The sequence below is a fragment of the Blautia sp. AM42-2 genome (genome assembly GCF_003480245.1).
Classification (GTDB): Bacteria; Bacillota; Clostridia; order Lachnospirales; family Lachnospiraceae; genus Fusicatenibacter; species Fusicatenibacter saccharivorans.
Map to the genome: position 1 here is coordinate 371137 of NZ_QUIM01000002.1, position 115343 is coordinate 486479.

Here is a 115343-nt window from a genome sequence, read left to right on the forward strand (position 1 = left end):
TATCTTTCCAAAATGCAGAACGATGAAGAGCTTTCTGTAGAGAAAGCAAAAAATCCGAAAACCATCATTGTAGATTACGGCGGAGCAAACGTGGCAAAACCGCTTCACGTCGGCCATCTCCGTTCCGCGATCATCGGCGAGAGCATCAAGCGTATGGGACGCTTCATGGGCCACAACATGATCGGTGACGTTCATCTTGGAGACTGGGGTCTGCAGATGGGACTGATCATCACCGAGCTGCAGGAGCGCCATCCGGAGCTTGTTTATTTTGATGAGTCCTTTACGGGAGAGTACCCGGAGGAAGCACCGTTTACGATCAGCGAGCTCGAGGAGATTTATCCTTGCGCAAGCGGCAAATCGAAAGAGGACGAGGACTATAAGAAACGTGCACTCGAGGCAACGAGAGAGCTGCAGCAGGGCAGAAGAGGATATCGTGCGATCTGGAAACACATTATGAACGTTTCTGTTGCCGATCTGAAAAAGAACTATGGAAACCTCGACGTTCATTTCGATCTGTGGATGGGTGAGTCCGATGCACAGGAGTACATTCCGGACATGGTAGATTACCTGAAAGACAATGGTTATGCACATTATGACCAGGGCGCACTCGTTGTTGATGTCAAAGAAGAGACAGACACAAAAGAGATCCCGCCGTGCATGATCTTAAAATCCGATGGAGCAGCTCTGTATGATACGACAGACCTGGCAACCATCATCCAGCGTATGAAACTGTACAAGCCGGACGAGATCTGCTATCTGGCAGACAAACGTCAGGAGCTTCACTTCGTACAGTGTTTCCGCTGTGCAAGAAAAGCAAAACTGGTGAATGATGATACCGTTCTTTCCTTTATCGGCTTTGGTACCATGAACGGAAAAGACGGAAAACCGTTCAAGACCCGTGAGGGCGGCGTTATGCGTCTGGAGCGTCTGATCGGCGAGATCAACGATGAGATGTATCAGAAGATCGTGGAGAACCGCAGCGTAAAAGATACGGATGCAAGAGGAACGGCACAGATTGTCGGACTGTCTGCTATTAAATACGGTGACCTGTCCAACCAGGCATCGAAAGATTATGTATTCGATGTTGAGAGATTTACTTCCTTCGAGGGAAACACCGGTCCGTACATCCTGTACACGATCGTTCGTACAAAATCCATCCTCGGAAAATATAAAGAAGAGGGAAATGAACTGAAGAAAGGCGCACTTCTGGCACCGAAGAGCGACAGCGAGAAAGCTCTGATGCTTTCCGTATCCCGTTTCAACGGCGTTGTGGAGAACGCATTCGAGGAGAAAGCACCGCATAAGATCTGTGCTTATATCTACGAGCTTGCAAACGAGTTCAATCACTTCTACCACGAGACCAAGATCTTAAGTGAGCAGGATGAGGCAAGAAAAGCATCTTACCTGGCACTGCTGGATCTTGTCCGCGAGGTACTTGAGACCTGCATCGACCTGCTGGGATTCTCGGCACCGGAACGGATGTAAAACGCCAGGGGATCAAACTTAAAAGTCCGACGCAAGCTTGCTTGCAGGAGGATTTTTGAGCTTGAGACCCGAAAAAATATGAGTAAGTAGCCATTTTTCGAAGAAAAATGAGCGGATTACGAATATTTTTGAAGATTGCGGGAGCACGAAGTGCGGAGCAATCTGGCGTTGCGCGGAGTCAAGAGGGAAAAAATAGATAAAAAACAGGCGATTTTTTTGGCAGCCGTCGGCTTCTGTAGTTCTTGCGGAAACGGCGGCTGTTGTGTTATACTTACATCACGATTTTTCATCCGCTTGGACATTCGTCCTGAAAAATCGATTCTATATTACTCTATCGAAGAGCCATTCGGCTCAATTTATATCCATGTACAAAAACAGAATATCGGACTGACAAACACTTTGACGTAAAAAGAGGAGGCGGGATCATTGGAAAAGTAGAACTTCCGGGAGGGAAGTATCGCCTGCTGTCAGTGCTCGGAAGAGGGGCAACGTCTGTCGTTTATCTTGCAGAGAAAACTGGATCCGGAAAGCGGTATGCAGTCAAGGTAAGTATATGTGACAGGGAAAAACTGCGCCGGGAAGCGTTTCTTTTACAGAAGTTTTCATATCCCGGGATTCCCTGTGCGGTGGAACTTCTGGAAAGTGGGACAAAAAGCTTTCTGGTGATGGAAGCTGTAAACGGAAAATCTATCGGACAGCGTATGCGTAAGGGAGAACGGTTTTCCAGCCGGGAAATTCTGAAAACGGGAATTGCCCTGAGCGGGATTCTCTGTTATCTCCATGCACAGAACCCGCCGGTTTTCTACCGGGATCTGAAGCCGGACAACGTGATGATAACAGAGCGTGGTGAAATATACCTTGTGGATTTCGGTGCAGCCGGAACAGAAGAAACGGGTGTGGAAGTCCGTTATGGAACCCGCGGTTATGCAGCGCCGGAGCAGTATGACGGGAAGTGTGACGCCCGTTCCGATCTTTATGCACTCGGCGCACTGCTTGCGGCAATGGCGAAGCATGCGAAAAAGCGGCAGAAAAGAGGACTCTGGCGGGTGATGGAAAAATGTATGCAGAAAAAGCCGGAGGAGCGGTATGCGTCTGCCGGAGAAGTCAAAAAGGCACTGCGGCGGCTGGAAAGAAAGCAAAAAGGCAGGAAGACTCTGCGGATCTTTGCAGTTTTTGCTTTTCTGACAGGAGGAGCGGCTGCAGTTGCCAGCAGGATGCCATGGGGGCAGTTTCCGGCGGCAGACGAATGGGAGGAGCAGGGAGATCTCTGGTTCTGCGGAAATCCGGTGGAAGAAGGCAGTCTGCCGAACTACCAGAAAGCGCGGGAAGCGTTCTTAAAGGCAGACCATCTCAGTCAGGCGGGGCGTGTGGAGCAGGAACTTGTGGAATACTGTCTGGCGGATGATGCGGCAAGGGAAAAAATGCAGATGGAGCCATTGCTGGCTGAATTTTATGATGACACGCAGCAGGAGCCGGAAAAAGAAAAACGCTGCCGCAGATATCTTGCTGTTGCAGGAATGTATTTCAGTTTTTCCGAAGAACTGGCGCGTGAAAATGACACAGACGCCATGCGGAAAGGAATCGAAGTGCTGGAAAAGGCCGCAGGCGAGAATATGGAGGGGCAGTGGGAGGCGGTTATCTGGCAGAGACTGGCGGATGCGTGCTATCTTGGCGGAAAATCCGGGGATGGGGAAAGAGAACAGGACTGGTGCCAGGAGAGCTTTCTCTATTACGAACGGCTTCTGTGCAGCAGACAGGATGGAAACCGGCGGAAAAATCTGCTCAGGGCTGCAGAGCTGGCACTTCAGTTCGACATGCAGGAAAAAGCAGAACAGTACCTCAACGAGGCAGCAGAAATTCTGGGAATGGAGGAGGACATTTTTTATCAGCAGATCAGAAAAAGATGGGAGGAAGCAGGATGAGAAAAAAGACCATATGCGCAATGATGACAGGATTCCTGGCCGTCCAGGGAATCGAAGTCCACGCGGAGACACAGCAGACGACAGGCGAGGCCGCAAGTGCGGTGGAAAGCGTGGAATTAGAAGCTGAAATCATCGAGAACAGTGATGTGACAGATGCAGACGGGAAAGCCGGACCGGAGGAACTGCTGCCGGACGAAAAGTCAGAAGAAGAACCGCCTATAGAAGAGAAACCAGAGAAGGAACCAGAGCCGCCGGAAGAGAAAACAGATTCGGCAGAGACCGGAAAGAAAGAGAAAGAAGGAGAAGAAAAAATGCTTCCCCCGACGGTAATTCCGGATCCGGAGAAAGAACCAGCGGAAAGGTGGGAAGAAGAGGAGGAAGAAATTTCGGAAGATTCAGAATCGGGGAAGCCAGAAGAATTGCCGGAGGCAGGAGATATGGGTTCCGGGGAATCGGAATCAGAGGAAGGATGTGAAGAAACAGATACAAAAGAATCAGAGACAGAAGAGTCAGATTCGGAGAGAACGGATTTTGGAGAAATGGACACAGAAAAACCAGATTATGAAGATACAGGTTCAGAAAAATCCAGAACGGAAAATTTGATGCCAGAAGATCCGGAACCGGAAAAGCCTGATATGGAAGAAACGAAGCAGGAATCTCCGTCAACCGAAAAAGAGTCAGAAAATCAAACCTCGGAAACAAAAGCACCAGAAAAAGAGGAGCCTACCGTAATGCCGGATGTCGGAAAGTCAAACACAGAAAAGCAGGAACAAACGGAGCCCGGGCAATCGTCTCCGGAGAAAGAAGAACTCAAAACAGACGAACAGCTGCCCGTTGCTGCAGCCACGCCCGAGGAGGTGACCCAAGATCCAGATGATATTCCGCTACAAACAGAAGAAAGCAGTCCTCCGCCTGTCGAAACTCCATCTGAGAGTGCTGGGGAGGAGCCATCTCAAATACCGCCGCAGATCATCGCCGATTTCATATTATCACAGATAGCAGACGAAGATTTCGAAGCGCCGAACCCCCTGATTATCCGCCCGGCCGACACCAGCGTCGAAATAGATTCCGGTTATACCCCGGAAATTCTGCTCGAGGGAGCCGCCGACACGGCTGAAATTCTTTCCTGCATGGTAAATGGCTCCGAAGCCGAATATGAATGGAAAGAAAACAAAATCTGTCTGAAAGCCGAGAGTCTTTCCGAAGGCTACAACCGTATCACTGTAAAAGTGCGTGGCGCAGACGGCATTGTTCGAACCATGAAACCGTGGGAAGTCAACGTGAAACCAAAAACTTCCACACTTGTCAGCCAAAGAACCAGCCAGAAACCAAAAGGAACCCGCCTCTGGCAGTCCTTAAGGCGCCTCTGGAGCCTGATTCGTGCCATTGCCGAAATTCAGAATCAGACCACCCGCTATCTGCGTGCACTCTGCAGAAAATAGCCTGATCCGGTTTTGTTTGTATTTCTAATTTCGATATGCTAGAATAAAAGACATGTCATACGATAAAAAAAGTAAAAGAGGAAATAAGAGTATGTCAGATATGATATTATTTGATCTGGACGGAACCCTGACCGATTCCGGTCCTGGAATTACAAGATGTGTACAGTATGCGCTGGCATCCTTTGGCATCGAAGAGCCGGATCTGGAAAAACTGAACTGTTACGTGGGGCCGCCGCTTCTGGAATCTTTCATGAATTTTGCAGGCCTTGGCTGCGAAGAAGCACAGCAGGCCATCACAAAATACCGGGAGCGGTACGAGGCAGAGGGCATTTTTGAAAATGAAGTATACGAGGGAATCCCGGAGGTTCTGGCGTATCTGAAAGAGAAGGGAAAAATTCTGGCGGTAGCATCGTCCAAACCGGAAAAATACGTGGAGCAGATCCTGGAGCATTTCGAAATCAGAAAGTATTTTACCGTAGTAACCGGTTCAGAAATGAACGAAACCAGAACCGACAAAGGAGAAGTCATCGCAGAGACGCTGCGCCGACTCGGAGCAGAAGACAGCCGTTCCGACGTGGTGATGGTTGGTGACAGAAGCTATGACGTAATCGGGGCAAGAGAAAACGGACTGCTCTGTGTCGGCGTATCGTATGGGTACGGCGGAAGAGAAGAACTCGAGGCAGCAGGTGCCGCAAAGGTATGTGATACACCGGAAGAACTGAAACTGCTGGCGGAGGATCCGAAAGAAGAGAAGAAAAGACGCGACCGCATCAAAAAAATGAAGCCGGAGCGTATCCCGTGGCTGACAAGAGGAGAAAGTGGAACAGGAATCTTTGCGCCGAAAGAGAAAAAAGCAGAGAATATAAAAGAAAAAAGGACAGCGAAAACAGAGCCAAAAACGGAGGAAATCGTAATTCCTATCCAGCGGAAGCTATGGCGTCTTTTAAAACCGCTTCTGACGTACGAACTGTTTCTGATCGGAGCAACCGTACTTCTGGCGCTGATCCTGATGACGTTTACGACCGGCGGTTATCTGGAAGAGCGTATGCACGCGACATCCGTTCTTGCATCAGCAATCGGCAGTCTGGCGGCGATCCCGGTTCTCTGGAAACAGTACAAAAAAGATGAAGGCATGTTCCCGAAACCGGAAAAACGGTGGAGTGCGGCAGAGGCAGCCGCCTGTATTCTGCTGGTTATGACCTTCGGCCATCTCCTGAATACTGTCATGAACGTGACCGGCTTTACCAGAATCTTTTCCGGCTATCAGGACATGGCATCAAAGATTTATGAAGGACAGAACCCGCTGCTTCTGATCCTGTCCGTGGGTGTGCTGAGCGCGGCCGCAGAGGAAATTGTTTTCCGCGGCATGATTTACCGCAGGGCAAAAGATTTCTGGGGAACCGGCTGGGGCATCGCAGCATCATGTCTGCTGTTCGGTGCATATCACGGCAATGTGACGCAGTTTGTCTATGCAGCCGTGGTAAGTGTGCTTCTGATCCTTATTTATGAGCGGTGCGGAACACTCCTTGCCCCGGTTCTTGCGCACATGGCAGAAAATATCTGGGGACTTTACCGGAGCCAGTTCGTATCCTGGATGACCCAAAAAGCGCCGGCAGGTGCATGGATGTTCATCTTTTTGGAAGCGGTAATCTGCGCCGGAACGTTCTGGTATCTGTTTTTAAAGGATAAACAGGGAAAAACACAAAAATAACAGAAAAAAACCGCAGAATCCGCGAAAAAAATGCTTGTCATGAAAAAAACTCTGTGATACAATCTTACTGTTGCACAATAAGCACCCATGCGGTACCAAGGATGGTGCCTGTTTTTTGAAAAACAGGTTCCAAGGTGAAAAAACATGGGGAAGAATAAAACCATAAGGAGATAAAACAATGAGCGTAATTTCAATGAAACAGTTACTGGAAGCCGGTGTTCATTTCGGACATCAGACAAGAAGATGGAATCCTAAAATGGCTCCGTACATCTACACAGAGCGTAATGGTATCTACATCATCGACCTGCAGAAATCTGTAGGAATGGTAGATGACGCATACAAAGCTGTTGCAGACATCGCAGCAGACGGCGGCACAATCCTTTTCGTAGGAACCAAAAAACAGGCTCAGGACGCTATCGCTGTTGAGGCAGAGCGCTGCGGAATGTACTATGTAAACGAGAGATGGCTCGGCGGTATGCTGACCAACTTCAAAACCATCCAGAGCCGTATTGCAAGACTGAAAGCAATCGAGACCATGGAGCAGGATGGCACCTTCGAAGTTCTTCCGAAAAAAGAAGTCATTGAGTTAAAGAAAGAGCTTGCAAAACTGCAGAAAAACCTTGGCGGTATCAAAGAAATGAAGAGACTGCCGGACGCTATCTTCGTAGTAGATCCGAAAAAAGAGAGAATCTGCGTACAGGAAGCTCATACACTGGGAATTCCGCTGATCGGTATCTGCGATACCAACTGCGATCCGGAAGAGCTTGACTATGTAATTCCGGGTAATGACGACGCTATCCGTGCCGTAAAACTGATCGTTTCCAAAATGGCAGACGCAGTTATCGAGGCAAAACAGGGCGAGGCTGAGGAAGCTGCATACGAAGAAGCAGCAGAGACAGACGCTGAATAATTTACGCGAAGTAATGAACTGGGGGGAACTTGAAATTCAGGTTCCCTTCGGCGAATCTCACAATAGCAGACCGGCATGAAGATGCAGTCTGCTGAATCACGTATACGGAGGAATAAAACAATGGCTATTACAGCAGCAATGGTAAAAGAGTTAAGAGAAGTAAGCGGTGCTGGTATGATGGACTGCAAGAAAGCTCTTACAGCTACCGAAGGTGATATGGACAAAGCAATGGAGTTCCTGAGAGAAAAAGGACTTGCTACTGCTCAGAAAAAAGCTGGCAGAATCGCAGCTGAGGGTATCGTTATGCTGAACGTATCCGAGGATGGAAAGAAAGCTGTCGCTGTAGAAGTAAACGCTGAGACAGACTTCGTTGCAAAGAACGAGAAATTCCGTGGCTATGTAGCACAGGTTGCAGAGCAGGCTATGGATACAACTGCAGCAGACGTAGAAGGATTCCTGGCAGAGCCTTGGAAATTCGATACCAACGAGACCGTTGGCGAAGAGCTGGCTCATCAGATCGCTACCATCGGCGAGAACATGAACATCCGTCGTTTCCAGCAGGTAAAAGAGGAGAACGGTTTCGTTGCTTCTTATACTCATATGGGCGGTAAAATCGGTGTTCTGGTTGACGTTGAGACAGATGTTGTAAACGATGACCTCAAAGAGATGGCTAAAAACGTTGCAATGCAGATTGCAGCTCTTCGTCCGCAGTACACAAACCGCGACGAAGTAAGCGCTGATTACATCGCACATGAGAAAGAAATCCTCATGGCTCAGATTCAGAACGACCCGAAAGAGTCCCAGAAACCGGAAAAAGTTATCCAGGGAATGATCCAGGGCCGTATCAACAAAGAGCTCAAAGAGATCTGCCTGCTTGACCAGGTATACGTAAAAGCAGAAGACGGAAAACAGTCCGTAGCTCAGTACGTAGCACAGGTTGCTAAAGCAAACAACGCAACCGTAGCAGTAAAAGGCTTCGTTCGTTTCGAGACCGGTGAAGGAATCGAGAAGAAAGAAGAGAACTTTGCTGAGGAAGTTGCTAAACAGATGAACGCATAATTCAACTGTGAATTTGTAAAAATAACGCAAAAATATAAAACCCTCATAAATGTGCAGAAAATACACGATTTATGAGGGTTTTTTACTGTCACAGGCAGTATCCATCGGAAATGCAGTAAGTGCCTTGAAGGATACCGTCCCCGGAGATTTCCCGGCAATGAATCTTTCGGAGATTTGTGAATTAATCCAGGAACATAAATCGAATGGTCCGGTAATGGAGATGAAACGTTAAACATAAGAAAAGAGGAACAAATTTGAAAAAACAAGACAAAAGAAACTGGCCGAAAGCAGTGATTCAGATCCTTTCTTTCCTGCTGATTCCGGGCTTGTTTGAGGCGCAGTTTTCTGCGGTTGGGACGATTATTTCCACAGTTTATCAGGGGACGGTTTCGTGGGAACGGATCAGATATTCGGTATGGATGCTGCTGGCGACGGTTCCGGCGGTGATTATTGTGGGACGGTTTTTCTGCGGATATTTCTGCAGCTTCGGGGCTGTGCAGGATTTTCTGTGGTTTGCAGGAAATAAGCTGAAAAAGCAGTTTCGAAAAGCAGGTGCGAAAAACCTGCATTCAAATTCAAAGAAGAGTGGAAGAAATGTTCCAACAGGCTGGATCAAATATGGTGTGCTCCTGTTCTGGGCAGTCTTCGTATGGAGCGGTATGATAAAATGGAACATCGCAGGGCCGTGGCAGGTATTTGGACAGTACAGTTCCATCGGACACTGGCCGGGTGTGAAGCCGATGTTTTCGATTGGCGGTGCGCTGATTCTGGTGATTTTCGTCGGATCCATCTTAATCCAGCGCTTTTTCTGCCGGTATCTCTGTCCCATGGGAGCCATCTACAGCCTGATTTCCAGATGTACGCTGTTAAAAATTGTAAAACCGCGGAGCAAATGCGGAAGCTGCCGTCTCTGTACTGCAAAATGTACCATGGGAATTGATCTGACAGAAAAAGAGCAGACGGCAGGCGGCGAGTGTATTGGATGCGGGGTATGTATAAACGGATGTCTGAAGAACAATGCACACTGGAAGTACCGATACAGCGTGTGGATCGGTGTCGGGGTGACCTGCCTTACGATTGCAGCGTCACAGTTCCTGATCCGGAGCGAGAGCGGTTCCGTTGGTAAGACAGCAGGTGATGCGGCCATTGATACGGCAGAACAGAATCTGGACAGCAGATTCCAGGACGGCACTTATTCCGGAAGTGGAGAAGGCTACCGCGGAACCGTGACCGTTTCCGTAAAAGTGGAACAGGGAACGATAACCGGACTGACGATAGAGAACGCCGAGGATGATCAGACATATCTGGACAGAGCAAAGTCAGGAATCTTTTCGGAAATCATGAAAAAACAGAGTGCCGAGGAGATAGATACCGTTTCCGGCGCCACCTACAGCAGTAAAGGGTTGATTGAGGCCACTCAAAATGCGTTAAAAGAAGCCGCCGGAGATGAGAATACTGTACAGGAAAATACAGCATCTGAATCGACGGATACAACGGAAGAAAAACAGGCATTCCTGGACGCCGGCCGTTTCCACGACCTGAAAGACGGCATCTGCACGGGTACCGCCGATGCCTTCCGCGGGGATGTCGAAGTGCAGGTAACGGTAGAAAACCAGAAAGTGACCGACATCTCCATCCTTTCCTACTGCGACACCGAGGAATACTTTTTCCGTGCAGCGCCTTACGTGATAGGGCAGATGAAAGAAGAACAGAGCCTTAACATCGACGCCTTGAGCGGTGCCACCTACAGCAGCAACGGTATCATTCACGCCACCGCCAATGCACTCGAAATCCCGGAAGACGAATATGCACCGCGTCCTGGCCGGGATCTGGCACATAAGCAGAAAGAGCACGGTCATATTGTAAAACATACGATCGAGAGCCAGGAGCAGTATGAAGAAAAAGTAAAAGAATACGAAGACGCACAGAATTAAAAAACAAAAATAATCTCAAAATAAGCACTGTAAATACATCCATCTGTATTTGCAGTGCTTTTCTGCTGTAACAGAACCCCGCCTGACTGCATCAAAAATATAAAAAATTTAACAATCATTTGATATAGACCTTATAGGAACAGGATAGCAGTTAAAATACAAATGTGCTACGATCGTGATTGTAGTAAAAAATATTCTGAAAGAAATGGCAGGAACAGCAAAAATACAGCGGTTAGGCTGGAGTCTGGAATGGATGCAGTCAAAAGATTGCAGTCTGAAAAAGAGGAGAACGAACGATTGACATACAAGGAAATTATAAAAAACGAAGAAATTAACGCATATCTGAAAAAAGGAAACGAAAACCTGGGACAGCTGGGATATACGGATCATTCGCAGAAACACTGTATGCAGGTTGCCCATCAGGCAGAGTACGGTGCACTTCTTGCAAATGAACTTTTAAAAGAAACGGATATGACGTTGGAAGACAGAGTAACCATCGTTCCTTGGTTCTGCAGTTATTGCAGCTGTAAAACTGGCAGGCGGAACGATCAACGTGGCGGTTGCATGCCTGGCGATTTTATCTGCACTGGGATTTGTTTTCCTGAAAATTGCAGATCGGCAGCCGATGGCGGGGGAGAGATAAAACAGAACATAGCATAAAAAATCTCAAAGCAGAAGAAAAAGCCGCTTTGAGATTTTTTGCGTTTCACTCCGGGGTTCCGCAATGAGAGGTTTTGTGGTACAATAAGCAGTGAGTCGGGCCGCAGGGGATGAGGGGGCCTGAAAAATATGAATCATACAGACAGGATGAAACAAAATGGAAAAAACCAAAAAACTGGCGGTAGGCATTTTAGCGCATGTCGATGCGGGAAAGACGACGCTGGCAGAGGGAGTTTTATATAAAACAGGCCAGATCCGGAAAGCCGGAAGAGTGGATCACAAGGACGCCTTTCTGGACACGGAGGAACTGGAAAAAGCAAGGGGCATCACGATCTTTTCCAAACAGGCCGTGCTGAAGCTGAACGAGACGGAGGTCACACTCCTTGACACGCCGGGCCATGTGGATTTCTCGGCGGAGATGGAGCGCACTTTACAGGTCATGGACTATGCGGTTCTTCTGATCAGCGGTGCGGACGGCGTGCAGGGGCATGTGGAAACCCTGTGGCGGCTGCTCGCGCGGTATGAGATCCCGGTCTTTCTCTTTATCAACAAGATGGATCAGCCAGGCACGGATGCGGAAAAACTGCTGGAAGAACTGCAGAGCCGTCTCTCAGAGCACTGCCTGAATTTCTCGCAGGATCTCCAGAACGCAGAATTGCTGGAAGAACTCGCCATGTGTGATGAGGACGTGCTGGAGCAGTATCTGGAAACGGGAAGCGTGGAAGAAGACCAGATCCGCACGATGATCGCAGAGCGGAAGGTTTTTCCGTGCTGCTTTGGCTCTGCACTCAAGATGGAGGGCGTGACGGAATTTCTGAAAATTCTGGACCGGTTTACAAAAACGCCGGAGTACGGCGGGGATTTTGGCGCGCGCGTTTTTAAGATTTCAAGGGACACGGCAGGAAACCGTCTGACGCATCTGAAAATCACGGGCGGCGTGCTGAAGGTGAAGCAGATGCTCGGCGAAGAAAAGGCAGACCAGATCCGTATTTATTCCGGTGCGGGCTATACGATGGTACAGGAAGCACCGGCGGGGACGATCTGTGCCGTAACGGGACTGAACAGCACTTTCTCCGGTCAGGGCATCGGCAACGAAACCGAGGCGGAAAAACCGGTGTTGGAGCCGGTGCTGACGTACCGCATCGAGCTTCCGCCGGACTGCGATGTCCATCAGATGCTTGGAAAACTGCGCCAGTTAGAAGAAGAAATCCCGGAGCTCCACATTGTCTGGAATGAGCGCCTCGCGGAAATCCATGCGCAGGTCATGGGTGAGGTGCAGATCGAGATCTTAAAGAGTCTGATCCACGAGCGTTTCGGCGAATGGGTGGAATTCGGAGCCGGAAATATTGTATACAAAGAGACGATCCGCAGTACCGTGGAGGGTGTCGGCCATTTCGAGCCGCTGCGCCATTATGCGGAAGTTCATTTGCTGCTGGAGCCGGCAGAACCGGGCAGCGGACTGCAGATTGGAACCGTCTGCAGCGAGGACACCCTGGACCGCAACTGGCAGCGTCTGATCCTCACACATCTGCTGGAGCGGAAGCATCCCGGCGTGCTGACCGGGTCGGAGATTACCGATATGAAAATCACGCTGGTCAAGGGCCGTGCGCACATTAAGCACACCGAGGGCGGCGACTTCCGCCAGGCGACGTACCGTGCGGTGCGGCAGGGACTGAAAAAAGCAGAATCCGTTCTGCTGGAGCCGGTCTATGCGTTCCGTCTGGAAATTCCGTCGGAATCGACGGGACGGGCGCTGAACGATATCCAGCGGATGTACGGCAGCTTTGAACCGCCGGAAATGGAAGGCGATATGACAGTGATCACCGGAACCGCACCGGTTGTGACGATGCGGGATTATCAGAAAGAAGTGACTGCTTACAGCCGGGGACGCGGAAGAGTGTTCTGTACCTTAAAAGGATATGAGCCGTGTCACAACGCGGAGGAAGTGATTGCCTCCATCGGCTACGATTCCGAGGCGGATGTGGAAAATCCGACGGGTTCTGTGTTCTGTGCCCACGGGGCAGGCTTTGTCGTTCCATGGAATGAAGTGGAAGACCATATGCATCTGGAATACACGCTGGAAAATCCGGAAGAAGAAAGCGATTCAGCCGAATCTGCGGCAGACCGGAGCGGCGGAGCATCCTCTGTGCAGAAAGCAAAAAAAGCATCCGACCGCGTGCCGATGGCAGCTTCCCTGCAGGAGGCAAAGGAGCTGGAAGAAATCTTTACGAGGACATACGGCAAAGTGGAGCGGAAGCGCGCCGGTTTCGAGCGGCGGACACGTCCGGTCACCTCGTCATCCGGCATCGGGGATCCCAAATATGCAAAATCAAACCGCCCGAAGGAGCCGCAGGAGGAATATCTGCTGGTGGACGGCTATAACATTATTTTTGCATGGGATGATTTAAATGAGCTGGCGAGGTATAATATTGAGAGCGCCAGAGGAAAGCTGATGGACATCCTGTCAAATTATCAGGGATATAAAAAAATGACGCTGATTCTTGTCTTTGATGCCTACAAAGTAAAAGGCAACCAGGGTGAGGTCGGCATGTACCATAATATTCATGTCGTTTATACGAAAGAGGCGGAGACGGCTGACCAGTACATCGAGAAAACGGTTCACAGGATCGGCCACAACGGCAACGTAACGGTGGCTTCCTCGGACGGTCTCGAGCAGATCATCATTATGGGAGCGGGCGCGCATCGTCTCTCCGCACGGGATCTGCGCACCGAGATTGAACATACAAACGGCCAGATCCGGGAAAACTATCTGGAGAAAGAACAGAAAACGAAGTCGTACCTGCTGGAGAACGCCTCCGGAGAACTGGGAGACTTTTTAAAAGAGCTGGAAGAAGAGCGAAAAAAAGAGAGTAAAAAGAGCAAAGGAAAGGCTTAAGATGAATTACGCAATCATACTATCGGGGGGAATCGGAACGAGAATGCAGATGGGGAATTTTCCGAAGCAGTATTTGGAAGTGGAAAAGAAACCGATTCTGCTGTATACGCTGGAGCAGTTTCAGAAAAGCAGTGCCGTTGAGAAAATCGTCATCGTGGCGGCAGATGCCTGGAGAGAGAAGATCCGCGGATGGATGGAAGAAGACGGGATTACGAAATTTCTCGCCTTTGCGGATGCCGGGGATACGCGGCAGGAATCCATTCATAATGGCCTTACCGTCTGCGTGGAGGATTCCGTATCGGAGAACGACGGTGTGATCATCCACGACGGCGTGCGGCCTCTGGTGAGCGAACAGCTGATTGGCGACTGCCTTGCGGCGCTTGCCGATCATGAGGGCTGTATGCCGGTGCTGCCGATGAAGGACACGATCTATCAGAGCAGCGACGGAACGAAAATTGACCATCTGCTGGAGCGCAGCACGCTGTTTGCCGGTCAGGCGCCGGAAGCCTTCCGGCTGCATCCGTACGCGAAGATCAACCGGGAAGCATCGAAAGAGGAGCTGTCCCTCACAAGGGGAACGAGTGAAATTGCCTACCGCCATGGAATGGATGTGGCGATGATCCCAGGGGATGAGCGGAACTTTAAGATTACAACAAGGAGCGACCTGGAGCGTTTCTGTACGATTGTGGAAGGAGAAACGAAATGAGAGCATACGAGCTGCATGGAGTCAATGATTTAAGAAGGGAAGACATCGAAAAACCGGAAATCCCATCCGGCTGGGTTCTGGTGCAGGTAAAGGCATCAGGAATCTGCAGCTCCGATATTCCGCGGATTTTCACAAACGGAACATACCATTTTCCAACGATTCCGGGTCACGAGTTTTCAGGCGTGGTTGCCGCATACGGCGAGGGTGTGCCGGAAGAGCGAGTTGGAAAACGGGTCGGCATTTTCCCGCTGATCCCATGCCGCACCTGCCCGCAGTGCCGGCAGAAAAAATATGAGATGTGCGAACACTACGATTACCTCGGCTCGCGCCGGGACGGCGGCTTTGCGGAATACGTGGCCGTGCCGGACTGGAACCTGATGGAGCTGCCGGAAAACGTCAGCTTCCGCGAGGCAGCAATGCTGGAGCCGCTCTCTGTGGCGCTTCATGCGGTGAAACGAAGCGGTGTGAAGCCGGGCGATACCGCAGCAGTGATCGGAACGGGCATGATCGGTTTTGCAGCGGCAGCGTGGGCGAAAGCGCTCGGCGCCGAAACCGTTTTTGTGATTGGACGGGGCGAAGCAAAACGTGCGATCGCAGAACAGATCCCGGGCATCTCATATGTGACGGAAGAGGAGAGTAAAGCGATTCAGGCGGATGTTGTAGTAGAAGCGGTCGGAACGCCGCAGGCCGTTTCCAGTGCAGTTCTTCTTGCAAGACCGGGCGGAAGCATCGTGCTGATGGGAAATCCATCGGGCGATCTTGCGATGGAAAAGAACGTGTACTGGCGCATCCTGCGCAAACAGCTGAACCTGATGGGAACGTGGAATTCTTCTTATGAAAAAGATGAAGCCTGCGACTGGACGGAGGCACTCGATGCGCTTTCGAAGAAGAAAATCCCGGCACAGGCGCTGATCACGCACTGTTTCCCGTCCGAAAAGCTGATGGACGGACTGGAACTGATGAAAAATCATAAAGAGCCATACTGCAAAGTAATGGTTTCATGGGAGTAGAAAAATATGAGAAAAAGTCAGATATCGGCATCCATGATGTGCTCAAACCTTGTGGATCTGCAGGCGGCGATCGATGTATTTGAAAAAGAAAAAGTCGAATATCTCCATATCGATGTGATGGACGGCGAGTTCGTTCCGAACTTCGGCCTTGGCGTCGACTACATCCGCGGACTGCGGGAACTGACGAGTATTCCGCTCGATCTTCATCTGATGATTAAAGACCCGGAGTACAAGCTGCCGTGGATCGGCATTCACAAAGAGGACATCGTGACGATTCATTATGAGAGCACTTTCCAGGTGCAGCGCGCGCTCGATTACCTCGTGCCGTACGGCTGCAAGCGGTTCCTCGCGATCAACCCGGCGACACCGATCGGGCAGATCGAGGAAGTGCTTGATTATATCGACGGCGTCAATCTTCTGATGGTGAATCCGGGCTTTGCCGGACAGAAAATTGTGCCGAGTACGCTGCGCAAGGCGGAAAAGCTGCAGAAATTTCTGCAGGAGATGCACCGGGAGGACATCATTTTAGAAGTGGACGGAAACATTACGAAGGAGCACGGCGCGACGCTGCGTTCCTGTGGAGCCAGCATTTTTGTGGCGGGAACTTCGAGCATTTTCTGCACCGATGTATCGCACTTCGGAGAAAAAATCCGGGAATTCCGGAAAGCAGTGGAATAAGAAAAAGAACTGCCTTCCCGGGATGCACGGTTTGAAAAACAGACGAATACTGTAAAGTGAGAAATGACGGAGCGTGTCATATGGTAGAATTGCTTCTGCTTGCTGCGGCGCTCTCAGCCGATAACTTTGCAGTAAGCATCGGATATGGAAGCAGCAATACGAGAATTTCACCCGGCATGACGGCGCTGCTGAATCTGTTTTGCAGTGCTGCCCTGGTTGCTTCCGCGCAGTTTGGAAAAAGATTTCTGCAGTCCGCAGGACCGGAATGGGGAACCAGAGTGGGTGCGGGCTGCTTTTTTCTTATGGGAACGCTGAAAATTTTCGAGGAACTGAGAAAACGCAGAAGAAAAAAGCAGGGAAAACCAGAAGCAAGACTGGAACATCTAGAAAAACAGCTCCACCCACTGGAATTTGGCCTGCTGGCGGTTTCGATGTCGGTGGATGGAATTGTCTCCGGCGTCTTTGCCGCGGATCTTCCGGTGACAGGAGGAGAGATCTTTTTTGCCTCCTTCGCGGTCGGAATGGCGGCGATGTATGCCGGAACTGCCATCGGAAAAAAGACGGGGCAGAAAAACGGCGGAAACGGAGCACTGTTCGGAGGAATTCTGTTCTATTTACTGGCGTTTTTAAAGCTCACATAGAATTACATGTAAGAAAGAAAAACCAGCAGATCCCGGCGTAAAATTGACAAGCCCGTGCAGATATGCTATAAAAGTAGGAGGTTTGCTGCTGGAAAATTTAAAAAACAGATGCAGCAGACAAAGTAAGAGAGGAAAATACATGATTTCAGTAGTAATCCCTTCGTACAACGGTGCAGAAACACTGTTTCAGGCAATCGACTCAGTCCTTTGCCAGACAACAAAAACCCCGCTGGAAATCCTGGTGATCGACGACAATTCCACGGACAATACGATGGAAAAGATGGGGCGTTACGGAGAAAATGACCGGGTACGGTATATCCGGAATGAGACAAACAAAGGAGCGTCCGCATCCAGAAACCGCGGTGTACAGCTCGCAAAGGGCGATTACATTGCCTTTCTGGACGCGGATGATTACTGGGATCCCGAAAAACTGGAAAAGCAGGAAAAAGCCCTTGCAAAGACCGGTGATGTGCTCTGCTGCACGGGTCGGGAGCTGATTTACGATCAGGAACCGGAAAAGCAGAAGATCTTTTCTGTCCCGGAGCGGATCACCTACAAAATGCTTCTGCGCGGCAACGTGATCGGCTGCTCGTCGGTACTGGCCAAAAGAAGCGTTCTGCTGGAATTCCCGATGGAAAAGGACGAGTGCCACGAGGATTATCTGGACTGGCTGCGGATCCTGAAAAAATACGGGACAGCCTGCGGTGTGGATAAGCCTTTGCTGAAATACCGGCTGTCCAGCACAGGAAAATCGGGGAATAAACTGCATTCTGCAGGAATGACTTACCGTGTTTACCGCGAGCTTGGAATGGGAACGTTCCGCTCCCTGTACTGTTTTGCGTGCTATGCCGTAAACGGTGTGCGGAAGTATTACGGTAAGGGCAAAAAGAGAGGAAGAGATTGATGAACTATAAAAACAGGGAACAGTACAAACATCTGATGCGTGTCCTGGCGGTCGCGGCGATTGTGCTTCTGGAATGCGCTGTTTTTTCTGTGTTCTGGGACAGATACTATGCGAGCCACCTGTGGCTGGAGCCGTTCTGGGATAAGGGAAATCAGATTATCGTCGTGATCTACGGCATTTTTCTTCTGGTTTTCATGTACATTTACGGCGGCATGAAGATCGGCTACATGAAGGGAAGCAGCATCATCTATTCCCAGATGATGACGGCATTCTGTGCCAATGCGCTGATGTATCTGCAGATTATCCTGCTGTGGCGCCACCTGCCGTACATTCTGCCGATGGTCGGCATGACACTCGTGGACTTTGCGCTGGCAGGCATTGTATCCTGGCTTTTTGAGAAGACGTTTGCGCGTCTCTTTCCGCCAAGAGAGGTGCTTCTGATTTACGGTGAATACCCGATGGAAAGCCTGGAGCTGAAGATGAACCAGCGGCCGGACAAGTATATTGTAGCACATAAGGTGAGCGTGGAAGTGGGAGAGAAAGAGCTCTGCCGCCAGATTGACGCATACGGTCAGGAGGGCGTGATCCTGGGCGATCTTCATTCGGAGCTGCGCAACCGTCTGCTGAAATATTGCTATGCGAAAGAAATCCGTGTCTATCTGACGCCGAAGCTGTCGGATATTATGGTACGGAAAGCGGAAGCGCTCCATATTTTCGATACACCGCTTCTGCTCGCGCGAAACAGTGGTCTTTCGTTTGATCAGAGATTCTGCAAGCGCCTGCTGGATCTGCTCGTATCGACGATTCTTCTTGTGATCACGTCGCCGATTATGCTGATCGCAGCGCTCTGCATCAAGCTGTATGACCATGGCCCGGTGTTCTTTAAACAGAAACGTCTCACGATCGGCGGAAAAGAATTCTATGTCTACAAATTCCGAAGCATGATCGTGGATGCCGAAAAAGACGGCGTAGCCCGCCTGGCAACGAAGAACGACAGCCGCATTACGCCGGTCGGGAAGGTGATCCGCGCGACGAGAATTGATGAGCTGCCGCAGCTTCTGAACATTTTCAAGGGCGATATGAGCGTCGTCGGACCGCGCCCGGAGCGGCCGGAGATTGCAAAGGAATATGAGGAATCGATTCCGGAGTTTGCTTACCGTCTGAAAGTAAAGGCAGGCCTTACCGGCTACGCCCAGATTTACGGAAAGTACAACACGACCGCATACGACAAGTTGAAGCTGGATCTGATGTACATAGAGAGCTATTCGATTTTAGAGGATCTGAAGCTGATTCTTGCAACCTTTAAGATTGTCTTCACAAAGGAGAGCACAGAAGGGCTCGAGGAAGGACAGACGATCAGCCTGAACGCAAAGGAAGAGGAGAAAAAAGATGTTTAATACCGAGGACGAAATTCTGCGCCGGCTGCAGGAAAAAAATCTGGAAATGGCCGTTATGTTTTACCACTGGTGCCAGAGAAATCATCTGACCTGTTATCTCTGCGGCGGCGGCTGTATCGGTGCAATCCGCCACGGCGGCTTTATTCCGTGGGACGATGATCTCGACTTTTTCATGCCGCGGAAAGATTACGAGAAGTTCCTGAAAATCTGGGATACGCAGGAGGAGAGTAAAATCTACAAGCTCGAGTACCCGAAAGAGGGCTTTTGCAATGCGCACACGTTTGCGAACATTCGCGACAGCCGCACCACGCAGGTGAAAAAGGAGCAGGTCGATATGGATCTCTGCCACGGCGTTGCACTTGATATTCTCCCGATCGAGGGCTATGCACCGGGAAACCTTGCGCGGAAATGGCAAGTGATCGAGGGAAAGATTTTCCAGCTCTTCTGCACGCAGGTTATTCCGACCAAAGAACGCCACGGCGCGTTTATGCATTACCTGGGAACGATTCTGCTGGCGCTGGCTCCGACGCAGAAGATGCGGTACCGGATCTGGAAGCAGGCAGAGAACTATATTACAAAATTTGATATCGACAGCCCACGGGTGGACGGCATCACCGAGATGTGCGCACCGCAGGCGATTCTCCGGAAATATCCGAAAAAGATTTTTGCATCGGCGATGGAGGTTCCGTTCGAGAATGAGCGCCTGCCGATTCCGGTCGGATATGACACATATCTGCGCATGGCGTTCGGCGATTATATGAAACTGCCGCCGAAAGAACAGCAGAAAGGGCACCACGATGCGGCGTTTCTGGATCTCGATCATCCGTATGAGCAGTATAAGGGGATACACTACTGCTGTAAGAAATAAAGAAAGAGGATAAAACAATGCCGGAAATTTCAATCATTACCCCGGTGTATCAGGCAGAAAAATTTTTAAAAAAATGTGTGGATTCCATTCTCTCCCAGTCTTTTACGGACTGGGAGCTGCTTCTTGTAGATGATGGAAGCACCGACAAGAGCAGTGAAATCTGCCGGACATACGCAGAACAGGATGCGCGGATCCGTTATCACCAAAAAGAGAACGGCGGCGTCAGTTCGGCGCGGAATGCGGGCGTTGCGCTTGCAGAGGGGCGTTATATCACGTTTGTGGACAGCGACGATTTCGCAGCGGAGGATCTTCTGGAAACACTGTATCGTCTGGCGGAAAAATATGATGCCGAAATGAGTATCTGCCGCGGATACGATCTCTATGAAGGAAGGCCGGTGCCGGATCTGAAACAGGAGGGAATCGAATCTGTGACTGACAGCGAGGAGGGACTGCGCCAGGTGATGAAGGCGCGCGTGTTCGGCGTGATGCCGTGGGGCAAGCTGTATCGGAGAGAGATTTTCGAGGGCGTTGTCTATCCGGAGAAAACAATCGCCGAGGATGCATACGTCATCGTTCCGTTAATGGAGCACTGCCGGAAGGTGGCCTTTTCCACAGCACAGAAATACTATTATGTGCACCGGCGCGAAAGCCTCACGACAAGCGGTTTTCGCTGGTCAGATCTGGGTTCGGTGGAAGTATGGGACCATAATCAGAATGTCGTGGAAGAACGCCACCCGGCGCTGAAAAAAGAAGCAGGTGTGCGCTGCTGCTGGGCGCGGTTTTTCGTGCTGGACAAGCTGATGCTGTTGGAAACCATGGACGCGGAGAAAAAGGCGCTTGCGAAGAGGCTGGCAAAAGAGCTTAAAAAGCATCCGCTTCTGGTACTGGAAGGCGATCACTTCACGAATGGGCGGAAAATCGCCTATCTGACCCTGTTTCTGGGAACCGGAATTTACCGGCAGTGCGTTCGTGCACTGTTCCGGAAAAGAAATTTATAAAAAATGCGGCAGAAACGAATGAGATTTTCGTTTCTGCCGCATTTTTATATGGATTTTTCTAGCTTTCTTTTTCGGAAAGCAGAACACCGTTTTTATCAAACACATACGTTGTTCCGTCAATTTTTTTCGTCCCGGTGACGCATCCGCCCCAGCTCTGGAAATAATATGTTTTTCCGTCAATTTCTGCCCAGCCGGTCTGCATGGAAGCATCATCGTTGAAGTAATACCAGTTGTTTTTATAATAGAACCACTGCGATTTTCTCGCACCGCCCCAGCTGTAGGTAAAGTACCAGACACCTTCCCGGATCACCCATTGGTTTGCCGGCATGACGCCGTTTTCATCAACAAAATAAAGATTGTTATCATACGTAAAGGCTTCATCCGTTTTCCGTGTACAGTCCTCATTAATATAATAGTATTTATTCTGAAGCAGCAGCCAGCCTTCGTGTGCGGCACCGCCCCAGCTTCTGAGATAATAATAGTTTCCATCCCATTTCAGCCACTGGTTCTGATACATTTTTCCGCTCTTATTTACAAAGTAGAGATTGTTGTCATACAGGAAACTTTCGTTCTGCTTTAGGGAACCGTCCGCATTCATAAAATACCAGGCGCCATCGATCTGATACCAGCCATTGGTTACGCAGGAATATTTCTGTACATAATACCAGGCACCGTCATGGTACAGCCAGGTGCTGCCGGAAATACCGCCCCAGGAAAGAAATTTGACGCGGTAACCGTTTAAGGTAAGTGTCGTATTGCGTGCGGCACCTCCCCATGTGTAAAAATAGTACATCGTTTTGGTCTCTGGATCAGCGTGCCATCCGGACGAATACATAATACCGGTATCCTTGGCGAGATAGTACCAGTTGTTGCTGATAAACTGCCATCCGGTCTGCATCTCACCGCTGCCGGAAAAATAATAGTAATCTCCATCAAGCAGAAGCCAGCCTGTTGCCATAACGCCGTCCGCGCCGAGGTAATACGTTTTGTGGTCGAGGGTGAGCCAGCCGGTATACGGTGTTTCATCATCGTTGTAGTAATACCATTTTCCATCCCGTTTTACCCAGCCGATGACGTGGCGTTCGTTTGTGATCACGCCGTTTTCATCGGAGGTATATTCGATGCCCGTTTCTGTGTCGCGCCAGGAAGTGGAGCATACGAGAAGATGGCTGCTGTCTGCATAATATTTCTGTCCGCCGCGGGTGAAAAATCCGCTGTACGGGATGCCGTCATGATAAGCAACGAGCTTGGAAGAACGGCCGCGGTAAATTTCATAGGTATCATCCACGTTGGAAGTGACCGCGGAACCGGAAAAGTCAGCAATGACTGCCGGAAGATCGCCGGAATATTCTGTCGTGGAAAATACGCGCAGCCCCAGAGAGGTCAGGGTCTCGACGGTATCGTTATCCATAATACGGAAGTCACCGGTCTGGATAAAATATTCCGGGTTGACGGCAGCAAGATAGTCTGCATCGACAGCATTCGGATATCCGTGATGATTGGAAGTCATCAGATCAATGCTGTACAGCCCGTAGTTCGAAACAATCCGGCTGGCATCGCCCTCGACGTCGTCGATATCGCTCGTCAGAAAAGCGCGGTGGTCGTTTGCGGAGGCAATTACACCAAGACAGAACTGGTTGGCGTCCTCTTTTGGACTTGTGAGATAATCTTCCTCGTAGTTGACAATCTGGATCTGGAAATTTCCAAAAGCAAAATCAGGAGATCCTTCTTCTGCGGAGGCGGCACCGGGATTCAGATGCTGGATCAGGGTCACACCTTCAGTCTCTTCTACAGCAGTAAGAAGCTGGTCGTAGACATAAAGATTGTCCCAGAGACGCGCAGTATTATAGATATAACTGTCATCATACGGGAGCAGATAAACCCGGTCGGGGGAATACAGCCGCACGATGGTATCGCCGGTTCCAATATGGTCGCTGTGCGGATGTGTTGCAACATAAAACTGCAGATTATCGGAGGTGACACCGAGGGAGTCCAGGTAGGAGAGTACCTCATCGTCGTAGCCGGTCGACGTTGTGATGCCGCTGCGCAGCGGATAACGCGGATCAGATCCGTCAGGGTAATCCCAGTCCTCGCCGGAGTCTACCATGCCGAAAATTTTCTGGCCATTATCGTCTACACTTTCCAGAACGATGGCATTGGAGCCGCTGCCGAGTGTCAGAATGTGAATTTTTGCTGTAGTATCAGCCGCATGTGTGTTTTCCGGGGTGAGAAAAAGAAAAGCAGCGGCAAGGGATGCCGCGCCGATGGAAAACACGGATCTGCGGGTATGCCGGGAAAAAGGCATATCAATGGCTCCTTTCGTAACATATATCATTAAAACAAAAAGTAAAACAGCCGGGTGGAAAATAAGCGCTCAACATCACAATTATACAAAATTTCAGGGAAAAGTCAATGTTTATTAGAATTTCGATTACTTGACGCAGACAGGGCATCATGTTAGAATGAGTGGGATTGGGAATGTAAGGAAAAGAAAGGAACCAAACATGATTACCTTATTAAAAATGCCGGCACTGTTTCTGGGAATGCTCGCAGTGTTCTGCTGCCTGGGTTCTTTTTTTATCAGAGAAAACAGGTATGAGAGCGGACATCTGGGTGAAACTGTGCTGTTTGGCTTTATTGCATATTACTTCTTATTTGAACTGATTTCTGTGCCGATGATGGTGCTCGGTGCAAAGCTGCATCTGCTCGCATGGGTATGGGCTGCTGTTGTGGCTGTCCTTGTAATTGCTTCCATCTGTCTTCATCTGGGAATGTGGAGAGAGTGGGGAAAAAGAAGCGGCGGTTTCTGGAGAGGAAAGACGGCGGCTTTTTATGTGATGCTGGTGCTGATTGGAATCCAGCTGTATTTTGTTGCTGCACTGCAGGAAAACGGCAGTGCGGATGCAGCGTATTATGTGGGAAGTGTGACAACGAACCTTGCGACAGATTCCATCAGCAGCTTTGACCCATATACAGGAAAAGCACTGGATTTTTTTAACATCCGTTATGTGTTCAGCATGTATCCGGCAGCAAATGCAGTACTGTGCCGTTTAACGGGTCTTCATCCGCTCGTAGTGACGAAGGTGATTCTCTGTATGATGACGGTAGTTTTAAGTTATCTCGTCTATGCACAGATCGGAAAGGCGCTGTTAAAAGAAAAACAGATGGTATGGGTGCTCCTGTGCTTTATTAGTGTTGTGAATCTGAATTTTCATACGATCTTTTCGAATGCGTCGTTCCTGCTGACGAGGGGATACGAGGGAAAGGCCGTATTGTGCAATATCATCCTCCCGTTTCTGTTTTATCTTGGCCTGCGCATGTATCAGGAGAAAAACGGAAAGAGAGTCTGGCTGCTGTTTTTCATGACAGGCGTCGCTGCAATTGACCTTACGATGTCATCCATGATGACCGTACCGGTGGCCATGAGTGCTGTGATTCTGCCGAATCTTGTGCGGAAAAAACGCTGGGGACAGAGCGGGCTCTATCTGCTTGCTGTGCTGCCGTGTGTGCTGGTGCTTGGGGTCTATCTCCTTGGTGTGCGCGGTATCCTGCAGATTCCGGTTGTGCGGTAGAAAGGAGAAAATGTGGGCGGAATAAATCTGAATGAGAGCGGCCTCGATTTTGTGAGACAGGTCTTTGTGACGTTTGGAGGAAACACAACCGTACTGACGCTGTTTCTGCTGTCGGTGCTGTATCTCGCTTTAAAAGGAAAAAAGGAAGAGCGGTATGTGTTCGTAACAACCGCTGTTTTTCTGGCCTTTACGGTATACAATCCATTTGCGGTGAAATATATCCTGGGAAAACTTGGAATGGTCAATGTCTATTACCGGTTTTTCTGGATTCTGCCGATGGTACTGACCATCGGATATGCCTGCACGAAAGTTGTGGGCGGGCAGAAAAAAGGCTGGAGACGGTATCTGACCGCGGCTGTGCTGGCAGCGGTCATCTGTTTTGGCGGAAATTCCGTACTGGCTGGCGGACTGCCGAAGCTGCCGGATAACCAGTACAAGATGCCAGATGATCTTCTGGCTGTCTGTACGGTGCTGCACGAAGAAGCGGGAGAGGGAACCGTAAGAGTTGTCTTTGAACCGGATTTCAACCTGATCGTGCGGCAGTATGATGCTTCGTTTGAACTGGTTCTGGACCGCGATATGGTTCTGACCTATCAGGGCTCCAATACGGTATCAACTGATGCACTGACCGAGCAGGAAATTGAAGACGAAACAAAGATCCTTCAGATTATCACACAGATGGATCTGTCGCTGGATCAGAAAGAATTTTACAGAAGTCTTAGGGAAATGAATGCAGAGTATATTGTACTTTCGAGCAGTTCAGCGGCAGTATCCTATGTGGAAACAGCGGGGTGCATCCCGGTAAGAGAAGTAGAAGGGCATATCATTTTCCGCGTGGAAGAAAAGTAAAAAGGAGGACTTGTTTTTGAATAAGGCAAAAGATTATATTCAGCTGCACCTGAATATCCTGCTGTTTTCTCTGACGAGTGTGTTCTCGAAAGCAGCATCGGTTCAGCTGAACCGGGGAGGAATCAAAAATCCTCTATTATATGTATTTTTATTTCTGATGGTTGCAAACTGTGGCATTTACGCTATTGCATGGCAGAAGGTAATCAAAAAATTCTCTTTGTCAACCGCATATGCAAACCGCAGCGTCTATCTGATCTGGTCCCAGATCTGGGCCGTGATCATTTTCCATGAAAATCTGACGGTAAAAAATATCATCGGCCTTCTGATTGTGCTGGTGGGAGTTATGGTGGTGCAGCGATATGAATAAATATATGATTTTAATGCTGATCTGTACAATGTTTTCCGCAGTATCACAGATTCTGCTGAAACAGAGCGCCAACGAGGAGCATGCATCTGCACTTCGTGAGTATCTGAACTGGCGCGTGATTGTGGCGTATCTGATTTTTGGCAGTGTACTTCTTTTAAATACGTATGCCTACACACAGGTAGATTTGAAATACGGTCCGGTGTTGGATACCTTTACGTACGTCTTTGTCCTGCTGCTTTCCTTTGGCGTTTTGAAAGAAAAGGTATCAAAAGGAAAGCTGATTGGGAATCTGATTATTATCCTGGGGGTACTGGTGTATACATTGCCGTAAAACGTTCCGATGATGGAAAGAAAGCGATATCAGCTAAGCAGTCCTTGTCCTTTGAAATAGGGGGTCTGCGTACAACAAACGAACGGCTTTTGATTATGAATAAGAAAAAAATAGATTATCGTTTTAAGATATTATATGCTGTGGCGATTCTGATGGTTGTTGCGGGACATTGTGATGGTGGTGGAATTTCTTTGGACTTTGCGCAATGGTTTCCGTATGAGGGAATCCATCTGGCGCTGTTTACTTTTTGTTCAGGATATTTTTTTAAAGATGCAGCACTGAAACGACCGGGGAGATATGTCTGTAAAAAGCTTCGTACCCTGATACTTCCAATGTATGGGTATACGATTGCGTATGGGCTGCTTGTCAGGTTATTACATCGGTGGGGCTTTCAAATCAGTGGAAAATTTAATTTGCACAATATTCTGATTTCACCTTTAAACGATGGGCATCAGTTTGTCCTTAATATGGCCGGCTGGTATATTGTGCCCTTGTTTATGGTAGAAATATTAAATTGTATGATTCGGGCATTTTTTAAGCGAAAAGGATGGCAGATACCGGAATGGATATTTTTTGCAGGGGCAGTACTTATTGGAATGGGCGGCAATTTTTTGGCGATTATGGAATATCGCACCAGCTGGTGGCTGACAGTGGTCAGAATTCTGTATTTTGCTCCGTTTTATGCAATGGGTATTTTTTATAAAAAGATACTGGAGAAATATGTGGACAGGATTCCATCTGTAGTGTATTTTGCGATTGTGTTTGCTGCAAAACTTATGATTTTTCTTCATTATAAAACTAGGTTGGCTTATACGCCAGCGTGGTGCAATGACTTTAATCAAGGACCGGTCATGCCAATTATTATTGGTTTTTTGGGAATTGCACTTTGGATGCGGATTGCAACGATAATGGAACCAGTATTTGGAAGAAAAAAGTGGATTAATCTTCTTGCAGACAACACATTTTCGATTATGGAAAATCAGTTTTTGGGTTTTTTACTTGTAAAAGTTGCTTTCGGAACAATTGCGAATGGCACAAAGCTGTTTTTGAAGTTTGACTGGTCAAGATGTAAAAGTGATATTTGGTGGTATTATATGCCGAAGGACGTAGAACAGACAAAAATTCTGTATTTATTAGCAGCGATTTTTGTTGCCTTACTGATCCAGTGGATCCTTACACAGGTGAAAAAAATGGGAAAAAACATATTTTTGTACGTAAGACAATAGTTAAGCGTATACTGCTTTAAATATTTTGCAAAATAAAAATCCCGCAGAAAAAGAAATGAAAACTTTTTCTGCGGAATTTTATTTTATATTGCATAGATCTGAATCGTTATCAAATTTTTATTGATAATCGATAGGAGACAGGTTGTGAGGATCATCTTCCGCAGAAGAGCCTAGATGTCTGATGGTTTTGGAATTATCCTCATTTTCAGAGAAATCGTCCTCATCTATTCCAGAAGAAGAACTTTCGACTGTGGAATCCAAATCGTTTTCTGTAAAAGAAGAAGCGGAGGAAATGTCACTTACCGAAGTGGAGTCGGGTGTTTCCTCTTCCAATTCAGGATTTGTATCGCAAGGACCCTCGATGAGATGGTAATCCGACTCGGAAAAATGATACCATTTCCCATCCTCAAGCTTTTGCCAGCCGGAAACCGCGTGGCCGTCCTTATCAATAAAATAAGACTGCTTACCGTCAGCCCAGAGCTGATGTGGATTGTAAGTTACCCATTCGTTATTGGCAAATCGATCTTCTTCCTTAATATAAAATTTCTGATATTCGCCATCGCCGACCCAGACGGGGGTAAGATCAGCATCAAGTTCATCGAAGAATCGGGAGCCCATAGAGAGCTGGCGATTCAGTTCATCGAAGCCAAGTTCTTCGGCAAGTGTAGGCTTGTCTGAAAAAAGATTCGTACCAAGTCCAAGACGGTCACCGTCAATGACAGCTCCAAGGCTTGCGAGAGTAGTTGGGAACATATCCATCGTGGTGAAAATCCGATTTTTTTCATGAACCGGAAGAATGGGTGAATTTAAAATAGCGTTATAAGTAGAACGTTGATAATCTTCATCGATGTTTTCACAAAAATCAGAGTCCATGGTCAGATGATCACCGGAAAGAATTATAGTCGTGTTTTCATAAAAAGGCTGCTCCTTGATCCAGTCTATAAACTCACTGACACGGGAACTGGAGCAGTCAATCACCATACCGTAGTGGTCATCTCCGTACTGCTTTTCATCACACTCGTCACATTTGTAGCCGTCCTCGAAGTGGGTGGCAACAGTCAGCATACTGAAGTTGAACGGTTCGTCATTCTTGGAAATCTCCGTCAGTTTATCTTTTGCATACTCAAACAGTTTGGCATCTTCATAGCCCCACCACTGGTAGTAGCCTTCCGGGATCAGTCCCTCGCTGATCGCCCAGTAGTAATCGTCAATTTCATAATCACCGTGCGAAGTGAAGTAATTCTTCCGTCCGCCGAATGCGGCATCGGAACCCATCATAAAGTACTGTTTGTAGCCGGCTTCATTGAGAACGTCGCCAAGTGTTGAAAGCTGCGGAAAAAAGCTGTCCTGATAAGCCATCTCATTGCCTTGAATCGAAAGCTTCAGCGGAAGACCGGAAGTCTGTGCAAAGAGACCGCCCATGGTCCAGGTGGTTCCGGTTGTCGGATAAGCGCCGCCCAGCTTGTCGGAGTTGGAAAAATTGATATTGTCCAGGGCAAGATTAGTCAGGGCGGGAATAAAATTGTGGTCGTAAGCACCGCCGTCTTTTTTATCAGAATAGGTGCTTTCCATTGATTCCAGATAAATATAGATCAGATTCCGTTTCTTTTCCGGGAATGTAATCGTTGTCTGGGACGGATTGACGTAATTATCTTCGATCAAAGTGCTGTAGCTGTTCTGAATGTGCAGGTAAGTATCGATATCCAGCGTCGTCCAGACATTATAAAGAGAATAGGAAGAAAGAGCGATTCCCAGGGCAATGCAGATGCAACCGAGAATGATTTCCACTTTCTTCCGATGGCGCAGGATAATAAAAAGCGCGATCAGAATAGCAAGAACGGCAAAAGAGATCATGCCGCAGGACCAGACGTAACTCCAGAGCACATCCTTGCTGGTACCCTCAAGGGGTGCCTTTAAGTGATAAACAAGTTCTTCCATATCAAGATGCGCCCAGGTCGCGAGCATCCAGCGGGAAGACGTAAAAAGAAGGATCCCAAGGAATCCTAACAGAACGGAAAGAATGGAAAAAAGTATCTTTCCAACATGCTGTACTTTTTTGCGAGACACAGTAAATAACCTCCAGTTTTCTTTAGTGTTTTATAATAGGTAACAAACAGGTAGCGTTAGGTATAAAATATAATTGGGAACTTACAATATTATAACAGAAACTTTACGAAAAAAATAGTATTTTGTTAAAAAATACGAGTGGAAAAATGAAAATCCGGGAATTTACATAAAAAGCGGCGGGGCGGGCGTGAAAATGGGTTCTTGAGTTTCTCAGAAAAGAATGGTATAATAGCAAAGATTGTAGACACAAAAGAGGTCAAAAAAAGATCTGTTCACATTTTTGTGGAGAAGAGAAAGGAAAGAAAAATGGGAAAAATTAAAGTAGAATCTTGTGAAATTGAAGGATTAAAAGTAATTACCCCGACCGTATTCGGCGATGAGCGCGGATATTTTATGGAGACATACAATTACAATGATTTTAAAGAAGCCGGCATTGATGTCCAGTTCGTACAGGATAACCAGTCTGCATCCAAAAAAGGTGTCCTGCGCGGACTTCACTTCCAGATCAATTACCCGCAGGACAAACTGGTACGCGTGGTAAACGGAGAAGTATTCGATGTTGCGGTTGACCTTCGCGAGGGATCCAAAACCTACGGAAAATGGTTCGGCGTCCTGCTTTCCGCAGAAAATAAGAAACAGTTCTTTATTCCGAAGAACTTTGCACACGGATTTATCGTACTCTCTGATTATGCAGAGTTTGCTTATAAATGTACCGATTTCTATCATCCAAACGATGAGGGCGGTCTGTACTTTGACGATCCGGAGATCGGCGTGGAGTGGCCGATGCCGGAAGGAATGACAAAAGAAGATCTGATTATTTCGGAAAAAGATCATAAATGGGGCGGAATTAAGGATTTAAAGAAATAAGGAGTAAAAAACATTTATGAACGTATTCAAAGAACTTTATCAGAACCGGAAACTGATCTGGAAACTGTCAAAAAATGATTTCCGCAATAAATTCGCCGGAGCGTATTTTGGCATTATCTGGGCATTTATCCAGCCGATGGTGACGGTTGCTGTTTACTTTGTCGTATTCCAGCTCGGACTGCGCGTGCAGCCGGCTGCCACCGGATATCCGTATATCTGCTGGCTGGTTTCCGGTATCATTCCGTGGTTCTTCTTTTCCGATGCGCTGCCAAGTGCATCAAACTGTCTGCTGGAATACAGTTATCTGGTAAAGAAGGTTGTATTTAAAATCAGTGTACTTCCGATTGTAAAGGTGATTTCTTCCCTGTTTGTACATCTGTTCTTTATTGTGTTTGCTATTTTGATTTTTGCACTGATGGGAAAACTTCCGCCGGTTCAGATTATCCAGATCGGGTACTATACCTTTGCAGTGATCTGTCTCGTCGTTGTGCTTTCCTATCTGACCTGTTCCATCACACCGTTTTTCCGCGATTTCGGCCAGATTATCAACGTAATTCTGAATGTCGGCATGTGGGCAACCCCGATTCTGTGGGATACCACAACGATTCCGAATATTCCGAACTGGCTGAACAGCCTTCTGAAGCTGAATCCTCTGTACTATATTGTTCAGGGATATCGTGACAGCTTTATGAATGGACTCTGGTTCTTCGAGCATCCATGGCACACCCTTTATTTCTGGGCTTTTGTGCTTATGGCAGGACTGATCAGTTCCAAGGTGTTCAAGCGCCTCCGGGTTCATTTCTCAGATGTATTATAGGAGGATGGAATGAGCACAGAAAATACAGAAGCAGTAATTTCAATTAACCATGTCAGCAAGGTCTACAAGCTGTTTGAAAAGCCGATGGACCGTCTGAAAGAATCGCTTTCACTGACACATAAAAACTATCACACCGATCATTTTGCGCTGGAGGATATCTCGCTCGAGGTGCACAAAGGCGAGTGTGTCGGTATCATTGGAACGAACGGTTCCGGAAAATCCACACTGCTGAAAATCGTCACAGGTGTCTTAAACCCGACGAGCGGAAACGTGGAGTTAAAGGGAAGAGTCAGTGCCATTCTGGAACTGGGTGCAGGCTTTAACATGGAGTATACCGGTATTGAGAACATTTTCCTGAACGGAACGATGCTTGGCTATACTGAGGAGGAGATGAAGGCAAAGCTCGACGATATCATTGCGTTTGCAGAGATCGGTGACTTTATCAATCAGCCGGTTAAGACGTATTCCAGCGGTATGTTTGCCCGCCTTGCCTTCGCGGTTGCGATCAATGTGGATCCGGATATTCTGATTGTCGATGAGGCCTTAAGCGTCGGAGACATTTTCTTCCAGTCCAAGTGTTACCGGAAATTTAACGATCTGAAAGAAGCAGGAAAAACGATCCTTTTCGTTTCCCACGATATGGGCAGCGTCATCAAGTACTGTGAGAGATGTCTTCTGATTAACAAAGGAAAACAGGTGATGGTTGGAAAATCGTCGGAGGCAGTCGATGTCTACAAGAAGATTCTTGCCAACCAGTACGATGACGAGACAAAAGAAGAGGAAGAGACCGAAGAGAGTGCAGAACAGACCGAAGAGAGAACCGAAGCAGATGCATCCGGTGCCATATCGGCAGAAAAGCCGAAAAAAGGCCTCTGGAGAGAACGCCTGATTGCGAATGCGCAGCTGGTAGAGTATGGAGACAAGGCTGCGGAGATCGTGGACTTTGCGATTATCGACCACAAAGGTATGATTACATCTTCTGTGGATAAAAACCAGAGATTCCGCATCAAGATGAAAATCAAGTTCCATGAAACGATGGAGCATCCGATTTTTGCCTTTTCGATCAAAGACCGGAAGGGAACGGAGATTACCGGAACGAATACGGCGCTGGAGGATTACACAAAAGACGTGGTGGAAGCAGGAAAGACCGTCACGGTATGCTTTGACCAGATCATGCCGCTGCAGAGCGGACAGTATCTGATGTCGTTTGGATGTACCAGCTACCATCTGGAAGAGCTGGTGATCCACCACAGACTGTACGATGCTTGCTTCCTGGAAGTCTTCTCCATGAAAGACACCGTAGGATTTTTTGATATGAACTCTACCGTGACCTACGAGTAGGATGCGGAGGATAAACGACGGGGGTTATATGAAAGAAACAATAGGAAATGTTCTTTTGAACCTGGATTATTATGACGGCGAAGATGCTTACAGCGACGGCAGCATTGAGGACCGGCTGCTGGAGATCGTCAAGACGACGCCGAAAGAGGATTACCAGAAGGTAATCCTCACAGAAAAAAGCTGGCCGATTTTTTATCATCTCTCTCCGGAACGGGAAAATATTCTGGACTGGTATGAGTGGAAAGACGATGCTTCCGTATTTGAAGTCGGAGCCGGCTGCGGAGCCATTTCCGGCGTGCTCTGCAGAAATGCAAAGCGGGTAGTGGCAAACGATCTGTCGAAGCGGCGCAGTACGATCAATGCCTACAAAAATCAGGATGCGTCCAACCTGGAGATTATGGTTGGAAACTTTAATGTTGTTGCAGAAAAAATGGAAGAACGCTTCGATTACGTGACACTGATCGGTGTTCTGGAGTATGCAAAAAGCTATATTGGAAAGGATAATCCGTATCCGGAATATCTGGAAAAGATCAATCGTCTCTTAAAACCGGGCGGAAAAATCCTGATTGCGATTGAGAACCGTCTGGGACTGAAGTATTTTGCCGGCTGCAGGGAAGACCATGTGGGCCGGGAATTTGTCGGAATTGAAGGATATCCGGGGATCGATTTTGTCGAGACATTCAGCAAACCGGAGCTGGAGCAGATGCTGCAGGAAAACGGTTTTTCGAAGTTTAAGTTTTATTATCCTTATCCGGATTACAAATTTCCGGCGGTCATTTATTCGGATGAATATCTGCCGAAGCCGGGTGAATTGAGAAAAAATCAGCGGAATTTTGATGCTGACAGGATCACACTTTTTGACGAAGGCAAAGCATTTGACGGAATCCTGAAGTCCGGTCTGTTTCCGGTTTTTTCCAATTCCTTTCTGATTGAAGTGGAGAAAAAGGAGTAAACGTATGAGGAAAGTTCTGTATACGAAATTTTCGAGAGAACGTCGGAACGAATTTCAGATTATGACCCGGATTACAGAAGAGGATGGGATCCGGCGTGTGTGGAAGCTTCCGCTGCAGAAAGAGGGAGAACTCCACATCCGGCATATCTATGAAAACTATAGAAAGCTGGAGCATCTGTACGCCTATGCGGACGTACAGATCTGCCCATGCGAACTGGATGAAGAAAAATGCGCGCTTGCATTTCCTTTTGTAGAAGGGGAAAGTCTGGAAACGCGCATTTCCCGTCATGGAAAAGAAAAAGATTTTGCATCGCTGAAAAAGGATTATGAACTGCTGTATCAGATCATTGCATCGGCAAAAGGGCAGAAATCCTTTGTGGAAACCGATGCGTTCTGTGAGGTGTTCGGCCATCCGGCATTGAAAGAAGGACTTGCCGCAGCGGAGATTTCCAATATTGACATGATTCCGGGCAACCTTCTTCTGGATGGAGAAAAGGTCTGGGTGGCAGACTACGAGTGGGTATTCCCGTTTGCCGTACCGATTGCATTTATCTATGCGCGGAGCGTCTTTTTACAGGAGGCGGCGAGTGCACTGACGAAGGAAGAGCAGGAAGAACTGTACGCCATTGGCGGTATTTCCATGGAAGAGATTCCGGTATACTACCATATGGAAGAGTGCTTCCAGGAATTCGCGGCCGGAAAGGGTGAGCCAAATGCGCTCGCCACGTTCTATGGAAAACTGCACCGGCACAATTATCCGCTTTCCATCTGGGAAAAAGAAAAAATGATGTACCCGGTTGTGCTCACCGAAACAGCACCGGAGGAGAGAGAACTCTATTATGAGGACTGCTTCGGCTTGGATGAGCAGAAGGTGATGATGCTTGAAAAGGCAGACGCGGACGGAGAGCTTTCCCTTCAGCTGATGCAAGAGGGGGCTGTCATTAAAATCCGTTCTCTCGCGGGCGTATGCAGCGATGGAAAGACGGAATGTATCGCTTTTTCGCACAACGCCGAGCTTGAGATTATCGACGACTATTATTTCCTTGGAACGCCGGTTCTGAAATTCCGGAATGCCGGTTATGAACAGATCCGGATTGATTACCGGATTTACTACAAAGGCGATGGCGTTACGTCCCAGTTTATTCAATATATCCGTCAGAATAAAGATCTGAGGGATGAACTGAACGGGGAGATTTATCGGAAAGGCCAGCTGCAGGCAGAAATCGAAGCAGAAAAAGCGGCACTTGCACACAGGGAAGAAGAACTCCAGGAAACGAGAAAACAGAAGCAGTTTCTGGAGGAAGAGTTGGAGCGGATGCGCCAGCGTAAGGTTGTGCGTATGGCAGATAAAGTGCAGCATGTGATAAAAAGGAGTAAATAACTATGGATGTATCCATTGTCATTCCTACCAAAAATGGTGGGCATCTGTTTGAAAAAGTGCTGGATGCCGTTTTCAAACAGAAGACAGAGTATGAATATGAAGTAATTTGCGTGGATTCCGGGTCAAAGGACGGAACGCTCGATGTGATCCGCAAATATCCATGCCGTTTGTTTCAGATTGAGCCGTCCGAATTTGGACATGGAAAAACGAGAAACTATGGTGCTTCCAAAGGAAACGGAACGTATATCATCTTTATTACGCAGGATGCGCTTCCGGCGACCGATACCTGGCTGCAGAATTTCATTGATGCCATGAAGATGGACCCGGAAATCGTGGGAGGATTCGGGATTCATTATCCGTATCCGGACTGCAATCTGCTTGACAAGCGTGATCTGGATGGCCATTTTAAAGGATTTGGAGAAACTAATACGATTTTCCACCTTGATGATCCGGAACGCTACGAAAGAGAAGAAGGATATCGTCATTATCTGGCGTTTTTCTCCGACAATAACTCCTGTATCCGAAGAGATATTTTTGAAAAATATCCGTATGAGGATGTCAACTTTGCCGAGGATCAGATCTGGGCGAGAAAGATGATTGAACTCGGATTCAAAAAAGTATACTGCCCGTATGCGCCAGTATATCATTCCCACAATTTCAAACTCAGAACGTATTTCAAACGGTATTATGATGAGCAGAAGGGATTATATGAAGTTCATCAGTATATGATTGCACAGAAATGGACGCAGCTTCCGGGCATGCTGTACCGGCAGGTGAGAGGGGACTGTGTGTATATCCGTCAGCAGCCGCTCAGTAAAAAAGAGAAAATCCACTGGGCATTTTATTCCCTGTTTCGCAATTTTGACCGCTTTGTGGGCGGCTATCTCGGCGGAAAATACCATCTGTATTCCAAACGGAAACAACAGTTCCTGGATCGTCACATTTCGCAGCAGTACGATCAGAGACATGCATAGAAGAAAGGAAAAAGAAACGTGAAAAAACCAAATGTAGCATACCGTGCGTTACGGTATCTGAAGAATCATGGATTAAAAGAAACGATTGAGCGCGCAAAACAGGGCAATGAGCCGGCTGTACCGCCGAAGAACAACGTCATCGGATTTTACAGATTTGTCGTAGACAACGATCCGATCCCGTTCAATCAAAAAGAGTATGAGAAACATAAAAACGACAAGAAAAAGATCCTGAATTGGGTTGTACCGGAAATGGGACCTGGTTCCGGCGGTCATACCACCATTTTCCGTTTTATTTCCAACCTGGAGCGCCTCGGTTTCCACAGTAGAGTTTATCTTTACATGTCCCCGAATTTTCAGGATAATGCGTCCATCCGCAAATTCCTAAAAGAGTACTTCCCGCTTCTTGTGCCGGAAGTAGAAGTTTACTGCGATGTATCCCAGATGAAATTTGCACATGCAACCGTAGCAACCTCCTGGACCACCGCTTACTACGTAAGAAAATTCCAGAATACGATTTCGAAGTTTTACTTCGTACAGGATTTCGAGCCGCATTTCTATGCACACGGTTCCGAGTATGAATTTGCTGAGAACACCTATAAGATGGGATTCCGCGGAATCACTGCAGGTGATTGGTTAAGAGACATCATGAGAAATGAGTACGGCATGCAGGCAGACAGCTTCCATTTCTCCTACGATGACAAAGTATATCAGCCGAAAGAAAAACCGGACAACGAAAAGAGAGTCTTTTTCTATGCGCGCCCGGTTACCCCGAGACGTGATTTTGAGCTCGGTATGCTGGCACTCAATGAGCTGTGCCGCAGAATGCCAGAGATCGAGGTTGTTTTCGCGGGATGGGATGTCAGCGGCTATGAGATTCCGTTCAAACACAGAAATTTAGGTATCGTAACACCGCAGGTGCTGGCAGATTCCTATGCGATCTGTGATATGTGCCTTGTTATTTCGAATACCAACCTTTCCCTCGTACCGTTCGAGGTTATGGCCTGCAACTCGGTCGCTGTCTGCTCCAAGGGTGCAAACAGCAGCTGGATGGTAAATGAGGAAAACTCCATTCTGGTTGACTATGATCCGATCCAGATCGCAGACAGAATGGAATATTACTTCAACCACCCGGATGAGCTGGCTACAATCCGCAAAAAGGGAATGGATTTCGTAAAGGGAACCTCCTGGTACAAAGAAGCAGAAAAAGTTTATGCAAGCATGTTAAAGGGAATTGAGGAAGATGAGAAAAAACTGCAGTAAGGATGTGAGCAGAGAACACAGAATAGAAATTCTGTTTGTGTTCGGTGTATTCCTGTTTTACTTTTTATGGTCCTGTACGCAGCGATACAATTTTTCGGCGGATGAATCAATGCGCTATCAGATTGCACAGTTTATCTATGAACACGGAAGTCTTCCGCGCGGGGATGATCCGCTGATCCGGAATGAGGACTGGGGAACCTCCTATGCGTTTAATCCCATCCTTTCTTACATGGCATCAGCCGTTCTGATGAAAGGCATGAGTCTTTTTACAACGAATGAATGGATGCTGCTGCTTTCCGCCCGGTTTGTTAATGTACTGCTTGGAGCGTTGATGGCATGGGTTGTGTTGAAGGCAGCAAAATTGTTGTTTCCGAGGCGGTATGCATGGATGTTTACCGCACTGGTTGTCTTTCTGCCGGGAAATGTGATTCTGTATTCTTACGTCAACTGCGATGCGCTCGCCATGTGTTCAACGGCTATTATTTTTTATTCCTGGGTCAAGGCGTATAAGGAAGGATGGAACTGGACAACTTGTGCAGTGTCTGCCATTGGAATGGGCCTTTGTTTCCTGTCGTATTACAATGCGTATGGATTTATCCTGACGACATTTTTCTTCTTTGTGGGAACGATGCTGACCGATCAGGAAAAGGCACCAAAAGAGCGTTGGAAAGAGATGATCCAGAAAGGTCTTTTTATTCTTGTGATCGTCTGTGTCATTGCTTTGTGGTGGTTTATTCGAAATGCAATTCTCTATCACGGGGATTTTCTGGGAAGAGAGACATCGAGTGCGTGTGCGGAACTGTATGCGAGAGCTAAGTACAAGCCATCGAACAGCAAAACATTCCAGAAAAAAGGCGACTCCATGCTATGTATGATCTTCTACAGACCAGTTTATCTGGAACATGACTGGCTGGTAACAGTGCTGTACAGCTTTGTCGGCGCGTTTGGCTATAATAGGATTTATCTTTCCAAAATGATTATTGTTCCATACCTCTGCTGTCTTGGCATCGGCCTCATTCTGATGCGGAACTGTTGCCAGAGAGACTTTTTCTTCTGGAATGCCGATGGCACACAGACGGCGATTGCTGGTAAAACAAAGAGAAAATGGAGTAAAACAGGATGGTTTACCTGGGCAAATGTGTTTGCACTGCTGATTCCAAACTATCTGAATGCATATTACTCCTACAGTTCTGATTTTCAGCCGCAGGGACGATACAGCATGCCGATGCTGATTCCGCTGATGTATTTCGTGACGAAGGGTGTGCAGGCGTTCCTGAAACGGGAGAAAAAACTACAGAAGTATGAAAAATTGTTCTGTATTCTGGTCTGTGTGGCGGCAGCGGCATTAGCGGCATTCACTTGGGCGAGAATCATCTATCCGATGTACTTGCAGAACTACTACGGATTGCGGTAAGCGGAACAGAGAAAGAAAGCGGTGAAACGTTTGGAAAAAATTTCAGTGCTGACAGCAAAATTAAAAAAAGCTGTTGCAGAAGAAGGAATCGGCGGTCTGGCTGGGCGTACGAAAGGGTACCTTGCGCGGGCAAAAAAAGAAAAAGAGTTTCAGAGAGAAAAATCCCGGGTCTACCGGGATATTCTCTTTATCAGTGGCTGCAATGAACAGCTGCCGCATCCACACCGGTACCGCGTGGTGCATCAGATGGAGCAGCTGGAGGCAGGCGGATATACGTGTGATACGGTTTATTTTCAGGAGCTGAAGCCCTGGATGGTACGTTGCTACGGCGCGTTCGTGATTTTCCGCTGCCCGATGACGGACACCCTGCGGGAATTTGCCACAATGGCAAAGCAGATGAACAAGCCTCTGTGGTACGATGTGGATGATCTTGTGATCGATACGAAATACACCGATCAGATTCCGTTTCTCGACCGGATGCAGCCGGAAGAACGGCAGGCATACGATCAGAATGTCCGAAACATGGGCGAGCTGCTTTCCCTCTGTGATGCGGCGGTTACGACGACAGCGGCGCTGGCAGAAGAACTGAAGCAGTACGTACCGGAGGTGCTGATCAACCGCAACTGTGCGTCAGATGAGATGCTGCTACTGTCCGAGGCGGTGTTAAAAGAAAAACAGAAAAAGAACGAAGCAGATAGAACGGCGAAAAAAGTACGCCTTGGCTATTTCAGCGGCAGTGCGACGCATCTGGACGACATCGAGATGATCGTTCCGGTGCTGAAACAGCTGCTTGGCAAAAATCCGAACCTGGAACTCCTCATCGTGGGAATTCTGGAACTCCCGGTGGAGCTGAAACTGTTTGCTTCCCAGATCCAGATGGAGGGATTTGTTGATTACCAAAAACTGCCGGAGCGGATTGCGTCGGTGGATATCAACTTGGCTCCGCTTACCGATACAATTTTTAACCGTGCGAAATCGGAAAATAAATGGGTGGAAGCGGCTCTGGTGCAGACCGTGACAGCAGCCAGCAATCTCGGCGCTTTTGCTGAGATGGTACAGGATGGAGAAGACGGCGTACTCTGCCGAGACGAAGCGGAGTGGTTGGAAAAACTGCAGTGGCTGATCGACGACGAACCGGCACGAAAAGCCATTGCCGGACGGGCATATGGCCGGTGCAGCCGCGAGTGTGTCACAATCTTTCATGCCACCGGGATTTGCGAGTGGGTGGAGCGCCACTGGAATCTACGCTGTGCCTTTGTGCTTCCAGCGATGGAGATCAGCGGAGGCATCCGCGTTGCACTTCTTCATGCGGAAATGCTGGTAAAAGCAGGAGCGCAGGTCAGCCTCTTTACTCTGGAAGGGGAGACGGAGTGGTATCATGAGGGTGATTTCCATTTTCCGGTGCTGTCGGCTGAGCGAGAGAAACTGCAGGGAACGCTGGATCTTGCGGTAGCGACGATGTGGAATACCGCAGAGTTCGTCGAACAGTCCAGTAAGATCCGAAAGAAAAAATATCTGGTGCAGAATTTTGAAGTTGGATTTTATCCGCCGGGAAGCCCGTACCGGATCGCAGCTTCGGCGACTTACCGGATGAGGAGCCCGATGGAGTACGTAACTATTTCCAAATGGTGTCAGAACTGGCTGCGGGAGGAATACCATACCGAAGCAGTCTATCTTCCGAACGGCATCGATCCGTGCTTCTATCCGAAACGGGGGCGGGATCTGCAGGGAAAAATTCGGATTCTGATCGAGGGAGACTGCAGCGCGGAGCATAAAAACGTGGACGAGAGCTTCCGTATCGTGGAACAGCTGGATCTGGAAAAATTCGAGATCTGGTACATGTCCTACAATGGAAATCCGAAATCCTGGTACCGCGTGAACCGCTTTTTATACCGGGTTCCGTATGAAAAAACACCGGAAGTCTATGCGGCGTGTGATATCCTGCTGAAAACAAGCCTGCTGGAGAGCTTTTCCTATCCGCCGCTTGAGATGATGGCGTCCGGCGGCTACGTCGTTGCTGTGCCGAACGGTGGCAATCTGGAATACCTGAAAGATGGGGAAAACTGTATTCTCTATCCGCAGGGAAATCTCGCGGAGGCAAAAGCGGCGATTGAGCGTATTCTGACAGATGCGGAACTGAGGAAAAAACTGGATACGGGAGCAGAAGAGACGGTAAAGGAAAGAAACTGGAAAAGAATCGAACCACAGATTTTAGAACAGTATCTTGGAAAATAAATAAGCAACAAAAAGGGCTGTCGCACTAGCAAATATTTCTGGCGGTAGCTCTGCTTTATACCCAAATGGCATCGAAATCGGTTGCGTTTTCGATGCCATTCTTTACTTCTTATAGGAAAGTTCGACTTCCGTCGAACTCTTGAATCAGGATCACCCGTTGGACGGGAGGTCCTGATTGCTTATAAATTAGAAGATCAGTGCCGTTTGTTTCGGTTATTGCGGCGTCTGTTTCTGCGTTTCCGTCTCTTTCTCGCGTTGTTGATCACGACAATGATCAGAATTAGAAAAGCGACACCGTTCAGGCCAAGCAGAATATAGAGCAGTGTGGAGAGAAAAGAAATTTTCTTGGTTTCTTCCGGTGTTGGAATATCTGTGCTGTCGGTTTCTTCTGATGAATTGGAGGAAACCGAAGAACTGTCGGAAACAGTACCTGGAGCGGAAACCTCGGCTGTTCCGATGAAGTGATCATCGAAAAAATACTGGCGGGTGTACGGTTCCTCAACGGAAGCGCCGTCCGGATCGGTGTAGGTTGCAGTTTCAATTTTCGCATTCTTTGGAAGCGTTACCACACCGGAAAGACTTTCCTTTTTTGCGTTCTTCAGGGTATAATGTGTAAAATTATCATAACCGAAATCAAGTACGGTACGGGTATCGTTGATATAATCGAGGTTATCACAGGTTAAAACAACGCAGACCAGCGTCATATTGCCTCGCTTGGCAGCGGTAACGAGTGTGTTGTGTGCCTCATCGGTATAACCGGTCTTTCCGGCGAAAGCACCCTTGTATCCCCACTGACCGTCCTGGAACAGCAATGCGTGGTGGTTCTGAAGATCACGCGGTGTCGAGGTCATATTGGTCGGCTGAATTGTGTAGGTCAGATCGGACTCGATGCGGCAGAAGGTCTCGTTTTTGATGCACTCCTGCATAATGAGTGCCATATCGTGTGCACTGGTGTAGTGGTTCGGATCTGGCAGACCGTTTGCATTGACAAAATGGGTATTCGTGCAACCAAGTGCAGCGGCGCGTTCGTTCATCATGGCGGCGAAACCTTCCTCGCTTCCGGCAATGTCGATGGCAAGCTGTGTGCAGACCTCATTTGCCGAGGCAAGAAGAATCGCGTGAAGAGCATCCTCCACTGTGATCGTTTCGCCAAGCTGAACGTTGATGCGGGCATTTCCCGGAATGGATTCGCTGACAGCATGTTCGCCGAAGGTAACGGTGTCGGTCATCTGCTTGTTTTCAATGATCAGCAGAGCCGTCAGAATCTTGGTGATGCTGGCAGGATAGCGCTGCTCGTCCATGTTTTTATCGTATAAAACAGCACCAGTATCGGCATCGAGTAAACAGACAGCGCCGGAATTGTTTTCCGGTCCTTCGGGCCAGGTGGTGACTGTTTTTTTATCGGTTGTGGCAAAAATCGTCTGCGGGAGGCAGGACGCGGTAAAAACAAAAGCAAGCAACAGGCATAAAAATGTGCGGACTGCAGAATTCTTTCTAATCATAACTCACTCCTTCTGATCCAGCGGGTACAGCTGCATAAGACTGTCCGGGCAACGGATCTCTCTAAAATGTATTAGACATACTTTTATTATTATAACATAAAGCGAACAGGGAAGAAACACATAATTTCTTAATATTTTCAGTCGGGATTTGCAAAATGCAGTAAAATAGAGTATAATGCGAACGAGTTCATACGGAAAAAACAAAAAACCTGAAAAACAAAAACCCCAAGGAGTTAAAAAAAGTGTCAGATATGAAATGGCTCCGTTTTATACGGAAATTGAAACCTTACAACATACAGAAGGGACTGCGTTACCTGAAACATTATGGCCCAAAGGAATTCCTGATCCGTCTTTCGGAGCGGATGGAGCCGGAGGAGGTTCCGTACGGACCGTGGCGGGAGCAGTACTGCGCAAAAGAGGAGGACCTGGCGTGTCAGAAAAATCATAAATTTTCTTATTGTCCGAAGATCAGCGTTGTTGTTCCGGCTTACCGTACGCCGGAAATTTTTCTGCGTCAGATGATCGAATCCTTGGAAAAACAGAGTTATGAAAACTGGGAACTGGTGATCGGAAATGCCAGCCCGGAGGATGAGACGATGGCGCGCATCCTGAAAGAGTATACCGGAAAAGATCCGCGCGTAAAGAACGTTCCGATTCCGGAAAATATCGGCATTGCAGAGAATACAAATGCAGCGCTTGCCGCAGCAGCGGGAAATTTCGTCGGTTTTATGGATCACGACGACCTGCTTGCGCCGGATGCACTCTTTGAAATTGCCATCCGTCTGGAAAAAGATCCGTCCATCGATGCTTTTTATACCGATGAGGACAAGGTACGGACCGATCTGTCCGAGTATTTCCAGCCGCATTTCAAACCGGATTTCAATCTGGATCTGCTGCGGTCAAACAATTATATCTGCCATTTCTTCGTTGTACGGCGGGAGATTGCGGAGAAAACCGGCGGCCTTCGTCCGGAATACAATGGGGCGCAGGATTATGATTATATCTTCCGCTGCACGGAAATGGCGGGAAAAATTGTACACATTCCGAGAGTTTTATATCACTGGAGGGTCCACAGCGCTTCCACCGCAGACAATCCGGCAAGCAAGCTGTACGCGTATGAGGCCGGAAAAAAGGCAATTGAGGGAAACCTTGCGCGCTGCGGCGAAGAGGGAACCGTCACACTGCGTTCGGATTATGGCTTCTACGATGTAGATTATAAACTGCGGGGAACGCCTCTGGTTTCGATTCTGATCCCGAACAAGGATCAGGCCGATACGTTACGCACCTGTCTGGAATCCATTAAGAAGAAGTGCATGTATCCATCCTATGAGATTCTGATTATTGAGAACAACAGCACTGAGGAAGCAACGTTTTCCTATTACCAAGAACTCGAAGCACAGGGCATCCGTGTCCTGAAGTATCCAAAACAGGGCTTTAACTATTCTGCGATCAATAATTTCGGCGTCAAAGAGGCAAAGGGAGAGTATCTTCTGTTTCTCAATAACGATATGGAAATCATCACACCCGATTTTATGGAAAAAATGGTGTCCAATCTGCAAAGACCGCAGATCGGGGCGGTCGGCGCGAAGCTGTATTACCCGGACAACACGGTGCAGCATGCGGGTATCATCATCGGTATCGGCGGCATTGCGGGCCACGCCTTTTTAGGACTGGCGCGCGGAAGAAGCGGCTACCTGCATAAGGCATCGCTCCAGATGAATGTGAGTGCGGTGACAGCAGCGTGCATGATGATGAAAAAAGAGGTTTTTGAGGAGGTCGGCGGCTTTGAAGAAGAACTGTCCGTCGCTTTCAATGATGTTGATCTGTGCCTGCGCATTGGAAAAGCAGGTTATAAAATCGTATACAATCCGCACGTGGAGCTGTACCATTATGAATCGAAATCCAGGGGAGCAGAGGATGACGAGAAGAAGGTGCGCCGCTTTCAGTCGGAAATCGAATTTATGCGCAGCCGCTGGATTGGGCTGTTAAAGGCAGGAGATCCCTGCTACAATCCAAATTTAACGCTGGCATCGTGGAACTATGGACTGCGTGCCGACGGCAGGGGAGTAAAACCATGGACAAAGTAGCAGTTGTAATACCAAATTATAATGGATACCGGTATCTGGAGACGTGCTTTGCAGCGCTTGCAAAGCAGACCTTTACGGAATTTACCACATATTTCGTGGACAATGGTTCACAGGATGAGAGCTGTGCGTTTCTGCGGGAACACTACCCGGAGACGAAAATCATCCAGCTCGATGATAACTATGGCTTCAGCCGTGCGGTCAACGAAGGCATCCGCCAGTCGAAGGAGCCGTATGTGATCCTTTTAAACAACGACACCGAAGTGTTCCAGGACTTTGTCGAGCGCCTTTATGAGGGAATCTGTAAAAGAAAGAATGCGTTTGCATGCAGCGCAAAGCTGATTTCCTATCAGGAGCGTGATAAAATCGACGATGCGGGAAATTACTATAATATGCTGGGATGGGCATTCGCAAGAGGAAAAGGAAAACCGGTCAGTGAATTTGAAACGTCCGACCGGATTTTTGCGGCCTGCGCCGGAGCAGCGATCTACCGCCGGGAATTTCTGGAAAAGACCGGACTTTTTGACGAAGAACATTTCGCTTATCTGGAAGATACCGACATCGGCTATCGTGCGCGGCTTTTGGGCTACGAGAACTGGTATGAGCCGTCCGCGAAGGTTTACCACGTCGGAAGCGGAACGAGCGGCTCCCGGTATAACCTCTTTAAAATCCGTTATTCTTCCAGGAACAATATTTATCTGATCTATAAAAATATGCCGGTTTTACAGATTTTGCTTAACCTGCCGGCCTTTATCCTCGGCTTTTCGGCAAAACTGGTCTTTTTTGCATCGAAGGGATATGGAAAAGAATATCTGGCAGGAATCAAGAATGGTTTTTTCATCTGCCGGAAGCCGGAAAACAGAGCAAAAAAGATCCGTTTTGAGTGGAAGCGCCTCGGCACGTATTTTGTCATCGAATGGGAGCTTTTTATCAATGTGTTCCGGAGATTTCTGGAGAGGGCATAAGGATTCTTTCAAAAGATTACGAAAAAGTTAAAAAGTTTACGGAAATAAGAAGAATGTTAGAAAAATATGATTGCTCTTTTTTGGAACTTATTGTATAGTTAGGGGTAGGGAATTTTTAAATCCCGAAAAAAACAGATAAGGTGAACGAATTTGATCAACGATAATCAGAAATATTTTGACCGGATGCACGTTCTGATCGATGCCCTGGTGCTCGCACTTTCCTATGTACTGTCCTGGTACTGCTATGTGCGGCTGGGCGTTATGAATAATCATCCGGAGAGGGGAATTCTGCCGCCGGCGACGTATATGATGACACTGCTCTATATCGTGCCCGGCTATCTGCTGCTTTACTATGCATTTAATCTCTATGCATCCAAGCGTTTTCAGGGAAGACGTCTGGAATTTGCCAATATCTTAAAAGCGAATACGGTTGGATTTCTGGTCTGGCTGGCCAGCCTTTACATGGTGCGCCAGGTTCACTTTTCCCGTGGTATGCTCTGCATCTTCTTTGTGCTGAATGTGACACTGGAAACGATCGTAAGAAATCTGATCCACTATATCTTAAGCAATATGTGGAAACACGGCCGCAACCAGAAGCAGATTCTGATGGTCGGCTACAGCCGTGCGACCGAGGAATATATTGACCGGATCATTGCAAACCCGGAGTGGGGCTATCTCGTCCGCGGAATCCTCGATGACCATGTCAAAGCGGGAACGATGTACCGCGGTGTCAAGGTTCTTGGAAGAATCAACAATCTTTCAGTCATTCTGCCGGAAAACAAACTGGATGAAATTGCCATTACCCTTGGCCTGAACGAATACTTCCGCCTGGAGGAGATCGTTGCCATGTGTGAAAAATCCGGCGTACATACCCAGTTTGTGCCGGATTACCACAACATCATTCCGACAAAGCCGTACACAGAAGACCTGCAGGGACTTCCTGTCATCAATATCCGCTATGTGCCGCTTTCCAACACGTTCAACGCGATGCTGAAACGGATTGTGGATATTTTCGGCGCGTTCGTGGCGATCATTCTGTTCTCACCGGTGATGCTGTTTTCCTGCATCATGATCAAGCTGACCTCACCGGGTCCGCTGATCTACCGTCAGACACGCGTCGGACTGCACAACAAACCGTTTGAAATGTACAAGTTCCGTTCGATGGAAGTTCAGACGGAGGAGAAAGAAAAGAAGGCATGGACCGTGAAGAATGACCCGCGTGTGACGGGATTTGGAAAATTCATGCGCCATACCAGCATTGATGAGCTTCCACAGCTCTTTAACATCTTAAAAGGAGATATGAGCCTGGTCGGACCGCGGCCGGAGCGACCTTTCTTTGTGGAAAAATTCCGGGAGGAAATCCCGCGTTATATGGTAAAACATCAGGTGCGTCCCGGTCTTACGGGGTGGGCACAGGTGAATGGATACCGGGGGGATACTTCCATCCGAAAGCGTATTGACTGTGATCTGTATTATATTGAAAACTGGACGCTGGGACTTGATTTTAAAATTCTGTTCCTGACCTTTTTCAAAGGATTTGTGAATAAAAACGCTTACTAAAAGATAAGGGGAAAAGAGATGTCGAAGAAGAATTACAAAAAGAGCAGAAAATACAAAAAAATGCGCCGCAGAAAAATAATTTTCGGAATTGAAATCACCGTTCTGCTGATTCTTTCCGGAATTCTGTTCGTCTACGCATGGATCAACCGTTCGATGGATAAGATGAATCAGGATACGCTGGACAGATCCCAGATTCAGATCAACAGTGAAGTAAAGGCAAATACCGATCTCTCACAGATGTCCGGTACACAGGTCATCGCGCTGGTCGGCGTGGATGCCAGAGGTGTGAAAGGCTCCGAGCTGGCAGAAAGCATGAACAGTGACACTATTATTCTCTGTTGTATTGATCACGACAAGCAGGAAATCCGTATGGTGTCGATTATGCGTGACACCTGGATGAATATGGCGAAATATACCGATGAATATTATGAGTTTGACAAAGCCAATTCCGCATACAACCGCGGCGGCCCGGAGAGTATGCTCTCCATGCTGAATACAAACCTTGACCTTGCACTGACCGATTACGTTACCGTAAACTTCAAGGCACTCGCCGATGCGATTGATGTCTTGGGCGGTCTCGACATCGAGATGACAAATGCAGAGTGTGTTCATGCAAACAACTACAACAGAGAGGTATCGGAAGCACAGGGCGTAGAGTATGAAGCTATTCCGTATGATGAGGACCTTGGGGATGATTACAGCGAAGTACGTCATGTCAGCGGTGCACTTGCAACCTCCTATGCGCGGATCCGTTACGGCGGCGGCGACGATGCGAAACGTACGAGCCGTCAGCGAATCGTCATCAATCTCATGGTACAGAAGATTAAACAGAATCCGACCAAGATTCCGGAGATTCTGGATAAAGTGATGGGAAATGTCAGCACCAGTCTTACCAAAAACGAAATTCTGGAGCTTGGCATGCATGCGGTAACGTACAAAATGGGAACATCTTATGCATATCCGTTCCAGCTGTGTTATGGAGAAAATGTAGAAAGCGCACTTGGTGTTGATGTCGTAATTCCGGTTACACTGGAACACAATGTAAAGGAACTGCACGCTTATCTGTATCCGACGATGAGCTATGATCCATCTGCAGCCGTGATAGAGTACAGTGACTATATTGCAAGAAAGAGCGGCTACGATGATGATATGATTGAGTATGTACTGAATCAGGGACCGGGCGCTGCAACAGATTCTGTGGTAGCAGGAGATTAAAATACAGGGAGAATACGACAAGATGAGTCAATATACCGTTGATGTCATGATACCAACGTATAAACCAGGGCAGGAGTTCGCAGAACTTCTGCCCCGCCTTTTAAAACAGACTTACCCGATCCGTTCGATCCGGGTCGTGAATACGGGGAAAAAGTTCTGGAATCCGGCGTGGGAGCAGCTTTCAGACAAGATTATGGTGGAGCATATTCAGCCGAGCGAGTTCGACCACGGCGGAACCAGAAGGGCAATGGCGGAGAGCTCCGATGCGGACCTTCTGCTTTTTATGACCCAGGATGCCATGCCGTACGATAACGAGTGCGTGGAACATCTGGTGGAAAAATTTTCGCTGCCGCATGTGAAAGCGGCGTATGCACGGCAGCTTCCGCGGGATGACTGCCGTACACTGGAACGGTTTACGAGAGGCTTTAACTATCCGGACGAGAGTGATATCAAGGATGCCGGTGATCTGCCAAAACTTGGTGTTAAGACTTTTTTCTGTTCCAATGTCTGTGCAATGTATGACCGCAGGACATATGAAGAGCTGGGTGGATTTGTAGAAAGCACCTTGTTTAACGAAGATATGATCTATGCCGGGCATCTTGTGCAGGCGGGCTATGCGATTGCCTATGCGGCAGATGCGAAGGTGGTACATTCCCACAATTACGGTTGTCTGGCACAGCTTCACCGCAATTTCGACCTCGGTGTATCCCAGGCACAGCATCCGGAGATCTTTGATGCGTATCCGTCTGAGAGTGAGGGAATCCGTATGGTGAAAAAATCGGCATCCTACGTCTGCAAAATTCATAAGCCGTGGCTGCTCGTCACTTTATTCTTTCAAAGCGGATTCAAATATGTGGGCTACTTCCTCGGAAAACGATACAAAAGCCTTCCGGACAGTGTAATCCGCTGGTGTACCTCAAACAAAACATGGTGGGAATATCACGGAAAGATACGAAAAAAACGAAATAGAAGATAAGTGAAAGTAAAAAACAAAAATAAAAAGATCTTGTAAGTAAATACGAAATGCTCCATAAGGTTGACAGAGAACGGAGCAGAGTGGTAAAAAAGTAAAGAACAAGAAATTAGAAGGCGGCATAACCTGAAAACAGAACAAGGGTGCCGCCTTTTACTGTTAGGAGGAAAAAATCTATGTGTGGAATTGTTGGATATATTGGAACCTGCCAGGCTGCCCCGGTGCTGCTGGACGGATTGTCAAAGCTGGAGTACCGCGGATACGATTCGGCCGGAATTGCTGTATACGATGGAAACAAAATTCAGATGCAGAAAGCAATGGGCCGTCTGAAGGTGCTTGAGGAAATGACACAAAATGGAGCGACACTTCCGGGTACCGTAGGAATCGGACATACGAGATGGGCAACGCATGGGGCACCTTCCGATCTGAATGCACATCCGCATTTCAATAAAGACCACTCGATTGTCGTTGTACACAATGGAATTATTGAGAATTATCTGAAATTAAAGAAAAAACTGATGTCCAAAGGATATGAGTTCCTTTCGGAGACAGATACCGAGGTAATTGCCCATATGCTGGATTACTATTATAACGGCGATCCGCTTGCAACGATCACAAAGGTTATGCACCGCATGGAGGGATCGTATGCACTGGGTATCCTGTTCTGCGACCATCCGGATGAGGTGTATGCGGTCCGTAAAGACAGCCCGCTGATCGTTGGTACAAGTAAGAGCGGAAACCTGATTGCATCCGACGTTCCGGCTGTACTGAAATATACAAGAGATGTCTATTTTCTGGAAAATGAGGAGATTGTCAAGCTGACCCGAGACGGCCTTCATTTTTACAATATCGATGAGGAGGAGCTGCAAAAGGAGCCTACGCACATCGAATGGGATATGAATGCGGCAGAAAAAGGCGGCTATGAGCATTTCATGCTGAAAGAGATGCATGAGCAGCCAAAAGCCGTAAAAGATACCCTGACGCCGCGTATTAAGAACGGTGATGTTGTGATCGAAGAACTCGGCATGACCGATGAGGAGATCCGCGCGATCCGCAAAATCTTTATCGTTGCCTGCGGTTCCGCATACCACACCGGTGTAACCGCAAAATACGTCTTCGAAAAGCTGGCAAGAATTCCGGTTGAGGTAGATCTGGCAAGCGAATTCCGCTACCGTGATCCGATTCTGCCGGAAAATACGCTCGTGGTCATCGTCAGCCAGTCGGGTGAGACGGCCGATACCCTCGCGGCTCTCCGCCTTGCAAAAGAAAAGGGCGTGCGAACCCTTGGCATCGTAAACGTAGTTGGAAGTTCGATTGCAAGAGAGGCAGACAATGTCATGTACACCTGGGCCGGTCCGGAGATCGCTGTTGCGACAACGAAAGCGTACAGCACACAGCTTATCGCGCAGTACCTTCTGGCGATGAAGTTTGCCAAAGTACGCGGAACCGTTTCACAGAATGACTTCGATGCGATGATCCAGAGCCTTGAGCGCCTGCCGGAGCAGATTTCCCTGCTGCTGTCCCACAAGGAGAACGTACAGCGTTTTGCCAACCGTTATCTTGCGGCAGAACACGTCTTTTTCATCGGACGCGGCATCGACTATGCAATCTCGATGGAGGGCTCCCTGAAGCTGAAAGAGATTTCCTACATCCACTCCGAGGCGTATGCAGCCGGTGAGCTGAAACACGGAACCATTTCCCTGATTGAGGACGGACGCCTTGTCGTAGCCGTGCTGACCCAGCCGGAGCTCTACAAGAAAACGATCAGCAATATTCAGGAAGTGAAGACACGAGGCGCGTTTGTCATGGCGGTAACGACCGTTGGCAATACAGAAGTGGAAAAAGTAGCCGACTACGTAGTTTACCTGCCGGAGACAAATCCGGTTTTTGCAAATTCCCTGGCAATCATTCCACTGCAGCTCTTTGGCTACTACGTATCGATCGGCAGAGGCCTCGATGTGGATAAACCGAGAAACTTGGCGAAATCCGTTACGGTAGAATAAAAACCGCAGCATAAAATTCCTCTTTTTTCAAAATTATCACAGTTTCAACACAATTCTAACGTACAATAGGCAGTAGAAAATGAAGAAAGAAATAAGAGCACTGTGTATTGGTGCCTGAGATAGAAAAGAGAAAGAGGGATCAGCCATGAGTGAAGAATTCAAAAAAGAAGAAATAAATGGTGAGGCAGCAGAGGAAACCAAAGCTGCAGAGCATACAGAAGAAGTAAAAGCAGAAACGACAGCAGAGCAGAGTGCGGCAGAGACGGAAAAACCGCAGGAAACCGCAGAAGCGCCGAAGGCGGAAGAAAAGAAAACGACAACCTACAGCTGGGTGAATCCGAAAATCAGCGGAAAGACCGGCGAGGAGAATAACAGCGCTTCCTACACCGGAAAACCGGACCCGTCGGAGGCAAAGGCAGAGCAGACATCTTCTGCAAAGACAGAACATTATCAGTACCAGTCACAGACACAGAGTGCTCCGAAGCAGGAAAAACCACAGTTTTCTGCCGTTCCGCAGCCGCAGGATCACAAAAAGAAAGCGAAAAAACCAATGTCAGCCGCAAAAAAATGGGGCATGACACTTGCCATGGCAGCGTGCTTCGGACTCGTGGCAGGCGGTGTTTTCATTGGGACTGCAGCAGTCGGTACGAAAGTGATCGGTACAGCAACAGAGCAGAAGCAGGAAGTTACAATTCCGACGACCACCACAACAACGGCAGCAGACAGCAGTGATACCTCCGATACCGTAAAAGCAACCGGCGAGATGTCCGTGAAAGATGTTGCATCGAGTGCGATGCCGTCTCTGGTAGCAATTTCTACGACAACGGTGGAAGAAGTTGAGACATTCTTCGGAACCACAAGCCAGGAAGTTCCTGCAAGCGGAACCGGAGTTATTGTCGGACAGAACGACGATGAGCTCCTGATTGCGACAAACAACCACGTTGTCAGCGGTGCAACGTCTCTTTCCGTCAGCTTTATCGACGATGAGACGGTAGAAGGCCAGATCAAAGGTACCGATGCGGACAATGACCTTGCTGTTGTTGCAGTAAAACTTTCCGACATCAAGGACGAGACAAAGAGCCAGATCAAAATTGCCGTGATGGGAAATTCCGATGACCTTGAGGTCGGTGATCAGGTTGTGGCAATCGGAAATGCACTGGGAACCGGCCAGTCCCTGACGAGCGGATATATCAGTGCAAAAGACCGTACGATCTCCAGTCAGGATGAGAGTACCGGCGAGACGATTACTTCTGAGGGACTGATCCAGACCGATGCAGCCATCAACCCTGGAAACAGCGGCGGCGCCCTTCTGAACATGAACGGTGAGCTGATCGGCATTAACGAAGCAAAATACAGCTCCACACAGGTCGAGGGCATGGGCTTTGCGATCCCGATTTCGAAAGCGGAGCCGATTCTGCAGAACCTGATGAACCTGACAACAAGATACAAAGTCAGCGATGATGAGGCTGCTTATATCGGAATCAACATGGCAGATGTCAGCGCAGATGTTTCCCAGAACTACGGTATTCCGACCGGTGTCTGCATCATGAGCGTTGTGGACGGCAGCCCGGCAGCCGATGCGGGCTTCAAGAAAGGCGATGTTATCACCACGTTTGATGGAAGAAGCATCTCGAACGCCAAAGGCTTAAAAGAGACACTGACCTATTATGCGGCAGGCGAGACTGTAGATGTCACCGTACAGCGCGCGGATAACGGTGAGTACAAAGAAGTAACACTGACGCTGACCCTTGGCTCTGCAGCAGATATGCCGCAGACGAGCGGAAGCAGCAACGGAACCACAAACGATGGAACCGGAAGCTCCGATCAGAATGACCAGGGTATTCAGAATCCGTTTGGCAACAGATAAAAACTCGAAATAACTATTTCCTAAGAGAAAAAAGACGGACAGCACAGGAATATGAACGCCTGGCTGTCCGCCTTTTTCTGCATTTTTTGATATAATTTTTTGAATTCGTAAAATTCTTAAAAAAGTTGGTAATTTTTAAGAAAGTTTTTACTTGTGACCCTATGGCTTTTGGGCTATAATCAAGCTAGACCAAGCGATCTATTACAGAAAGGAATTTGAAAAATCATGTCAGAAGAGAAAGACAGAGTGGACGGTACCGCGGACGAAACGAAGGCGGAAACAAAAAGCTCTGACCATCATACAGAAGATACTTATGAAAAAGTCTGCTTCATGTGCCGCAGACCGGAGAGCAAAGCCGGAAAGATGATTACCCTTCCGGGAAACATCAATATCTGCCCGGACTGCATGCAGAAGAGCTTTGATACCATGAACCAGAACCCGGGGCAGATCAATGAGATGATGAATAATATGAACAACATGCCGAATATCGGCATGTTCGATCTCTCCGGGCTTTCCAACCAGATCCCGAACCGGCAGCGGGTAAAGAAAAAAGAAGAAAAGAAGAAAACAAAAGAATTTTCCATCAAGGACATTCCGCCGCCGCACCGGATCAAGGCGATGCTTGACGAATACGTCATCGGCCAGGAACGTGCAAAGAAAGTCATGTCGGTTGCCGTTTACAACCATTACAAACGTGTCTTTGCACCGCAGGACGGAAATATCGAGATCGAAAAATCCAACATGCTGATGATCGGACCGACCGGTTCCGGAAAAACGTATCTGGTGCAGACACTGGCACGCCTCTTAGATGTGCCGCTTGCCATCACGGACGCCACATCCCTTACCGAAGCGGGTTATATCGGCGATGATATTGAAAGCGTGGTATCTAAGCTTTTAGCGGCCGCAGACAACGATGTGGAGCGCGCGGAGCACGGTATTATCTTCATCGACGAGATCGACAAGATTGCGAAAAAGAAAAATACAAACCAGAGAGACGTCAGCGGAGAAGCCGTACAGCAGGGAATGCTGAAGCTCCTCGAGGGCAGCGACATCGAAGTTCCGGTGGGAGCCAACAGCAAAAATGCGATGGTTCCGCTCGAGACCGTCAATACCAGAAACATTCTCTTTATCTGCGGCGGTGCCTTCCCGGATCTGACGGACATCATCAAGGAGCGTCTGAACAAGACAGCTTCCATTGGCTTCCAGGCGGATCTGAAGGACAAGTATGATGGGGATAAGAACCTGCTGTCACAGGTGACCTTAGAAGACCTTCGGACTTTCGGTATGGTGCCGGAGTTCCTTGGCCGTCTGCCGATCGTATTTACGCTGGAGAGTCTCAATGAGGATATGCTGGTCGAGATCTTAAAAGAACCGAAAAATGCGATCCTGAAGCAGTATAAGAGACTGCTCGAACTCGACGAGGTGAAACTGGAATTTGATGATGATGCACTTCGCTCTATTGCAAGAAAAGCGCTGGAAAAAGATACCGGTGCGAGAGCACTCCGTTCGATCATCGAGGATTTCATGCTGGATATCATGTATGAGATTCCAAAGGACAGCAGCATCGGAGAGGTTATCATCACAAAAGACTATATTGAAAAGACCGGCGGGCCGACGATTCTCCTGCGCGGCCAGGAAGTTCCAAAGTTAGAGCAGAAATAAGGTAACTGGAAAACACAGCGGAGCAGACGTGAAACTGGCGTTTTCTTGAAATAAGAGATAAGAAAGAGAGGGTTTTAACTATGGCAGAGGATTTTTTTGGAAATTTAAGTAAAACACTGAAAAAAACAGTGGATACTGTGGGAAAGAAAACAGATGAATTCGTAGAAATTCAGAAGATCCGCACCCGTCAGCATGCGCTCGAGGATCAGATTGAGAAGAATTACCAGGATATCGGACAGATCATCTACAACCGCTATTTGAACGGCGAAGCATTCGACGAGAATCTTGCCGGCTTCTGCAAAGATATCACCGATCTGGAAAAAGAGATTGCAGACTGCAAGGAAGATGTGGCAAACAAGAGAGGCCGCATCGTATGCCCGGCCTGCGGCGCAAGTGTTCCGAAAGATGCAGCTTTCTGCATGCGCTGCGGTGCTGCTATGCCGGAGAAGGAAGATGAGCCGGAGGATGCCGAGTTTGTACACGTAGAACCGGAAGAAAAAGCAGAAGAAACCGAAGCAGCAGCGCCGGAAGAAGAGCCTGAAAAAGAAGCAGAGGTACCGGAAGAGGAATGATCTGGACCCTGCTGCCGGGAGCGGTTTTCCTTGCAGACGGATGCCTGAAAAAGAAGGCAGAAGAGGAGTTAAAGGAAAATGAGCAGATCCCGGTCTGCAAAGGACATATTGTCCTGCGGAAATGTCATAACCGCGGCGTAGCGGGCGGCGGCTTCGCGGACAGCACGAAGAAGGTGGAAATTCTCACCTTCTTTTTGCTGTCCGGACTGTGGGCGCGTCTCGGAGCGCTGGCGGGCAGACGTAAGTGTAAGGCGAAGAAGCTTGGGCTTGCGCTTACGATTGGCGGCGGCATGTCGAACTGGTATGACCGGCATAAGAGAGGTTACGTGACCGACTATGTCAGCTTCCGGTTTGGACCGGAGAAGTTCCGCAGACTTGTGTTCAATGTTTCTGATTTCTGTATTTTCTTCGGACTTGCGCTGCTGACGGCAATTTCCTGCCGGGAGTCCAGGTGATGCAGGATCTCACGAAAAGCCCTGCGGATGGCGGGCTTTTCGGGGCAAAAAAGAAAATTTGAAATTTTTTGAAAAAATTTGAAAAAAGCTGTTGACAGATTCGGAATCATCTGGTAATATATGTTTTGTTGAGCGGCACATGAGAGCTGCAAGACAAGAAATGCAGGAGTGGCGGAATTGGCAGACGCGCAGGCTTCAGGTGCCTGTGGTCGCAAGATCGTGTGGGTTCAAGTCCCATCTCCTGCATTATTTTTCGCTTTGCGTATCAAGAATTGGTCCGGTGGACCAATTCGGATTACCCTGCCTGGAATGATGCAGAAACTTCCCGGCAGGGTCTTTTTATTTCTGTGCGGAGAAGATGTGCAGACGGGGAAAGAAAAACAGACGAATCTCAGACAGTGTAAAATTGTTTAAAATTATCGCTATTATCCATATTTTTCATAAAATCAAAAAAATTAAAATTTTTTCAAAAAAGGTGTTGACTTTTCTTTAGAAAGCTGTTATTATCTATCTTGTCAAGCGGACAACCGCTAAGACAACTAAGAAATGCAGGAGTGGCGGAATTGGCAGACGCGCAGGCTTCAGGTGCCTGTGGTCGCAAGATCGTGTGGGTTCAAGTCCCATCTCCTGCATTATTTTTTTGCTTTGCGTATCAAGAATTGGTCCGGTGGACCAATTCGGATTGCCCTGATGGGAAGTGTGAAAACTTTCCGTCAGGGTATTTTTATTTTTCCAGAAAAGAAAATAATTCCGACAGGACATTTTATGCCCAATACACACTTCAAAAGTATTCCAGAAAAGAAATTTCCGTAATTCGACAAAAATAGTTGAAATGTTTCCCTGGTTGTGATAGAATCTGAAAGATTAAAGTATGAGATGCATATTTCATACAAACTCAAAACCGAACGAAAAAGAAAGGAAAACGGTGGAATGATGAAAGCTTTTCTAATCTTAGAAGACGGGCATGTCTTTACCGGAACCAGCATTGGTTCACAAAAAGAAGTGATCAGTGAAATCGTATTTAATACATCCATGACTGGATATCTCGAAGTGCTGACTGACCCATCCTATGCGGGACAGGCAGTATGTATGACGTATCCTCTTATTGGAAACTATGGAATTTGTTATGATGATCAGGAGTCCTTAAGACCCTGGCCGGATGGCTATATTGTAAGAGAATTATCCCGTCTCCCCAGCAACTTCCGTTGCCAGGACACCATTCAGAATTTCCTGAAAAAGTTCGATATTCCCGGAATCGCCGGAATCGATACTCGTGCTCTCACCAAAATTCTTCGTGAAAAAGGTACCATGAACGGTATGATCACGACCAACGAAAATTATCACCTCGATGAAATTATTCCAAAATTAAAAGCGTATAATACCGGAAAAGTTGTAGAAAAGGTAACCTGCTCTGAAAAATCAGTTTTAAAAGGAGAAGGCTTTAAAGTTGCACTTCTGGATCTTGGCGCAAAGAACAACATCGCACGTTCCTTAAATGAGCGCGGATGCGAAGTGACCATTTATCCGGCGCTTACTACAGCAGAAGAGATCCTCGCCGCAAATCCGGACGGAATCATGCTGTCCAACGGCCCTGGAGATCCGAAAGAGTGCGTATCCATTATCAAAGAGATTAAAAAACTGTACGATTCCAATGTACCGATCTTTGCAATCTGTCTTGGACATCAGCTGATGGCACTGGCTACCGGCGCAGATACCCACAAGATGAAATACGGCCACCGCGGCGGAAACCACCCGGTCAAGGACCTGGCAACTGGAAGAGTTTACATTTCTTCCCAGAACCATGGCTACGTCGTAGATACCGATACCCTGGATCCGAATGTGGCAGTTCCGGCCTTTGTGAACGTCAACGACGGCACCAACGAGGGACTCAAATACGTCGGCAAAAACATCTTTACCGTACAGTTCCATCCGGAGGCATGCCCTGGCCCGCAGGATTCCGGATACCTGTTTGATCGATTCCTTGAGATGATGGGAGGTAACAAATAATGCCAAAGAATCCGAATATTAAAAAAGTTCTGGTTATCGGTTCCGGTCCGATCGTCATCGGACAGGCAGCAGAGTTCGACTACGCAGGAACACAGGCGTGCCGTTCCCTGAAAGAAGAGGGAATGGAAGTTGTTCTTCTGAACTCCAACCCGGCAACCATCATGACCGATAAAGACATCGCAGACCGCGTTTACATCGAGCCGCTGACCGTAGAAGTGGTAGAGCAGCTCATCCAGAAGGAAAAACCGGACAGCGTTCTTCCGACTCTGGGAGGCCAGGCAGGACTGAACCTTGCGATGGAACTCGAAGAAAAAGGCTTCTTAAAAGAAAACAACGTACGCCTGATCGGTACCACAGCACAGACCATCAAAAAAGCAGAGGACCGTCAGGAATTCAAAGATACCATGGAAAAAATCGGCGAGCCGGTAGCGGCATCCCTGGTTGTCCATGATGTACAGGCTGGTATCGATTTCACCAACAAGATCGGTTATCCGGTTGTACTGCGTCCGGCTTACACCCTCGGCGGAAGCGGCGGCGGTATCGCTTACAACGAAGAAGAGCTGATCGAGATCCTCTCGAACGGACTCCGTCTTTCCCGTGTCGGCGAAGTACTCGTTGAAAGATGTATCGCCGGATGGAAAGAGATCGAGTACGAGGTAATGCGGGACAGCGTAGGAAACTGCATCACCGTCTGCAACATGGAGAACATCGACCCGGTCGGCGTTCACACCGGAGACAGTATTGTCGTAGCACCGTCCCAGACCCTGGGAGATAAAGAGTATCAGATGCTGCGTACTTCCGCACTCAACATCATCACCGAGCTCGGCATCACCGGCGGATGCAACGTACAGTATGCGTTGAATCCGGACAGCTTCGAGTACTGTGTTATCGAGGTAAATCCGCGTGTCAGCCGTTCTTCCGCACTGGCTTCCAAAGCGACCGGTTATCCGATTGCAAAGGTTGCTGCAAAGATCGCACTTGGCTACACTCTGGATGAGATCCCGAACGCCATTACCGGAAAAACCTACGCAAGCTTCGAGCCGATGCTGGATTACTGTGTTGTAAAAATCCCGCGTCTGCCGTTCGATAAGTTTATCAGTGCAAAACGTACCCTGACCACACAGATGAAGGCAACCGGTGAGGTTATGAGTATCTGCAACAACTTCGAGGGCGCGCTGATGAAAGCCATCCGTTCCCTGGAACAGCACGTAGATTCCCTGATGTCCTATGACTTCAGCCACCTGTCCAAAGACGAGCTGATCGAAGAGCTTCACATCGTAGACGATATGAGAATCTGGAGAATCGCAGAGGCGATCCGTCAGGGCATCTCCTACGACGAGATCCACGAGATCACCAAAATCGATGTATGGTTCATCGATAAGCTGGCTATCCTCGTTGAGATGGAGCAGGCATTACAGACCAAAGAGCTGGATGAGGATCTGCTGCGCGAAGCAAAACGCCTTGAGTTCCCGGATTACCTGGTGGCAAAACTGGCAGGAAAGACCGAAGAAGAAGTAAAAGCGTTAAGAAAACAGTATGATATCACCGCAGCTTACAAGATGGTAGATACCTGTGCCGCTGAGTTCGCAGCAACCACACCGTATTACTATTCCGTATACGGCGGCGAAAACGAAGCTGTCGAGACAAACGACAGAAAGAAAGTCCTCGTTCTTGGTTCCGGCCCGATCCGTATCGGACAGGGTATCGAGTTTGACTTCTGCTCCGTACATTGTACCTGGGCATTCAAGAAAGAGGGCTATGAGACCATCATCATCAACAACAACCCGGAGACCGTCAGCACCGACTTCGATATCGCAGATAAACTGTATTTCGAGCCGCTGACACCGGAAGATGTAGAAAATATCGTCAACATCGAGCATCCGGACGGAGCCGTTGTACAGTTCGGCGGCCAGACCGCGATCAAGCTGACCGAAGCACTCCTGAAAATGGGTGTGCCGATCCTTGGAACATCTGCAGAGAACGTAGATGCCGCAGAGGACCGTGAGCTGTTCGATGAGATCCTGGAGCAGTGTGAAATCCCGCGTCCGAAGGGACACACCGTATTCACCGCAGAAGAGGCGAAAAAAGCAGCCAACGAGCTCGGCTATCCGGTACTCGTCCGCCCGTCCTACGTCCTTGGAGGACAGGGTATGCAGATCGCCATCAGCGATGAGGACGTCGATGAATTTATCGGCATCATCAACCGGATCGCACAGGAGCATCCGATCCTGGTTGATAAATATCTGCAGGGCAAGGAGATCGAGGTTGATGCAGTCTGCGACGGCACCGATATCCTGATTCCTGGTATCATGGAGCACATCGAGCGCGCCGGCGTTCACTCCGGAGACAGTATCTCCGTTTATCCGGCACAGAGCATCAGCCAGCATGCAAAAGACACCATCGTAGAGTATACGAAACGTCTGGCAAGATCCCTGCATGTCATCGGTATGATCAACATCCAGTTCATCGTATGCGGTGAGGATGTTTACGTCATCGAGGTCAACCCGCGTTCTTCTCGTACCGTGCCGTACATCAGCAAGGTAACCGGAATCCCGATCGTGCCGCTGGCAACGAAAGTCATCCTCGGCCACACGATCCGCGAGCTTGGCTACGAGCCGGGACTGCAGAGAGAGGCAGATTACATTGCCATCAAGATGCCGGTATTCTCCTTCGAGAAGATCCGCGGCGCAGATATCGCCCTTGGACCGGAGATGAAATCCACCGGTGAGTGCCTTGGTATTGCAAAGACCTTCAACGAGGCTCTTTACAAAGCATTCCTCGGCGCCGGAATCAACCTGCCGAAATATAAAAACATGATCATCACCGTAAAGGATGAGGATAAAGAGGATATCGTTCCGATCGCACAGAGATTCCAGGCTCTCGGCTACAAGATCTATGCGACGAGAAATACCGCGAAAGCCCTGAACGAGAACGGCGTCAATGCGATCCGCACCAACAAGATCGAGCAGCCGTCCCCGAACCTGATGGACCTGATCCTCGGCCACAAGATCGACCTCGTCATCGATACTCCGTCCCAGGGTGTTGAGCACTCCAAAGACGGATTCGTCATCCGCCGGAACGCGATCGAGACAGGTGTCAACGTACTGACCTCTCTGGATACCGCAACCGCACTCGTAACCAGTCTGGAAAATACAGATGTGAAGAAGCTGACCCTGATCGATATCGCAACGATCGACAAGAGATAAGCATGATAGAAGCATAAAGCAAAGAAAAGCTCTCTGCTGCAGAAACAAAGCGGCAGAGAGCTTTTTTGGCCGAATGTGGGTTTGAATGGATTTTACAAAAAAGAAAACGTGACGCGCTTGTGTTTTTAGCATAAGTATGATAGATTTTTAATAGAATGCCAGAAAAGGGCATCCAATTCAAAAAGAGAAAGGTACATATCGTATGAACATCATTGAGTGGTTAAAGGTTATCCTGCTGGGTATCGTAGAGGGCATTACCGAGTGGCTTCCGATCAGCAGCACCGGCCACATGATTCTGGTAGATGAGTTTATTAAGCTGAATGTGACAGATGATTTCAAGAATGTTTTTGAAGTTGTCATCCAGCTCGGTGCAATCCTTGCGGTTGTCGTCATCTATTTCTGGGATCTCTGGCCGTTTCATGGCAAAAGCAAAGCGAAAAGCAAGAGCTATTTTGCCAATCCAAGCGACAACAAGGTCTTTGCAGGTATTCAGAACTTTGTAGACAATTACTGTTATCTGGACAAAATTATCATGTGGTTCAAGATCGTCGTATCGTGTCTGCCGGCAGCCGTGATCGGACTGGCATTCAACGACTGGATCGAGGCCCATCTGATGAATTACGTGATCGTAGCACTGATGCTGATCATCTATGGTGTCCTCTTCATCATCATTGAGAATTACAACAAGACGAGAACACTGTCTGCAACAAAAATCAAAGAGATTACCTGGAAAAATGCGCTGTATATCGGTGTTTTCCAGCTCCTTTCCATCGTACCGGGAACTTCCCGTTCGGGAGCAACCATCATCGGCGGTATCCTGCTGGGATGCTCGAGAGAGCTGGCATCGGAGTACACGTTTTTCCTTGCCGTTCCGGTTATGTTCGGCGCGAGCCTTTTAAAACTGGTAAAACACGGCTTTGCCTTTACCGGTGTTGAGGTGGCGATCATGATCGTCGGCATGCTGGTGGCATTTGCGGTATCGATTTTTGCCATCAAATTCCTGATGCAGTACATCAAGAAGCACGATTTCAAAGCCTTCGGCTGGTACCGTATCGTACTCGGTGTGATTGTGCTGCTGTATTTCGTAATCAAAACCGTAATTTTGAAAGCATAAAATCGAACAATTCCGAAAATTTACCGGGAAAAATAGAAGAAGAAGTATCGTAAAATGAAAAAATTGTGCGATACTTCTTTTTTTACGCGAAAATTACAAAAAACCCTGTAAAAAGTAACCAAAAGCTGATATAATAAAACATAACAGGGGCACAGACGATACAGTTCACCCGCGCCATTCGCAAAACTGCGCTTTCAGCGCTTTCCGCTGCTGCGCAGCTCCTTTTGCTCATTTCTCGGCGCTCCCTTCGTGTGTTCTTGCAAACAAATTTTCATGCAAGCATGAAATTTGCCCGCCAGAACACACGAGTGAACTGTAAATTAAAAAAAATACCGAAAATTTGCCATATTTTTATTGACTAAAGATATTCTTATGGTAAAATAAATGTGTGCGCCCGAGAATATCTTTCTTTTCGGTGCAATCAGTATAGGGTGAACGTATCATCCAGGGCAATCTGGAAATACTTTACTATAACCTATCAAAATTACAAGTAGGAGGAAAAGTAACAATGGCAAAATGGGTTTACATGTTCACTGAAGGTAATGCAGACATGCGTAACCTTCTCGGTGGAAAAGGCGCAAACCTGGCTGAGATGACAAACCTGGGACTTCCTGTACCACAGGGATTCACGGTAACAACCGAGGCTTGTACACAGTACTATGAGGATGGCAGACAGATCAACGACGAGATCATGGGTCAGATCATGGAAGCAATCGATAAAATGGAAGGAATCACAGGAAAGAAATTCGGAGACGCTAAGAATCCGCTGCTCGTTTCTGTACGTTCCGGAGCAAGAGCTTCCATGCCAGGTATGATGGATACCATCCTGAACCTTGGTCTGAACGAAGAGGTTGTTGAAACTCTGTCACAGGCTTCCGGCAACCCACGTTGGGCTTGGGACTGCTACAGAAGATTCATTCAGATGTTCTCTGACGTAGTTATGGAAGTTGGTAAAAAATACTTCGAAGAGCTGATCGACAAGATGAAAGAGGAGAAAGGCGTAAAACAGGACGTAGATCTTGACGCAGATGACCTCAAAAAACTGGCTGAGCAGTTCAAAGCTGAGTACAAAGCTAAAATCGGTGAGGATTTCCCGACCGATCCTAAGGTACAGCTGATGGAGGCTGTAAAAGCCGTATTCCGTTCCTGGGACAACCCGAGAGCAAACGTTTATCGTCGTGACAACGACATCCCGTATTCCTGGGGTACCGCTGTTAACGTACAGATGATGGCATTCGGAAACATGGGAGATGACTGTGGTACAGGTGTTGCCTTCACCCGTGATCCTGCTACAGGAGAGAACGGACTGTTCGGTGAGTTCCTTACCAACGCACAGGGCGAGGACGTAGTTGCCGGTGTTCGTACACCTATGCACATTTCTGAGATGGAAGAGAAATTCCCGGAAGCTTTCAAACAGTTCAAAGAAGTTTGCAAAACTCTGGAAACACACTACAGAGATATGCAGGACATGGAGTTCACTGTAGAGCACGGTAAACTGTACATGCTGCAGACACGTAATGGTAAGAGAACAGCAAAAGCTGCTCTGAAAATCGCTTGCGACCTTGTAGATGAGGGAATGAGAACAGAGGAAGAGGCAGTTGCAATGATCGATCCTCGTAATCTTGACTCTCTGCTTCATCCGCAGTTCGATGCAAAAGCACTGAAAGAGGCTACTCCAATGGCAAAAGCACTGGGAGCATCTCCGGGAGCTGCTTGCGGTAAAATCGTCTTCACAGCAGATGATGCTGTTGAGTGGGCTGAAAGAGGAGAAAAAGTTGTTCTGGTTCGTCTTGAGACATCCCCAGAAGATATCACAGGTATGAAATCTGCACAGGGTATCCTGACTGTTCGTGGTGGTATGACCTCTCACGCAGCTGTAGTTGCCCGTGGTATGGGAACCTGCTGCGTATCCGGCTGCGGTGATATCGTAATGGACGAGGCAAACAAGAAATTTACACTGGCTGGAAAAGAGTACCACGAGGGAGACTGCATCTCTCTGGATGGTTCTACAGGATGCATCTATGACGGACTGATCCCGACCGTAGACGCTACCATCGCTGGTGAGTTCGGAAGAATCATGGGCTGGGCAGATAAATACAGAACCATGAAAGTTCGTACAAACGCTGATACTCCGGCAGACGCTAAAAAAGCTCGTGAGCTTGGCGCAGAAGGTATTGGTCTTTGCCGTACAGAGCATATGTTCTTCGAAGGCAACAGAATCGATGCATTCCGTGAGATGATCTGCGCTGAAACCGTAGAAGAGAGAGAAGCAGCACTTGCTAAGATCCTTCCGGAGCAGCAGGGAGACTTCGAGAAGCTGTATGAAGCTCTGGAAGGCAACCCGGTTACCATCCGTTTCCTGGATCCGCCGCTTCATGAGTTCGTTCCGACTGAGGAAGAGGACATCAAGAAACTGGCTGACGCACAGGGCAAATCTGTTGAGCAGATCAAAGCAATCATCGCTGGTCTGCATGAGTTCAACCCGATGATGGGTCATCGTGGATGCCGTCTTGCTGTAACTTATCCGGAAATCGCTAAGATGCAGACAAGCGCAGTAATCCGCGCAGCCATCAACGTGAAGAAAGCTCATCCGGATTGGAATGTAAAACCGGAAATCATGATCCCACTTGTTGGCGATATCAAAGAGCTGAAATACGTTAAGAAATTCGTAGTAGAGACCGCTGACGCTGAAATCGCAGCTGCAGGCAGCGACCTTGAATACGAAGTTGGTACCATGATCGAGATCCCGAGAGCAGCTCTGACTGCAGATGAGATCGCAAAAGAGGCAGACTTCTTCTGCTTCGGAACCAACGACCTTACTCAGATGACTTACGGATTCTCCCGTGACGATGCTGGTAAATTCCTGAACGCTTACTATGACGCTAAGATCTTCGAGAACGATCCATTCGCAAAACTCGATCAGGACGGCGTTGGCAAGCTGATGAAGATGGCTATCGATCTTGGAAGACCGGTTAACTCTTCTCTGCACGTAGGTATCTGCGGTGAGCACGGTGGAGATCCGAGCTCCGTAGAGTTCTGCAACAAACTGGGTCTGGACTATGTTTCCTGCTCACCGTTCCGTGTACCGATCGCTCGTCTGGCAGCAGCTCAGGCAGCTATCGCTCAGAAGAACGCTTAATTTAAGCAGAATTTGTCCGAATCAGGATATTCATGCAGTAGCATGATTTGTGTTCAAACGTAACAAGGCCCCGGCGGTCTGTAGTGATACAGGGCGTCGGGGCCTTGTTTTTGCAGTCACGAAGGAGATGGCATGAGAAGAGAGAAGATGAAAAAGAAAAAAAGTATATGGAAACGCATTGTGCTGGGCGTGCTTCTGGTTATCAAAATGAAATTCAAACAGGGCAAGCGGAAAACGTTTAACCGAATCAGGCAAGTAGCGAAGTGGATTGCAAATATCCGCTTTGACAGTTATCCGCGCGTAATCTGTAAAAAAAGGCTTGCGGAAAAACAAGAAGTATGATAGGGTAAGAACAGAATTGACAGAGAGAGGTGAAAGGATGAGAAATAACTAACTTTTGAAGACATGAAAACAGACATTTGAAAGAAAAACGATGTTCTGAAAACAGCAGATTGCGTCTGCAGATCTGTGCTGTTATATTTTCTGTCGCCAAAAGTGGGTTATGTTCTCATCGGCCCCTCTCTTTTTTGATGCCTGCATTTCAAAAAGAATCCCGGTAAAAGGGGGCTTTTTAGGGTGCCTGGGCGAAAAAAAGAGAACAGTGTCTTTTTACTTATCGCGCTGCGCGGACAGAACATCCTCTTTTTGCATCGACAGAACAGGAACATCAATGCAAAGGGGGAATTTTTTATGGCAGAAATCCAGGTAACGAATCTTACATTTGAATATGAGGGCAGTTTTGAGCCGGTTTTTGAAGAGATATCTTTCTCCGTTGATACCAACTGGAAACTCGGTTTTATTGGGCGGAATGGAAAGGGAAAGACGACATTTTTAAATCTTCTGATGGGAAAATACCCGTATCAAGGAAAGATTTCCACATCGACGGTGTTTGACTATTTCCCATATCATGTGACGGAAACACAGAAGAAGCAGACAGCGGCAGAATTTTTTGATGAGCTGAAGCCATCGTGCGAACTGTGGCGGGTGCTGATCGAAATGGAAGATCTGCAGGCAGATGCCGCATTGCTGTACCGCCCGTTTGGAACTTTAAGCTTTGGAGAACAGACAAAAGTGTTGCTCGCTGTTCTGTTTTCTGGAGAAAATGATTTTCTTCTGATCGATGAGCCGACGAACCACCTCGACCAGGATGCCAGAGCGTGTGTGCGGGAATACTTAAAGAAAAAGAAAGGCTTTATTCTGGTCTCACATGACCGCGATCTTCTGGACGCGTGCATTGACCATGTTCTTGTTTTAAACCGCGGCTCGATCGAAGTACAGAGCGGCAATTTCACTTCGTGGTGGGAAAATAAACGGCGGAAAGATCAGTTTGCGCTGGCGGAGAACGAAAAACATCTGCAGGAGATCGCATCTCTGCGGCACGCGGCAGACCGAAGCAGCCGTTGGGCGGAGAAAAATGAAAACACGAAAATCGGTTTTGACCCGATCAAAGAACATGACCGCTGCATAAGCACAAGAGCCTTTATCGGTGCCAAGACGAAGAAAATGCAGAGCCGCATCGCACAGTATGAAAAGCGGATGGAACGGGAGATCGAAGAAAAAGAGGGCTTGCTGCAGGACATTGAGCAGACAGAAAAACTTCATGTGCAGCCGCTCATCTATCCGAAAGAACGTCTTATCTTTGCCAGAAATTTGTGTGCCGGTTATCCGGGTGGCGGCAATGTGATCCGGAATCTGAACTTTGAACTGCTCCGCGGCGAGCGCGTGTTTCTGCACGGAAAGAATGGATGCGGAAAATCAACGCTTCTGCATCTGATCCGAAACCTGGCGGAGGAGACGGGAAACAGAATGCAAGATCACAGGGAAATAGAAACCCGAAGCGGCCTTTTGACTGTGGGAGCTGGCCTTACTATTTCGTATATCAGCCAGGACACCGGATTTTTATCCGGCACACTTTCCGAATACTGCAGAACGGAAAAGCTGGACTACAGCCTCCTTCTGACACTGCTTCGAAAGCTTGATTTCGAGAGAACACAGTTTGAAAAACCGATGGAAAGCTTTTCTGAGGGGCAGAAAAAGAAGGTACTGATCGCCGCAAGTTTTATCACGCCGGCGCACCTTTATATCTGGGATGAGCCGCTCAACTACATCGACGTGTTCTCACGCATGCAGATTGAACAGCTTCTCCTGAGCGCCAGCCCGACGATGCTGGTCGTTGACCACGATGTGCGGTTTCAGAAAAAATTGGCGACGCGGACAGTGAAACTGTAAAGTTACTGTTCACACAGCAGTGAAACACTTGGTGTTTCGCTGCGTAAGAAAGTGATTCAGGCGTGAGCAGCCCTCCTTTTGCGAAGCAAAACTTTAAATGCGGGATGCGAGTGTTACAGTTCGCTGGGAACCAGTGAACTGTAATATTATAAAAAAAGAACAGCAAACAGGATACCCCGGCGCGTTGAAAACTGCGTCGGGGTATGGTAAAATGAACTCCGAAAAACAGCTGAAGGAGGATATGACAGAAGATGAATGATATGAAGCGTCTGCTCTCGTATGCAGGCCCTTACAAACGGGACATGATTTTCGGAGCGGTGCTGGTATTGGTAGAAACGTGTTTTGAACTTTTTATTCCGATCCTGATTTCCAATCTGATCGACATTGGTATTGCGAACGGCGATCTCTCTTATATTTATCGCAAGGGAATTCAGATGGGAATCTGTGCGCTTTTTGCGCTTGTGACCGGAATTTTATACGCGCACTTTGCGGCGCGCGCAACGTACGGCTGGGGAGCCGAGATCCGGAAGGCGGAGTATGAGAAAATGCAGCGGTATGCATTTTCCAACCTCGACCACTTTGCGGTATCATCCCTGATCACCCGTATGACGACGGATGTTACCGTTATCCAGAATATGGTAAGCGCCGGCTTCCGCCCGATCACGCGCGGACCGTCGCTTCTGATTATGGGAATCGGACTTTCATTCTATATGAATCCGCGGCTGGCATTTGTATTCCTTGTATGTACCCCGCTTCTTGGATTTATTCTCTCCCTGATTGTGCGGAGAGTTGCCCCGATGTACACAAAACTGCAGTCCATGGTGGACCGCCTGAACAACGTTGTCCAGGAGGGACTGACCGCGATCCGTGCCGTCAAAGCTTTCGTGCGGGATGAGTACGAGGAAGACAAATTCAACGAGGTCAACACCGACCTGACCGCAGCGAGCGAGCAGACGTTCCACTACGCCGTGCTGAATCTGCCGGCATTTCAGGGCGTCATGTATACCGCGATCGTGCTGATTCTGTGGTTCGGCGGAAATATGATTCTGAAAAAACAGCTTGCCGTCGGAAACCTGACCGGATTTCTAAGCTACGTTATGCAGGTCATGAACTCGATGATGATGATTGCAAACGTCTTCCTGCTCCTGACCCGTTCCATGGCGAGCGCACACCGGATTGTCGAGGTGCTCGATGAGAAAATTGTGCTCACCTCGCCGGAAAATGGTGTAACAGAAGTGACAGAGGGCAGCGTGGAGTTTGACAACGTATCGTTTAAATACAAAGAAGAAGCAAAAGAGTACGCACTCTCCGATGTTACGCTGAAGATCAAAGCCGGTCAGACGGTAGGAATCCTCGGAGGAACAGGTTCTTCGAAAACGACGCTGGTGCAGCTCATTCCGCGTCTGTATGACACCAGCCGGGGCACCGTCCGCGTCGGCGGAAAGGATGTGCGCGCGTACGATCTTGCCGCTCTCCGCGATGCAGTCAATATCATTCTGCAGAAAAACGTGCTGTTCTCCGGAACCGTGCGTGAAAACCTGAAATGGGGCAATGCGGATGCATCCGATGAGGAGATCTGGGAAGCATGCCGCGCGGCGTGTGCGGATGAATTTTTGAACCGCATGCCGGACGGCCTCGACACCGTGCTCGAGCAGGGCGCAAGCAACCTCTCCGGAGGCCAGAAGCAGCGTCTCTGCATCGCGCGTGCGCTGATCGGAAAGGCAAAAATCCTGATCTTCGATGATTCGACAAGTGCGGTCGACACGGCAACGGAGAAAAAGATCCGCGAGGCACTGGCGGCGCGGAAGGATGTCACAAAAATTATCATTGCGCAGAGAGTAACATCCGTCATGAATACGGATCAGATCATCATTCTTGATGACGGAAAAGTACACCGGATCGGCACGCACGCTGAACTGCTGGCGGATGACCCGATTTATCAGGAAATTTACGCATCGCAGATGAAGGGAGGAGACGAAAATGGCAGCGAGAGCTTATAGCGGAAAGAAACCAAAGAACTTAAAACATACGTTGCGCGTATTTCTGTCTTATCTGGGACGGCACAAAAAAATGCTGGCGGTTGTAGCGGTACTCGTTACCATCAGCGCGGGAGCTAATCTCCTGGGAACGTATATGATCCGCCCGGTCGTCAACGGACTGGCAGACGGAGATGTGCATACACTGCTGCGCGGCGTGCTGATTACGGCACTCATTTTCGGGTGCGGCGCACTCGCAGCATACGGCTACACGCAGACCATGGTAAAAGCAGCACAGCAGGTTGTCTTTGATATCCGCCGCGATCTGTTCGAACACGTCCAGACACTGCCGCTGCAGTTTTTCGACAGCAGACGCCACGGCGATATCATGAGTCTTTTCACGAACGATATCGACACGATGGCAGATGCCCTGAACAACAGTTTTGCGATGGTTATCCAGAGCTTCATCCAGATTGTGGGAACACTGACCTTGCTGTATGTCCTGAACTGGCGGCTCTCGCTGATTGTAACGGTGTGCTACGGTATCATGTTCTGGTATATCAAGTTCAGCGGAAAGCGCAGCAAGGGTTATTATACGAAGCAGCAGAACAGCCTCGGAGAACTGAATGGCTATATTGAGGAGCTGATCACCGGACAGAAAGTCGTCAAGGTGTTCCACCACGAAGAAGAGAGCTTTACGGAATTCTGCAAAAAGAATGAGGAGCTCCGGAAAGCGGGAACCGGCGCGCAGGGGTATGCGGCGACGATGGTTCCTGTCGTTGTCAGCATTTCGTATGTCAATTATGCGATTGTGGCAGTGCTCGGCGGCCTTCTCGCCCTGCACGGAAAAGCCGATATCGGAAGCCTGGCAAGCTACCTTGTCTTTGTCCGCCAGGCGGCGCTTCCGATCAACCAGTTCACCCAGCAGAGCAACTTCCTTCTCTCAGCGCTCGCCGGTGCGGAGCGTGTCTTCGACGTGATGAGCCTGGAGCCGGAAATCGATGAGGGAAAAGTGGAACTGGTCAACGTAAAAGAAGAGAACGGCGCACTTGCCGTCTGCGAAGAGACAACAGGCCGCTGGGCATGGAAGCGCCCGGACGGAACGATGACGGAATTAAAGGGCGATGTGCGTTTTGAAAACGTGGATTTCGGCTACACGGCAGACCGTCTGATCTTAAAGAACATCAGCCTGTATGCCAAACCAGGCCAGAAAATTGCTTTTGTCGGTTCCACAGGAGCCGGAAAAACGACGATCACGAATCTGATCAACCGTTTCTACGACGTCCAGGGCGGTGCGGTTGTCTACGACGGCATTGACGTAAAAGATATCGAAAAAGACGCTTTGCGCCACTCCCTTGGTATCGTTCTGCAGGATACCCATCTGTTCACGGGAACCGTAGCAGAAAATATCCGTTTTGGAAAACTCGATGCCACGCAGGAAGAAATTGAACGTGCGGCCAAAATTGCGAATGCGGATTCCTTCATCCGCCGTCTGCCGAACGGCTACGACACGATGCTGACCTCCGACGGAGCCAACCTCTCCCAGGGCCAGCGCCAGCTTCTCGCGATTGCCCGTGCCGCCGTTGCCGATCCGCCGGTGCTGATTCTTGACGAGGCAACATCCTCCGTTGACACCAGAACCGAGGCGCTGATCGAAAAAGGAATGGACCAGCTCATGGAGGGCAGAACCGTATTTGTCATCGCCCACCGCTTAAGCACCGTGCGAAACGCCAATGCGATCATGGTGCTGGAGCAGGGAAATATCGTAGAGCGCGGCGACCACGACGCACTTCTGGCACAGAAAGGAAAATATTATCAGCTCTATCATGGAATGTTTGAGCTGAGTTAAAAAGAAAGGAGTAAAGAGTATGAGAAAATATAACCGTATTTTTCTGATCGTCCTGGATTCTCTCGGAATCGGGGCGATGGCGGATTCGGAGAAGTTTGGGGATGTCGGTGTCAATACCTTCGGCCACATCTGGGAGAGTCAGGGAGGCCTTGAAATCCCGAACCTGCGCCGCCTCGGCATGGGAAATCTCTGCGGTGTGACAGAGGATGAGGCAAAGGGTTACGCCAGAAGACTGAACGAGGCGAGCAACGGAAAAGACACCATGACCGGCCACTGGGAGATGATGGGAATTTACACGACAAAGCCGTTCGTTACGTTCACCGACCACGGATTTCCGAAAGAACTGATCGACGAGCTGGAAAAACGAACCGGCAGAAAGATCATCGGCAATAAGGCGGCGAGCGGAACGGAGATCCTCGATGAGCTGGCAGAGCGCGAGATCGAAAACGGAGAACTGATTGTCTATACCTCGGCGGATTCCGTACTGCAGATCTGCGGCAACGAGGAGACGATGGGACTGGAGACGCTGTATCATTACTGCGAGATTGCCCGTGAGCTGACCATGAAAGACGAGTGGAAAGTCGGCCGTGTCATTGCAAGACCGTACGTCGGAAAGAAAAAAGGAGAGTTCGTCCGCACCGCAAACCGTCACGACTACGCTGTCAAACCGACGGGAAAAACCGTGCTCAACGCGATGCAGGAGGCAGGATATGATGTCATCAGCATCGGAAAAATCAACGATATTTTCTGCGGCGAGGGCATCACGGAGAGTCTGAAATCCAAGAGCAGCGTCCACGGCATGGAGCAGACGATTGAGACGGCAGGAAAAGATTTTACCGGACTGTGCTTTGTTAACCTCGTCGATTTCGATGCACTCTGGGGCCACAGAAGAAACCCGGAAGGCTACGGAAAAGAGATTGAAAAATTCGATGTGAACCTTGGAAAGCTGCTGGAGCAGTTAAAAGACGACGATCTGCTCCTGATCACGGCAGACCACGGCAACGACCCGACTTATACCGGAACGGACCACACCAGAGAACAGGTGCCGCTCCTTGCGTACTCACCGTCTATGAAGGAGAGCGGCCTTCAGGAGACGAAGGACACCTTCGCCGTGATCGGCGCATCCGTTGCAAAGAACTTCGGCGTAAAAATGCCGGAGGGCACGATCGGAACGTCGATTCTCCCGGAATGGAAGTAACTGCTTGACACTGCAGCAGTTACGATATGTGGTAACCGTAGCGGAGATGGGAACCATCACAGAGGCGGCAAACCGGCTGTACATTTCCCAGCCGAGCCTTACAAATGCGATTCATGAACTTGAAAAAGAGATGAACCTTGTGATTTTCAACCGGACAAACAAGGGAATTACCCTCTCGAAGGAGGGAGATGATTTTCTTGGCTACGCGCGTCAGGTGCTTGAGCAGGCGGCGATCCTGGAGGATAAGTACAAGGGAAAAGACGGCGGAAAGAAACAGTTTTGCGTGTCGACGCAGCATTACTCCTTTGCTGTCAATGCGTTTGTAGATCTGATCCAGAAATATGGACAGAAGGAGTACGATTTCAGCCTCCGGGAGACACAGACGTACGAGATCATCGAGGATGTGGCGCGGATGCGCAGCGAGATTGGGATTCTGTTTTTAAACGATTTTAACGAAAAGGTGCTGACGAAGCTTTTAAAAGCGCAGGAACTGGAATTTCATCTTCTGTTTGTCGCAAGGCCGCACGTTTTCATCAGCAGAAATCATCCGCTGGCACAGCAGACGGTGATCACCAACGAAGAACTCGAAGAATATCCGTACCTCTCGTTTGAGCAGGGTGAGCACAATTCGTTCTACTTTTCTGAGGAAATCTTTTCGGCATCGGAGCGGAAGAAAAACATCCGCGTGCGCGACCGTGCCACGCTGTTCAACCTTCTGATCGGCCTGAACGGATATACCGTGTGCAGCGGCGTGATCGACGAAAACCTGAATGGAAAGGACATTATCGCCGTTCCGCTCGCCGATGAGAGCGAAATGCGGATCGGCTACATCACACATAAAAAAGGAAGACGCAGCAGCATTGGCGTTGCGTACCTGGAATGTTTAAAAAAATATCTGGAGTAAACAAAGAACAGGCTGTCCATAACTTGAAACTATGGGCAACCTGTTTTTTTCAGTATTTTTCAAATCGGAAACTGTCGCGTATAATACAGTTTGTCGAAAGGACAACAAACACTTTGGATGAAAACGAACAGGAAGAGGAGAAGGCTATGCAGACATCAGTGATTGGGTTTCCGAGAATCGGTACCCTGCGGGAATTAAAATTTGCTTCTGAAAAATATTTTCGGAACGAGATCAAAGCGGAGGAGCTGCTGCAGACAGCAAAAGATCTGCGGAAAGCACATTGGATGACACAGAAAGAGGCCGGAATTACGTTTATTTCCAGCAACGATTTTTCACATTACGATCTGGTACTCGATACGGCCGTACTGCTTGGAATCGTTCCAAAACGGTATCAGGAGCTGCAGTTATCCGCACTGGATACCTACTTTGCCATGGCAAGAGGATATCAGGGTACATCCGGTGATGTAAAAGCACTGGCAATGAAAAAATGGTTCAACACCAACTACCATTATATTGTACCGGAAGCAGAAGATGACACCGTCATCCATCTTTCCGCGTCCAAGCTTTTTGATGAGTATGCGGAGGCAAAAGAGCTTGGCATTGCGACAAAACCGGTTGTGATTGGAGCCTACACGATGCTGAAGCTTTGCAGATTCACCGGAGAAAAGAAAGCGGAGGATTTCATCGGGGATCTCACAGCAGCCTATCAGGAACTGCTGAAGGAGTGTCAGAAACAGCAGATTGCCTGGGTACAGTTTGATGAGCCGGCCCTTGTCCGCGATATGGATGCGCAGGATGTGGAGTTGTTCCACCGCCTTTATGACGCGGTTCTGCAGGAAAAAGGAAACTGCCGTGTTCTGGTGCAGACATATTTCGGTGATGTAAGGGATGTTTACCAGGATCTCACAGCAATGGATTTCGACGGAATCGGCCTTGATTTTCTGGAGGGAAAAGAGACGGTGCGCCTGATCGAAGCGTACGGCTTTCCGGCTGACAAAATCCTGTTTGCGGGACTTGTCAATGGAAAGAATATTTGGAAGAATCATTACGAGAAAACACTGCAGACGGTGAAAGGCCTGCAGGAAAAGAACATTTCTGTCGTACTTTCCACTTCCTGTTCTCTGCTTCATGTGCCTTACACGCTGAAGCATGAAACAAAGCTTCCAAAGGAATGCAGCGCTTATTTTGCTTTTGCGGAGGAAAAGCTGACGGAGCTGCAGGAACTTGGAGTTTTAGCAGACCTTGCGGACTATACAAAAGCGGAGAGTTATCAGAACAATCACAGACTTTTTGCGGAGAAGAGAGACTGTGAAAATGACGGGGTGCGTGAGCGCCTGTCCCGCATCACCGAACAGGATGCCGTACGTCTGCCGAAGCGGAGCGAGCGGCAGAAACTGCAGAAAGCGGAATTTGGCCTGCCGGAGTTTCCGGCCACAACGATCGGTTCCTTCCCGCAGACCAGGGATGTCAAAGCAAATCGTTCGGCTTACCGGAAAGGGGAAAAGACGAAGGAAGAGTACGAAGCCTTTAATCGTGCAAAAATTGCGGAGTGTGTTGCATGGCAGGAGGAGATCGGACTCGACGTGCTGGTACACGGCGAATATGAGAGAAATGATATGGTAGAGTACTTTGGCGAGGCGCTTGGCGGTTTCCTGTTCACAGAGAAGGGCTGGGTACAGTCGTATGGAACCCGCTGCGTAAAACCGCCGGTTATCTGGGGTGATGTATACCGTAAGAGTCCGATTACCGTTGCCTGGTCTGTTTATGCGCAGTCCCTGACGAAAAAAATCATGAAGGGAATGCTGAGCGGCCCGGTTACGATCCTCAACTGGTCGTTCCCGAGAGAAGATATCTCCATCAGGGAATCGATTTCTCAGATTGCCCTGGCGATCCGCGACGAGGTGCTCGATCTTGAGGCGAATGGAATCCGCATGATTCAGATCGACGAGGCTGCCCTTCGCGAGAAGCTGCCGCTGCGGAAATCAGACTGGTACAGCGAGTATCTTGATTTTGCCATCCCGGCATTCCGCCTGACACACAGCGGAGTCGAAGCGGAAACTCAGATTCACACCCATATGTGCTACAGTGAATTCACCGACATCATCCCGGCCATCGACGATATGGATGCGGATGTCATCACCTTTGAAGCATCGCGTTCGGATCTGCAGATTCTGGATTCCTTAAGAGAAAATCATTTTGAGACAGAGGTTGGACCTGGCGTTTATGACATTCATTCTCCGCGTGTTCCGTCTGTGGAGGAGATGGTGCAGAGCCTTACGGTGATGCTCACAAAAATTCCGAAAGAGAAACTGTGGGTCAACCCGGACTGCGGACTGAAAACAAGAGGTGTGCCGGAGGCAGATGCGGGCCTTCGGAATATGGTAAAAGCGGCAGAGGAAATCCGGAAAAAATTCAGTTAAATATTCAGCGAAGGCGGTAGGAGCCTTTGGATAGCTTCGTGAGCCGTCCCTCTTCCAGCAGTTTTTTTAAAACGCGCTGGAGCTGGCGGCGGCTGCAGTGGAGCTGCATGGCCATTTTTTCTACACCGGAAAAGGTCTGATCCGGGCAGCGCTTTGACAGATAGGAGAGGAATGCTTCCTCAAGCGTGGAAAAATTGGACTGAGAGCTGGAATAAAGCATCAGTTTTTCTGTGACGGAGGTTAAAAGATAACGTAAAAAGCGGTTGTCGTCAAGCAGAAACTCTTTGGCGGTGCCAAGCGGCAGGACAATGCAAAGCGCGGTGGTGCGTGCCTCAATCTGGTGCGTATCATCGCGCTTTCCGCAGAATTCCATATCGCCGATGCAGGTAAAGCTGTCGAGATAGCCGATCGGATAGCTGGTGCCGTCGGCGCGGTTGGCACTGATCTCAATGGAGCCGTTCACAAGAAATGAGAGATATTCCTCAGGGTTCAGTATGTCGAGGCGTTCTCCCTTTTCAAACTGGTACAGGGAAAAGGCGAGATCCGGGGTGTTAAAAAGCGACGGAATCTCATATTTCTGAAGATAAAAGTCCAGCAGAGCCGGATCAAAGATTCGTTTCATAGAAAAAATCCTCTCTTAAAGAATCTGTTTTTTCTTCCTTATTGTGACACATGACACAATAAAAAGCAAGAAAGTCTGCTAAGATACACGAGGACAAAAGGAAAGTTACAGTTCACTCAGCAGTGAAACACTTGCTGTTTCGCCGCGTGAGAAAGTGATTCAGGAAAAAGTGAGAAAAGGGGAGTTTTCAAAATGGAAAATGAATTGTTTGAGAAAACCAAAGTGTCAAAAGCATATATGACGCTCGCGCTCCCGGTCGTGCTCGGCATGGTGGTATCGCTGATCTATAATATGGTAGATACCTTCTTCATCGCGCGGACCGGAAACACCGCACTGATCGCCGGCGTATCGCTCGGCACGCCGATTTTCACGCTGATGATCGCACTCGGAGACATCTTCGGTGTCGGCGGCAGCTCCGTCATTTCGCGTCTCTTTGGCAAAAAAGAGTACGAGGACGGAAGAAGGATCAGTGTATTCTGCTTTTATGCGGCGATTGCTGTCGGCATTGTGGTCAGCATCATCCTGCTTGCGGCCAAACAGCCGATTCTTGGTCTTCTCGGCTGCGATGAGACGACGTGGCAGTATGCGGGGGACTATTACCAGTGGATTGCACTCGGCGCACCGTTTATCATTGTCCAGCTGACACCGAACAACCTGGTGCGCACCGAAGGTTTTGCCAAAGCATCCATGATCGGAACGATGATCGGAGCCGTGGTCAACATCATTCTCGACCCGGTTTTTATCTACACCCTTGGTCTGGGAGCGGCAGGTGCTGCGATTGCTACGGTGCTTGGCAATATCTGCGGCGATATTTTCTATGTGATTTTTATAATAAAGAAATGCCGTTATCTCTCCGTCGATTTCCGGAAACTGAAAGTGACCGGCGCGGAAGTCCTCGCCGTCCTTGCGATCGGCATTCCGGCCTCTGTCACCAACTTCATGCAGAGCATCGGCGTGACGCTGACGAACCGCTTTTTACAGCCGTATGGAACAGATAAAGTCGCAGCGATGGGAATTGCCCTCAAAATCATCATGATCTCCGTTCTTGTCATGGTTGGCTTTGCTTTCGGCGGACAGCCACTGGTCGGATACAACTATGGCGCAAAGAACAAAAAACGTTTCAACGAGACAATCCGTTTTGCCTTCCTTCTGGAAGTGCTGACCGGTGCCGGAATGGCGATTGTGCTCGGTGCGGCGGCTCCGCTTCTGGTGGGACTGTTCTTAAAAGATGCCAGTGTAATCACAGTCGCACAGCAGATTCTCCGTGTCCAGCTCATCGGCATGCCGTTTGTCGGTATTGTGCTTGCCTCCACCTGCATTTTCCAGGCGATTGGAAATGGGGCAGGCGCGCTGATTCTCTCTGCAGGACGTCAGGGCGTGATTTTTGCCATTGTCATTATCTGTGCATCAAAGATCGCCGGATTTTCCGGTGTTATTGCCTCCCAGCCGGTTTCGGATTTCCTGACGGCGCTTGTGGCAGTGATGATTCTGCTGCAGTGGAAGAAAAAAGCACTTGCAGATTAAAAATTTTGAAAAAAGCAGTAAAGCGGCTGCGGTCAGAGTTCCCAGGGTGGGAGCCGGCTGCAGCTGTTTTTGCGCATGCAGAAAATAAAACGATGTGCCCATGTCAAAAACACGTAAAAGTGACGAAAAACCGTCATGCAATTCGTCAGTATTACGGGATTGCATTCCGGGAGAACAAGATATAAAATGGCATGAGATTCGACAAAAAGGGGAAGCAAAAACATACGACAATAGGGAGGACATCACATGGCAACAAAGAAAAGTGCAGTAAAAGATCTGACAAACGGCAGCCCGGTAAAACTGATTCTGGGGTTTGCACTGCCGCTGCTGCTCGGCATGCTGTTCCAGCAGTTTTACAGCATGGTCGATACGATTATTGTAGGAAAATTCTTAGGCGCGAAAGCGCTCGCGGCTGTTGGCAGTACAGGTTCGATCAACTTCATGATCGTGGGATTCTGTATGGGAGTCTGCAACGGATTTGCGATTCCGGTTGCGCAGATGTTCGGTGCAGGAGATCGGAAAGCACTGTGCCGGTATGTAGGAAATGGAGCCGTCCTGGCCGGTATTCTTTCCGTGGTGATGACCGTTCTTGTCTGCATCTGGTGCCGCGACATTCTGATTCTGATGAAAACCCCGTCCGATATTCTGGACGGTGCATACGCTTACATCTTTGTTATTTTCCTCGGAATTCCGCTTATGGTGCTCTATAACCAGACATCAGCAATCATGCGGAGCCTCGGCGACAGCCGCTCCCCACTGATTTTCCTCGGTATCTCTTCAATACTGAATATCGTGCTAGATCTTGCTCTGGTCCGCCCGATGGGAGTAGCGGGAACCGCGTGGGCGACGATTATCGCGCAGGGAGTCTCTGGATTCCTGTGTCTCTTTTATATGAAGAAAAAATTCACCATCCTTGCTTTTACGAGAGAGGACTGGAAGCTGCACAAGCATTATGTGCTTAATCTGTGCAATATGGGAATCCCGATGGGACTGCAGTATTCAATCACCGCGATCGGAAGTGTTATTTTGCAGACCGCTGTCAACGGCCTTGGTTCCACTGCGGTTGCATCTGTTACGGCTGCCGGTAAAATTTCCATGTTCTGCTGCTGCCCGTTCGACGCGCTCGGCTCCACTATGGCGACGTATGCCGGACAGAACGTCGGTGCGAAGAAGATGGATCGTGTCAACACCGGTATTTTGACAAGTTCCATTATTGGAAGCGTGTATTCCGTGGTCATTTTAGGAGTTATGTTTCTGTGGTCCCGCCAGATTTCGCTTCTCTTTGTAGATGCATCCGAGACGGTCATCCTCGACCAGGCGCGTCAGATGCTGCTGATCAACATGGTATTTTACATTCCGCTGACCCTTGTCAATGTCGTACGCTTTACCGTGCAGGGCATGGGCTTCAGCAAATTTGCAATCCTTGCCGGCGTCTGCGAGATGATCGGCCGTTCGGTGGTAGCCTTTTTCCTGGTTCCGTATTTTGGTTACACCGCAGTCTGCTTCGCAAGCCCGGTGGCATGGATTCTCGCCGATCTGTTTCTCGTTCCGGCGTACCTGTACTGCGCAAAAACGCTTCGTTCTCTTTTTGAGAAAAATGCGCAGATGATGTAAGCCGTGCCGCAAGATGGACAAGCTGTTTCAATTCTGGTATAATGGAGCCTGGATTTTAGGAAAGCTGAAAAAGAATCCCATAGAAGAGAGGAAGATATCCTATGAAACAGTCGGTATTAGAATATAAGAAACTTCTGGAGCAGGAAGGCCTTCTGGTGGAATTTGCAGAGCCGGAAGGAAAAGAAGGAGAGGACAGACCAGTTACCCTCGTAACGTATTTTTCGGGCGGAGCGGATCAGGGAACGCTGTTTCTCTGCAAAGGAGCTGCATTCAAAGAGGCATACTTAAAAGACGCCGTAAACCGCGGTGCTGTTGCCTATGTAAGTGAAAAAAAATACGAAGCGGGAAAAGAAATTCCGGCACTCATCGTCAACGATGCCAGAAAAGCACAGTTTGTGCTGGGTGAGGCGTTTTACGATTATCCGGCAAAGTCGCTGCATGTCACGGCGCTGACCGGAACAAAAGGAAAGACAACGACAGCCTACTACCTGCAGTCGATGCTCGATGCCTGCCTGAAAAAACAGGGCGGAAACGGATGTGCACTGTTAAGTTCGATTGAATATTACGACGGAAAGACGAGAGAAGCATCAACGCTCACCACGCCGGAATCCCTGGAGCTGTGCCGCCATATGCGCAATGCCGTAGATGCAGGCCTTTCTCATATGGTGATGGAAGCATCCTCCCAGGCGCTCAAATACGAGAGAGTCGGAAACACGCATTTTGATACCGCCATTTTCCTGAACATTTCCAAGGACCACATCAGCCCGACGGAGCACAAGGATTTTGATGATTATTTCCAGTCGAAATTAAAGATCTTCGACCGCTGCACCTGCGCCTGCGTGAACCTGGACAGCGACCATATCGAGGAAATCCTGAAAGCTGCGGCAAAATGTGAGCGCGTCGTTACGTTTGGATCGAAAGAAAATGCTGTAATCCGTGTGAGTGATATCAAGCCGGGCAGAGGAAAATTCTATTTTCATGTGGCAGGACCGGATTTCTCGGAAGATTTTACCCTGCCGGTGCACGGAGTCTTCAATGTGGAGAATGCCGTAGCTGCCATTGCGGCTGCCTGGTCGATGGGAATCCCGGTTTCGCTGATCAAGGAAAGCCTCCTTGGCGTCACCGTTCCGGGAAGGATGGAGACGTACGAGAGCAGCGCGGGCGAGGTCACGGCGATCGTGGATTTCGCGCACAATGGCCTGAGTTTTGAAAAAATGTTTGATACCGTAGCACTCGAATACCCGGGAAGCCGCGTAAGCGTTGTGTTCGGAACCCCGGGCGGAAAAGCATTCAACCGCAGAAAAGATATGGGTGAGATTTCCGGAAAACGGGCGGACCGGATTTTCCTCGTACCGGATGATCCGGGAAACGAAGATCCGCAGGCGATCTGTGAGGAGATCGGCGGGTACATAGCAAAGGAAGGTGCATCCTTCCAGATCCGCATGGACCGCGGAGCAGCAATCCGGGAGGCGATTCTTGGCGCCGTACCGGGAGAGGTTGTTCTGATCCTTGGAAAAGGCGCGGACGTGACGATGCACGTCGGAAACGGAAATGTGCCGTACCGGTCAGATGCCGTCTATGCAAAAGAGGCGCTTGCCGAATATGGAAATGCATTTGCCGAAGCGGCAACGGCTCGTGAAACAGAAGAATAGAAGCAAAAACAGAAAAAACAGAGCAAAAAAGACACGGAACAGAAAAATCCGTGTCTTTTTTGCGTCTGGCGGCAGCAGAAATGAAAATCAGACAGGAAATTTGGCGGATACATCCTACAAAATGTAGAAAAGAAGGACAGAAACTAGCCCGTATGACGAAAAGTTGTTAAAAATATAACGAACGAAAGTTAGACGTGTGAAACTAAACACAGAAAGCAAAAACCCGGGAACCATGCGGAAAAAGACGAATTCTGCGGGATGAAGGACAAAGCTGTAAGTTTTTGGAAAGAATTCTTGTGAAAAAGAACAAAAAATGGTATAATTGTATTGAAATATATCCAGAACACCCCTTCTGGAAGCGTACGGGCTCAGTGAGAAAAAAGATTTCACGAAAATGCTCGAAAAAAACACTTGTTAAATTCTTGTCATAGTGCTATGATAAGGAAAGTGAAAAATTTATCAATCACAAAAACCAACTAGGGGTATTTTAGAAAGGAGTATTTATGAGCAGCAAGATTACCATCATTGGAGCTGGAAGCGTTGGATCTACGATCGCCTATACACTGTCGAACGAAGACATCGCGTCTGAGATTGTTCTCATCGATATTAACAAGAAAAAAGTAGAGGGAGAGGTTATGGATATCGCGCAGGGTACCTGCTTCCGCGATCCGGTCTCCATCATCGCAGGTGAGTATGAGGATGCCAAGGACTCTGATATCGTAATTATTACTTCCGGTATTGCAAGAAAGCCTGGCCAGACCCGTATTGAGCTGACCCAGACCAACGTAAACATCTTAAAATCCATCACACCGGAAATCGTAAAAGCGGCTCCGAATGCCATCTACATCATTGTAAGCAACCCGGTTGATATCATGACCTACGTGTTTACAAAGATCTCCGGACTTCCGGAAAACCAGATCCTTGGTTCTGGTACCATGCTGGATTCCGCGAGACTTCGCTGCGGACTGTCTGAACACCTCAACATTGCCCAGAAAAACATCCACGCTTACGTATTCGGTGAGCACGGCGATACTTCCTTCATTCCGTGGAGCGGCGCTTACGTTTCCGGTGTCAGTCTGGACGAGTACTACGAGACCGTAGAAAAAATGGGCAGGAACGTAACCAAGATCGACAAAGATGCTATGCTGGAGTACGTAAGAACTTCCGGCGGACAGGTTATTGCAAACAAAGGAGCTACTTTCTATGCAGTATCTGTTGCAGTATGCAAACTGGTAGCAACCATTCTTTCTTCTTCCGATTCTGTAGCAACCGTATCTTCCATGATGCACGGTGAGTACGGCATCGAGGATGTATGCTTAAGCACACTGACCCTCGTTGGACCGAAAGGCGTACAGGGCAAGATTCCGATGCGTATGACAAAAGAGGAAGTAGAAAAACTCAAAGCAAGTGCCGACGCATTAAAAGCAGTTATCGCACAGATCGAGCACTAAGAGCGGGCAATAAGCTCAAAACATAAAATTTATGGCAGTGGCAGAAAGTGCGAAAGAGCGGTATCTCCCACTGCCTTAACGTGCGCCTGAAGAAATTTTCCGCCGGGTGTACATAAAAAGAGTACCGGAAACTTTTCCGGTGCCGGACAGAAGATACCGCAGGAAAAATGGAAACCAACAGGAGCAAGTAAGAAAGGAGCAATTCCATGACCTACAGTTATTTTCCGGGCTGTACGCTGAAGAACAAAGCAAAAGATCTGGATCATTATGCCAGAGAGTGCGCAAAAGTTCTGGGATTTGAACTGGAAGAAATTGAAAACTGGCAGTGCTGCGGAGCTGTGTATCCACAGGCATCCGATGAAATCGCCACAAAACTTTCTTCGGTTCGCGCCTTAGCAGACGCCAAAGAAAAAGGACAGGATCTGATCACAGTCTGTTCCGCCTGTCATCACGTGATCAAACGCGTAAACGATGACATGGCGAATGTAGAAGACATTCAGACAAAAGTAAACAACTACATGGCTCTTTCCGAGCCATATCTTGGCGAAACGAAAGTACTTCATTATCTGGAAGTGCTGCGTGACGTCGTTGGATTTGACAAGATCAAAGAGAAAGTGGTAAACCCATTAAAAGGAAGAAAAATCGGCGCATATTACGGCTGTATGCTGCTTCGTCCGAGCACCACAATGCAGTTTGACGATCCGGAAAATCCGACAATCATTGAAGACTTTATCAAGGCCCTTGGCGCAACACCGGTCGTATATCCGATGAGAAATGAGTGCTGCGGCGGCTACATATCCCTCAAAGAAAAGAAAATGGCATCCAACATGGTAGACCAGATCATGGCATCCGCATCCTACAAAGGAGCAGAAGAACTGATCACTGCATGTCCGCTTTGCATGTACAACCTGCGCAATAACGGAACAAAAGAAGGTCTTCCGGTTACCTACTTTACCGAGCTTCTTGCAGAAGCACTCGGCATCAAAGAGGAGGTGCAGGCATGAAAATTGCAACATCCGATGAAATCCGTGCCATCGCCGGTGTGGATACCAGAAAATGTATGAAATGCGGTAAATGTTCCGCATCCTGTCCTGCTTATAACGAAATGGACATCCGTCCGCATCAGTTTGTATCTTACGTACAGAACGGCGATGTGGAAGCACTGATGAACTCCAAGTCCATCTGGAAATGCCTCTCCTGCTTCGCATGTGTAGAGCGCTGTCCAAGAGACGTAAAACCTGCCAAACTGATCGAGGCAGTTCGTCTTTCCGTGATCCGTCAGAGAGGAGAGAATTATCTTTCTCCGGATGAAATTCCGGCTCTTCTGGATGATGAGACTCCGCAGCAGCTTCTGATGAGTGCATTCCGTAAATATAGAAAGTAAAAAACAACCCATCCACAGAAAGGTGAGAGAAAAGTGCAAAGAATAGGAGTATTTGTCTGCCACTGCGGTACAAATATTGCGGCTACGGTTGATGTCAAAAAAGTTGTTGACGTCATCAGCAAAGAGCCGGGTGTTGTTCATGCAGAGGATTATCAGTATATGTGTTCCGAAACGGGTCAGCAGAAAGTGATCGATGCCATTCAGAACGAGCATCTGACCGGCGTTGTCATCTGTTCCTGCTCTCCGCGTATGCATGAAGGAACGTTCCGCAAAGCAGCAGAAAAAGCGGGCCTGAACCCGTATCAGCTGGAGATTGCAAACATTCGTGAGCAGTGTTCCTGGATTCATAAAGACATGGAAGAGGCTACCGAGAAGGCCGTAATTCTGGCCCGTGCAGCCGTTGCTAAAGTTATGCTGGATACCCCGCTTACCCCGGGCGAGAGCCGCGTTGTAAAACGTGCGCTGGTGATCGGAGGCGGTATCGCAGGTATTCAGACTGCACTGGATATCGCAGATGCAGGCTATGAAGTAGATATCGTAGAGAAGACCCCGAGTATCGGCGGAAGAATGTCACAGCTTGACAAGACATTCCCGACCCTCGACTGTTCTTCCTGTATCCTGACTCCTCGTATGGGAGAGGTAAACGCGCATGAGAAGATCAACATCTATACCTACAGTGAGGTAGAGAGCGTTGGCGGATTCGTCGGTGATTTCAAAGTAGACATCCGTAAGAAAGCAAGATACGTAGATATGGACAAATGTACCGGATGCGGACTCTGTCAGGAGAAATGTCCTTCCAAGAAGAACCTGAGCGAGTTCAACAGAGGCTTGTCCAACCGTACTGCAATCTACACACCGTTCGCACAGGCAGTTCCGAACGTACCGGTTATTGATACTGCAAACTGTATCCACTTCAAAACCGGAAAATGCGGTATCTGCTCCAAAGTCTGTGCAGCAGGTGCAGTAAACTACGACCAGAAAGATGAAGTAATCACCAGAGAGTACGGCGCAATCGTTGTGGCAACTGGTTTCGATACCATCAGTCTGGACAAGTTTGACGAATATTATTACAACCAGAGCAAAGACGTAATTACCTCCCTTGAGATGGAGCGTCTGATGAATGCTGCCGGCCCGACAGGCGGTAAAGTAGTACGTCTTTCCAATGGCGAGCATCCGAAGGATATCGTATTTATCCAGTGCGTCGGCTCCCGTGACGTAACCTGCAGAGGAAAGAGCTATTGCTCCAAGATCTGCTGTATGTACACCGCAAAACAGGCCATGCTGGTGCGTGACCATTATCCGGATGTCAATGTACATGTCTTCTACATTGATGTTCGTACCCCGGGTAAGAACTTCGATGAGTTCTACCGCCGTGCAGTAGAAGAGTTTAGTGTAGATTATATCAAGGGTCAGGTAGGAAAAGTATCTGAGGCTCCGAACGGACGTCTTCTGGTACAGGGATCCGACCTTCTGGACAACCGTCAGATCAAGATGGAAGCAGACCTTGTTGTCCTTGCAACGGCAATTGAGCCGAGTAAAGATGCAAGAAAACTGGCTACCATGCTGACTGCAAGTATGGATACCAACGACTTCTTTACCGAGGCACACGCAAAACTGCGTCCGGTAGAGTCTCCGACCGCAGGAGTTTTCCTCTCCGGTGTATGCCAGGGACCGAAAGATATTCCGGAAACCGTTGCACAGGCTGGAGCAGCTGCTGTCAAAGTAGTCGGACTGCTTGCAAAAGACAAACTGACCACCAACCCGTGTACAGCAGAATCCAATCCGCTGTTCTGTAATGGATGTGCATCCTGTGAAAAAGTCTGCCCATACGGCGCGATTTCTTACGAAGATCGTCAGGTCAACGACCACGGAATCCGCGAAACCAGACATGTGGCAGTCGTTAACGGCGCACTTTGCCATGGATGTGGTGCATGTACCGTTGCATGTCCGTCCGGTGCTATGGACCTGAAAGGATTCTCCAATAGACAAATTCTCGCGGAGGTAGATGCAATATGCCGATAGATAACAACGAAAACAAAGAATTTAAGCCAGTCATCGTGGCATTCTGCTGCAACTGGTGCTCCTACGCAGGAGCAGACCTGGCAGGTTCCAGCCGTCTTTCCTATCCGGCAGACGTAAAGATCATCCGTGTTCCATGTTCCTGCCGTGTCAATCCGCTCTTCATTTTAAGAGCATTCCAGAAGGGCGCTGACGGAGTCATCCTCTGCGGATGCCATCCGGGAGACTGCCATTACAGTACAGGAAACTATTATGCAAGAAGACGTATGACCCTGCTGTTCTCCATGCTCGATTACATTGGTGTTGAGAACGGACGTACCCGTGTGGAGTGGGTATCCGCCGCAGAAGGTGTGAAATTCTCCCAGACCATGAACGAGTTCATTGAGCAGGTGAGAAGTCTTGGTAAGAATGTCAGATTGGAGGATTTACGATGCAAGAAAAATTAGTATCCCGCGCAAAAGAGCTTCTGTCTGACGGTACCGTAGTCCGTGTTCTTGGCTGGAGAAAAGGCGATACAGATTTCAGCGCAGAGCCTGCATTTTTTGAAAGTGCCGAGAGTCTTGACGAATTTACCTATGACGGATTCTGTGGTGCCAACTTAAGCAAATACATGATTAAAGCATCAAAAGAAGAAGGAAAAACACTCGTTTTCTTAAAACCGTGTGATACTTACAGCTTTAATCAGTTAATCAAAGAGCATCGTGTGGATCGCGAGAAAACCTACATCGTTGGTGTAGGATGCGACGGAAAACTCGATATCGAGAAAATCCGTGAAGCAGGCTGCAAGGGTATTACCGCTGTAACAGAGGACGGCGATACCATCAAAGTTGCAACGGTTTATGGTGACAAAGAGCTGAAAAGAGAGGATGTCATCCTCGAGAGATGCAAAGCCTGCAAGGGTGGAAAACATGTAGCATACGATGAGCTTGCAGAAGGCTGTGACGAGGAAAAACCGGCAAAAGAAGGCCGTTTCGAACTGGTTGAAAAGCTCGAGGCAATGGCTCCGGAAGAACGGTTCGCATTCTGGCAGAATGAGCTTTCCCGCTGTATCCGCTGTAATGCATGCCGCAACGTATGTCCGGCCTGCAGCTGTATCAAATGCGTATTTGACAATGATCGTTACGATACTGCACAGAAAGCAAACACTACGACATTTGAGGAGCAGATGTTCCACATCATCCGTGCATTCCACGTTGCCGGACGCTGCACGGACTGCGGCGAGTGTTCCCGCGTATGTCCGCAGCATATTCCGCTGCACCTTCTGAATCGTAAATTCATCAAAGATATCGATGAGTTCTACGGAGAGTATCAGGCAGGAGAAGACACAGACAGCCGTGCACCGCTCACCAACTTCACACAGGAAGATGTAGAGCCAAGTATCGTCAAGGAAAGGGGTTAAGGGATGTATCAGATTAGCAGAGAAAAAATGCCGGAGCTCCTTGCCGCTGTTGCAAAGGAGATGGATCTTTTCCTTCCGGTACAAAACAATGGAATTACCAATTTCGGTTTCTGGACTGAGGACGCGAAAGTGGATCTCGATACCTTAAAAACCGTAAAATCCCCAAAAGACGCCTTTTTCCCGCAGAGTGAAGTTCTTTACTCCTGCTATCAGAAGGCAAACAAGACCAGCATCGAGCCGGCAGCATTAAAAGACGCACCGTTTGCTATTTTCGGCGTTCGTCCGTGCGATGTCAGAGCGTTCGATGTTCTGGACCGCGTTTTCTTAAGCGAGCCTGCAGACGTTTACTATGCAGCAAGAAGAGAGCACGGCATCGTTGTTTCCCTGGCTTGTCATGAGCCGGAAGACAGCTGCTTCTGTAAAACCTTCGGCATCGATGCTGCAGAACCGGCAGCAGATGTTGCTATGTGGCAGGTAGCTGACGGTTATGCATGGGAAGCAAAAACCGAAAAAGGCCAGAAACTGACCGAGCTGGTAAAAGCTTACCTGACCGAGCAGGATCTTACCAAAGAAGTAGAGGCTGAGAAAGAAGCAATCCGTACCCTGATCGACAAGATGCCAAACAGCAACCTTTCCCTCGAGGGATGGGGCGTTGGCAAGACAAAAGAACGTTTTGACGATCCGAAGTGGAAAGAACTTTCCGATGCCTGCTTAGGCTGCGGAACCTGTACGTTCTCCTGCCCGACCTGCCAGTGCTACGATATCAAAGACTTTAACACCGGAAACGGTGTACAGCGTTACCGCTGCTGGGATTCCTGCATGTACTCTGATTTCACCATGATGGCAGCAGGAAACAACCGTACCACACAGCTGCAGCGTTTCCGTCAGCGTTTCATGCACAAACTGGTATACTTCCCGGACAACAACGACGGAATGTATTCCTGCGTCGGATGTGGACGCTGCGTAGAGAAATGCCCGCAGTCGCTGAACATTGTCAAAGTAATCAAACGCATGGGAGGTACCAAGTAAATGTGCAATTGTAGTTGTGGAAGCGAAGAAAAGAAAAACGCTTTGCTGCCCCAGGTCGGTATCATCACAGATATCCGCCGCGAAACACCGGACGTAAAAACATTCCGTATCGTTCGTCCGGACGGCACCAAGCTGTTTGAACATATGCCTGGCCAGTGCGCAATGCTCTGTGTACCGGGTGTCGGAGAGGCACTGTTTTCCATTACCTCTTCCCCGACAAACAAAGAGTACCAGGAGTTCTCCATCAAGGAGTGCGGTACTTTAACAAACTATCTTCACAATATGTCCGTAGGAGATGAAATCCTGGTTCGTGGACCGTACGGAAATCATTTCCCGGTAGAAACTGTATTAAAAGGACAGGACCTGCTGTTCATCGCCGGCGGTATCGGACTTGCTCCGCTGCGTTCCGTGATCAATTACGTACTGGACAATCGTGATAACTACGGTACCGTAGATATCGTTTACGGTTCCCGTTCCAAAGACGATCTGGTACAGTTAAAAGAGATCCAGGAAGTATGGGCGAAAGCAAAAGATGTCAACGTGCATCTGACGATTGACCGTGAGCAGGAAGGCTGGGACGGCCATGTAGGATTCGTTCCGAATTATGTGAAAGAACTGAACATGTCCGTTGACAAAACAGCTCTGATCTGCGGACCGCCGATCATGATCAAATTTGTTCTTCAGGGACTTCAGGAACTGGGCTATGAGAAAACACAGGTTTACACCACTTTGGAGCTTCGTATGAAATGCGGTATCGGAAAATGCGGCCGCTGCAACATCGGAGATAAATACGTCTGCAAGGACGGCCCTGTTTTCCGCTGCGACGAGATTGACGAATTACCGAACGAATATTAAACGGAGGTTGAAGAAAATGCAGGAAATGGTAAATATTTACGTTTACGGCAAGAAGTATTCCGTACCTGGCGATCTGACCATTATGACCGCTATGGAGTATGCCGGATATCAGTTAAAACGCGGATGCGGATGCCGTCACGGATTCTGCGGTGCATGTGCGACCATCTACAGAATCAAAGGAAAGAATGAGCTGAAAACCTGTCTGGCATGTCAGACACAGGTAGAAGACGGTATGTATATCGCAAGCCTTCCGTTCTATCCGATCGACAAGAGAACCTACGATATCGAAGAGATCAGCGCAGAGCAGAGAGTCATGATGGATCTGTATCCGGAAATCTACAGCTGCGTTGGATGTAATGCATGTACCAAAGGATGTCCTCAGGATCTGAACGTTATGCAGTATATCGCATACGCACAGAGAGGCGACTTCAAAAAATGTGCAGAAGAGTCCTTCGACTGCATCGGCTGCGGAATCTGCGCATCCCGCTGTCCGGCCGGAATCTCCCATCCGATGGTAGGAGAGCTGGCAAGACGTCTGAACGGAAAGTACATTGTTCCGAAAGCAGAGCATTTGAAAAACCGTGTAGAAGAGATTCACGAAGGTAAATTCGATGATCTGATTGAACAGGTGATGGGTAAACCAATCGATGAAATCCAGGAACTCTACAATAACCGTGAGATCGAGAAATAAGGAGGGAAATTCGAATGTACACACTGGCTAATATGCAGGAATCCATCAAAAAGGTGGAAGCTACCAGAGCCCAGAGAATGGCAAATGAGCCAAGAAGAATGACAGCGGATGAGAAAGATGCCCTTCTTGCAGCATATCATCCGGACTATAAAGAGGAAGGCTTCATTACCCTGAAAGTCGGCCCGAACAAAGGTGAGAAAGTTCCGACAGAGCTCGGCTATCTGCTGGAGTCCAACAGCCGTATTTTAGGTGTTGATATTGACCTTGACAAAGTAGATTACGACGTAGACGTACTCGTTATCGGTGCCGGCGGAGCAGGTTCTTCTGCAGCGATCGAAGCACACGAGGCTGGCGCAAACGTTATGATTACCACCAAACTGAGAATTGGTGATGCAAACACCATGATGGCAGAAGGTGGAATCCAGGCAGCGGACAAAGAAAACGATTCCCCGGCACAGCATTATCTGGATGCGTTCGGCGGCGGACACTTTGCTGCAAGACCGGAACTGCTCCGCAAACTGGTTATGGAAGCTCCGGATGCAATCTCCTGGCTGGAAAACCTGGGCGTTATGTTTGATAAAGATGAGAATGGCCGTATGGTAACTACGCACGGCGGCGGAACTTCCAGAAAACGTATGCATGCATGCCGTGACTACTCTGGAGCAGAGATCATGAGAACACTGCGTGATGAAGTCATCAACCGCGGTATTCCGGTGATCGAGTTCTCTTCCGCAGTAGAGCTGATCAAAGACGATAAGGGACAGGTTGCAGGTGCTGTTCTCCAGAACATGGAGACTGGCGAGTACCAGGTAGCAAAGGCAAAAACCGTTATCATCGCAACAGGTGGTGCGGGACGTCTTCACTACAACAACTTCCCGACATCCAACCATTACGGTGCAACCGCTGACGGTCTGATCCTTGGATACCGTGCAGGCGCTCCGCTTCTGTATCAGGATACCATTCAGTACCATCCGACCGGAGCTGCTTACCCGGCTCAGATCTTCGGTGCTCTGGTAACCGAGAAAGTACGTTCTCTGGGCGCAATGCTCGTAAACGTAGACGGCGAAGCATTCATGCATCCGCTGGAAACCCGTGATGTATCTGCAGCAAGCATCATCCGCGAGTGCTCCGACGACCGCAACGAGGGCGTTGAGACTCCGCAGGGCAAGGCTGTATGGCTGGATACCCCGATGATCGATCTGCTTCACGGAGAAGGAACCATCGAGAAGAGAATCCCGGCTATGTTCCGTATGTTCATGCAGTATGGTATCGATATGAGAAAAGAGCCGATTCTGGTTTATCCGACCCTGCATTATCAGAACGGCGGTCTGGAAATCAACGGCGAAGGCTTCACCAATACGGTAAACAACCTGCTTGTAGCAGGCGAGGCTGTCGGAGGAATCCACGGAAGAAACCGTCTGATGGGCAACTCTCTGCTTGACGTTATTGTATTTGGCCGCGATGCAGGAAAAGCTGCCGCAGCAAAAGCAAAAGACGTAACGCTTGGCAAGATGAATCTGGATCACGTTGAGAAATACGCTGAGACCTTAAAAGAGGCAGGTATTGATACCGGTATGGTATCTCCGCAGCTTCTGCCGGATTATGCAGGTAAAAGACACCTGTAAAATGCAGTAACCGCGAAAAAGCGTGTCGGAAGGGGGCGGCGTTTAAAAGCCGCTTCCGGGACACGCTTTCCGTGCTGAAATCCAAAAGGTTTTCGGTACGATAAATCATAGAAGTAAAGAAAGGTGGAGAACCCCATGCGTGAAATTCAGGCTAGTACCATTACGGATGTGGTAGAGAAACTTTGTATCGAAGCAAACTACCATCTTCCGGAAGACGTAAAATGTGCCATCACAGGCTGCCGTGCCTGCGAGGATGGCGAGATTGCAAAAGGTGTTCTGGACAAAATCGTAGAAAATTATGAGATCGCAGACGCACAGAACGTGCCGATCTGCCAGGATACTGGAATGGCATGTGTTTTCCTGGAAATCGGACAGGATGTGCACATCGCAGGAGGAGATCTTGCAGAGGCAGTCAACGAAGGTGTCAGAAGAGGATATGACAAAGGATACTTAAGAAAATCCGTTGTCAAAGATCCGGTCAGAAGAGGAAACACCGGCGACAATACACCGGCTATGCTCTACACCGAGATCGTTCCTGGCGAGCAGATCAAAGTTACCGTAGGCCCGAAAGGCTTCGGAAGCGAAAATATGAGTATGATCCGTATGTTCAAACCGTCCGCAGGTCTTCAGGGAATCAAGGATTTCATCCTGGAAGTTGTTGAGACAGCAGGCCCGAACCCATGCCCGCCTATGGTAGTCGGCGTTGGTATCGGCGGAACCTTCGATAAATGTGCACTGCTTGCGAAAAAAGCACTGATGCGCCCGATCGATTCCGAGAACCCGGATCCGTTCTACGCAGATCTGGAAAAAGAAATGCTGGAGAAAGTCAACAAACTCGGCATCGGACCGCAGGGCTTTGGCGGAAAGACCACAGCCATCGGCCTCAACATTGAGACAATGCCGACTCATATCGCGGGAATGCCGTGTGCAGTCAACATCAACTGCCATGTTACCCGTCATAAAACGGAGGTGATCTGATCATGGAAAAACATATTCAGCTGCCTTTAACAGAAGAACTGGCAAAAACACTGCATGCCGGAGATACCGTATATCTTTCCGGAACCATCTATACCTCCCGTGACGCAGGCCACAAGAGAATGTGCGAAGCGCTCGCAAGAGGAGAAAAAATCCCGTTTGATCCGACAGACGCTACGATTTACTACGTAGGACCGACCCCTGCAAAACCAGGTCAGGTCATCGGAAGTGCCGGCCCTACCACCAGCGGTCGTATGGATGCTTATGCTCCGACGATGATGTCTGTAGGTGCAAGAGGAATGATCGGTAAAGGTGCACGTCTTCCAGAAGTTGTAGAAGCCATGAAGAAATATCATGGTGTATATTTCGGAGCCATCGGCGGAGCCGGCGCACTGCTTGCAAAATGCATCAAAAAAGCAGAGCTGATCGCATACGAAGATCTTGGCGCAGAAGCACTTCGCCGTCTGGAAGTAGAAGATATGCCACTGTTTGTTATTATCGACAGCTACGGAAACAATCTGTATGAGATGGGAAGAAAAGAATACTTAGAAGCGCATAAAGAAGACTAAAGGTTACATTTGTAACGACGAAATACAAGAGAGACCATAGACCTGTCTGATTATTTCAGACAGGTCTTAAGCTGAAAAGACATCAGGGCATTAACACTTGCAAGCGACTTTCGGCAGAAAAAGAAATGAAAGAGGAAGAAAAACATGACTGTAGAAATGATAAGCCACTTACTGGAAGCACTGATGATCCTGTGCTTTGGCCTGTCCTGGCCGCTGTCCATTTATAAATCCTGGACTTCAAGAACAGCAAAAGGAAAGAGCCTTTACTTTGAGGTGTTCATCTGGATCGGATATATTTTCGGTATTGCCAACAAATTTATCAGCTATATGAACAACCCGGACAAAGACTGGATCTTTTTCCTTGCATGGGCTTTCTATTTCCTGAACATTGCAGAAATCACTGTAGATATGGTGCTGTACTTCCGCAATGTGAAGCTGGATAAGAAAAGAGAAGCAGAGAAATAAAAAGCAGCGGAATACAGTTAAACTTATAGAATCCCCGGCGGTGCGGCATTTGAGGCGGCATCGGCGGGGATTCTTATTTCTATACGATGACTCACACTGCGAAAAGAAAACATTGCGGGAACGCAAAAAGCAGAGTATACTTGTGTATAGAATCTGCTTGACTTAAAGTGCACTTCATAGTTTAAAATAAAGAAAGCTGGAGATTTGCGGTGTCAGAAAAGAGAAGGTTCTGACAAAGCAGAGGTTTCGGCTTTCTTTTTATGTTGTATCGTATTTGGGTGTGAAAAAAAGGAAAAAACGAAAACGAGGTGAATGCTTTGGAGGCAAGAGAAGTATTAGAAAAAGTAAAAAACAACGAAATCTCGATCGAGGAGGCAGAGAAATATTTCAAAAAAGAGCCGTTCGAGGAGATGGGATATGCTAAGCTGGATACGCACCGTGAAATCCGGAGCGGGTTCCCGGAGGTCATTTTCTGTGCGCGGAAGGCGGATGAACATCTGCTGAAGATTTTTACGCGCCTGTATGAGCAGGACGGAGAGGTTTTCGGAACGAGAGCCAGTGAGCATCAGTACGAGCTGATCCGCAAAAAGTTTCCGGAAGTGGTGTATGATCCGCTGTCCCATATTTTAAAAATAGAAAAGAAAGACAAGAAGCGGATCGGAAAAATTGCGGTCTGTACGGCTGGAACTGCGGATATTTCCGTTGCCGAGGAGGCGGCGCAGACCGCAGAATACTTCGGTGCAAACGTTGAGCGTATCTACGATGTCGGTGTGAGCGGTATCCACCGCCTGCTGTCGCGTCTCGATACGATTCAGAGCGCCAACTGCGTTGTAGCCGTTGCCGGAATGGAGGGGGCGCTGGCGAGCGTGCTCGGCGGCTTGGTGGACAAGCCGGTGATTGCTGTTCCGACATCCGTTGGCTACGGGGCCAGCATGAACGGTCTTTCGGCGCTGCTTACGATGATCAATTCCTGCGCGAACGGAATTGCCGTCGTGAATATCGACAACGGCTATGGAGCCGGATATATTGCAACACAGATTAACAGAATGGGAGTACATCAAGATGAGTAAAAGTTTATATCTGGAGTGCGGGAGCGGAATCAGCGGAGATATGACCGTTGCAGCGCTGCTCGACCTGGGAGCAGACCGGGAAGTACTGGAGAAATCACTGGAAAGCCTGAAACTGCCGGGATACGAAATTGCGATTACAAGAGTGAAAAAGTCGGGGCTGGATGCCTGCGATTTCAATGTGATTCTGGATGCAGAGCATGAGAACCATGATCACGATATGGCGTATCTGCACGGGGATGGGGCGGAAGTGCATGACCATCCACATGATCACGAGCATCATCATGACCACGATCACACAGGGGAGCATCATCACCATCATGAGCACCGCGGGCTGCCGGAGATTCTTGCGATTATCCGCAGCGGCGGTCTGACACCGGGAGCAAGAGCGCTGGCGGAGCGGATTTTCCAGATTCTTGCCGAAGCGGAAGCAAAAGCCCATGGCGTTCCGCTTGATCAGGTGCATTTCCATGAGGTGGGAGCTGTCGATTCCATCGTTGATATTGTGGCTGCCGCTGTCTGCCTGGATAACCTGGCGCCGGATGAAGTCATCGTGACGGGTCTCAGCGAGGGAAGCGGCTTTGTCAGATGCCAGCACGGCATGATCCCGGTTCCGGTACCGGCTGTTTTAAATATCGTACAGGCACATGGCCTGACCCTCGTTCCGACCGGAATCCAGGGTGAACTGGTCACACCGACCGGAGCAGCCATTGTTGCGGCAATCCGTACCAAAGAGACACTGCCGGCATCCTTCAAATGTACCAGAACAGGTCTTGGCGCCGGAAAACGGACGTATGAGCGCCCGTCACTGCTGCGTGCAATGATGCTCGAAACAGAAGAAAACGACGAGAAAGATACGATCTGGAAGCTGGAGTGCAACATTGATGACTGCACCGGCGAGGCGCTCGGCTACTGCATGGGAAAACTGCTGCGATCAGGCGCAAGAGATGTCCATTACATCCCGGTCTATATGAAGAAAAACCGCCCGGCTTACCAGCTGGATGTAATCTGTGATGATAAAACGCGGGAGACGTTGGAAAATATCATATTCGCCGAGACCACCACAATCGGCATCCGCCGCTGCCGGATGGAGCGCACCGTGATGAAACGCGAGTTTGCGACAATCGCAACCGAGTACGGCCATGTGACAGTCAAGATCTGCCGCCACGGCGAGATCGAAAAAATTTACCCAGAGTACGAGAGTGCCGCAGTAATTGCAGAAAAAAGCGGCATGCCGGTCGGCGAGGCTGGTGCGTGGATCGTACAGAAATATAAAGAAGGAAACAAAAAAGCATGAGATATTTAAAACCACATTTTTACGACCAGTTTGTATGCACCGCCGGAGACTGCCCGGATACGTGCTGTGCCGGCTGGCAGATCGTGATCGACGAGGATTCCCTGGAGCGGTATGGAAATGAGAAGAGTGAGTTTGGAAAGCGCCTGCGCAATTCGATCGACTGGGAGGAAGAGTGTTTTTACCAGAACAACCGCCGCTGTGCCTTTCTGAATGATGAAAATCTCTGCGATCTTTACAAGGAACTGGGGCCGGATTCCTTATGTGACACCTGCCGCCTTTACCCGCGCCATACGGAGGAGTACGAGGGTCTGCGTGAATTATCCCTGTCCCTTTCCTGCCCGGAAGCTGCACGGATTATCCTGTCCTGCAAAGAGCCGGTGCGTTTTCTGGAGGAGGAGACCGACGAGGAGGATGATTTTGAAGAGTTTGACTTCATGATGTTCTCCCAGCTGGAAGACACGAGAGATGTTTTGTTCCGGATTCTGCAGAACCGCGAACTGCCGCTGCAGGAGCGCATGACGGCGGCAGAGCAGCTCGCAGAACAGTATCAGATCTGTATGGAGGAGCAGCGGGAGTATGATATCGATGACCTGCTTCGGAAGTATGAAAAGCATCTGGAAGAGGGAACCTTAAGCGAGTGCGTGGCGGAGAGCCTTGCGGAAAAAGGTGTGGATGCTGCATCCTTTCATGCATATGACCGCCAGGTGAAGGAACTTGCCGTTCTCCGCGGTCTCGAGCGTCTTCGTCCGGAATGGGATACTGTGCTTGACGGCACAGAAAAAGCGCTGTATCAGAACGGAGAAACCGCTTATCAGGCCATCTGTGAAGAATTCCATCGCACCTGGGGCGCTGCAGGTGAACGCCGTGCAGAGTGGGAAAACATCGGTGAGCAGCTTTTGATGTTTTTCGTCTACACCTATTTCTGCGGCGCCGTCTATGACGATATGGTCTGTTCCAAAATGGAACTCGCGCTGTTCTCTGTCCGTTGGATTCAGGAAATCCTGGTTGCACGGTGGCTGGAAAATGGAAAAACGCTTTCCATGCACGACATCGAGGAGCTTTCCTGGCGCTATGCGCGTGAGGTCGAGCATTCCGATGATAATCTGAATGCGCTTGAGGACTGGCTTTTTGAAACTTATGCACCAGAAGGCTGTGTGCTGGAGGAGGAGTAATCCTGCATCCGATAGACTTACTGCACATTTTCCCTGATGTGTGTTAAGATAGAAGCGTTGTTACAGAAAGAAAAGAGGGAAAATTATGCAGGAAAAACAAAAGAAATGGATTCTGCGCATTGCGCTTTATCTGATTGGAATTATGGTGCTGGCACTCGGTATCACACTGAATACGAAGACGAACCTCGGCGTATCGCCCATCATCTCCATGCCGTACGCCGTGGCACAGATCTTCGGCTATGAAACAGGAACCGCCGTCTTCGTGGCGTATTTGATCTTCATCGTATTACAGATCGTACTGCTGAAAGGAAAATTCCCGCCGTTCCAGCTTCTGCAGGTTGCCGCAAGTTACCTGACGAGCGCCTTTATCACCATCTTCGACCGGATTTTCCCGGCACCTGACCAGATGGGAATGCGGCTTCTCGTTCTTGTCCTTGCCATCATTCTTACGGGAATCGGCGCCGCTGTGACCGTAGACGTCAACATCGTCCCAAACCCGGCCGACGGCCTGGCAAGAGTTCTCGGCGAGCGCTGCGGAAAGAACATGGGTTTCGGAAAAAATCTTTTTGATTTCTCCGCCATCGTCATTTCCCTTGCGATCGGCCTCATCGATGCCGGCCGGCCGGTAGGAATCGGAATCGGCACTGTTATAGCCATGGTCTGCACAGGAAGAGTCATCGCGGCATTCAATCATTTCGCAAAAAAGAAAATAGAAGAAATCACCATCGCCTGAGTGATCCATGCCCCTGTCGAAAAACCTTGAGTTTTCGGTGGGGGTTTGTTATAATAAAAGACAGCGAAAGAAAAATTTTTTGATTTGTCATAAGGCGTTTGTTTGCGTTATGAGAAGTGCGAAGGAGGAAGTGGCAAATGAACTTAGTTATTACGATGAGCCGCCGGTTTGGTACTGGGGCGAGTATTATTGCGAAAGAACTTTCCGAGAGACTGCATATCCCGGTATATGATAAGGACGATGTAGAGCACGGCATGCGTGAAAATGCCTTTGAATCTGAGGCGGATGCGATCCGCGAGCTGGCGAAACAGCCGTGTATTATCATTGGACGGTGTGCTTCGGAGTTTCTGAAAGATAAAAGCAACGTCATCAATATTTATGTCTGCGCGGACAAAGAGGACCGGATCAAACGTATCATGAAGCTGTTTTCCCTGACAAGAGAGGCGGCTGAGGTGATGCTGGAAGAGACAGACAAGCAGCGTGCCGAGTATTATTATAAAAATACCGGAAAGACATGGGGCGATGTCAATAACTACCATATGATCCTGAATACCTCGGATCTTGGCATCGAGAACTGTGCCGATATTCTGATGCGGTATTTTGAAATGAAAGATTATATCTAAGAGATATTTAAAAAGAAATACATAAAAAATCAGGTGCTTCCCGAAAAAGAGAAGCACCTGATTTTTTGTGCGGTTTAGTAAGCCTGATACGTATTGCCATAACTCCGGCTGGAGAAGTAATTCTGTTTCAGAACCAGGAACAGTTCGGCATCGGTTGCATATTTGTACGGATACAGATAGAAAATACCGACAAGATTGCAGGTGATTCCGGAAAGAATATACCATCCGATAAAGGAGAGATCAAGAATAAATGTATTCATCTTTTCACCGTTCATCATTTCACGGCTGATGCGGAATGCTTCTTCGGTCGAAAGTTCCGGGTAGTCGGCGAGAAGATAAGGAACCATGCGGTATTCATAAGCTTTCACAATTCCAGGAATCAGAAGAAGCAGCGACCAGAGGAATATATAAAGATTTTTTAAAAACAGAGTCCACACAGTTTTTCCATAGTAGCCGTTCTGGAATCCGAACAGTATGTTGCCAAGTCCCGCTTTTTCCATCGAGTTTTCAATGAAAAACCTCGAGCCTCCTACCTCAAATGGTGCAAGAACAAAAATACGGATCAGAATAAAGGCAAGACCAATGACAAGAAGTACAATGCCGCTGAAGACAGTAAAAACAAATTTAACCGGTCCAAGCGGGGTGAATTTTTCTGCAAAGGATTCCACATTGAAGTTATCGGAAGAAATCGTAAATCCAGATATACCGACCGAGTTAGTCTGATTGCTGTCATTGTTGGAATTTCCAGAATTAGAAGTACCGCTTCCGACCAGCAGAGTCAGAATCAAGGCGGCTACCACACAGATCCAGTAATTGCGTAAAAATGCGGCTTTTCCGCGGGTTTTCAGTTCCTCTCGAGTCCACATAAAAAAGACCTCCCTCTTAATGTAAGTGTAAACAGCAGACAATTCTGCCAAGTCACGATTATCTTACCATGGGGCAGGTGAAACATCAAGACAGCTTAAGGAAAGTTTAAGAAATTGGCAGAAAGATTAAAGTGGAAATGTGCATTCTTAAATAAAGATTTTACTTGTGAAGCGGGGATGAATGTGCTATAATCTCTCCGGTGCGTCAGAACGCAGCGGGGCCGGGTTTCTCCGGGGTGCGTTCTGAAAAAAAGAAACCTGTACGTTGAATTGACAAAGAGAGCGAGGAATCTACGTGTATCTGACAAAGGACGAGTTTTTGCAGAAATTCGGAATTCTGCCGCAGGAATTTGAGGAAGCAGATATTTCCTGGGAAGAACTGCTGGAAATTGCGGATGATTATGAACGGCGCCGTCCGACGCTGGAAAAGATCCGAAAAGAATTTGTGGCAGAGTTTTTGCAGGACAAGGAAAAAGAGATCGGACTGCAGTCGTACCACAGCCGTCTGAAGGACACCGAACATCTGGTGGAAAAGCTGGTGCGCAAGCGCCTAGAAAATTATGCAAAGTACCGGAAAATGGATTCGACAAGCTATATGCGTTACGTGACAGATCTGATCGGAATCCGGGGACTTTTGCTGTATCGGGAGGACTGGGTAAACTTCCATAAATACATTACGCACTGGTTTAAAAATGATCCGGAGAAATACATCCGTGATTACGGCCGTGACTACGACCAGAACGCATCGGGCTATATGGCAGAGCCGCCGAAAGTCCATACAAGACTTGGCGATTACGCCGACATTTATGTGAACTGGATTCCGGAGGAGAACATTCTGGACCGGAAACATTACCGTGCGGTGCATTACATTGTCGTTTACCGCGGCGTCTACATTGAAATTCAGATTAAGACGCTGTTCGAGGAGGGCTGGGGAGAGATTGACCACAGCATTCTTTACCCGCGGCGCAAGGGAAACGCCATGCTGACAGAGTTTTCCGAGCTGCTGAACCGTCTGGCGGGCATGGGAGATGAGATGGGATCGTTCTACCGCCGTCTCCAGGTTGTGCCGGATGAGAAGTTCCAGAGCAAGGAAACGATCGTGCGCAAGCGTGAATTAAAACCGCAGGTCAAGGCAGCGGTGGAAAAACGCGATCTGAATGAAATTCATACGATGGATGATGCCGTCTGGAGCATACTGAAAGAATAAAACTGCTTTTCAGACATGGGAAAGGATAAAAAATGGATGGAAGAAACACGGGCCGCATGGGCTTCTCTCATGCAGCAGAGGACTCTGCGGAGAATATGATGGCGGCAGTCAAAGCCGGAAAAATCCGAAAACATCTGATGGGAAATACCTCGCCGATCCGCTACGGAACAATGGAAAAACGCGAGATGACCGAATATACCGACTTTGTCCGGACGAAACTCTGCTATGAAATCCTGAATCTGCCCGGGGAGGAAAAATGAATACAATAGAAAAAATATACACAAACTACGACGGACTTCTGGAAGAATTTTCCGAGGAAGTAATCCAGAGCCGTTACGCTGTTTTTTACGAAGAAATCGAGGAATTTGCCAAGAGTCTCGGCATCCGCGAGAAAATCCAGATCAGCGAGTCGCTGTTGAGCCATGCAGTGCTGGACTATTTCACGGATATTTCCCGCCTGAAACATTTTCATCAGGCAAAGCATATCAATTCATTGAAAGTGATCTCCTATGAGACCTACTGGCTGCTGCGGAGAAAACCGATCCAGATCCTGGTGGAGGATGAGACATCGGATGCGATGGCATTTCTGAACGAAAAGTTCGTCTTTTCCCGGATTGCCAAATATCTGATGGGCGACGGAAAACGGGTGATTTTAAGTCCGGAGACGAAAAAAGGCTTTCTGAATTATCTCGATTCGCTGTTTTATTACCTGAAATACCGCAATTACGATGCAGAAATGCTCGAGATGATGCTGATGGGCTTCAAAGCGGGTGTTCTCGTGGCGGATGATTTAAAGGAGCAGGAGTCCTGAAAAACGGGCGGAAGCGGAATACAACAAAATAAGATGAAGATCGAAAGAACCGGACGGGCCGTAAGGCTGCTGTCGGGTTCTTTTTTTGTGCGGTGCTGCATAAAGTGCAGAGAAAACATTGCGATGCATGGACAGAAAACCGTTTAACAATGGAGGGACGGGAACTGCTTTCCTTTGGAACTTTGTACAGGGAGGAATGGATATGGCCACGCTTGAAAAAATCAATGCATTTCTAAAAGCGGTGAATGCAGCCGCCTGGGGACCGCCGCTTCTTTTTCTGCTGCTTGGGACAGGCATTTTTCTGACCATCCAGCTTCGCGCGCTACCCATTCGACGGTTGTTCTTTGCGCTTCGTACAGCATTCGGCCGTGAGGCGAGATACAGCGGGGAGAAAACAGAAGCAGGAGTTTCGCCGTTCGCATCGCTGATGACGGAACTTGCGGCGGAAATCGGGACGGGCAATATCGTGGGGGTTGCCTCCGCAATGGCGCTTGGAGGACCAGGAGCACTGGGATGGATGATGCTGGCGGCGGTTGTGGGACTTGCTTTGAAATTTTCTGAGAGTTTTCTCTCGGTGCAGTACCGGATGCAAAGAAAAGACGGAACATACTGCGGCGGTCCGATGGTGACGCTGACCAGAGCATTTCCGGGGGAGCGGCTGGCGAAGATGCTGGCTGTGTTTTTTGCCGGAAGCACCGTGCTGGTATCTCTCGGAATGGGCAATATGACGCAGGCAAACTCGATTGCGCTGGCGATGCAGGATACGTTTGGCGTGGCAAGAGAAAAAAGCGCGTTGGTGCTGACGATTCTTCTTCTGCTCGTGGTGACAGGCGGACTGCGTTCCATTGCAAAAGCGGCGGAGGTGCTGGTACCGGGAATGGCACTCTTTTATCTGGGCGGGGCAGGAATGGTAATCGGTCTGCACGCCGGAGAGCTTCCGCGGACACTGCTTGCGATAGTACGGGACGCGTTTTCTTTCCGGGCGGTATCGGGAGGAGCGGTGGGTGCGGGAATTTCCCTGCTGCCGCCGGCCTTGCGGTATGGAATTTCCCGCGGTGTGTTTTCGAATGAAGCAGGGCTTGGAGCAGGCGGAATCAGTGCTGCGGCGGCACAGACCGACGATCCCGTGCGGCAGGGGTACATCAGCATGACAGGTGTGTTCGTTGATACCATGGTGATCTGTCTTGTGACCGGCCTTGCCGTTGGAGTGACCGGGGCGGCAGAGGGGATACTGGAGGCGGAAAAAGCGGATGGAGCGGCGATGGTAATTCAGGCCTTTGAAAGTGTGTTCGGACCGGCGGGAGGCTATGTTGTCGCGGTCGGGATTCTGCTGTTCGCATTTGCAACGATGGCCGGCTGGGCATACCAGGGGGAGCAGGCGTTTCTCTGGCTGGTGAAAAAGGATAGCTTCGGAATGGTTTACCGTGTTTTCTTCTGTTTTGCAGCGTTTGCCGGGTGCGTCTGCATGGCAGAAACGGTCTGGAATTTTGCGGAGCTTGCCAATGCCTGCATGGCGGTGCCGAACCTGCTCTGTGTGCTGCGGCTCTGGAAGGAAGTAAAAGAGGAGGCATTCCGGTTTGAAAGCAGGATAAAAAAAGCAGAACAAAAGAAAGATAGAAATACATGAGAAACCGTATTTCCGGTCCTCAGGCAGATTTCGATGCGAGCTGATCGAGAGAGCCGAAAGAATATCCCATTTCTTCCCATTTCGTCAGCAGCTCATCGAGAATCTCCGCGTTGGTGGATGAGGTATTATGAAGCAGGACGATGGCACCGGGATGAATGCGTCCGGTCAACTTTTTGAAAGCCTCCTCGTGGGTCGGCTGCTGATCCTGGTACCAGTCTACATAGGCGAGACTCCAGAAAAACGTCTGGTATCCGAGGTCCTTTGCCATCTGCAGGTTCTGTGTGCTGTATTTTCCCTGCGGCGGCCGGTAAAATTTCACCATTTCCTGGCCGGTGGTTTCCTGATAAAGTGTGGAGACTCGGTTCAGTTCTTCTGAGAAGGCTTCCTGCGTGGAGATTTTGGACATATCCGGGTGCGACCAGGTGTGGTTTCCGACGATATGGCCTTCCGCTGCCATACGTTTGACAAGATCCGGCTGGTCGGAGAGAAAATTGCCGACGACAAAGAACGTTGCGGGAGCCTGATGCTTCTGGAGCGCATCAAGAATCGTTGGTGTGTTGCCGTTTTCATAGCCGCAGTCAAACGTCAGATAGATGATGTTTTCTTCCGGTGAAGCGGCAAACCAGGCGTTGTAGGCGGCAAGCTCTTCGGATGTAGCATTGCCGACGGGAGTCTTCCCTTTTTCCGGGAAGGAGAGCCCCCAGTTTTCGGCAGCAGAGGAGAGGACGGGCATCGAAACGGAAGAAACAGGTGTCTCCGGCGCAGCAGAGAGAAAAACTGGGGCTGCCTTTCGGAGCGCACGGCAGGTAAAGTGGGACAGAACAGAGCCAAAAAGAAAAGCGGAGCAGAAAAAAGCGGCGGCGATACCGGCTTTTTTCAGGATCCGGCGGGAAAGGGGTGAAAGAGAACGCATAAAATCCCCCTCCAGGACTTTTTGAGACAATATATGTATGGATGAAAGAAAACATGCGGCACACATCTGTTTGACTTTACCTGCAATCTATGTCACAATGGAGGTAGAGTGGATGGAAAGGGCAGAGAAAAACAAGATGACAAAATATGAGGTTTTAAAAAAGTACTTCGGTTACGATTCCTTCCGGGAGGGGCAGGAGATGCTGGTGGATGCGCTTCTGAACGGACAGGACGTGCTCGGCATCATGCCGACCGGAGCAGGAAAATCGCTGTGTTATCAGATTCCGGCGCTTCTGCTGCCAGGAATTACCCTGGTGGTATCACCGTTGATTTCTCTGATGAAGGATCAGGTATCGACCCTGAACCAGGCGGGGATTCACGCTGCGTTTCTGAACAGCTCCTTAAGTGCGGCGCAGTACCGGAAGGCACTCGGCTTTGCCATGGAGGGCCGGTACAAGATTATTTATGTCGCCCCGGAACGCCTTCTGACACCGGAATTTTTGTGCGCGGTGCAGTCGATGGAAATTTCGATGATTAGTGTTGATGAGGCACACTGTATTTCCCAGTGGGGTCAGGATTTCCGCCCAAGCTACCTGAAAATCACAGAGTTTGTCGAGCAGCTTCCCGCACGGCCGGTGATCGGTGCCTTTACGGCAACGGCAACAAAAGAGGTACGGGATGATATCGAAGCACTACTGTCTTTGCGTGATCCGGTACGTCTGGTCACAGGCTTTGACCGGAAAAATCTGAAATTTACGGTACAGCAGCCGAAAGATAAATTCGCAGCCGTGGAATCATTCCTTGCAGAGCACGAGGCGGACTGCGGAATTATTTACTGTCTGACCAGAAAAAATGTGGAGGAGGTCTGTGAGAAACTCGAGCAGAAAGGATATTCTGTCACAAGATACCATGCGGGTCTCTCTGACCTGGAACGGAAGGAAAACCAGGAAGATTTTATTTATGACCGGAAGCAGATCATGGTAGCGACAAACGCTTTTGGTATGGGAATCGATAAATCGAATGTGCGGTACGTCATCCATTATAATATGCCGAAAAACATGGAAAGCTATTATCAGGAGGCCGGACGAGCAGGCAGGGACGGCCTTCCGGCGGAATGTATTCTGCTGTACGCGGGACAGGACGTCATCACAAACCAGTTTTTTATCGAAAACATGGCGCAGGAGAGTGAGGATCCCGAGACGACAGCGCTGATCCGTCAGCGGGAGGAGGAACGGCTGAAGAAAATGACGTTTTACTGTTTCACCCATGAGTGCCTCAGAGATTATATCCTGAGGTATTTCGGGGAATACGGTTCCAATTACTGTGGAAACTGTTCCAACTGCCTCTCGGAATTTGAAACGGTGGATGTGACAGCGGCGGCAAAGGCAATCCTTGGCTGTGTGCGGGAATGCCGTCAGCGCTACGGCACGACGGTGATTCTCGATACCCTGCACGGTGCGAATACCGCGAAAATCCGCCAGTACCGCATGGATGAAAACTCCCATTACGGGGAACTGGCAAAAGAGCCGGTCTACCGGCTGCGGCAGATCTTAAATGAACTGCAGGTCCGGGAATATCTCTATGTAACGGCCGACACATACAGCATTGTGCGCCTGTTGCCAAAAGCGGCGGAGCTGCTGGATGAGGACGGCACGATGCTGATGAAGATGGCAAAAGAAGAAAAACGGATTCCGAAAGCCGCAAAAGAGAAGACAAAGACAAAAACCTCGGCAGCGGCAAAGGATCTTTCCAACGAGGAGGCCGCGGTATTCGAAAAACTGCGGGCACTCCGGATGGAGCTTGCAAAGGAGCATAAAGTGCCTCCGTATATTATCTTCTCGGATAAAACACTGATCCAGATGGCGATGGAGAAACCGTCCAACAAAGAGGAAATGCTGGCGGTCTCTGGTGTCGGCGAGAGCAAATTTGAAAAGTACGGGGAACCGTTTCTTGCATGTCTTGCAGAAAGATAAAACAAGTCGTGTAAAAAAAACGGGAAAACAACAGGAAAGGAAGAATACGCTTATGAAAAAAGAAAACGCAGTTATTTTTGGAGTGACCGGTGTTGTAGTTGCCGCCGTGCTGATTGGAGGCGGAATCTATATGAAAACGGAACGGGACCGAAATCTGAATGCAGATACAGCAAGTACTGCAGCGGACAGCAATAGGGCAGAAGAAGTACAGAAAGCCGTATTTCTTGCAGAAGATTCCGGGTTATGGTACCTGGGAGATCTGGAACACGGAAACATCTATGTGACACATACACCGTCCGACACACTTTACGATGAAAATGGAAATGCTATTGATCCGTCCGAGATCAAAAAAGGAGATTTTCTTCAAGTGGAGGGCGACGGTATTATGCTGAACTCCTATCCGGGACAATATCCGGGTATCAGCCGTATTATGAGAATCAGCGGCGGTACGGAGGCGGATGCAGAAAAATTCGATGAGGAACTTTCCCAGATTCTGCCGGAAAAGGATCCATCGGAAATTCCGTTTCTGAATCTGTGCTACACACAGCCAAATGCCCAGGTGACAGCTATGGCAACACAGGGAGGTTATACCTGGTCTTATGTTGATGAGGACGGCAATGGTCAGAACGTCGTTGCGGACAGTGCGTTCATTCTGGAATGGACGGAACTGAGTGATCTGCATACAGCAAATGACGAAGGAAAAACCGATCTGGAGCTTGTCTTCTCGGAGGAGCCGGATTCTGTCACAGCAGAAAGATGGCCGGCCGAAGACCGGGGGCAGAACTTTGGCAATGGTTACCCGGAGGGAGAAAGCGTTTCTGTGGAGCATGCGGAGAGCTGGAGCATTCCGGGAGCCGAGGCCGGCTACATCTACGAAGTGGACGCGGTATTCGAAAATGGAACCGTGTCATACGGATTTGAAGTGAAAAAGTAAAAAAAGACTTTCTTTTTCCGTGACATTATGCTATTTTTACTGTGAAAACAGAAAAATGCAATGTGCCATACGGCATAAGCAGCTGACTTTTCAAAAATCAGAATCCGTTTGACCGGAGGATGCGAGGAGGAATTTGTATGAAGTTAATTGTTGCTGTATTACGGAAAGAGGACGAGGCAGACACCATTGCCGAGTTGAACAAAAAAGGCTTTTTTGTGACGGAGCTTGCCACGACCGGCGGTTTCCTGAAGGAGAAGAACACAACACTGCTGATCGGAACCGATGATCATAAGCTCGACGCTGTGCTTGCGATCTTAAAACAGGAAGCAGGGCTTCGGAAAACAGTTACCTATGCGGCCACCCCGATGGAAAGCGGAAACTTCTGCCCGGGCGGAAATTACTCTGTTCCGATTGATACCCAGACAGGAGGCTGTACTGTGTTTGTGCTGAACATGGAACAGCTGGAAAAATTCTAAGACTCTAAAAATTTTTAAATTCCGGCATATGATCCCGGTAGTGGAGCGGCAGATGCGTACGCTGACAGTCGGGATTGGAACGCTCTTTGATGGCAATTGCGGTGAAAAATCCTTTCCAGAGTTCTTCGTAAGGGTCCGAAGTGGATTCCGTGAGGGAAAGGCGTTCTATTTCATCCGGAGAAAGACGGGTCAGATAAAAGGGCCGGTCAGCGGGATGCACGACGGCAAGCTGCCGGTTATCATCGAGAATCATCCAGTTTTCTGAGGGAAGCCGGTCAGAAAAATGGGGAGCGACCAGGGTCAGCACATTGGCTTTCGGGGAAATATGCGAGACCAGGATCGGAAAACCGGAGGAAATATTTGCAAAACGGATAAATTCCCGGAACGAATGCGCTTCATTTGTGACCTGACGGGAAACTTCAAAAGCGTGGAATACCGCCGGTTCCTGCAGCATATGCAGGGTATCCTTTCCATAGGAAAAGCCGTAGAGCAGAAAACGATAAATGATGTCGGGAGCGTCGCTTCTCTCGGACATTGCACAGAGATAGACGAGCCGCCAGGCTGCTGCGCCGATCTTCTTTTGAATGGATCGCGTGACGCTGGCGGCTTTTTCTGTGTCCGGCTCAACATGGCAGTAATCGCAGAACAGCTCCAGATTGCCGACTGGTTCCGTCATCAGCCGTACATTGCGGTAGCCGAGACGGGAATTCCAGGCTTCATAGATGCAGGTCAGGATCGACGCAAGATCCGGGCTGCAGGTGTAAACAGTCATAATAAAATCCTTTCTGAAATCAATTGATACAGACAACAGCCTTCTGCAAAAAGCGCAGATACAGCAAAAAGGCTTTTCCGTGAGAAGAACGCCCGGGATTATATATGCCCAGGTACGGCAGCATCAAACAGAGAAAGCTGCTGATACTGTTCCGGATGGGAAACCTCCCAGTTGGAGGCGGCTTCCTCTCCCGTGAGCTGCCGGGTCAGAAACTGCTGTTCCAGCCGCATGTGATACATCATTTTTCCCTCGCAGGTGATAAAATATTTGGCGCGTTTCAGCACCACACCGATCTTTTTCAGATGATCAAATGAAAGATGGGAGCTTCTGCGGCTCTTTACAATCCGCATGGCCGATTTCGGCCCGATGCCGGGAACGCGCAGAAGGTCGGCATACTCAGCCGTGTTGATCTCCACCGGAAACAGCTCCATATGGCGCAGCGCCCAGTCGCATTTCGGGTCGAGCTGTGCATGAAAGTTCGGGTGGGCTTCATCGAGCAGTTCATCCGCCTGAAAACCGTAGAAGCGGAGCAGCCAGTCTGCCTGATAAAGGCGGTGTTCCCGAAGAAGCGGCGGCTTGGTTTCACGTGAGGGCAGGGCGGAATCCTCGTTGACCGGAATGTAGGCGGAGTAAAAGACGCGCTTCAGGTCATACTGCTGGTAGAGAAGCTGTGAGGTGGAGAGAAGCTGGTAATCGTTTTCCTTTGTCGCACCGATGATCATCTGCGTGCTCTGGCCGGCAGGAACGAAGGGAGCAGAGCGTTCCTTTTCCGGCAGTGACCGCGCGGAGGAGGAAGAGATCCAGCCCAGATCGGCAGCGGAGGCGGAAATCTGCTTTCGTGTATCGAAAATGGAGTGGGAGAGATAGCGGTTTCCCGAGGAACGCTCTAAAAAAGCGCTTTTCCCTGCGGTCAGCCGGTAATCTACAATACCGGACTGGATCTGGCGCATGGGTTTTAAAATCGCTTTCTGTGTCTTCTGCGGGGCCAGTTTCTGCAGCCCTTCTCCGGTCGGGAGTTCCAGATTGACGCTCATGCGGTCGGCGAGATAGCCGGTCTTTTCGATCAGCTCGGCGGGTGCGCCCGGGATAGCTTTGACGTGGATGTAGCCGTTAAAGCGGTAACGATTACGTAAAAGATGCAGAGTGCGGTACATGAGCTCCATCGTATGGGCAGGATTTTTGCAGACGGCGGAACTTAAAAAGAGTCCCTCAATATAGTTTCGGCGATAAAATTCCGTGACGAGTGTACAGACCTCCTCCGGTGTAAACGTGGCGCGCTGCCGGTCATTCCCGGCGCGGTTGACGCAGTATTTACAGTCGTAGATACAGTCGTTGCTCTGCAGAATTTTCAACAGAGAGATACAGCGTCCGTCGGAAGAAAAGCTGTGGCAGATACCGCAGGAGACCGAATTGCCGAGATGTCCCTGTTTTCCGGCACGGTTCACACCGCTGGAAGTGCACGCAACGTCGTATTTGGCCGCGTCAGCGAGAAGATTCAGCTTCTCGGAGAGAGAAAGTGTTTGTGATGATAACTGCATGGCAGAAAAATTCCTTTCTATGTCCAAATGAATACGAATAAAAGTAAAACAATAAGATAACAGGTATTTTATAAAAAGAACAACTGTTCGATAAAAGAAGTGTAACACAAATCGAACGAATGTTCAAGAGGAAAAATGAAAATAGTACAAGAAAATACTGGAAGAAAAGAAACAGAATTCGATCCGGAAAAACGTGAACAGGAAACAGCAGGGAAAATTTCTGTTAGAAAAAAGTTATACAAAAACAGCCGCACAGATCGGAAAAACAAATCTGTGCGGCTGTAAGCCAAATTTTATGGAATTGAAACGGAAGCAGAGCCGTTTACGCCAAAAGCGCCCCAATTGCCCCGAATACGCCGGAACTTGCAAGCAGCATGATGACGCTTGCAAGGAGAACACCGCCCATGATGGCGAGAACGCTGGTCTTAAAGTCCATATCGAGGATACTTGCGGCCAGTGTGCCGGTCCATGCGCCGGTTCCCGGGAGCGGAATGCCGACGAAGAGCAGCAGGGCGAGCGGAAGTCCGCGGCCGGCTTTTGCTTTCAGTTTTTCCCCGCCTTTTTCGCCTTTTTCCAGACACCAGGTGAAGAACTTTCCGATATACTTTTTATCACATCCCCAGACAAGAACCTTTCGAGCGAACAGGAAAATAATCGGAACCGGAAGCATATTTCCGATGACGGCGATCAGATAGGCCGGAAGCGTCGGAATATGGAAAGCTACCGCGTACGGAATCGCACCACGCAGCTCGATGAGCGGAACCATGGAAATCAAAAATACAATCAGATATTTGGTAATCATATACACCTCTCGTTTTTTACAAAGTGTTATCGTTTCTTAGTGCAACGCTCTTATTGTAGCGTGATGCCCGTCATTTGTCCAGTATAAAAAGAAAGAAAAGAGCGGGAGTAAAAGAAATCTTAAGAATTTCTGTATTTTTGTATAATTTTATAACCTTCAAAATTTGAATTTTAGAAAACGGTATGTTAGAATGAAGTGTACTGTTTGCAAAAGAACAGCAGAGATGCCCCCAATGACAGGGGGCGTGGACTGAAATAACAAACGAGGAGGACCCACCTATGATTGCACTGATTGATTATGATGCCGGAAATATAAAAAGCGTGGAAAAAGCCTTTCAAAGCCTTGGAAAAGAGGTTGTACTGACCAGGGATCCAGACGTGTTAAAACGCGCAGATCACGTCGTTCTGCCGGGTGTCGGCAGCTTTGGAGATGCGATGGAAAATCTGAACCGCTATCATCTGGTGCCGGTTATTCATGAAATCGTAGAAAAAGGGACTCCGTTTCTTGGAATCTGTCTCGGGCTTCAGGTTCTGTTTGAACGCAGCGAAGAGAGTCCGGGTGTCGCAGGACTTGGATTGTTAAAAGGAGAGATTCTCCGGATTCCGGATAAAGAGGGCTTAAAAATTCCACACATGGGATGGAACTCCCTCCATTTACAGAAGGAAGGAAGATTATTCAAGGGCATCCCACAGGAATCATATGTTTACTTTGTCCATTCCTACTATCTGAAAGCAGAAGAGGAGGAAATTGTAAAAGCAACGACAGAGTACAGTACACACATCCATGCATCCGTGGAAAAAGGAAATCTGTTCGCCTGCCAGTTCCACCCGGAAAAGAGTTCAGATCTTGGACTTGCCATTCTGAAAAACTTTGCGGAAATTGGAGAGGAGGACTAAGCGATGTTTACAAAACGAATTATCCCATGCCTGGATGTAAAAAACGGAAGAGTCGTAAAAGGCGTTAATTTCGTCGATTTAAAAGATGCCGGAGACCCGGTGGAGATTGCAAAAGCGTACGACAAGGCAGGAGCCGATGAAGTTGTGTTCCTTGATATCACAGCCTCCTCCGACCAGAGAGGAACCGTTGTCGATATGGTGCGGAAGGTAGCGGCAAACGTTTTTATTCCGTTCACTGTCGGCGGAGGAATCCGCACTGTGGACGATTTCAAGATGCTGCTCCGAGAGGGGGCCGATAAAATTTCGATTAATTCCTCCGCGATCAACAATCCGCAGCTCATTGGCGATGCGGCGCAGAAATTTGGCAGCCAGTGCGTGGTCGTTGCGATCGATGCGAAGAAGAGAGCTGACGGAAGCGGCTGGAATATCTACAAAAACGGCGGCCGGATCGATGTCGGCATCGACGCCGTCGAGTGGGCGAAAAAAGCCGAGAGCCTCGGAGCCGGAGAAATTCTGCTCACCAGCATGGACTGCGACGGAACAAAGGCGGGATACGATATCGAGCTGACAAGAACGATCGCAGAGAGCGTCGGCATCCCGGTCATCGCATCCGGCGGCGCAGGAACGCTGGAGCATTTTTATGATGCCTTAACCGAAGGAAAAGCCGATGCAGCCCTCGCCGCATCCCTGTTCCACTACAAAGAACTGGAAATTCGTGAAGTCAAAGAATATCTGGCAGGCCGTAATGTGCCGGTCCGCCTGTAAAAGGAAGGAGAAAACGATATGCCGCCTCTTAGCGGAAGCTGGGCAAATGCCCTGAAGGGAGAATTCTCCAAAGACTACTATAAAAAACTGTTTCAGACGGTGGGTGCGGAGTATAAAACTCACACCATTTATCCACCGGCTGATGATATTTTCAATGCGTTCCACTTTACCCCGCTCGAGCAGGTAAAAGTGGTCATCCTGGGCCAGGATCCGTACCATGAGCCGGGACAGGCGCACGGGCTCTGCTTTTCTGTAAAACCGGAGGTAAGTATTCCGCCGTCCCTGGTCAACATTTACAAGGAACTTGAGGACGATCTGGGATGCTATATCCCGAACAACGGATATCTCGAAAAATGGGCACGGCAGGGTGTTTTAATGCTGAACACGGTGCTGACTGTACGTGCGCATCAGGCAAATTCCCACAAGGAAATCGGCTGGGAACAGTTTACCGATGCAGCGATCAAGGTACTCGCAGAGCAGGATCGACCGATGGTCTTTATCCTCTGGGGCCGTCCGGCGCAGCGGAAAAAAGAGATGATCCACAATCCAAAGCATCTGGTGCTGATGTCCGCTCATCCGAGTCCGCTCTCTGCATACCGTGGATTTTTCGGCAGCCATCCGTTTTCCAGAACAAACGAATATCTGGAAGAAAACGGTCTTGCGCCGATTGACTGGCAGATCGAAAATGTAATACGGGAGCAAAAGCATGAGTAAAAAGAAAAATACATTATTGAGAAATACTTCTATTTTAATGGCGGCAACGATTATCTCGCGTGTGATCGGCCTGCTGTACCGGTCACCGCTCGGCGAAACCATTGGAAATGAGGGACTTGGCTATTACAGTACAGCGAGCAATCTGTACACGATCCTGTTGCTGATCTCGTCCTACAGTATTCCGATGGCAGTGTCGAAAATCGTATCCGAGCGCCTGGCCTTAAAAGAGTACCGCAACGCACACCGCGTCTTCCACGGTGCCCTGATTTATGCGGTAATTGTCGGCGGAATCGCTGCACTGGTGGCATTTTTCGGCGGAAAATTCCTTCTGCCGTATAACCAGCAGAATGCACTCCTTGCCTTACGCGTACTGGCGCCGACCATCTTTTTCTCGGCTGTTCTCGGCGTTCTGCGCGGTTATTTCCAGGCCCACAGCACGATGATGCCGACCTCGATCTCACAGATCATCGAGCAGGTATTCAACGCCGCATTCAGTATTGGCGCTGCCTGGTTCTTCATCCAGCAGTTCGCGGCAAACGATACCGAACATGCCAAATTCGGTGCCGCCGGCGGAACCCTCGGAACAGGAGCCGGTGTCCTGGCAGGCCTCTGCTTTATGCTGATCGTTTACGGCGTAAACCGGAAAACAATTCTGCGGAAAGCTGCCAAAGACACACATCACCGTGAAGAATCCTACCGTGAAATTTTCCAGGTCCTTTTCCTGATGGTAACGCCGGTCATCTTTACGACCTTTATTTACAACTGCAACGCTTATCTGGACAACTACCTGTTCTTCACCATCCTCGGATGGCACGGTGAAAACCAGAAAGCACTGAACGCTGCATACGGAGAGTTCTCCAACTACTACGTCACCCTGATCAACGTTCCGCTTGCCATGGCAAGTGCATCTGCATCCGCCATGATGCCGGAGGTGTCCTCCTGCTATGCAACCGGTGACCTTGATGAGGCAAACGACAAAATCCTCGAGACCATCCGCCTGACGATGTTCATCTCCATCCCGGCAGCCGTCGGCCTTGGCGTACTCGCATTCCCGATCACAGGAGTCCTATTCCCGTCAAGCTCCAGCCTTTCCGGAAAACTGTTGATGATGGGCGCCGTTTCGGTCGTATTCTCGGCCCTGTCCACCATCACCAACAGCGTCCTGCAGTCCATCGGCCAGCAGAAAAAAGCCCTGCATAACGCAGCCATTTCCCTCGGAATGGACCTCATCGTCCTGGCCCTGATCCTCGCAGTCTTCCCGAAGACAAACATCTATGCCGTTGTCTTCGCAGGAATCCTGTTCTCGCTGAGCATGTGCGTATTGAATAACCTTTCGATCCGCAAACACCTGAACTTCCGCAACGAGTTCAAAAACACCTACGTAAAACCATTGATCGCAGCCGCCATCATGGGAGTCGTAACCTGGGTTGTTTACTACGGCCTCTTTGCCATCACCAAACGCCCGTCCATCAGCATGCTGATCGCGATTCTGATCGCCATTGTCGTCTACCTGATCGCTTTCGTCGTCGTAACCGGCACAACCGAAGCCGAAATGCGCCGCATGCCAATGGGAACCAAACTGGTAAAAGTCCTGCGTATTCTGCGGATTTACCGTTAAAAACAACAAAACAAAAGCAAAACGAATCCCCGGCCGGAAAGCCTTGATAACAGCTTTCCGGCCGGGGATTTATTTTGATGTTCAGAAAATATATTATGTAATTTTACGCGTCTTTCTCGCCATTTGGCTCCTGCTTCAGGTTCTTATTCGCAGTAGAAAGCATCAGCTTAATACGATTGAGCTGGTTAACCTCCGAAGCACCCGGATCGTAGTCAACCGCCACAATATTCGCCTTCGGATACTCCTTGCGGATCGCCTTAATAACACCCTTGCCGACAATATGGTTCGGCAGGCACGCGAACGGCTGGATGCAGACGATATTGTAAACATCGCTGTGGATCAGCTCCATCATCTCGCCGGTCAGGAACCATCCCTCACCAGTCTGGTTGCCGCAGGAGACGATCGGAGAAGCATATTTGGCCAGATCCCGTACGTCAGCCGGCGGATCAAAATGCTCACTCTTCTTGAACTCTGCAACAGCCGCACTCCGTAGCCAGTTGATCAGCTTGATACCCGTATTTCCGAGCATCGAAGAACTCTTCTTGAAGCCAAGGTGCTCCACCTTGAAATTCGTATTGTAGAAGCAGTAGCAGAAGAAATCAATCAGATCCGGCACAACCGGCTCCGCACCTTCACTTTCGAGCAGCTCCGCCAGATGGTTATTCGCCGCCGGAAGGAACTTAACGAGAATCTCGCCGACAATACCAACGCGAGGTTTCTTCTCATCCGTAATCGGAATATGGTCAAAGTCGCGGATCATCGTGCGGCAGATCTGTTTAAAGCGGGTATGGCTTAAATGTTTTGCCGAAACAAAATCAATACAGATCTTCTCCCATTTCTTGTGAATCCGGTCTGTCGTGCCCTTTTTCTGCTCATAAGGACGCATCCGGTA

General features: G+C 48.8%; 94 protein-coding genes and 2 tRNA genes (2 of these 96 only partly in view). 86 read left to right on the forward strand and 10 right to left on the reverse strand.

The genetic code is table 11. The features are described 5' to 3' along the window. From argS to DW915_RS04895, 17 genes are all read left to right on the forward strand, one after another. Positions 1 to 1485: the 3' portion of an arginine--tRNA ligase gene (gene argS / locus DW915_RS04810; RefSeq protein ID WP_117509243.1), read on the forward strand. It extends 282 nt beyond the left edge of the window; only the last 1485 of its 1767 coding nucleotides appear in the window; its start codon lies beyond the left edge, outside the window; the stop codon is at positions 1483 to 1485. A gap of 464 nt (positions 1486 to 1949) precedes the next feature. Next, entirely contained in the window at positions 1950 to 3407 is a 1458-nt protein-coding gene (locus tag DW915_RS04815; protein WP_279220259.1) for a serine/threonine-protein kinase, read from the forward strand. After that, on the forward strand, positions 3404 to 4849 hold the full coding sequence (locus tag DW915_RS04820; protein WP_118741690.1) for a hypothetical protein: 1446 nt from the start codon (positions 3404 to 3406) through the stop codon (positions 4847 to 4849). Before DW915_RS04815 ends, DW915_RS04820 begins: the two co-directional genes overlap by 4 nt. A 91-nt stretch (positions 4850 to 4940) precedes the next feature. Next, complete coding sequence (locus DW915_RS16325) at positions 4941 to 6560, forward strand: HAD hydrolase-like protein (protein ID WP_117801725.1); 1620 nt, start codon at positions 4941 to 4943, stop codon at positions 6558 to 6560. A 178-nt stretch (positions 6561 to 6738) separates the two neighbouring features. Further along, positions 6739 to 7470, forward strand: a complete 732-nt coding sequence (rpsB, locus tag DW915_RS04830; RefSeq protein WP_022461152.1) for a 30S ribosomal protein S2 — start codon at positions 6739 to 6741, stop codon at positions 7468 to 7470. 120 nt (positions 7471 to 7590) lie between these two features. Further along, positions 7591 to 8529: a translation elongation factor Ts gene (gene tsf / locus DW915_RS04835; protein WP_022461153.1), complete on the forward strand. Its 939-nt coding sequence runs from the start codon at positions 7591 to 7593 to the stop codon at positions 8527 to 8529. A 254-nt stretch (positions 8530 to 8783) separates the two neighbouring features. Then, on the forward strand, positions 8784 to 10463 hold the full coding sequence (locus tag DW915_RS04845; protein WP_118741691.1) for an FMN-binding protein: 1680 nt from the start codon (positions 8784 to 8786) through the stop codon (positions 10461 to 10463). A gap of 162 nt (positions 10464 to 10625) precedes the next feature. Continuing rightward, positions 10626 to 11123 carry a hypothetical protein gene (locus DW915_RS15885; protein ID WP_199676774.1) on the forward strand — a complete coding sequence of 166 codons (498 nt, stop codon included), beginning with the start codon at positions 10626 to 10628 and terminating at the stop codon, positions 11121 to 11123. A 157-nt stretch (positions 11124 to 11280) separates the two neighbouring features. Beyond that, positions 11281 to 14019, forward strand: coding sequence for a translation factor GTPase family protein (locus DW915_RS04855; protein WP_118741692.1), 2739 nt, complete (start codon positions 11281 to 11283; stop codon positions 14017 to 14019). 1 nt (position 14020) lies between these two features. Continuing rightward, positions 14021 to 14725, forward strand: coding sequence for an IspD/TarI family cytidylyltransferase (locus DW915_RS04860; RefSeq protein WP_118741693.1), 705 nt, complete (start codon positions 14021 to 14023; stop codon positions 14723 to 14725). Then, positions 14722 to 15735, forward strand: coding sequence for a galactitol-1-phosphate 5-dehydrogenase (locus DW915_RS04865; protein ID WP_055219428.1), 1014 nt, complete (start codon positions 14722 to 14724; stop codon positions 15733 to 15735). Before DW915_RS04860 ends, DW915_RS04865 begins: the two co-directional genes overlap by 4 nt. Positions 15736 to 15741: 6 nt before the next feature. Further along, entirely contained in the window at positions 15742 to 16413 is a 672-nt protein-coding gene (locus DW915_RS04870; RefSeq protein WP_118741694.1) for a ribulose-phosphate 3-epimerase, read from the forward strand. An 80-nt stretch (positions 16414 to 16493) separates the two neighbouring features. Then, the gene (locus DW915_RS04875) at positions 16494 to 17054 is read left to right on the forward strand and encodes a manganese efflux pump (protein WP_118741695.1); all 561 of its coding nucleotides are present in this window, start codon (positions 16494 to 16496) and stop codon (positions 17052 to 17054) included. A 139-nt stretch (positions 17055 to 17193) separates the two neighbouring features. Continuing rightward, complete coding sequence (locus DW915_RS04880) at positions 17194 to 17958, forward strand: glycosyltransferase family 2 protein (protein WP_118741727.1); 765 nt, start codon at positions 17194 to 17196, stop codon at positions 17956 to 17958. Then, positions 17958 to 19355 (forward strand): sugar transferase, encoded by a 1398-nt coding sequence (locus tag DW915_RS04885; protein ID WP_022462990.1) that lies wholly within the window; start codon positions 17958 to 17960, stop codon positions 19353 to 19355. The genes DW915_RS04880 and DW915_RS04885 overlap by 1 nt, the downstream gene beginning before the upstream one ends. Continuing rightward, a complete protein-coding gene (locus tag DW915_RS04890) occupies positions 19348 to 20223 on the forward strand; it encodes a LicD family protein (protein ID WP_118741696.1) in 876 nt (291 codons plus the stop codon). Before DW915_RS04885 ends, DW915_RS04890 begins: the two co-directional genes overlap by 8 nt. A 17-nt stretch (positions 20224 to 20240) precedes the next feature. Then, on the forward strand, positions 20241 to 21221 hold the full coding sequence (locus DW915_RS04895; RefSeq protein ID WP_055219419.1) for a glycosyltransferase family 2 protein: 981 nt from the start codon (positions 20241 to 20243) through the stop codon (positions 21219 to 21221). A gap of 58 nt (positions 21222 to 21279) precedes the next feature. Here DW915_RS04895 and DW915_RS04900 read toward each other — a convergent pair whose 3' ends face one another. After that, entirely contained in the window at positions 21280 to 23526 is a 2247-nt protein-coding gene (locus DW915_RS04900) for a hypothetical protein (RefSeq protein ID WP_158581021.1), read from the reverse strand. Between the two features lie 199 nt (positions 23527 to 23725). Between DW915_RS04900 and DW915_RS04905 the strand changes: the two genes are divergently transcribed. From DW915_RS04905 to DW915_RS04925, 5 genes are all read left to right on the forward strand, one after another. Then, the gene (locus DW915_RS04905; protein ID WP_022462986.1) at positions 23726 to 24793 is read left to right on the forward strand and encodes a DUF6077 domain-containing protein; all 1068 of its coding nucleotides are present in this window, start codon (positions 23726 to 23728) and stop codon (positions 24791 to 24793) included. Between the two features lie 12 nt (positions 24794 to 24805). Then, a complete protein-coding gene (locus tag DW915_RS04910) occupies positions 24806 to 25642 on the forward strand; it encodes a hypothetical protein (RefSeq protein ID WP_117804379.1) in 837 nt (278 codons plus the stop codon). A gap of 16 nt (positions 25643 to 25658) precedes the next feature. Continuing rightward, positions 25659 to 26009, forward strand: a complete 351-nt coding sequence (locus DW915_RS04915; protein WP_022462984.1) for an EamA family transporter — start codon at positions 25659 to 25661, stop codon at positions 26007 to 26009. Beyond that, the gene (locus DW915_RS04920; RefSeq protein WP_022462983.1) at positions 26002 to 26340 is read left to right on the forward strand and encodes an EamA family transporter; all 339 of its coding nucleotides are present in this window, start codon (positions 26002 to 26004) and stop codon (positions 26338 to 26340) included. Before DW915_RS04915 ends, DW915_RS04920 begins: the two co-directional genes overlap by 8 nt. Positions 26341 to 26435: 95 nt before the next feature. Beyond that, complete coding sequence (locus DW915_RS04925) at positions 26436 to 27566, forward strand: acyltransferase family protein (RefSeq protein ID WP_118741698.1); 1131 nt, start codon at positions 26436 to 26438, stop codon at positions 27564 to 27566. 117 nt (positions 27567 to 27683) lie between these two features. Here DW915_RS04925 and DW915_RS04930 read toward each other — a convergent pair whose 3' ends face one another. Then, the gene (locus DW915_RS04930) at positions 27684 to 29633 is read right to left on the reverse strand and encodes a sulfatase-like hydrolase/transferase (RefSeq protein WP_243001857.1); all 1950 of its coding nucleotides are present in this window, start codon (positions 29631 to 29633) and stop codon (positions 27684 to 27686) included. A 306-nt stretch (positions 29634 to 29939) separates the two neighbouring features. Between DW915_RS04930 and rfbC the strand changes: the two genes are divergently transcribed. From rfbC to DW915_RS04975, 9 genes are all read left to right on the forward strand, one after another. Further along, positions 29940 to 30500 carry a dTDP-4-dehydrorhamnose 3,5-epimerase gene (gene rfbC, locus DW915_RS04935; protein ID WP_022462980.1) on the forward strand — a complete coding sequence of 187 codons (561 nt, stop codon included), beginning with the start codon at positions 29940 to 29942 and terminating at the stop codon, positions 30498 to 30500. A 16-nt stretch (positions 30501 to 30516) separates the two neighbouring features. Beyond that, positions 30517 to 31317: an ABC transporter permease gene (locus tag DW915_RS04940; RefSeq protein WP_055219413.1), complete on the forward strand. Its 801-nt coding sequence runs from the start codon at positions 30517 to 30519 to the stop codon at positions 31315 to 31317. A 9-nt stretch (positions 31318 to 31326) separates the two neighbouring features. Beyond that, positions 31327 to 32658 carry an ABC transporter ATP-binding protein gene (locus DW915_RS04945; protein WP_118741699.1) on the forward strand — a complete coding sequence of 444 codons (1332 nt, stop codon included), beginning with the start codon at positions 31327 to 31329 and terminating at the stop codon, positions 32656 to 32658. Positions 32659 to 32686: 28 nt separating this feature from the next. Beyond that, positions 32687 to 33610 carry a class I SAM-dependent methyltransferase gene (locus DW915_RS04950; protein WP_055227563.1) on the forward strand — a complete coding sequence of 308 codons (924 nt, stop codon included), beginning with the start codon at positions 32687 to 32689 and terminating at the stop codon, positions 33608 to 33610. Positions 33611 to 33614: 4 nt separating this feature from the next. Continuing rightward, positions 33615 to 34991 (forward strand): hypothetical protein, encoded by a 1377-nt coding sequence (locus tag DW915_RS04955; RefSeq protein ID WP_118741700.1) that lies wholly within the window; start codon positions 33615 to 33617, stop codon positions 34989 to 34991. Between the two features lie 2 nt (positions 34992 to 34993). Then, positions 34994 to 35965 carry a glycosyltransferase family 2 protein gene (locus DW915_RS04960; RefSeq protein ID WP_022462975.1) on the forward strand — a complete coding sequence of 324 codons (972 nt, stop codon included), beginning with the start codon at positions 34994 to 34996 and terminating at the stop codon, positions 35963 to 35965. 18 nt (positions 35966 to 35983) lie between these two features. Further along, on the forward strand, positions 35984 to 37225 hold the full coding sequence (locus DW915_RS04965) for a rhamnosyltransferase WsaF family glycosyltransferase (protein WP_022462974.1): 1242 nt from the start codon (positions 35984 to 35986) through the stop codon (positions 37223 to 37225). Positions 37226 to 37334: 109 nt separating this feature from the next. After that, the gene (locus DW915_RS04970; RefSeq protein WP_158565081.1) at positions 37335 to 38639 is read left to right on the forward strand and encodes an ArnT family glycosyltransferase; all 1305 of its coding nucleotides are present in this window, start codon (positions 37335 to 37337) and stop codon (positions 38637 to 38639) included. Between the two features lie 21 nt (positions 38640 to 38660). Further along, on the forward strand, positions 38661 to 40874 hold the full coding sequence (locus DW915_RS04975) for a glycosyltransferase (protein ID WP_442857842.1): 2214 nt from the start codon (positions 38661 to 38663) through the stop codon (positions 40872 to 40874). 194 nt (positions 40875 to 41068) lie between these two features. Here the strand turns inward: DW915_RS04975 and DW915_RS04980 are convergent, their stop codons facing one another. After that, on the reverse strand, positions 41069 to 42376 hold the full coding sequence (locus DW915_RS04980; protein ID WP_118741701.1) for a D-alanyl-D-alanine carboxypeptidase family protein: 1308 nt from the start codon (positions 42374 to 42376) through the stop codon (positions 41069 to 41071). 251 nt (positions 42377 to 42627) lie between these two features. Here DW915_RS04980 and DW915_RS04985 point away from each other — a divergent pair, with 251 nt between their 5' ends. The 23 genes from DW915_RS04985 to metE all read left to right on the forward strand — a co-directional run bounded on the left by DW915_RS04985 (position 42628) and on the right by metE (position 75774). After that, on the forward strand, positions 42628 to 44463 hold the full coding sequence (locus tag DW915_RS04985; RefSeq protein ID WP_118741728.1) for a glycosyltransferase family 2 protein: 1836 nt from the start codon (positions 42628 to 42630) through the stop codon (positions 44461 to 44463). Then, positions 44451 to 45425: a glycosyltransferase family 2 protein gene (locus DW915_RS04990; protein WP_117509227.1), complete on the forward strand. Its 975-nt coding sequence runs from the start codon at positions 44451 to 44453 to the stop codon at positions 45423 to 45425. The genes DW915_RS04985 and DW915_RS04990 overlap by 13 nt, the downstream gene beginning before the upstream one ends. 150 nt (positions 45426 to 45575) lie before the next feature. Next, on the forward strand, positions 45576 to 46985 hold the full coding sequence (locus tag DW915_RS04995; RefSeq protein WP_118741702.1) for an undecaprenyl-phosphate glucose phosphotransferase: 1410 nt from the start codon (positions 45576 to 45578) through the stop codon (positions 46983 to 46985). A gap of 18 nt (positions 46986 to 47003) precedes the next feature. After that, the gene (locus tag DW915_RS05000; RefSeq protein ID WP_118741703.1) at positions 47004 to 48200 is read left to right on the forward strand and encodes an LCP family protein; all 1197 of its coding nucleotides are present in this window, start codon (positions 47004 to 47006) and stop codon (positions 48198 to 48200) included. 22 nt (positions 48201 to 48222) lie between these two features. After that, on the forward strand, positions 48223 to 49176 hold the full coding sequence (locus tag DW915_RS05005) for a glycosyltransferase family 2 protein (RefSeq protein ID WP_118741704.1): 954 nt from the start codon (positions 48223 to 48225) through the stop codon (positions 49174 to 49176). A 173-nt stretch (positions 49177 to 49349) separates the two neighbouring features. Further along, positions 49350 to 51176, forward strand: a complete 1827-nt coding sequence (gene glmS / locus DW915_RS05010) for a glutamine--fructose-6-phosphate transaminase (isomerizing) (protein ID WP_118741705.1) — start codon at positions 49350 to 49352, stop codon at positions 51174 to 51176. A gap of 145 nt (positions 51177 to 51321) precedes the next feature. Next, entirely contained in the window at positions 51322 to 53043 is a 1722-nt protein-coding gene (locus DW915_RS05015) for a trypsin-like peptidase domain-containing protein (protein ID WP_118697347.1), read from the forward strand. Positions 53044 to 53268: 225 nt separating this feature from the next. Beyond that, positions 53269 to 54705, forward strand: a complete 1437-nt coding sequence (gene clpX, locus DW915_RS05020) for an ATP-dependent Clp protease ATP-binding subunit ClpX (protein WP_055219393.1) — start codon at positions 53269 to 53271, stop codon at positions 54703 to 54705. Between the two features lie 80 nt (positions 54706 to 54785). Further along, the gene (locus tag DW915_RS05025) at positions 54786 to 55277 is read left to right on the forward strand and encodes a zinc-ribbon domain-containing protein (RefSeq protein ID WP_117509222.1); all 492 of its coding nucleotides are present in this window, start codon (positions 54786 to 54788) and stop codon (positions 55275 to 55277) included. Continuing rightward, positions 55274 to 55732 (forward strand): signal peptidase II, encoded by a 459-nt coding sequence (locus tag DW915_RS05030; protein ID WP_022462960.1) that lies wholly within the window; start codon positions 55274 to 55276, stop codon positions 55730 to 55732. The genes DW915_RS05025 and DW915_RS05030 overlap by 4 nt, the downstream gene beginning before the upstream one ends. A gap of 162 nt (positions 55733 to 55894) precedes the next feature. Further along, positions 55895 to 55978 (forward strand) — tRNA-Leu (locus DW915_RS05035). 302 nt (positions 55979 to 56280) lie between these two features. Then, positions 56281 to 56364 (forward strand) — tRNA-Leu (locus DW915_RS05040). Positions 56365 to 56665: 301 nt separating this feature from the next. After that, entirely contained in the window at positions 56666 to 57739 is a 1074-nt protein-coding gene (locus DW915_RS05045) for a carbamoyl phosphate synthase small subunit (protein ID WP_055219571.1), read from the forward strand. Next, positions 57739 to 60945 carry a carbamoyl-phosphate synthase large subunit gene (gene carB, locus DW915_RS05050; RefSeq protein WP_118741706.1) on the forward strand — a complete coding sequence of 1069 codons (3207 nt, stop codon included), beginning with the start codon at positions 57739 to 57741 and terminating at the stop codon, positions 60943 to 60945. Before DW915_RS05045 ends, carB begins: the two co-directional genes overlap by 1 nt. 202 nt (positions 60946 to 61147) lie before the next feature. Continuing rightward, positions 61148 to 62059: an undecaprenyl-diphosphate phosphatase gene (locus tag DW915_RS05055; RefSeq protein ID WP_118741707.1), complete on the forward strand. Its 912-nt coding sequence runs from the start codon at positions 61148 to 61150 to the stop codon at positions 62057 to 62059. A gap of 508 nt (positions 62060 to 62567) precedes the next feature. After that, positions 62568 to 65198: a pyruvate, phosphate dikinase gene (ppdK, locus tag DW915_RS05060; protein WP_118741708.1), complete on the forward strand. Its 2631-nt coding sequence runs from the start codon at positions 62568 to 62570 to the stop codon at positions 65196 to 65198. 147 nt (positions 65199 to 65345) lie between these two features. After that, complete coding sequence (locus DW915_RS05065; protein WP_147398417.1) at positions 65346 to 65540, forward strand: hypothetical protein; 195 nt, start codon at positions 65346 to 65348, stop codon at positions 65538 to 65540. A 348-nt stretch (positions 65541 to 65888) separates the two neighbouring features. Further along, positions 65889 to 67427 (forward strand): ribosomal protection-like ABC-F family protein, encoded by a 1539-nt coding sequence (gene abc-f / locus DW915_RS05070; RefSeq protein WP_055265474.1) that lies wholly within the window; start codon positions 65889 to 65891, stop codon positions 67425 to 67427. A gap of 260 nt (positions 67428 to 67687) precedes the next feature. Continuing rightward, entirely contained in the window at positions 67688 to 69427 is a 1740-nt protein-coding gene (locus tag DW915_RS05075) for an ABC transporter ATP-binding protein (RefSeq protein WP_334294917.1), read from the forward strand. Continuing rightward, positions 69408 to 71252: an ABC transporter ATP-binding protein gene (locus DW915_RS05080; RefSeq protein ID WP_118741710.1), complete on the forward strand. Its 1845-nt coding sequence runs from the start codon at positions 69408 to 69410 to the stop codon at positions 71250 to 71252. Before DW915_RS05075 ends, DW915_RS05080 begins: the two co-directional genes overlap by 20 nt. A 19-nt stretch (positions 71253 to 71271) precedes the next feature. After that, positions 71272 to 72450, forward strand: a complete 1179-nt coding sequence (locus DW915_RS05085; protein WP_118741711.1) for a phosphopentomutase — start codon at positions 71272 to 71274, stop codon at positions 72448 to 72450. Positions 72451 to 72454: 4 nt separating this feature from the next. Then, positions 72455 to 73354, forward strand: a complete 900-nt coding sequence (locus DW915_RS05090) for a LysR family transcriptional regulator (RefSeq protein ID WP_117814494.1) — start codon at positions 72455 to 72457, stop codon at positions 73352 to 73354. Between the two features lie 146 nt (positions 73355 to 73500). After that, positions 73501 to 75774, forward strand: coding sequence for a 5-methyltetrahydropteroyltriglutamate--homocysteine S-methyltransferase (gene metE / locus DW915_RS05095; RefSeq protein ID WP_118741729.1), 2274 nt, complete (start codon positions 73501 to 73503; stop codon positions 75772 to 75774). Positions 75775 to 75778: 4 nt separating this feature from the next. Here metE and DW915_RS05100 read toward each other — a convergent pair whose 3' ends face one another. Continuing rightward, positions 75779 to 76396 (reverse strand): cyclic nucleotide-binding domain protein, encoded by a 618-nt coding sequence (locus DW915_RS05100; RefSeq protein WP_022461163.1) that lies wholly within the window; start codon positions 76394 to 76396, stop codon positions 75779 to 75781. Between the two features lie 192 nt (positions 76397 to 76588). Here DW915_RS05100 and DW915_RS05105 point away from each other — a divergent pair, with 192 nt between their 5' ends. The 21 genes from DW915_RS05105 (at position 76589) to DW915_RS05210 (ending at position 98540) form a co-directional block, all read left to right on the forward strand. Continuing rightward, positions 76589 to 77920: an MATE family efflux transporter gene (locus DW915_RS05105; protein WP_118741712.1), complete on the forward strand. Its 1332-nt coding sequence runs from the start codon at positions 76589 to 76591 to the stop codon at positions 77918 to 77920. Positions 77921 to 78166: 246 nt separating this feature from the next. After that, complete coding sequence (locus tag DW915_RS05115) at positions 78167 to 79534, forward strand: MATE family efflux transporter (protein ID WP_022461165.1); 1368 nt, start codon at positions 78167 to 78169, stop codon at positions 79532 to 79534. 101 nt (positions 79535 to 79635) lie between these two features. After that, positions 79636 to 81186 (forward strand): Mur ligase family protein, encoded by a 1551-nt coding sequence (locus tag DW915_RS05120; protein ID WP_022461166.1) that lies wholly within the window; start codon positions 79636 to 79638, stop codon positions 81184 to 81186. A gap of 503 nt (positions 81187 to 81689) precedes the next feature. Continuing rightward, positions 81690 to 82637 (forward strand): L-lactate dehydrogenase, encoded by a 948-nt coding sequence (locus DW915_RS05125; RefSeq protein WP_055219369.1) that lies wholly within the window; start codon positions 81690 to 81692, stop codon positions 82635 to 82637. A 206-nt stretch (positions 82638 to 82843) separates the two neighbouring features. Next, positions 82844 to 83641 carry a CoB--CoM heterodisulfide reductase iron-sulfur subunit B family protein gene (locus DW915_RS05130; protein WP_022461168.1) on the forward strand — a complete coding sequence of 266 codons (798 nt, stop codon included), beginning with the start codon at positions 82844 to 82846 and terminating at the stop codon, positions 83639 to 83641. Next, positions 83638 to 84021 (forward strand): 4Fe-4S dicluster domain-containing protein, encoded by a 384-nt coding sequence (locus DW915_RS05135; protein ID WP_055219367.1) that lies wholly within the window; start codon positions 83638 to 83640, stop codon positions 84019 to 84021. Before DW915_RS05130 ends, DW915_RS05135 begins: the two co-directional genes overlap by 4 nt. Before the next feature lie 33 nt (positions 84022 to 84054). Beyond that, positions 84055 to 86043, forward strand: a complete 1989-nt coding sequence (locus DW915_RS05140; RefSeq protein ID WP_118741714.1) for a CoB--CoM heterodisulfide reductase iron-sulfur subunit A family protein — start codon at positions 84055 to 84057, stop codon at positions 86041 to 86043. Next, positions 86034 to 86486: a hydrogenase iron-sulfur subunit gene (locus DW915_RS05145; protein WP_118741715.1), complete on the forward strand. Its 453-nt coding sequence runs from the start codon at positions 86034 to 86036 to the stop codon at positions 86484 to 86486. Before DW915_RS05140 ends, DW915_RS05145 begins: the two co-directional genes overlap by 10 nt. Beyond that, positions 86471 to 87439: a 4Fe-4S dicluster domain-containing protein gene (locus tag DW915_RS05150; protein WP_022461172.1), complete on the forward strand. Its 969-nt coding sequence runs from the start codon at positions 86471 to 86473 to the stop codon at positions 87437 to 87439. The genes DW915_RS05145 and DW915_RS05150 overlap by 16 nt, the downstream gene beginning before the upstream one ends. 3 nt (positions 87440 to 87442) lie before the next feature. Further along, positions 87443 to 88468: a 4Fe-4S dicluster domain-containing protein gene (locus DW915_RS05155; protein ID WP_118741716.1), complete on the forward strand. Its 1026-nt coding sequence runs from the start codon at positions 87443 to 87445 to the stop codon at positions 88466 to 88468. Beyond that, positions 88469 to 89323 carry an FAD/NAD(P)-binding protein gene (locus DW915_RS05160; RefSeq protein WP_022461174.1) on the forward strand — a complete coding sequence of 285 codons (855 nt, stop codon included), beginning with the start codon at positions 88469 to 88471 and terminating at the stop codon, positions 89321 to 89323. Between the two features lie 16 nt (positions 89324 to 89339). Beyond that, positions 89340 to 90014 (forward strand): 4Fe-4S dicluster domain-containing protein, encoded by a 675-nt coding sequence (locus DW915_RS05165; protein WP_055219362.1) that lies wholly within the window; start codon positions 89340 to 89342, stop codon positions 90012 to 90014. A 14-nt stretch (positions 90015 to 90028) separates the two neighbouring features. Next, on the forward strand, positions 90029 to 91639 hold the full coding sequence (locus DW915_RS05170; protein WP_118741717.1) for an FAD-binding protein: 1611 nt from the start codon (positions 90029 to 90031) through the stop codon (positions 91637 to 91639). A 135-nt stretch (positions 91640 to 91774) separates the two neighbouring features. Continuing rightward, entirely contained in the window at positions 91775 to 92617 is an 843-nt protein-coding gene (locus tag DW915_RS05175; RefSeq protein ID WP_022461177.1) for a fumarate hydratase, read from the forward strand. 2 nt (positions 92618 to 92619) lie between these two features. Then, a complete protein-coding gene (locus DW915_RS05180; protein ID WP_055227520.1) occupies positions 92620 to 93183 on the forward strand; it encodes a Fe-S-containing hydro-lyase in 564 nt (187 codons plus the stop codon). A gap of 144 nt (positions 93184 to 93327) precedes the next feature. Further along, entirely contained in the window at positions 93328 to 93648 is a 321-nt protein-coding gene (locus DW915_RS05185; protein WP_022461179.1) for a hypothetical protein, read from the forward strand. A 317-nt stretch (positions 93649 to 93965) separates the two neighbouring features. Next, a complete protein-coding gene (gene larB / locus DW915_RS05190) occupies positions 93966 to 94718 on the forward strand; it encodes a nickel pincer cofactor biosynthesis protein LarB (RefSeq protein WP_118741718.1) in 753 nt (250 codons plus the stop codon). Then, positions 94711 to 96012: a nickel pincer cofactor biosynthesis protein LarC gene (gene larC, locus DW915_RS05195; RefSeq protein ID WP_118741719.1), complete on the forward strand. Its 1302-nt coding sequence runs from the start codon at positions 94711 to 94713 to the stop codon at positions 96010 to 96012. The genes larB and larC overlap by 8 nt, the downstream gene beginning before the upstream one ends. Further along, positions 96009 to 97184, forward strand: a complete 1176-nt coding sequence (fliB, locus tag DW915_RS05200) for a flagellin lysine-N-methylase (RefSeq protein ID WP_055265399.1) — start codon at positions 96009 to 96011, stop codon at positions 97182 to 97184. Before larC ends, fliB begins: the two co-directional genes overlap by 4 nt. A gap of 85 nt (positions 97185 to 97269) precedes the next feature. Further along, entirely contained in the window at positions 97270 to 97917 is a 648-nt protein-coding gene (locus DW915_RS05205) for a YczE/YyaS/YitT family protein (protein WP_117509208.1), read from the forward strand. 137 nt (positions 97918 to 98054) lie between these two features. Continuing rightward, the gene (locus DW915_RS05210) at positions 98055 to 98540 is read left to right on the forward strand and encodes a cytidylate kinase-like family protein (protein WP_022461910.1); all 486 of its coding nucleotides are present in this window, start codon (positions 98055 to 98057) and stop codon (positions 98538 to 98540) included. Between the two features lie 74 nt (positions 98541 to 98614). Here the strand turns inward: DW915_RS05210 and DW915_RS05215 are convergent, their stop codons facing one another. Further along, the gene (locus DW915_RS05215; protein WP_117509207.1) at positions 98615 to 99406 is read right to left on the reverse strand and encodes a DUF975 family protein; all 792 of its coding nucleotides are present in this window, start codon (positions 99404 to 99406) and stop codon (positions 98615 to 98617) included. Between the two features lie 295 nt (positions 99407 to 99701). On the opposite strand from DW915_RS05215, the gene DW915_RS05220 reads away from it, so the two are divergent. The 4 genes from DW915_RS05220 to DW915_RS05235 all read left to right on the forward strand — a co-directional run bounded on the left by DW915_RS05220 (position 99702) and on the right by DW915_RS05235 (position 103051). Next, entirely contained in the window at positions 99702 to 100613 is a 912-nt protein-coding gene (locus DW915_RS05220; RefSeq protein WP_226906353.1) for a GTP pyrophosphokinase, read from the forward strand. 32 nt (positions 100614 to 100645) lie between these two features. Further along, complete coding sequence (locus tag DW915_RS05225; RefSeq protein ID WP_055227506.1) at positions 100646 to 100873, forward strand: hypothetical protein; 228 nt, start codon at positions 100646 to 100648, stop codon at positions 100871 to 100873. Further along, positions 100870 to 101424 carry a hypothetical protein gene (locus tag DW915_RS05230; RefSeq protein WP_022461914.1) on the forward strand — a complete coding sequence of 185 codons (555 nt, stop codon included), beginning with the start codon at positions 100870 to 100872 and terminating at the stop codon, positions 101422 to 101424. The genes DW915_RS05225 and DW915_RS05230 overlap by 4 nt, the downstream gene beginning before the upstream one ends. Positions 101425 to 101626: 202 nt before the next feature. Further along, entirely contained in the window at positions 101627 to 103051 is a 1425-nt protein-coding gene (locus DW915_RS05235; protein WP_158554960.1) for an alanine/glycine:cation symporter family protein, read from the forward strand. A 19-nt stretch (positions 103052 to 103070) separates the two neighbouring features. Here the strand turns inward: DW915_RS05235 and DW915_RS05240 are convergent, their stop codons facing one another. Beyond that, positions 103071 to 103964, reverse strand: coding sequence for a polysaccharide deacetylase family protein (locus DW915_RS05240; RefSeq protein ID WP_226906352.1), 894 nt, complete (start codon positions 103962 to 103964; stop codon positions 103071 to 103073). A 136-nt stretch (positions 103965 to 104100) separates the two neighbouring features. Between DW915_RS05240 and recQ the strand changes: the two genes are divergently transcribed. The 3 genes from recQ to DW915_RS05255 all read left to right on the forward strand — a co-directional run bounded on the left by recQ (position 104101) and on the right by DW915_RS05255 (position 107346). Beyond that, positions 104101 to 105936: a DNA helicase RecQ gene (gene recQ, locus DW915_RS05245; RefSeq protein ID WP_117509420.1), complete on the forward strand. Its 1836-nt coding sequence runs from the start codon at positions 104101 to 104103 to the stop codon at positions 105934 to 105936. Between the two features lie 52 nt (positions 105937 to 105988). Further along, on the forward strand, positions 105989 to 106870 hold the full coding sequence (locus DW915_RS05250) for a hypothetical protein (RefSeq protein WP_117509205.1): 882 nt from the start codon (positions 105989 to 105991) through the stop codon (positions 106868 to 106870). A gap of 137 nt (positions 106871 to 107007) precedes the next feature. Next, positions 107008 to 107346: a cyclic-di-AMP receptor gene (locus tag DW915_RS05255; protein ID WP_055227503.1), complete on the forward strand. Its 339-nt coding sequence runs from the start codon at positions 107008 to 107010 to the stop codon at positions 107344 to 107346. Positions 107347 to 107350: 4 nt separating this feature from the next. Here DW915_RS05255 and DW915_RS05260 read toward each other — a convergent pair whose 3' ends face one another. The 3 genes from DW915_RS05260 to DW915_RS05270 all read right to left on the reverse strand — a co-directional run bounded on the left by DW915_RS05260 (position 107351) and on the right by DW915_RS05270 (position 110458). Further along, positions 107351 to 108118 carry a TIGR03915 family putative DNA repair protein gene (locus DW915_RS05260; RefSeq protein WP_117509204.1) on the reverse strand — a complete coding sequence of 256 codons (768 nt, stop codon included), beginning with the start codon at positions 108116 to 108118 and terminating at the stop codon, positions 107351 to 107353. A gap of 98 nt (positions 108119 to 108216) precedes the next feature. Continuing rightward, positions 108217 to 109656, reverse strand: a complete 1440-nt coding sequence (locus tag DW915_RS05265; RefSeq protein ID WP_117509203.1) for a putative DNA modification/repair radical SAM protein — start codon at positions 109654 to 109656, stop codon at positions 108217 to 108219. Between the two features lie 322 nt (positions 109657 to 109978). Next, complete coding sequence (locus DW915_RS05270) at positions 109979 to 110458, reverse strand: COG2426 family protein (RefSeq protein ID WP_117804390.1); 480 nt, start codon at positions 110456 to 110458, stop codon at positions 109979 to 109981. 278 nt (positions 110459 to 110736) lie between these two features. Here DW915_RS05270 and hisH point away from each other — a divergent pair, with 278 nt between their 5' ends. From hisH to DW915_RS05290, 4 genes are read left to right on the forward strand one after another with little or no spacing between them, the layout of a single operon-like run. After that, positions 110737 to 111354, forward strand: a complete 618-nt coding sequence (gene hisH / locus DW915_RS05275) for an imidazole glycerol phosphate synthase subunit HisH (RefSeq protein WP_117804391.1) — start codon at positions 110737 to 110739, stop codon at positions 111352 to 111354. A gap of 3 nt (positions 111355 to 111357) precedes the next feature. Beyond that, positions 111358 to 112119 (forward strand): imidazole glycerol phosphate synthase subunit HisF, encoded by a 762-nt coding sequence (gene hisF, locus DW915_RS05280; protein WP_117804392.1) that lies wholly within the window; start codon positions 111358 to 111360, stop codon positions 112117 to 112119. Positions 112120 to 112137: 18 nt separating this feature from the next. After that, complete coding sequence (locus DW915_RS05285) at positions 112138 to 112833, forward strand: uracil-DNA glycosylase (protein WP_055219339.1); 696 nt, start codon at positions 112138 to 112140, stop codon at positions 112831 to 112833. Continuing rightward, the gene (locus tag DW915_RS05290; RefSeq protein WP_118741720.1) at positions 112826 to 114451 is read left to right on the forward strand and encodes a putative polysaccharide biosynthesis protein; all 1626 of its coding nucleotides are present in this window, start codon (positions 112826 to 112828) and stop codon (positions 114449 to 114451) included. The genes DW915_RS05285 and DW915_RS05290 overlap by 8 nt, the downstream gene beginning before the upstream one ends. Positions 114452 to 114554: 103 nt before the next feature. Here the strand turns inward: DW915_RS05290 and DW915_RS05295 are convergent, their stop codons facing one another. Further along, positions 114555 to 115343: the end of a 2-hydroxyacyl-CoA dehydratase gene (locus DW915_RS05295; protein WP_118594945.1), read on the reverse strand. 3465 nt of this gene lie beyond the right edge of the window; only the last 789 of its 4254 coding nucleotides appear in the window; the start codon falls outside the window, past its right edge; the stop codon is at positions 114555 to 114557.

Coding starts and splice junctions, on each gene's coding strand:
- DW915_RS04820 (WP_118741690.1), top strand. CDS start 3,404: ATGAGAAAAAAGACCATATGCGCAATGATGACAGGATTCCTGGCCGTC.
- DW915_RS16325 (WP_117801725.1), top strand. CDS start 4,941: ATGTCAGATATGATATTATTTGATCTGGACGGAACCCTGACCGATTCC.
- rpsB (WP_022461152.1), top strand. CDS start 6,739: ATGAGCGTAATTTCAATGAAACAGTTACTGGAAGCCGGTGTTCATTTC.
- tsf (WP_022461153.1), top strand. CDS start 7,591: ATGGCTATTACAGCAGCAATGGTAAAAGAGTTAAGAGAAGTAAGCGGT.
- DW915_RS15885 (WP_199676774.1), top strand. CDS start 10,626: ATGTGCTACGATCGTGATTGTAGTAAAAAATATTCTGAAAGAAATGGC.
- DW915_RS04855 (WP_118741692.1), top strand. CDS start 11,281: ATGGAAAAAACCAAAAAACTGGCGGTAGGCATTTTAGCGCATGTCGAT.
- DW915_RS04860 (WP_118741693.1), top strand. CDS start 14,021: ATGAATTACGCAATCATACTATCGGGGGGAATCGGAACGAGAATGCAG.
- DW915_RS04865 (WP_055219428.1), top strand. CDS start 14,722: ATGAGAGCATACGAGCTGCATGGAGTCAATGATTTAAGAAGGGAAGAC.
- DW915_RS04870 (WP_118741694.1), top strand. CDS start 15,742: ATGAGAAAAAGTCAGATATCGGCATCCATGATGTGCTCAAACCTTGTG.
- DW915_RS04875 (WP_118741695.1), top strand. CDS start 16,494: ATGGTAGAATTGCTTCTGCTTGCTGCGGCGCTCTCAGCCGATAACTTT.
- DW915_RS04880 (WP_118741727.1), top strand. CDS start 17,194: ATGATTTCAGTAGTAATCCCTTCGTACAACGGTGCAGAAACACTGTTT.
- DW915_RS04885 (WP_022462990.1), top strand. CDS start 17,958: ATGAACTATAAAAACAGGGAACAGTACAAACATCTGATGCGTGTCCTG.
- DW915_RS04890 (WP_118741696.1), top strand. CDS start 19,348: ATGTTTAATACCGAGGACGAAATTCTGCGCCGGCTGCAGGAAAAAAAT.
- DW915_RS04895 (WP_055219419.1), top strand. CDS start 20,241: ATGCCGGAAATTTCAATCATTACCCCGGTGTATCAGGCAGAAAAATTT.
- DW915_RS04900 (WP_158581021.1), bottom strand. CDS start 23,526: ATGCCTTTTTCCCGGCATACCCGCAGATCCGTGTTTTCCATCGGCGCG.
- DW915_RS04905 (WP_022462986.1), top strand. CDS start 23,726: ATGATTACCTTATTAAAAATGCCGGCACTGTTTCTGGGAATGCTCGCA.
- DW915_RS04920 (WP_022462983.1), top strand. CDS start 26,002: ATGAATAAATATATGATTTTAATGCTGATCTGTACAATGTTTTCCGCA.
- DW915_RS04925 (WP_118741698.1), top strand. CDS start 26,436: ATGAATAAGAAAAAAATAGATTATCGTTTTAAGATATTATATGCTGTG.
- rfbC (WP_022462980.1), top strand. CDS start 29,940: ATGGGAAAAATTAAAGTAGAATCTTGTGAAATTGAAGGATTAAAAGTA.
- DW915_RS04940 (WP_055219413.1), top strand. CDS start 30,517: ATGAACGTATTCAAAGAACTTTATCAGAACCGGAAACTGATCTGGAAA.
- DW915_RS04945 (WP_118741699.1), top strand. CDS start 31,327: ATGAGCACAGAAAATACAGAAGCAGTAATTTCAATTAACCATGTCAGC.
- DW915_RS04950 (WP_055227563.1), top strand. CDS start 32,687: ATGAAAGAAACAATAGGAAATGTTCTTTTGAACCTGGATTATTATGAC.
- DW915_RS04955 (WP_118741700.1), top strand. CDS start 33,615: ATGAGGAAAGTTCTGTATACGAAATTTTCGAGAGAACGTCGGAACGAA.
- DW915_RS04960 (WP_022462975.1), top strand. CDS start 34,994: ATGGATGTATCCATTGTCATTCCTACCAAAAATGGTGGGCATCTGTTT.
- DW915_RS04970 (WP_158565081.1), top strand. CDS start 37,335: ATGCGCTATCAGATTGCACAGTTTATCTATGAACACGGAAGTCTTCCG.
- DW915_RS04980 (WP_118741701.1), bottom strand. CDS start 42,376: ATGATTAGAAAGAATTCTGCAGTCCGCACATTTTTATGCCTGTTGCTT.
- DW915_RS04985 (WP_118741728.1), top strand. CDS start 42,628: ATGAAATGGCTCCGTTTTATACGGAAATTGAAACCTTACAACATACAG.
- DW915_RS04990 (WP_117509227.1), top strand. CDS start 44,451: ATGGACAAAGTAGCAGTTGTAATACCAAATTATAATGGATACCGGTAT.
- DW915_RS05000 (WP_118741703.1), top strand. CDS start 47,004: ATGTCGAAGAAGAATTACAAAAAGAGCAGAAAATACAAAAAAATGCGC.
- DW915_RS05005 (WP_118741704.1), top strand. CDS start 48,223: ATGAGTCAATATACCGTTGATGTCATGATACCAACGTATAAACCAGGG.
- glmS (WP_118741705.1), top strand. CDS start 49,350: ATGTGTGGAATTGTTGGATATATTGGAACCTGCCAGGCTGCCCCGGTG.
- DW915_RS05015 (WP_118697347.1), top strand. CDS start 51,322: ATGAGTGAAGAATTCAAAAAAGAAGAAATAAATGGTGAGGCAGCAGAG.
- clpX (WP_055219393.1), top strand. CDS start 53,269: ATGTCAGAAGAGAAAGACAGAGTGGACGGTACCGCGGACGAAACGAAG.
- DW915_RS05025 (WP_117509222.1), top strand. CDS start 54,786: ATGGCAGAGGATTTTTTTGGAAATTTAAGTAAAACACTGAAAAAAACA.
- DW915_RS05030 (WP_022462960.1), top strand. CDS start 55,274: ATGATCTGGACCCTGCTGCCGGGAGCGGTTTTCCTTGCAGACGGATGC.
- DW915_RS05045 (WP_055219571.1), top strand. CDS start 56,666: ATGAAAGCTTTTCTAATCTTAGAAGACGGGCATGTCTTTACCGGAACC.
- carB (WP_118741706.1), top strand. CDS start 57,739: ATGCCAAAGAATCCGAATATTAAAAAAGTTCTGGTTATCGGTTCCGGT.
- DW915_RS05055 (WP_118741707.1), top strand. CDS start 61,148: ATGAACATCATTGAGTGGTTAAAGGTTATCCTGCTGGGTATCGTAGAG.
- ppdK (WP_118741708.1), top strand. CDS start 62,568: ATGGCAAAATGGGTTTACATGTTCACTGAAGGTAATGCAGACATGCGT.
- DW915_RS05065 (WP_147398417.1), top strand. CDS start 65,346: ATGAAAAAGAAAAAAAGTATATGGAAACGCATTGTGCTGGGCGTGCTT.
- abc-f (WP_055265474.1), top strand. CDS start 65,889: ATGGCAGAAATCCAGGTAACGAATCTTACATTTGAATATGAGGGCAGT.
- DW915_RS05075 (WP_334294917.1), top strand. CDS start 67,688: ATGAAGCGTCTGCTCTCGTATGCAGGCCCTTACAAACGGGACATGATT.
- DW915_RS05080 (WP_118741710.1), top strand. CDS start 69,408: ATGGCAGCGAGAGCTTATAGCGGAAAGAAACCAAAGAACTTAAAACAT.
- DW915_RS05085 (WP_118741711.1), top strand. CDS start 71,272: ATGAGAAAATATAACCGTATTTTTCTGATCGTCCTGGATTCTCTCGGA.
- metE (WP_118741729.1), top strand. CDS start 73,501: ATGCAGACATCAGTGATTGGGTTTCCGAGAATCGGTACCCTGCGGGAA.
- DW915_RS05100 (WP_022461163.1), bottom strand. CDS start 76,396: ATGAAACGAATCTTTGATCCGGCTCTGCTGGACTTTTATCTTCAGAAA.
- DW915_RS05105 (WP_118741712.1), top strand. CDS start 76,589: ATGGAAAATGAATTGTTTGAGAAAACCAAAGTGTCAAAAGCATATATG.
- DW915_RS05115 (WP_022461165.1), top strand. CDS start 78,167: ATGGCAACAAAGAAAAGTGCAGTAAAAGATCTGACAAACGGCAGCCCG.
- DW915_RS05120 (WP_022461166.1), top strand. CDS start 79,636: ATGAAACAGTCGGTATTAGAATATAAGAAACTTCTGGAGCAGGAAGGC.
- DW915_RS05125 (WP_055219369.1), top strand. CDS start 81,690: ATGAGCAGCAAGATTACCATCATTGGAGCTGGAAGCGTTGGATCTACG.
- DW915_RS05130 (WP_022461168.1), top strand. CDS start 82,844: ATGACCTACAGTTATTTTCCGGGCTGTACGCTGAAGAACAAAGCAAAA.
- DW915_RS05135 (WP_055219367.1), top strand. CDS start 83,638: ATGAAAATTGCAACATCCGATGAAATCCGTGCCATCGCCGGTGTGGAT.
- DW915_RS05145 (WP_118741715.1), top strand. CDS start 86,034: ATGCCGATAGATAACAACGAAAACAAAGAATTTAAGCCAGTCATCGTG.
- DW915_RS05150 (WP_022461172.1), top strand. CDS start 86,471: ATGCAAGAAAAATTAGTATCCCGCGCAAAAGAGCTTCTGTCTGACGGT.
- DW915_RS05155 (WP_118741716.1), top strand. CDS start 87,443: ATGTATCAGATTAGCAGAGAAAAAATGCCGGAGCTCCTTGCCGCTGTT.
- DW915_RS05160 (WP_022461174.1), top strand. CDS start 88,469: ATGTGCAATTGTAGTTGTGGAAGCGAAGAAAAGAAAAACGCTTTGCTG.
- DW915_RS05165 (WP_055219362.1), top strand. CDS start 89,340: ATGCAGGAAATGGTAAATATTTACGTTTACGGCAAGAAGTATTCCGTA.
- DW915_RS05170 (WP_118741717.1), top strand. CDS start 90,029: ATGTACACACTGGCTAATATGCAGGAATCCATCAAAAAGGTGGAAGCT.
- DW915_RS05175 (WP_022461177.1), top strand. CDS start 91,775: ATGCGTGAAATTCAGGCTAGTACCATTACGGATGTGGTAGAGAAACTT.
- DW915_RS05180 (WP_055227520.1), top strand. CDS start 92,620: ATGGAAAAACATATTCAGCTGCCTTTAACAGAAGAACTGGCAAAAACA.
- DW915_RS05185 (WP_022461179.1), top strand. CDS start 93,328: ATGACTGTAGAAATGATAAGCCACTTACTGGAAGCACTGATGATCCTG.
- larC (WP_118741719.1), top strand. CDS start 94,711: ATGAGTAAAAGTTTATATCTGGAGTGCGGGAGCGGAATCAGCGGAGAT.
- fliB (WP_055265399.1), top strand. CDS start 96,009: ATGAGATATTTAAAACCACATTTTTACGACCAGTTTGTATGCACCGCC.
- DW915_RS05205 (WP_117509208.1), top strand. CDS start 97,270: ATGCAGGAAAAACAAAAGAAATGGATTCTGCGCATTGCGCTTTATCTG.
- DW915_RS05210 (WP_022461910.1), top strand. CDS start 98,055: ATGAACTTAGTTATTACGATGAGCCGCCGGTTTGGTACTGGGGCGAGT.
- DW915_RS05215 (WP_117509207.1), bottom strand. CDS start 99,406: ATGTGGACTCGAGAGGAACTGAAAACCCGCGGAAAAGCCGCATTTTTA.
- DW915_RS05225 (WP_055227506.1), top strand. CDS start 100,646: ATGGATGGAAGAAACACGGGCCGCATGGGCTTCTCTCATGCAGCAGAG.
- DW915_RS05230 (WP_022461914.1), top strand. CDS start 100,870: ATGAATACAATAGAAAAAATATACACAAACTACGACGGACTTCTGGAA.
- DW915_RS05235 (WP_158554960.1), top strand. CDS start 101,627: ATGGCCACGCTTGAAAAAATCAATGCATTTCTAAAAGCGGTGAATGCA.
- DW915_RS05240 (WP_226906352.1), bottom strand. CDS start 103,964: ATGCGTTCTCTTTCACCCCTTTCCCGCCGGATCCTGAAAAAAGCCGGT.
- recQ (WP_117509420.1), top strand. CDS start 104,101: ATGACAAAATATGAGGTTTTAAAAAAGTACTTCGGTTACGATTCCTTC.
- DW915_RS05250 (WP_117509205.1), top strand. CDS start 105,989: ATGAAAAAAGAAAACGCAGTTATTTTTGGAGTGACCGGTGTTGTAGTT.
- DW915_RS05255 (WP_055227503.1), top strand. CDS start 107,008: ATGAAGTTAATTGTTGCTGTATTACGGAAAGAGGACGAGGCAGACACC.
- DW915_RS05260 (WP_117509204.1), bottom strand. CDS start 108,118: ATGACTGTTTACACCTGCAGCCCGGATCTTGCGTCGATCCTGACCTGC.
- DW915_RS05265 (WP_117509203.1), bottom strand. CDS start 109,656: ATGCAGTTATCATCACAAACACTTTCTCTCTCCGAGAAGCTGAATCTT.
- DW915_RS05270 (WP_117804390.1), bottom strand. CDS start 110,458: ATGATTACCAAATATCTGATTGTATTTTTGATTTCCATGGTTCCGCTC.
- hisH (WP_117804391.1), top strand. CDS start 110,737: ATGATTGCACTGATTGATTATGATGCCGGAAATATAAAAAGCGTGGAA.
- hisF (WP_117804392.1), top strand. CDS start 111,358: ATGTTTACAAAACGAATTATCCCATGCCTGGATGTAAAAAACGGAAGA.
- DW915_RS05285 (WP_055219339.1), top strand. CDS start 112,138: ATGCCGCCTCTTAGCGGAAGCTGGGCAAATGCCCTGAAGGGAGAATTC.
- DW915_RS05290 (WP_118741720.1), top strand. CDS start 112,826: ATGAGTAAAAAGAAAAATACATTATTGAGAAATACTTCTATTTTAATG.